Annotated in this window: 102 protein-coding genes, 2 tRNA genes, 1 other RNA gene and 1 pseudogene (2 of these 106 only partly in view); 37 read left to right on the forward strand and 69 right to left on the reverse strand. The window is 69.7% G+C overall.

The features are described from left to right. The 3 genes from ACFY10_RS06985 to ACFY10_RS06995 form a co-directional block, all read right to left on the reverse strand. Positions 1-56: the 5' portion of a DMT family transporter gene (locus ACFY10_RS06985; RefSeq protein ID WP_390663986.1), read on the reverse strand. The gene continues 265 nt to the left of window position 1, outside the view; only the first 56 of its 321 coding nucleotides appear in the window; the start codon lies at positions 54-56; its stop codon lies off the left edge, out of view. A gap of 196 nt (positions 57-252) precedes the next feature. Next, the gene (locus ACFY10_RS06990; RefSeq protein ID WP_390664153.1) at positions 253-555 is read right to left on the reverse strand and encodes a GroES family chaperonin; all 303 of its coding nucleotides are present in this window, start codon (positions 553-555) and stop codon (positions 253-255) included. A gap of 101 nt (positions 556-656) precedes the next feature. After that, positions 657-986: a DUF3618 domain-containing protein gene (locus ACFY10_RS06995; RefSeq protein ID WP_390663987.1), complete on the reverse strand. Its 330-nt coding sequence runs from the start codon at positions 984-986 to the stop codon at positions 657-659. Positions 987-1,079: 93 nt separating this feature from the next. On the opposite strand from ACFY10_RS06995, the gene bcp reads away from it, so the two are divergent. Beyond that, positions 1,080-1,547 (forward strand): thioredoxin-dependent thiol peroxidase, encoded by a 468-nt coding sequence (gene bcp / locus ACFY10_RS07000; protein ID WP_390663988.1) that lies wholly within the window; start codon positions 1,080-1,082, stop codon positions 1,545-1,547. A 161-nt stretch (positions 1,548-1,708) separates the two neighbouring features. Continuing rightward, a tRNA-Leu gene (locus tag ACFY10_RS07005) sits at positions 1,709-1,792 on the forward strand. Between the two features lie 54 nt (positions 1,793-1,846). On the opposite strand, the gene rdgB is transcribed toward ACFY10_RS07005, so the two are convergent. From rdgB to ACFY10_RS07025, 4 genes are all read right to left on the reverse strand, one after another. Continuing rightward, positions 1,847-2,449, reverse strand: a complete 603-nt coding sequence (gene rdgB, locus ACFY10_RS07010; protein ID WP_390663989.1) for an RdgB/HAM1 family non-canonical purine NTP pyrophosphatase — start codon at positions 2,447-2,449, stop codon at positions 1,847-1,849. A 34-nt stretch (positions 2,450-2,483) separates the two neighbouring features. After that, on the reverse strand, positions 2,484-2,900 hold the full coding sequence (locus tag ACFY10_RS07015) for a hypothetical protein (protein WP_390663990.1): 417 nt from the start codon (positions 2,898-2,900) through the stop codon (positions 2,484-2,486). Between the two features lie 147 nt (positions 2,901-3,047). Continuing rightward, a complete protein-coding gene (rph, locus tag ACFY10_RS07020) occupies positions 3,048-3,785 on the reverse strand; it encodes a ribonuclease PH (protein ID WP_390663991.1) in 738 nt (245 codons plus the stop codon). A 100-nt stretch (positions 3,786-3,885) separates the two neighbouring features. Continuing rightward, positions 3,886-4,119 (reverse strand): glucose PTS transporter subunit EIIB, encoded by a 234-nt coding sequence (locus tag ACFY10_RS07025; protein WP_126900498.1) that lies wholly within the window; start codon positions 4,117-4,119, stop codon positions 3,886-3,888. Between the two features lie 341 nt (positions 4,120-4,460). Between ACFY10_RS07025 and ACFY10_RS07030 the strand changes: the two genes are divergently transcribed. Next, complete coding sequence (locus ACFY10_RS07030; RefSeq protein WP_390663992.1) at positions 4,461-5,726, forward strand: PTS transporter subunit EIIC; 1,266 nt, start codon at positions 4,461-4,463, stop codon at positions 5,724-5,726. Positions 5,727-5,815: 89 nt separating this feature from the next. Here the strand turns inward: ACFY10_RS07030 and ACFY10_RS07035 are convergent, their stop codons facing one another. Further along, positions 5,816-6,568, reverse strand: coding sequence for an MBL fold metallo-hydrolase (locus tag ACFY10_RS07035; protein WP_390663993.1), 753 nt, complete (start codon positions 6,566-6,568; stop codon positions 5,816-5,818). A gap of 233 nt (positions 6,569-6,801) precedes the next feature. Here ACFY10_RS07035 and ACFY10_RS07040 point away from each other — a divergent pair, with 233 nt between their 5' ends. After that, entirely contained in the window at positions 6,802-7,257 is a 456-nt protein-coding gene (locus ACFY10_RS07040) for a type II toxin-antitoxin system PemK/MazF family toxin (RefSeq protein WP_390663994.1), read from the forward strand. Positions 7,258-7,344: 87 nt separating this feature from the next. Here the strand turns inward: ACFY10_RS07040 and ACFY10_RS07045 are convergent, their stop codons facing one another. The 7 genes from ACFY10_RS07045 to clpS all read right to left on the reverse strand — a co-directional run bounded on the left by ACFY10_RS07045 (position 7,345) and on the right by clpS (position 12,110). After that, positions 7,345-8,295, reverse strand: coding sequence for a PLP-dependent cysteine synthase family protein (locus tag ACFY10_RS07045; protein ID WP_390663995.1), 951 nt, complete (start codon positions 8,293-8,295; stop codon positions 7,345-7,347). A 5-nt stretch (positions 8,296-8,300) separates the two neighbouring features. Beyond that, positions 8,301-8,579 (reverse strand): MoaD/ThiS family protein, encoded by a 279-nt coding sequence (locus ACFY10_RS07050; protein WP_390663996.1) that lies wholly within the window; start codon positions 8,577-8,579, stop codon positions 8,301-8,303. A 105-nt stretch (positions 8,580-8,684) separates the two neighbouring features. Beyond that, the gene (locus ACFY10_RS07055) at positions 8,685-8,786 is read right to left on the reverse strand and encodes a putative leader peptide (protein WP_311736770.1); all 102 of its coding nucleotides are present in this window, start codon (positions 8,784-8,786) and stop codon (positions 8,685-8,687) included. A gap of 90 nt (positions 8,787-8,876) precedes the next feature. After that, positions 8,877-9,299 (reverse strand): Mov34/MPN/PAD-1 family protein, encoded by a 423-nt coding sequence (locus tag ACFY10_RS07060; RefSeq protein ID WP_390663997.1) that lies wholly within the window; start codon positions 9,297-9,299, stop codon positions 8,877-8,879. A gap of 103 nt (positions 9,300-9,402) precedes the next feature. Further along, positions 9,403-10,836 (reverse strand): amino acid permease, encoded by a 1,434-nt coding sequence (locus ACFY10_RS07065; protein ID WP_390663998.1) that lies wholly within the window; start codon positions 10,834-10,836, stop codon positions 9,403-9,405. 341 nt (positions 10,837-11,177) lie between these two features. Next, complete coding sequence (locus tag ACFY10_RS07070; RefSeq protein WP_390663999.1) at positions 11,178-11,780, reverse strand: DUF2017 domain-containing protein; 603 nt, start codon at positions 11,778-11,780, stop codon at positions 11,178-11,180. A gap of 12 nt (positions 11,781-11,792) precedes the next feature. Next, on the reverse strand, positions 11,793-12,110 hold the full coding sequence (gene clpS / locus ACFY10_RS07075; protein ID WP_390664000.1) for an ATP-dependent Clp protease adapter ClpS: 318 nt from the start codon (positions 12,108-12,110) through the stop codon (positions 11,793-11,795). A gap of 58 nt (positions 12,111-12,168) precedes the next feature. On the opposite strand from clpS, the gene ACFY10_RS07080 reads away from it, so the two are divergent. Both ACFY10_RS07080 and ACFY10_RS07085 read left to right on the forward strand, forming a co-directional pair. Further along, positions 12,169-13,515, forward strand: coding sequence for a nicotinate phosphoribosyltransferase (locus ACFY10_RS07080; protein ID WP_390664001.1), 1,347 nt, complete (start codon positions 12,169-12,171; stop codon positions 13,513-13,515). Between the two features lie 127 nt (positions 13,516-13,642). Further along, positions 13,643-14,233: an isochorismatase family protein gene (locus tag ACFY10_RS07085; protein ID WP_390664002.1), complete on the forward strand. Its 591-nt coding sequence runs from the start codon at positions 13,643-13,645 to the stop codon at positions 14,231-14,233. Here the strand turns inward: ACFY10_RS07085 and ACFY10_RS07090 are convergent. Next, positions 14,230-14,592: a hypothetical protein gene (locus tag ACFY10_RS07090; RefSeq protein ID WP_390664003.1), complete on the reverse strand. Its 363-nt coding sequence runs from the start codon at positions 14,590-14,592 to the stop codon at positions 14,230-14,232. The genes ACFY10_RS07085 and ACFY10_RS07090 overlap by 4 nt on opposite strands. Positions 14,593-14,713: 121 nt before the next feature. Next, positions 14,714-17,065, reverse strand: a complete 2,352-nt coding sequence (locus tag ACFY10_RS07095; RefSeq protein ID WP_390664004.1) for an immune inhibitor A domain-containing protein — start codon at positions 17,063-17,065, stop codon at positions 14,714-14,716. A 333-nt stretch (positions 17,066-17,398) separates the two neighbouring features. On the opposite strand from ACFY10_RS07095, the gene ACFY10_RS07100 reads away from it, so the two are divergent. Next, a complete protein-coding gene (locus tag ACFY10_RS07100; protein WP_390664005.1) occupies positions 17,399-17,653 on the forward strand; it encodes a hypothetical protein in 255 nt (84 codons plus the stop codon). 99 nt (positions 17,654-17,752) lie between these two features. Here the strand turns inward: ACFY10_RS07100 and ACFY10_RS07105 are convergent, their stop codons facing one another. Together ACFY10_RS07105 and ACFY10_RS07110 are read right to left on the reverse strand one after the other, a co-directional pair. Then, positions 17,753-18,385: an RDD family protein gene (locus ACFY10_RS07105; protein ID WP_390664006.1), complete on the reverse strand. Its 633-nt coding sequence runs from the start codon at positions 18,383-18,385 to the stop codon at positions 17,753-17,755. 89 nt (positions 18,386-18,474) lie between these two features. Further along, complete coding sequence (locus ACFY10_RS07110) at positions 18,475-19,941, reverse strand: RDD family protein (RefSeq protein ID WP_390664007.1); 1,467 nt, start codon at positions 19,939-19,941, stop codon at positions 18,475-18,477. A gap of 242 nt (positions 19,942-20,183) precedes the next feature. On the opposite strand from ACFY10_RS07110, the gene ACFY10_RS07115 reads away from it, so the two are divergent. Continuing rightward, on the forward strand, positions 20,184-20,597 hold the full coding sequence (locus ACFY10_RS07115; protein WP_390664008.1) for an SsgA family sporulation/cell division regulator: 414 nt from the start codon (positions 20,184-20,186) through the stop codon (positions 20,595-20,597). Positions 20,598-20,631: 34 nt separating this feature from the next. Here the strand turns inward: ACFY10_RS07115 and ACFY10_RS07120 are convergent, their stop codons facing one another. Further along, the gene (locus ACFY10_RS07120; protein ID WP_390664009.1) at positions 20,632-22,038 is read right to left on the reverse strand and encodes an FAD-binding oxidoreductase; all 1,407 of its coding nucleotides are present in this window, start codon (positions 22,036-22,038) and stop codon (positions 20,632-20,634) included. Positions 22,039-22,130: 92 nt separating this feature from the next. Between ACFY10_RS07120 and ACFY10_RS07125 the strand changes: the two genes are divergently transcribed. Continuing rightward, positions 22,131-23,570: a tetratricopeptide repeat protein gene (locus ACFY10_RS07125; RefSeq protein WP_390664010.1), complete on the forward strand. Its 1,440-nt coding sequence runs from the start codon at positions 22,131-22,133 to the stop codon at positions 23,568-23,570. A gap of 1 nt (position 23,571) precedes the next feature. On the opposite strand, the gene nthA is transcribed toward ACFY10_RS07125, so the two are convergent. The 5 genes from nthA to hppD all read right to left on the reverse strand — a co-directional run bounded on the left by nthA (position 23,572) and on the right by hppD (position 26,883). Beyond that, positions 23,572-24,153, reverse strand: coding sequence for a nitrile hydratase subunit alpha (gene nthA, locus ACFY10_RS07130; RefSeq protein WP_390664011.1), 582 nt, complete (start codon positions 24,151-24,153; stop codon positions 23,572-23,574). Further along, positions 24,143-24,445 carry an SH3-like domain-containing protein gene (locus ACFY10_RS07135; RefSeq protein WP_390664012.1) on the reverse strand — a complete coding sequence of 101 codons (303 nt, stop codon included), beginning with the start codon at positions 24,443-24,445 and terminating at the stop codon, positions 24,143-24,145. Before ACFY10_RS07135 ends, nthA begins: the two co-directional genes overlap by 11 nt. Beyond that, the gene (locus ACFY10_RS07140) at positions 24,438-24,719 is read right to left on the reverse strand and encodes a hypothetical protein (protein ID WP_390664013.1); all 282 of its coding nucleotides are present in this window, start codon (positions 24,717-24,719) and stop codon (positions 24,438-24,440) included. The genes ACFY10_RS07135 and ACFY10_RS07140 overlap by 8 nt, the downstream gene beginning before the upstream one ends. A gap of 39 nt (positions 24,720-24,758) precedes the next feature. Further along, on the reverse strand, positions 24,759-25,628 hold the full coding sequence (locus ACFY10_RS07145) for a Teichoic acid biosynthesis protein C (Precursor) (RefSeq protein ID WP_390664014.1): 870 nt from the start codon (positions 25,626-25,628) through the stop codon (positions 24,759-24,761). Positions 25,629-25,737: 109 nt separating this feature from the next. Next, complete coding sequence (gene hppD, locus ACFY10_RS07150) at positions 25,738-26,883, reverse strand: 4-hydroxyphenylpyruvate dioxygenase (RefSeq protein ID WP_390664015.1); 1,146 nt, start codon at positions 26,881-26,883, stop codon at positions 25,738-25,740. Between the two features lie 126 nt (positions 26,884-27,009). Between hppD and ACFY10_RS07155 the strand changes: the two genes are divergently transcribed. The 7 genes from ACFY10_RS07155 (at position 27,010) to ACFY10_RS07185 (ending at position 31,941) form a co-directional block, all read left to right on the forward strand. Next, positions 27,010-27,489: an Lrp/AsnC family transcriptional regulator gene (locus ACFY10_RS07155; protein WP_390664016.1), complete on the forward strand. Its 480-nt coding sequence runs from the start codon at positions 27,010-27,012 to the stop codon at positions 27,487-27,489. A gap of 24 nt (positions 27,490-27,513) precedes the next feature. Next, positions 27,514-28,161, forward strand: coding sequence for an ABC transporter permease (locus tag ACFY10_RS07160; RefSeq protein ID WP_390664017.1), 648 nt, complete (start codon positions 27,514-27,516; stop codon positions 28,159-28,161). Then, the gene (locus ACFY10_RS07165) at positions 28,154-29,389 is read left to right on the forward strand and encodes a betaine/proline/choline family ABC transporter ATP-binding protein (protein WP_390664018.1); all 1,236 of its coding nucleotides are present in this window, start codon (positions 28,154-28,156) and stop codon (positions 29,387-29,389) included. The genes ACFY10_RS07160 and ACFY10_RS07165 overlap by 8 nt, the downstream gene beginning before the upstream one ends. Next, a complete protein-coding gene (locus ACFY10_RS07170; RefSeq protein WP_390664019.1) occupies positions 29,386-30,216 on the forward strand; it encodes an ABC transporter permease in 831 nt (276 codons plus the stop codon). Before ACFY10_RS07165 ends, ACFY10_RS07170 begins: the two co-directional genes overlap by 4 nt. Continuing rightward, a complete protein-coding gene (locus ACFY10_RS07175; RefSeq protein ID WP_390664020.1) occupies positions 30,213-31,172 on the forward strand; it encodes a glycine betaine ABC transporter substrate-binding protein in 960 nt (319 codons plus the stop codon). The genes ACFY10_RS07170 and ACFY10_RS07175 overlap by 4 nt, the downstream gene beginning before the upstream one ends. Before the next feature lie 92 nt (positions 31,173-31,264). After that, the gene (locus tag ACFY10_RS07180) at positions 31,265-31,507 is read left to right on the forward strand and encodes a ribbon-helix-helix domain-containing protein (protein WP_115907896.1); all 243 of its coding nucleotides are present in this window, start codon (positions 31,265-31,267) and stop codon (positions 31,505-31,507) included. Positions 31,508-31,518: 11 nt separating this feature from the next. Beyond that, a complete protein-coding gene (locus tag ACFY10_RS07185) occupies positions 31,519-31,941 on the forward strand; it encodes a type II toxin-antitoxin system VapC family toxin (protein WP_390664021.1) in 423 nt (140 codons plus the stop codon). 1 nt (position 31,942) lies between these two features. Here the strand turns inward: ACFY10_RS07185 and ACFY10_RS07190 are convergent, their stop codons facing one another. The 3 genes from ACFY10_RS07190 to ACFY10_RS07200 are packed head-to-tail and all read right to left on the reverse strand — an operon-like array spanning position 31,943 to position 34,653. Continuing rightward, positions 31,943-32,734, reverse strand: a complete 792-nt coding sequence (locus ACFY10_RS07190) for a PDZ domain-containing protein (protein ID WP_390664022.1) — start codon at positions 32,732-32,734, stop codon at positions 31,943-31,945. Positions 32,735-32,743: 9 nt separating this feature from the next. Further along, a complete protein-coding gene (gene menC / locus ACFY10_RS07195; RefSeq protein WP_390664023.1) occupies positions 32,744-33,886 on the reverse strand; it encodes an o-succinylbenzoate synthase in 1,143 nt (380 codons plus the stop codon). After that, positions 33,883-34,653 carry a chorismate synthase gene (locus tag ACFY10_RS07200; RefSeq protein ID WP_390664024.1) on the reverse strand — a complete coding sequence of 257 codons (771 nt, stop codon included), beginning with the start codon at positions 34,651-34,653 and terminating at the stop codon, positions 33,883-33,885. The genes menC and ACFY10_RS07200 overlap by 4 nt, the downstream gene beginning before the upstream one ends. Before the next feature lie 130 nt (positions 34,654-34,783). Between ACFY10_RS07200 and ACFY10_RS07205 the strand changes: the two genes are divergently transcribed. After that, positions 34,784-36,328: a PucR family transcriptional regulator gene (locus ACFY10_RS07205; protein WP_390664025.1), complete on the forward strand. Its 1,545-nt coding sequence runs from the start codon at positions 34,784-34,786 to the stop codon at positions 36,326-36,328. Here the strand turns inward: ACFY10_RS07205 and dapE are convergent. The 7 genes from dapE to ACFY10_RS07240 form a co-directional block, all read right to left on the reverse strand. After that, positions 36,306-37,361 carry a succinyl-diaminopimelate desuccinylase gene (dapE, locus tag ACFY10_RS07210; protein WP_390664026.1) on the reverse strand — a complete coding sequence of 352 codons (1,056 nt, stop codon included), beginning with the start codon at positions 37,359-37,361 and terminating at the stop codon, positions 36,306-36,308. The genes ACFY10_RS07205 and dapE overlap by 23 nt on opposite strands. After that, a complete protein-coding gene (locus ACFY10_RS07215; protein WP_390664027.1) occupies positions 37,358-38,812 on the reverse strand; it encodes an amino acid permease in 1,455 nt (484 codons plus the stop codon). Before ACFY10_RS07215 ends, dapE begins: the two co-directional genes overlap by 4 nt. A 227-nt stretch (positions 38,813-39,039) precedes the next feature. Continuing rightward, the gene (locus ACFY10_RS07220) at positions 39,040-39,681 is read right to left on the reverse strand and encodes an IclR family transcriptional regulator (protein ID WP_390664028.1); all 642 of its coding nucleotides are present in this window, start codon (positions 39,679-39,681) and stop codon (positions 39,040-39,042) included. Positions 39,682-40,008: 327 nt separating this feature from the next. Further along, a complete protein-coding gene (locus ACFY10_RS07225; protein ID WP_390664029.1) occupies positions 40,009-41,811 on the reverse strand; it encodes a DEAD/DEAH box helicase in 1,803 nt (600 codons plus the stop codon). 120 nt (positions 41,812-41,931) lie between these two features. Continuing rightward, entirely contained in the window at positions 41,932-42,300 is a 369-nt protein-coding gene (locus tag ACFY10_RS07230; RefSeq protein ID WP_390664030.1) for a type II toxin-antitoxin system death-on-curing family toxin, read from the reverse strand. Next, complete coding sequence (locus ACFY10_RS07235; RefSeq protein ID WP_124441851.1) at positions 42,300-42,497, reverse strand: hypothetical protein; 198 nt, start codon at positions 42,495-42,497, stop codon at positions 42,300-42,302. Before ACFY10_RS07235 ends, ACFY10_RS07230 begins: the two co-directional genes overlap by 1 nt. Before the next feature lie 49 nt (positions 42,498-42,546). Further along, positions 42,547-43,995 carry an MFS transporter gene (locus ACFY10_RS07240; RefSeq protein WP_390664031.1) on the reverse strand — a complete coding sequence of 483 codons (1,449 nt, stop codon included), beginning with the start codon at positions 43,993-43,995 and terminating at the stop codon, positions 42,547-42,549. A gap of 216 nt (positions 43,996-44,211) precedes the next feature. On the opposite strand from ACFY10_RS07240, the gene ACFY10_RS07245 reads away from it, so the two are divergent. Next, positions 44,212-44,283 (forward strand) — tRNA-Cys (locus ACFY10_RS07245). Between the two features lie 107 nt (positions 44,284-44,390). Here ACFY10_RS07245 and ACFY10_RS07250 read toward each other — a convergent pair. The 12 genes from ACFY10_RS07250 to ACFY10_RS07305 all read right to left on the reverse strand — a co-directional run bounded on the left by ACFY10_RS07250 (position 44,391) and on the right by ACFY10_RS07305 (position 57,088). Then, complete coding sequence (locus ACFY10_RS07250) at positions 44,391-45,554, reverse strand: SUKH-4 family immunity protein (protein ID WP_390664032.1); 1,164 nt, start codon at positions 45,552-45,554, stop codon at positions 44,391-44,393. A gap of 157 nt (positions 45,555-45,711) precedes the next feature. Beyond that, a complete protein-coding gene (locus tag ACFY10_RS07255; protein ID WP_390664033.1) occupies positions 45,712-45,945 on the reverse strand; it encodes a hypothetical protein in 234 nt (77 codons plus the stop codon). Between the two features lie 13 nt (positions 45,946-45,958). Beyond that, entirely contained in the window at positions 45,959-46,093 is a 135-nt protein-coding gene (locus ACFY10_RS07260) for a hypothetical protein (RefSeq protein WP_390664034.1), read from the reverse strand. Further along, a complete protein-coding gene (locus ACFY10_RS07265; protein ID WP_390664035.1) occupies positions 46,090-48,399 on the reverse strand; it encodes a xanthine dehydrogenase family protein molybdopterin-binding subunit in 2,310 nt (769 codons plus the stop codon). Before ACFY10_RS07265 ends, ACFY10_RS07260 begins: the two co-directional genes overlap by 4 nt. Further along, positions 48,396-50,162: a 2Fe-2S iron-sulfur cluster-binding protein gene (locus ACFY10_RS07270; protein ID WP_390664036.1), complete on the reverse strand. Its 1,767-nt coding sequence runs from the start codon at positions 50,160-50,162 to the stop codon at positions 48,396-48,398. The genes ACFY10_RS07265 and ACFY10_RS07270 overlap by 4 nt, the downstream gene beginning before the upstream one ends. Then, positions 50,159-51,052 (reverse strand): FAD binding domain-containing protein, encoded by an 894-nt coding sequence (locus tag ACFY10_RS07275; protein WP_390664037.1) that lies wholly within the window; start codon positions 51,050-51,052, stop codon positions 50,159-50,161. The genes ACFY10_RS07270 and ACFY10_RS07275 overlap by 4 nt, the downstream gene beginning before the upstream one ends. 244 nt (positions 51,053-51,296) lie before the next feature. After that, the gene (locus ACFY10_RS07280) at positions 51,297-52,901 is read right to left on the reverse strand and encodes a beta-N-acetylhexosaminidase (protein WP_390664154.1); all 1,605 of its coding nucleotides are present in this window, start codon (positions 52,899-52,901) and stop codon (positions 51,297-51,299) included. A 19-nt stretch (positions 52,902-52,920) separates the two neighbouring features. Continuing rightward, positions 52,921-53,766: a carbohydrate ABC transporter permease gene (locus ACFY10_RS07285; protein ID WP_390664038.1), complete on the reverse strand. Its 846-nt coding sequence runs from the start codon at positions 53,764-53,766 to the stop codon at positions 52,921-52,923. Continuing rightward, complete coding sequence (locus ACFY10_RS07290) at positions 53,763-54,725, reverse strand: carbohydrate ABC transporter permease (protein ID WP_390664039.1); 963 nt, start codon at positions 54,723-54,725, stop codon at positions 53,763-53,765. Before ACFY10_RS07290 ends, ACFY10_RS07285 begins: the two co-directional genes overlap by 4 nt. Beyond that, on the reverse strand, positions 54,725-56,023 hold the full coding sequence (locus tag ACFY10_RS07295; protein ID WP_390664040.1) for an extracellular solute-binding protein: 1,299 nt from the start codon (positions 56,021-56,023) through the stop codon (positions 54,725-54,727). Before ACFY10_RS07295 ends, ACFY10_RS07290 begins: the two co-directional genes overlap by 1 nt. 180 nt (positions 56,024-56,203) lie before the next feature. Continuing rightward, positions 56,204-56,485, reverse strand: coding sequence for a DUF3039 domain-containing protein (locus tag ACFY10_RS07300; RefSeq protein ID WP_078912757.1), 282 nt, complete (start codon positions 56,483-56,485; stop codon positions 56,204-56,206). Positions 56,486-56,515: 30 nt separating this feature from the next. After that, positions 56,516-57,088, reverse strand: coding sequence for a YqgE/AlgH family protein (locus ACFY10_RS07305; RefSeq protein WP_266955832.1), 573 nt, complete (start codon positions 57,086-57,088; stop codon positions 56,516-56,518). 252 nt (positions 57,089-57,340) lie between these two features. Here ACFY10_RS07305 and murA point away from each other — a divergent pair, with 252 nt between their 5' ends. Beyond that, the gene (gene murA, locus ACFY10_RS07310; protein ID WP_390664041.1) at positions 57,341-58,681 is read left to right on the forward strand and encodes a UDP-N-acetylglucosamine 1-carboxyvinyltransferase; all 1,341 of its coding nucleotides are present in this window, start codon (positions 57,341-57,343) and stop codon (positions 58,679-58,681) included. Between the two features lie 101 nt (positions 58,682-58,782). Here murA and ACFY10_RS07315 read toward each other — a convergent pair whose 3' ends face one another. From ACFY10_RS07315 to ACFY10_RS07340, 6 genes are all read right to left on the reverse strand, one after another. Then, the gene (locus tag ACFY10_RS07315) at positions 58,783-59,064 is read right to left on the reverse strand and encodes an HU family DNA-binding protein (protein ID WP_007382399.1); all 282 of its coding nucleotides are present in this window, start codon (positions 59,062-59,064) and stop codon (positions 58,783-58,785) included. Between the two features lie 333 nt (positions 59,065-59,397). Further along, the gene (locus ACFY10_RS07320) at positions 59,398-60,810 is read right to left on the reverse strand and encodes an NAD-dependent malic enzyme (RefSeq protein WP_390664042.1); all 1,413 of its coding nucleotides are present in this window, start codon (positions 60,808-60,810) and stop codon (positions 59,398-59,400) included. 303 nt (positions 60,811-61,113) lie between these two features. Then, positions 61,114-63,510: a HelD family protein gene (locus ACFY10_RS07325; protein WP_390664043.1), complete on the reverse strand. Its 2,397-nt coding sequence runs from the start codon at positions 63,508-63,510 to the stop codon at positions 61,114-61,116. 69 nt (positions 63,511-63,579) lie between these two features. Further along, positions 63,580-64,404: an anti-sigma factor family protein gene (locus ACFY10_RS07330; protein ID WP_390664044.1), complete on the reverse strand. Its 825-nt coding sequence runs from the start codon at positions 64,402-64,404 to the stop codon at positions 63,580-63,582. Further along, entirely contained in the window at positions 64,404-64,925 is a 522-nt protein-coding gene (locus ACFY10_RS07335; protein WP_010039908.1) for a sigma-70 family RNA polymerase sigma factor, read from the reverse strand. Before ACFY10_RS07335 ends, ACFY10_RS07330 begins: the two co-directional genes overlap by 1 nt. 317 nt (positions 64,926-65,242) lie before the next feature. Continuing rightward, positions 65,243-65,842, reverse strand: coding sequence for a CGNR zinc finger domain-containing protein (locus ACFY10_RS07340; RefSeq protein WP_390664045.1), 600 nt, complete (start codon positions 65,840-65,842; stop codon positions 65,243-65,245). 186 nt (positions 65,843-66,028) lie between these two features. Between ACFY10_RS07340 and ACFY10_RS07345 the strand changes: the two genes are divergently transcribed. Then, entirely contained in the window at positions 66,029-66,556 is a 528-nt protein-coding gene (locus ACFY10_RS07345) for a DUF1772 domain-containing protein (protein ID WP_390664046.1), read from the forward strand. Between the two features lie 79 nt (positions 66,557-66,635). On the opposite strand, the gene ACFY10_RS07350 is transcribed toward ACFY10_RS07345, so the two are convergent. The 3 genes from ACFY10_RS07350 to ACFY10_RS07360 all read right to left on the reverse strand — a co-directional run bounded on the left by ACFY10_RS07350 (position 66,636) and on the right by ACFY10_RS07360 (position 70,221). Beyond that, the gene (locus ACFY10_RS07350) at positions 66,636-67,796 is read right to left on the reverse strand and encodes a uroporphyrinogen-III synthase (protein ID WP_390664047.1); all 1,161 of its coding nucleotides are present in this window, start codon (positions 67,794-67,796) and stop codon (positions 66,636-66,638) included. Positions 67,797-67,912: 116 nt separating this feature from the next. Next, positions 67,913-69,292 carry a nitrate/nitrite transporter gene (locus ACFY10_RS07355; RefSeq protein WP_390664048.1) on the reverse strand — a complete coding sequence of 460 codons (1,380 nt, stop codon included), beginning with the start codon at positions 69,290-69,292 and terminating at the stop codon, positions 67,913-67,915. Between the two features lie 314 nt (positions 69,293-69,606). Then, complete coding sequence (locus tag ACFY10_RS07360) at positions 69,607-70,221, reverse strand: Uma2 family endonuclease (protein ID WP_390664049.1); 615 nt, start codon at positions 70,219-70,221, stop codon at positions 69,607-69,609. A gap of 158 nt (positions 70,222-70,379) precedes the next feature. Between ACFY10_RS07360 and ACFY10_RS07365 the strand changes: the two genes are divergently transcribed. Beyond that, positions 70,380-70,550: a hypothetical protein gene (locus ACFY10_RS07365; protein WP_390664050.1), complete on the forward strand. Its 171-nt coding sequence runs from the start codon at positions 70,380-70,382 to the stop codon at positions 70,548-70,550. Between the two features lie 168 nt (positions 70,551-70,718). Here the strand turns inward: ACFY10_RS07365 and ACFY10_RS07370 are convergent, their stop codons facing one another. Then, on the reverse strand, positions 70,719-71,039 hold the full coding sequence (locus ACFY10_RS07370) for a hypothetical protein (RefSeq protein ID WP_390664051.1): 321 nt from the start codon (positions 71,037-71,039) through the stop codon (positions 70,719-70,721). After that, the gene (locus ACFY10_RS07375; RefSeq protein ID WP_390664052.1) at positions 71,024-77,542 is read right to left on the reverse strand and encodes a polymorphic toxin-type HINT domain-containing protein; all 6,519 of its coding nucleotides are present in this window, start codon (positions 77,540-77,542) and stop codon (positions 71,024-71,026) included. Before ACFY10_RS07375 ends, ACFY10_RS07370 begins: the two co-directional genes overlap by 16 nt. A 275-nt stretch (positions 77,543-77,817) precedes the next feature. On the opposite strand from ACFY10_RS07375, the pseudogene ACFY10_RS07380 reads away from it, so the two are divergent. Then, positions 77,818-77,910: pseudogene (locus tag ACFY10_RS07380) on the forward strand (transcriptional regulator); the annotation flags it as partial. A gap of 137 nt (positions 77,911-78,047) precedes the next feature. On the opposite strand, the gene ACFY10_RS07385 reads toward ACFY10_RS07380, so the two are convergent. After that, positions 78,048-79,007 carry a LysR family transcriptional regulator gene (locus ACFY10_RS07385; protein ID WP_390664053.1) on the reverse strand — a complete coding sequence of 320 codons (960 nt, stop codon included), beginning with the start codon at positions 79,005-79,007 and terminating at the stop codon, positions 78,048-78,050. 96 nt (positions 79,008-79,103) lie between these two features. On the opposite strand from ACFY10_RS07385, the gene ACFY10_RS07390 reads away from it, so the two are divergent. The 7 genes from ACFY10_RS07390 (at position 79,104) to ACFY10_RS07420 (ending at position 89,874) form a co-directional block, all read left to right on the forward strand. Further along, a complete protein-coding gene (locus tag ACFY10_RS07390; protein ID WP_390664054.1) occupies positions 79,104-80,441 on the forward strand; it encodes an MFS transporter in 1,338 nt (445 codons plus the stop codon). Positions 80,442-80,570: 129 nt separating this feature from the next. Further along, positions 80,571-81,869 carry an ABC transporter substrate-binding protein gene (locus ACFY10_RS07395; RefSeq protein WP_390664055.1) on the forward strand — a complete coding sequence of 433 codons (1,299 nt, stop codon included), beginning with the start codon at positions 80,571-80,573 and terminating at the stop codon, positions 81,867-81,869. Further along, the gene (locus ACFY10_RS07400) at positions 81,866-82,834 is read left to right on the forward strand and encodes a carbohydrate ABC transporter permease (RefSeq protein WP_390664056.1); all 969 of its coding nucleotides are present in this window, start codon (positions 81,866-81,868) and stop codon (positions 82,832-82,834) included. The genes ACFY10_RS07395 and ACFY10_RS07400 overlap by 4 nt, the downstream gene beginning before the upstream one ends. Beyond that, positions 82,831-83,655 (forward strand): carbohydrate ABC transporter permease, encoded by an 825-nt coding sequence (locus ACFY10_RS07405; RefSeq protein ID WP_390664057.1) that lies wholly within the window; start codon positions 82,831-82,833, stop codon positions 83,653-83,655. The genes ACFY10_RS07400 and ACFY10_RS07405 overlap by 4 nt, the downstream gene beginning before the upstream one ends. A gap of 11 nt (positions 83,656-83,666) precedes the next feature. Next, positions 83,667-85,922, forward strand: a complete 2,256-nt coding sequence (yicI, locus tag ACFY10_RS07410; RefSeq protein ID WP_390664058.1) for an alpha-xylosidase — start codon at positions 83,667-83,669, stop codon at positions 85,920-85,922. Next, complete coding sequence (locus tag ACFY10_RS07415; RefSeq protein WP_390664059.1) at positions 85,916-86,923, forward strand: LacI family DNA-binding transcriptional regulator; 1,008 nt, start codon at positions 85,916-85,918, stop codon at positions 86,921-86,923. Before yicI ends, ACFY10_RS07415 begins: the two co-directional genes overlap by 7 nt. Positions 86,924-86,958: 35 nt before the next feature. After that, on the forward strand, positions 86,959-89,874 hold the full coding sequence (locus ACFY10_RS07420; protein ID WP_390664060.1) for a glycoside hydrolase family 3 C-terminal domain-containing protein: 2,916 nt from the start codon (positions 86,959-86,961) through the stop codon (positions 89,872-89,874). On the opposite strand, the gene ACFY10_RS07425 is transcribed toward ACFY10_RS07420, so the two are convergent. The 6 genes from ACFY10_RS07425 to ftsE form a co-directional block, all read right to left on the reverse strand. Next, positions 89,861-90,847, reverse strand: coding sequence for an alpha/beta hydrolase family esterase (locus ACFY10_RS07425; protein WP_390664061.1), 987 nt, complete (start codon positions 90,845-90,847; stop codon positions 89,861-89,863). The two genes, ACFY10_RS07420 and ACFY10_RS07425, sit on opposite strands and share 14 nt — an antisense overlap. 105 nt (positions 90,848-90,952) lie before the next feature. Next, positions 90,953-91,340, reverse strand: a transfer-messenger RNA (tmRNA) gene (ssrA, locus tag ACFY10_RS07430). A 104-nt stretch (positions 91,341-91,444) separates the two neighbouring features. Then, positions 91,445-91,987: an SsrA-binding protein SmpB gene (gene smpB, locus ACFY10_RS07435; RefSeq protein ID WP_390664155.1), complete on the reverse strand. Its 543-nt coding sequence runs from the start codon at positions 91,985-91,987 to the stop codon at positions 91,445-91,447. 68 nt (positions 91,988-92,055) lie between these two features. Next, positions 92,056-93,234: a S41 family peptidase gene (locus ACFY10_RS07440; RefSeq protein ID WP_390664062.1), complete on the reverse strand. Its 1,179-nt coding sequence runs from the start codon at positions 93,232-93,234 to the stop codon at positions 92,056-92,058. A gap of 67 nt (positions 93,235-93,301) precedes the next feature. Beyond that, positions 93,302-94,222 (reverse strand): permease-like cell division protein FtsX, encoded by a 921-nt coding sequence (ftsX, locus tag ACFY10_RS07445; RefSeq protein ID WP_390664063.1) that lies wholly within the window; start codon positions 94,220-94,222, stop codon positions 93,302-93,304. A 29-nt stretch (positions 94,223-94,251) separates the two neighbouring features. Next, complete coding sequence (gene ftsE / locus ACFY10_RS07450; protein WP_390664064.1) at positions 94,252-94,941, reverse strand: cell division ATP-binding protein FtsE; 690 nt, start codon at positions 94,939-94,941, stop codon at positions 94,252-94,254. A gap of 329 nt (positions 94,942-95,270) precedes the next feature. Between ftsE and ACFY10_RS07455 the strand changes: the two genes are divergently transcribed. After that, complete coding sequence (locus ACFY10_RS07455; RefSeq protein WP_016438128.1) at positions 95,271-95,462, forward strand: hypothetical protein; 192 nt, start codon at positions 95,271-95,273, stop codon at positions 95,460-95,462. A gap of 105 nt (positions 95,463-95,567) precedes the next feature. Here ACFY10_RS07455 and ACFY10_RS07460 read toward each other — a convergent pair whose 3' ends face one another. From ACFY10_RS07460 to ACFY10_RS07475, 4 genes are all read right to left on the reverse strand, one after another. After that, a complete protein-coding gene (locus tag ACFY10_RS07460; protein WP_390664065.1) occupies positions 95,568-96,179 on the reverse strand; it encodes a hypothetical protein in 612 nt (203 codons plus the stop codon). 279 nt (positions 96,180-96,458) lie between these two features. Next, positions 96,459-97,565 carry a peptide chain release factor 2 gene (prfB, locus tag ACFY10_RS07465; RefSeq protein WP_390664066.1) on the reverse strand — a complete coding sequence of 369 codons (1,107 nt, stop codon included), beginning with the start codon at positions 97,563-97,565 and terminating at the stop codon, positions 96,459-96,461. 136 nt (positions 97,566-97,701) lie between these two features. After that, the gene (locus ACFY10_RS07470) at positions 97,702-98,943 is read right to left on the reverse strand and encodes a serine/threonine-protein kinase (RefSeq protein WP_390664067.1); all 1,242 of its coding nucleotides are present in this window, start codon (positions 98,941-98,943) and stop codon (positions 97,702-97,704) included. Between the two features lie 112 nt (positions 98,944-99,055). After that, positions 99,056-100,714: a protein kinase gene (locus ACFY10_RS07475; RefSeq protein WP_390664068.1), complete on the reverse strand. Its 1,659-nt coding sequence runs from the start codon at positions 100,712-100,714 to the stop codon at positions 99,056-99,058. Between the two features lie 364 nt (positions 100,715-101,078). On the opposite strand from ACFY10_RS07475, the gene ACFY10_RS07480 reads away from it, so the two are divergent. From ACFY10_RS07480 to ACFY10_RS07510, 7 genes are all read left to right on the forward strand, one after another. Further along, complete coding sequence (locus ACFY10_RS07480) at positions 101,079-104,543, forward strand: FHA domain-containing protein (RefSeq protein WP_390664069.1); 3,465 nt, start codon at positions 101,079-101,081, stop codon at positions 104,541-104,543. A 240-nt stretch (positions 104,544-104,783) separates the two neighbouring features. Further along, positions 104,784-106,160: an ABC transporter substrate-binding protein gene (locus tag ACFY10_RS07485; RefSeq protein ID WP_390664070.1), complete on the forward strand. Its 1,377-nt coding sequence runs from the start codon at positions 104,784-104,786 to the stop codon at positions 106,158-106,160. A gap of 7 nt (positions 106,161-106,167) precedes the next feature. Beyond that, entirely contained in the window at positions 106,168-107,508 is a 1,341-nt protein-coding gene (locus ACFY10_RS07490; RefSeq protein ID WP_390664071.1) for a carbohydrate ABC transporter permease, read from the forward strand. Then, a complete protein-coding gene (locus ACFY10_RS07495; RefSeq protein ID WP_390664072.1) occupies positions 107,505-108,416 on the forward strand; it encodes a carbohydrate ABC transporter permease in 912 nt (303 codons plus the stop codon). Before ACFY10_RS07490 ends, ACFY10_RS07495 begins: the two co-directional genes overlap by 4 nt. Positions 108,417-108,572: 156 nt before the next feature. Next, positions 108,573-110,777, forward strand: coding sequence for a CDP-glycerol glycerophosphotransferase family protein (locus tag ACFY10_RS07500; RefSeq protein WP_390664073.1), 2,205 nt, complete (start codon positions 108,573-108,575; stop codon positions 110,775-110,777). A gap of 151 nt (positions 110,778-110,928) precedes the next feature. Continuing rightward, positions 110,929-113,127 (forward strand): CDP-glycerol glycerophosphotransferase family protein, encoded by a 2,199-nt coding sequence (locus tag ACFY10_RS07505; RefSeq protein ID WP_390664074.1) that lies wholly within the window; start codon positions 110,929-110,931, stop codon positions 113,125-113,127. Positions 113,128-113,132: 5 nt separating this feature from the next. Then, a protein-coding gene (locus ACFY10_RS07510) for a CDP-glycerol glycerophosphotransferase family protein (protein WP_390664075.1) crosses the window boundary here: on the forward strand, positions 113,133-113,363 show its 5' portion. 2,001 nt of this gene lie beyond the right edge of the window; the window shows 231 of its 2,232 coding nt (coding positions 1-231); it begins with the start codon at positions 113,133-113,135; the stop codon falls past the right edge of the window.

The following is a 113,363-nucleotide window of genomic DNA, read 5'->3' on the forward strand; positions in this document are numbered from 1 at the left end:
CCGATCGACCAGCCGACCTCGAGCAGACCGGCGACGAGCAGCAGAACCCAGGCCATGACGGCACCTCCGAAAACAGGCGTTGCAGGGGTGCGTCGTCTTTTCTGTTCCTGCTGCTCCTGCTGTTCCTGCTGTCCCGGTACGGCGCGTCTCGTCGGGTTCCTTCGAATGTAGCAAACGGGCAGCAAAGAGGGCCGGTGACGATGGTCACCGGCCCTTCTCGCCGTCGATCTACAGGTCGACCTAGTGGTCGATCTACAGATAGAGGCCCATCGTGTCCTCGGACCCCTCGAACCTGTCGGCGGCCACGGCATGCAGGTCGCGCTCACGCATCAGCACATAGGCGACCCCGCGCACCTCGACCTCGGCACGGTCCTCGGGGTCGTACAGCACCCGGTCCCCCGGCTCCACCGTCCGCACGTTCTGCCCGACGGCGACGACCTCGGCCCAGGCCAGCCGCCGCCCGACCGCCGCGGTGGCAGGAATCAGGATGCCCCCGCCCGACCGCCGCTCACCCTCCCCGGTGTCCTGCTTGACCAGAACCCGGTCGTGCAGCATCCGGATGGGCAGCTTGTCGTGCTGCGGGTTGCCGTGCTCGTTTCTGTTGGCGCTCACGCCCCTGAACCTACCTGCCTTTGCCGCGTCCGTACGCCGCCGGGTCAGCCCTTCCGCCGCCGCGAACCCAGGGCCAGCAGCCCCACGAGCCCCACCGCGACGAGAGCGACGGGCACGATCCGCTCCAGGCGCGGCGCGCCCTCCTCGTCCACGAACTGTGCCTTCACATCACTCACGGCCTTGTTGACCCCGACATAGGCCCGCCCCAGAGTGTGATCAATATTCGACACGACCTTGGCCTTGGCATCCCCGACGATCGTCTTCGGATGCACCCGCACCCCGATCTCGTCGAGCGTCTCGGCCAGCACTTCGCGGCGACGCCTGATGTCCGCCTCGATCTGCGCCGGGGTTCTGGTGTCCGACGTGTCCGCCACCGTACGGCCTCCGAAGTCTGCTGATGGTGTTCTGGACAGTCTGTCAGTTCTGCCCGCCGGTGCACTGTCAGGACCCCCGGTTACGCTGGTCCGATGAGCGAGCGACTCCAGCCCGGGGACGTGGCCCCCGACTTCACCCTCCCCGACGCCGACGGCAACGACGTGACCCTGTCGTCCCACAAGGGCCGCAAGGTCATCGTCTACTTCTACCCGGCGGCCCTGACGCCCGGCTGCACCAAGCAGGCCTGCGACTTCACGGACAACCTCGACGTCCTGGCCGGCGCCGGCTACGACGTCATCGGCATCTCCCCCGACAAGCCGGAGAAGCTGGCCAAGTTCCGCGAGAAGGAGTCCCTGAAGGTCACGCTCGCGGCCGACCCCGAGAAGACCGTCACCGAGGCGTACGGCGCGTACGGCGAGAAGAAGAACTACGGCAAGACCTACATGGGCGTCATCCGCTCCACGGTGATCGTGGACGAGGAGGGCAAGGTCGAGCGGGCGCTGTACAACGTCCGCGCGACGGGACACGTAGCGAAGATCATCAAGGACCTGGGCATCTGAGGGTCCGTTTCCGCCGACCGAGCGGCTCGCACTGGGGCGACCTGGTGCGGGCCGCTTTACGTCCTGCGGTTGCTGTGCCCCAACTGCCATGCCACCACCAGCACCTGGTGCAGGGGAGGCAAAAGGCCGCGAGCGACTGCCGGTACGATGGCAGACGGCTAGCGGCGGTGGTGCAATGGCGACACAGCAGACTTAGGATCTGTGGCCCTTGATCGGGCTTGAGGGTTCGAATCCCTTCCGCCGCACATAAACGGCCTGCGAATCGAAGGATCGATGCGCAGGCCGTTTCCGTATGCGTCTCAGCCCAACAACTCCCGCACCACCGGCACCAACGCCCTGAACGCCTTCCCCCGATGGCTGATCGCGTTCTTCTCCTCGGCGCTCAGCTCCGCGCAGGTCCGCGACTCCCCCTCCGGCTGCAGGATCGGGTCGTACCCGAAGCCGTTCGTGCCCACCGGAGCGTGCCGCAGGACACCCCGCAGCTGGCCCTCGACCACCCGCTCCCTGCCGTCCGGCAGCGCCAGCGCCGCCGCGCACGCGAAGTGGGCGCCGCGGTGTTCGTCCGCGATGTCGCCGAGCTGAGCCAGCAGCAGTTCCAGGTTGGCGCGGTCGTCGCCGTGCTTGCCCGCCCAGCGGGCCGAGAAGATGCCCGGTGCGCCGTGCAGGACGTCGACGCACAGGCCCGAGTCGTCCGCGACGGCGGGCAGGCCGGTCGCCTGCGCCAGGGCGTGGGCCTTGAGGAGGGCGTTCTCGGCGAACGTCACGCCCGTTTCCTTGACGTCCGGGACGTCGGGGTAGGCCTCCGCCCCGACCAGCTCATGAGTGAGTCCTGCTTCGGCGAGGATCGCCCTGAGCTCGGTGATCTTTCCGGCGTTGCGGGTGGCGAGGATCAAGCGCGTCATGGGGACCAGTATTGCGGGCCCCGCGTGCCGTCCGTTACGAGGTGCAGACCTTCGTCAGTTCGCCCGCCGCGTCCGTGACCGGGCTGACGTCCGGTGTGTTGTCGCCGTTCTTGATGGCCGTACGGACGTTGGCGACGGCCTTGTTGAGGTCGTCGACCGCCTTGTTGACGTCGGCGTTGTCGGTCTTGTCGCCGATCTTGTCGAGGTTCTTGTCGATGGAGGCGAGGGACTGGTCGAGCTGGGTGGGGTCGTTGGAGGCGTTTTCGACGGCCTGCTGGAGGTTGGTGACGCTGTCGGCGATGGTGTCGGCGGTCTGGACGCAGTCCATGGCCTTGTTGACGGCGTCGCAGCCGGTGGTCAGTCCGGCCGTCAGTCCGACGGCCGCCACCGCGGTGAGAGCAATGGCAATACGGCGACTACGGCTCCTGCGGCGGCCTCGGCTCACGGCCATGACTGTGGTCCCTCCCTTGTCCAGGCCCCGTGGCGAGGCCCCCCGTACTGGTCGGGCGCACGTTGGTGTGCCGTGCGCCCGCACTCGTAGGGACGCGGGTGCGGGCGGCGGGGTTGCCTCCGGCCGTCGTTCCCCTTGGTGCGTCCTTTACTTTTCGAGGACCGTATCAAGTGCCTTGCGCTGATGGACAGCGAGTTCTGCGCAGCCGGAAATGGCAAGGTCGAGAAGGGAGTTGAGCTCCTCGCGGGCGAAGGGTTCGGCCTCGGCGGTGCCCTGGACCTCGACGAAGCGGCCGTCGCCGGTGCAGACGACGTTCATGTCGGTGTCGGCGCGGACGTCCTCCTCGTAGCAGAGGTCGAGGAGGGGGATTCCGCCGACGATGCCGACCGAGACGGCGGAGACGGTGCCGGTGAGGGGCTGGCGGCCGGCCTTGATCAGCTTTCTGCCCTGGGCCCAGGCGACGGCGTCGGCCAGTGCCACGTATGCGCCGGTGATGGCCGCGGTGCGGGTGCCGCCGTCGGCCTGGAGCACGTCGCAGTCGAGGACGATGGTGTTCTCGCCGAGTGCTTTGTAGTCGATGACCGCGCGCAGGGAGCGGCCGATGAGGCGGCTGATCTCGTGGGTGCGGCCGCCGATCTTGCCGCGTACGGATTCGCGGTCGCCACGGGTGTTGGTGGCGCGGGGCAGCATGGAGTATTCGGCGGTGACCCAGCCCTCGCCGCTGCCCTTGCGCCAGCGGGGGACGCCTTCGGTGACGGAGGCGGTGCAGAAGACCTTGGTGTCGCCGAAGGAGATGAGTACGGAGCCTTCGGCGTGCTTGCTCCAGCCGCGTTCGATGGTGATCGGGCGGAGTTGTTCGGGGGTGCGGCCGTCGATTCGAGACATGGCGATGAGCCTAGCCGCATGGGCGGAAAGGGCCCCTCCCGCGGTGGGATGGGGGCCCTTTTCGGTGAACCGGGGGCTCAGATCCGAGTGAGCCGGGGGCTCACATCATGTCTTCGATCTCGGCTGCGATGGGGTCGGCGTCGGTGCCGATGACGACCTGGATGGCGGTGCCCATCTTGACGACGCCGTGTGCGCCGGCGGCTTTCAGTGCGGCTTCGTTGACCAGTGAGGCGTCGCTGACTTCGGTGCGCAGCCGAGTGATACAGCCCTCGATCTCCTCGATGTTGTCGATGCCGCCGAGCCCGGCAACGATCTTCTCAGCCTTGCTGGCCATTTCTGTCTCCTCACGCACGTTGGCTCAACTTCGCGAGCGATTGCGTCGTGCGTACCGAAGGATGACGTCACAGCAGCCATATCGCCCGTAACTGGTCTACACCAGCGGGCAGGCGGTCGCCAACCCTTGCAGGCCCCCACCGCGATCTCCCTTGGGCGGGCCTGAAACCGGGCGTCGCGAAGGGCTGATAACGGACTGGAAAACAGTGGGTTCCTTATCCGGCCTTCATCGTGCTACAACAGGTCTACACCACAGGTCTACACCACTGAGTGGTTCAGACCACCGACGCCGCCATCCTCTTCCCCTGTCCCCGGGCGGCGTCCTGCCCCCTGGAGGAAGTTGTGACCACGGCCAGCGCCGCTCCCGCGGCCGAGAAGAAGAAGGGCCCCGGCGCGATGGCTGTACTCCAGCGTATCGGCCGTAGCCTGATGCTGCCGGTGGCCGTCCTGCCCGCCGCCGCCCTCCTGGTGCGGCTGGGCAATACGGACATGCTCGGACGCCCGTCCTTCCCCACGTTCCTCACGAAGATCGCGGGGTTCATGGCGGCGGGCGGCAACGCGATCCTCGACAACATGGCGCTGCTGTTCGCCGTGGGCATCGCGATCGGCTTCGCCAAGAAGTCGGACGGCTCGACGGCGCTGGCCGCGGTCGTCGGCTACCTGGTCTTCAAGAACGTGCTGGCCACGTTCACGGACAAGAACCTGCCGAAGGTGGCGACGGCCGTCGACGGCAAGGTCGTCATGGTGAACGCGCCGGTCGACGCCAAGGTGCTCGGCGGTGTGGTGATGGGTCTCGTGGTCGCGCTGCTCTACCAGCGCTTCTACCGCACCAAGCTGCCGGACTGGGCGGGCTTCTTCGGCGGCCGCCGCCTCGTGCCCATCCTCTCCGCCTTCGCGGGCCTGGTCATCGGCATCGTCTTCGGCTACATCTGGCCGGTCCTCGGCACGGGTCTGCACAACTTCGGTGAGTGGCTGGTCGGTTCGGGCGCGGTCGGCGCCGGCATCTTCGGTGTGGCCAACCGTGCGCTGATCCCGATCGGCATGCACCACCTGCTGAACTCGTTCCCGTGGTTCCAGGCGGGCGACTACCACGGCAAGAGCGGTGACATCGCGCGCTTCCTGGCGGGCGACCCGACCGCCGGCCAGTTCATGACCGGCTTCTTCCCGATCATGATGTTCGGTCTGCCGGCGGCCTGTCTCGCGATCGTGCACTGCGCCCGTCCGGAGCGCCGCAAGGTGGTCGGCGGCATGATGTTCTCGATCGCGCTGACGTCGTTCGTGACGGGTGTGACCGAGCCGATCGAGTTCACGTTCATGTTCATCGCGCCGGTCCTGTACGCCATCCACGCGGTCCTCACCGGTGTCTCGCTGGCGCTGACCTGGGCGCTGGGCATGAAGGACGGCTTCGGCTTCTCGGCGGGCGTGGTGGACTTCGGCCTGAACTGGGGCATCGCGACCAACCCGCTGGGTCTGATCCTGGTGGGCCTGTGCTTCGGCGTCGTGTACTACGTGATCTTCCGCTTCGCGATCATCCGCTTCAACCTGCCGACGCCGGGCCGCGAGTCCGACGAGGAACTGGCGGAACTGCAGAAGGCGGAGGCCAAGTAGGCCCGCCCCGCACTGCACGAAGGCTCCCGGAACACCTTGGTTCCGGGAGCCTTCCGCATGTTCGGTGCGCTGGATCTCGTACGACTGCCTCAGATCTCGTACGACTGCCTCGGCGCCGCCAGTTCCACCGGGCCGTCGAACACCGCGCGGGCGTCGGCCAGGTTGATCTGCGGGTCGGTCCACGGCGGGATGTGGGTCAGGACCAGGCGCCGGGCGCCCGCCCGGGCCGCCGTCTCGCCCGCCTCGCGGCCGTTGAGGTGCAGGTCGGGGATGTTCTCCTTGCCGTGCGTGAACGCGGCCTCGCACAGGAACAGGTCGGTGTCGCGGGCGAGTTCGTCCAGTGCGGGGCTGATGCCGCTGTCGCCGGAGTACGTCAGCGACGTCCCGCCGTGCTCGACGCGGATGCCGTACGCCTCCACGGGATGGGCCACGCGCTCCGTGTGCACCGTGAACGGGCCGATCTCGAACGTGGACGGCTTGACCGTGTGGAAGTCGAAGACCTCGCTCATGGAGGAGGCGGTGGGGGTGTCGGCGTAGGCGGTGGTGAGCCGGTGCTCGGTGCCCTCGGGGCCGTAGACCGGGATGGGGTCGCAGCGGCCGCCGTCGTGCCGGTAGTAGCGCGCCACGAAGTAGGCGCACATGTCGATGCAGTGGTCGGCGTGCAGATGGCTGAGGAAGATCGCGTCGAGGTCGTAGAGACCGCAGTGGCGCTGCAGCTCGCCAAGGGCGCCGTTGCCCATGTCGAGGAGCAGCCGGAAGCCGTCGGCCTCTACGAGGTAGCTCGAGCAGGCCGATTCCGCGGACGGGAACGACCCCGAGCAACCGACGACGGTGAGCTTCATGAAGCAGAAACCTCCGCTGGCGGGAACTTTTCTGGGAAGGAGACGGGGGTCGTGCGGTCCGTCGAGCGTAAGGCGCAAAACGTCCGGTCGCTCCTCCGGCAAGGGCTGTTGTGGGCGAACTCACCTGTGGTGTCACCGGTTCGGCTGGATGCGGGGCGGGTGAGGCGTGGGGGAGCGAGCACGGGTTCGGCAGAGGGCGCGCGGGGCTGATCGTGCGCCGGTAACGTCTTCGTATGGACACGTCATGGTGGCTCGCGCTCGCGGCGGTGATACTGCTCGCGCTGGTCGCCACGCTCGTCGACGGCTGGGGGCGGGGGCGGCGGCCCGCGGGGCGCCGGACGCGGCCGCCGGGTCGACCGGGCGCGCGGGGTGGGCGCCGGCGGCCCAAGCCTGCGGAGATCTGGTGGGCGAACGTTCCGTACGAGGACAGGCCGGGCAACAAGGACCGGCCCTGTCTGGTGCTGGTGGTGCACGGGGAGCGGGCGGTCGTCGCGAAGATCACCAGCAGGTACCACGACGAGCGGGCCGGGGTGATCCCGTTGCCCCCCGGTGCGGTGGGTGACGCGCAGGGACGCGCCAGTTTTCTTGAGACGGATGAGCTTCGTGAGGTGCCGGTGTGGGAATTCCGCCGGCGGGTGGGTGTGGTGGACCCGGTCCTTTGGGACCAGGTCCGTCACCTGGCGACGTGACGCTCCGCTAGGAGGCCGGTTCTTCGTCTACGGGTCCGTTGTGGCTGGTCGCGCAGTTCCCCGCGCCCCTAAAAAACAGGGGGTTGCTCATGCCCAGAGCTGCCCCTGCAACGTCTCGATGGCCTCTTCCGTCGTCGCCGCCGTGTAGACGCCCGTCGACAGGTACTTCCAGCCGCCGTCCGCCACGACGAACACGATGTCGGCCGACTCCCCCGCCTTGACCGCCTTGTTGCCCACGCCGATCGCCGCGTGCAGGGCCGCGCCCGTCGAGACGCCCGCGAAGATGCCCTCCTGCTGGAGGAGTTCGCGGGTGCGGGTGACGGCGTCCGCCGAGCCGACCGAGAAGCGGGTGGTGAGGACCGACGCGTCGTAGAGCTCGGGGACGAAGCCCTCGTCGAGGTTCCTGAGTCCGTACACCAGGTCGTCGTAGCGCGGTTCCGCGGCGACGATCTTGACGTCCGGCTTGTTCTCGCGCAGGAAGCGGCCGACGCCCATGAGTGTCCCCGTCGTGCCCAGGCCTGCCACGAAGTGGGTGATCGACGGGAGGTCGGCGAGGATCTCGGGGCCCGTCGTCGCGTAGTGGGCGCCCGCGTTGTCCGGGTTGCCGTACTGGTAGAGCATCACCCAGTCCGGGTGCTCGGCCGAGAGTTCCTTGGCCACCCGGACCGCCGTGTTGGAGCCGCCCGCCGCCGGGGAGGAGATGATCTCCGCGCCCCACATGCCGAGCAGGTCGCGGCGCTCCTGGGAGGTGTTCTCGGGCATCACGCACACGATGCGGTAGCCCTTGAGCTTCGCGGCCATGGCGAGCGAGATGCCCGTGTTGCCGGACGTGGGCTCCAGGATCGTGCAGCCCGGGGTCAGACGGCCGTCCTTCTCCGCCTGTTCGATCATGTACAGGGCGGGCCGGTCCTTGACCGAGCCGGTGGGGTTGCGGTCCTCCAGCTTGGCCCAGATGCGGACGTCCTCGGACGGCGACAACCGCGGCAGGCGCACCAGAGGGGTGTTGCCCACCGCGGCCAGCGGAGAGTCGTAGCGCATGCGGATCAGGCCATACCGCCGGCCACGGCCGGCAGGATCGTGACGTTGTCGCCGTCGGCGACCTTGGTGTTGATGCCCTCGAGGAAGCGGACGTCCTCGTCGTTCAGGTAGACGTTGACGAAGCGGCGCAGCTCGCCGTTGTCCACGATGCGGGCCTGGATGCCCGCATGCCGGGTCTCGAGGTCGGTGAAGAGCTCGGCGAGGGTGTCCCCGTTGCCCTCCACCGCCTTCTGGCCGTCGGTGTAGGTGCGAAGGATGGTGGGGATGCGGACCTCGATGGCCATGGCTCAGGGCTCCTGTCGGGAGTGGTCAGTCGGTGGGCGCGCGGCAGCGCAGTAAAGCATGTGGTGCTTGCGGCGCCGCGGCTCACGGCCGTACGGCGGCAGGGGTCAGCGCGTACAGATGGCGCTCTGCAGCCTGCACAGGTCGACGTGCAGCCGCGCCACGAGCAGCATGCCCGGCGTCTTGTCGCTCACGTCGTGGAAAACCATGGGCTCATCGTATCGATTCCCGGTCCCGGTCCCGGAGTGTGATCTCACATTCCGGACGAATTTCATCCAGGGGTCGAGATCAGGTCGATATCAGTACGACTCCACGACCTTGACCTCCTCCTCCGTGACCTCGCCCTCGACGATCCGGTACGAGCGGAACTGGAAGTCGCCGAGGCCGTCGGTGTCCGCGGTGGAGACCAGGACGTAGTGCGCGCCGGGCTCGTTGGCGTAGGAGATGTCGGTGCGGGAGGGGTAGGCCTCGGTCGCGGTGTGGGAGTGGTAGATGACCACCGGCTCCTCGTCGCGGTCGTCCATCTCGCGGTAGAGCTTGAGCAGGTCGCCCGAGTCGAACTCGTAGAACGTGGGCGACATGGCCGCGTTCAGCATCGGGATGAACCGCTCGGGGCGATCCGAACCGGCCGGGCCCGCGACGACGCCGCACGCCTCGTCGGGGTGGTCCTTGCGCGCGTGGGCGACGATCCGGTCGACGAGGGCCTGGGTGATGGTCAGCATGTTCGTCAGGATAAGCAGGGGGGACTTCAGGCCAAGCAGAAGGGCCGTTCCGTACCAATGGGTGGTACGGAACGGCCCGGATGCCGAACAGGATGGAGCGGGGTCAGCCGACCTTCTCCAGCTCCGGCTCGCGCCGCTGGGTGACCTGCGGGTTGCTCGCCTTGAGGATCCCCCAGCCGATGCCGAGCAGGACCGCCCAGCCGGCCATCACATAGAGGCAGATGCGGGAGTCGGCGTCGTAGGCGATCAGGCCGGTGACGAAGACCAGGAACACGATGGCGATGTACGAGCACACCGCGCCGCCCGGTGCCGGGAAGGACGAGGCGGGCAGGCGGCCCGCGACGACCGCGCGGCGGTAGAGGACGTGGCTGATCAGGATCATCAGCCAGGTCCAGATGCCGGCCGCGGTGGCCACCGAGGTGACGTAGCCGAAGGCCTTCTCCGGCACGATGTAGTTGAGGACCACGCCGATGCCCATGAAGGCGACGGAGACGGTGATGCCGAGGGCCGGGGTCTTGGAGGCCGACAGCTTGGAGAAGGCGCGCGGGGCCTCGCCGTTGTCGGCCAGCGTGCGCAGCATGCGGCCCGTGGAGTACATGCCCGAGTTGCAGGAGGACAGGGCCGCGGTCAGGACGACGAAGTTGACGATGCCCGCGCCGGCCGGGATGCCGATCAGCGCGAACGCCTTCACGAAGGGGCTGACTCCGTCGTGGAACTCGGTCCACTTGACGACGCACAGGATGACGGTGAGCGCGCCGACGTAGAACAGCGCGATGCGCCAGGGCAGGGTGTTGATCGCCTTGGGGAGGGTCTTCTCCGGGTTCTCGGACTCGCCGGCCGTGACACCGACCAGCTCGACGGCGAGGTAGGCGAACATGACGCCCTGCAGGGTCATCAGGGACGAGCCGACGCCCTTGGGGAAGAAGCCGTCGAACTGCCAGAGGTTGGCGACGGAGGCGGTGTCACCGGCGGCGCTGAAGCCGAAGGTGAGGACGCCCAGGCCGATCACGATCATGCCGATCAGGGCGGTGACCTTGACCATCGAGAACCAGAACTCCAGCTCGCCGAAGAGCTTCACGGAGATCAGGTTGACCCCGAAGAGGATCACCAGGAAGACCAGGGCGGTCACCCATTGCGGGATGTGCGGGAACCAGTAGTGGACGTAGATCGCGGCGGCCGTCAGCTCGGCCATGCCGGTCACGACCCACATCAGCCAGTACGTCCAGGCGGTGAAGTAGCCGAAGAACGGGCCGAGGAACTCGCGGGAGTACTCCGCGAAGGAGCCCGAGACCGGGCGGTAGAGGAGCAGCTCGCCGAGCGCCCGCATGATGAAGAAGATGATCACGCCTGCGAGGGCGTACATGAAGATGAGGCTGGGGCCGGCCTTGGCGATGTTCGCCCCGGCGCCCAGGAAGAGGCCGACGCCGATGGCGCCGCCGATCGCGATCATCTGGACCTGGCGGCTGCCGAGCCCGCGCTCGTACCCCTCTTCGGCCCCCTCGGGGGCGTTGTCCGTACCGACCTGAGCGGAGGTCATGTGGTGGTGCGCCTTTCTCCATTCCGACCCGGGCCTCTCGTCGGCCCCGGATCGGATCTCGATCCCCCCGGATTGATGGAGCGTTGTGCCTGGCCGGCGATCCGCCGGCTCGGTGGCGCACCCGGCCGAAACATGGGTGGTGTTCGCCGGGCGGTCGTGAAGATTTATCACGGCCGCAATATTGATCGGCTGCGCGACATGTGGCGCATCACACAAGAAAAAGGGGACAGACGAGACAGAAAACGGACACAGTCGGCCGTAGCGGTGACGTGATCGTTATCCGGATTTGAGCGTCCTCTGAGCGAACGCGAAATCCCCGCGAGTCAGGACATAAGGGTGAGTCAGGGCATAAGCGTGGAGACGAGCGTCTCCTGGAGGCCGCCCAGCCACAGATACGCCATCACCATCGGCTTGCGCGGGTCCTCGTCGGGGAGGCGGTAGAGGAGGTCGGTGTCGTCCTCGTCGGTGATCTCCAGGCGGGAGCCGATCGCCAGGCGCAGGTCGTTGAGGGCGCCCAGCCACTGGCGGGACTCCTCGGCCGACAGCTGGAGGACCGCGCCGCCGTCGCCGCCCGGCGTCAGCAGGTCCAGGGAGCGGATCACGGCGAGGGCGCTCTCGCGCTTGGCGGCGCGCAGGTCGTTCTCCGTGTAGCGGCGGAACTCGGCGGAGTGCGCCTTCTGTTCCTCGGCCTCCGCGGGCCCGGGGGTGCCCTCCGGGTCGCTGTAGGCGTCCGGGAAGAGCCGCTTGAGCACCGGGTCCTTCGGGGGCTCGCTGGGGCCCTCGGCGAAGAGCTCGGCCAGCGGGTCGTCGGGGGCGTCCTCGCCGGGGCCGGGTCCGACGAGCTCCAGGAGCTGGACGGCCAGCGACCGGATGATGGAGATCTCGACGTCGTCGAGCGCGACGGCCGCGCCGCCGCCGGGGAGCGGTTCGAAGTGTCCTGGCATCAGGTTGAGTCGCTACTTCCGGTCCTGCTGGAGGGTGGCCCACAGGCCGTAGCCGTGCATCGCCTGCACGTCGCGTTCCATCTCCTCGCGAGTGCCGCTGGAGACGACCGCCCGGCCCTTGTGGTGGACATCGAGCATGAGCTTGGTGGCTTTGTCCTTGGTGTAGCCGAAGTACGTCTGGAAGACATACGTCACGTAGCTCATGAGGTTGACCGGGTCGTTGTGGACGATCGTGACCCAGGGGACGTCCGGCTCGGGTACGGCGAAGACCTCCTCCGCCGGTTCGGTCCGTTCGATCTCAAGGGGAGCGGGTGACGTCACACAGCCCATGCTGCCACGGGCCCCACAAATCGTCACACTGACGCGAAGGGGTGTAGCATCCATTGCCATGAACACAGCGGACCTTGGGCTGCCGGTGGACGTTCCCTCGACGGCGCTCTTCACGGACCAGTACGAGCTCACGATGCTGCAGGCCGCCCTCAAGGCCGGTACGGCCGAACGGCGAAGCGTCTTCGAGGTCTTCACCCGGCGGCTGCCCGAAGGGCGGCGCTACGGCGTGGTGGCGGGCACCGGGCGCGTCCTGGACGCCGTGGAGAACTTCCGTTTCGACACGGACGTCCTGGGCTTTCTGGGCGAGCACGGCATCGTCGACGAGGCGACGCTCGAGTGGCTCGCCTCCTACCGCTTCAGCGGTGACGTCTGGGGCTACCCCGAGGGCGAGGTGTACTTCCCGGGGTCGCCGATCATGCGGGTCGAGGGGTCGTTCGCCGAGTGCGTGCTGCTGGAGACGGTGATCCTCTCCATCCTCAACCACGACTCCGCGATCGCCGCGGCCGCCTCCCGCATGTCCTCGGCCGCCGGGAGGCGCCCGCTGATCGAGATGGGCGCCCGGCGTACGCATGAGCTCGCCGCGGTCGCCGCCTCCCGCGCCGCGTACGTGGGCGGCTTCGCCTCCACCTCCGACCTGGCGGCCGGCTTCCGCTACAACATCCCGACCGTCGGCACCTCCGCCCACGCCTTCACCCTCCTGCACGACCGCGAGCGGGACGCCTTCCAGGCCCAGGTGAACTCGCTGGGCCGGGGCACCACCCTGCTCGTGGACACCTACGACGTCGCCGAGGCCGTGCGGATGGCCGTCGAGATCGCCGGGCCCGAGCTGGGCGCCGTGCGCATCGACTCCGGCGACCTGCTGCTGGTCGCGCACCGGGTGCGGCAGCAGCTGGACGAGCTGGGCGCCGGCAAGACGAAGATCATCGTGACCTCGGACCTCGACGAGTACGCCATCGCCTCGCTGGCCGCGGCGCCCGTGGACGCGTACGGCGTCGGTACGCAGCTGGTGACCGGGTCCGGGCATCCGACCTGCTCGATGGTGTACAAGCTGGTCGCGCGTGCCGAGTCCGCCGATCCGAAGGCGCCGCTGGTGCCCGTCGCGAAGAAGTCCAGCGGCGGCAAGACGTCCATCGGCGGCCGCAAGTGGGCCGCGCGGCGCCTGGACGCGGACGGGATCGCGGAGGCCGAGGTCGTCGGCACGGGGTCGGTGCCGGCCGAGCTGGCGGACCGGCAGCTGCTGGTCGAGCTGGTCAAGGGCGGTGACGTGGTGGCGCGTGAGCCGCTGGACGTCGTACGCGACCGGCATACGGCCGCGCGCGCCAACCTGCCGCTGTCGGCGACCCAGCTGTCGCGCGGGGAACCGGTCATTCCGACCGAGTACGTGCATGTGCGCTCGGGTAGCTAAAGCAGGTGCCGCCGGATACGCCCCCTGACGCCCCTTCCCGTACCGCCCTGGAACTCAATAGGCTCGGAGGTTCAATGGCCGGGCCCGCACCCCTCCCCCGACCCCGTCGTCGAGAAGGACACCCACCATGCGCCGCGCCTTGATCGTCGTTGACGTGCAGAACGACTTCTGCGAGGGGGGCAGCCTCGCCGTGGCCGGGGGTGCCGATGTGGCCGCCGCCATCACCGAGCTGATCGGACAGGCGGGCGGCTCCGGCTACCAGCACGTGGTGGCCACCCGCGACCACCACATCGCACCCGGCGGCCACTTCGCCGACAACCCCGACTTCCAGCACTCCTGGCCCGCGCACTGCGTCGCGGGCACGGAGGGCGTGGGCTTCCACCCGAACTTCGCGCCCGCCGTCGCCTCCGGGGCGATCGACGCCGTCTTCGACAAGGGCGCGTACGCGGCGGCGTACAGCGGGTTCGAGGGGGCCGACGAGAACGGGGTGAAGCTCGCCGACTGGCTGCGCGCCCGGGAGGTCGGCGAGGTCGACGTCGTCGGCATCGCCACCGATCACTGCGTGCGCGCCACCGCCCTGGACGCCGCCCGGGAGGGCTTCCGCACCCAGGTGCTGCTCGACCTGACCGCCGGTGTGGCCGAGGCCACCACCGAGCGGGCGCTCGAGGAGCTGCGGGAGGCGGGCGTGGAGCTCTCCGGGAAGCCTGTCGTCGCCTAGGGCCTGCCCGGGGTCACGGCGGGAGCCGTGGGGCGCCGCAGCAGGGCCCTGACGGGGTGCCACAGCTCCTGGGGGAGCTCCGGGCCCTGCACGACACCGTTGTCAGGTGCCGTGCGCCATATGAGGCCGTCGGGGTGGTGCAGGACCGCGGTGATCTCGTCGGGGGTCGGCGGGGCGGCGTTGCCGCGCAGGTACACCGCCCGCATGCCCAGGTTGCGCAGCCTGGTCAGGGCGCGCGCCCGGTTCTGGGCGTGCACGAGGAAGCGTATGCAGCCCGTGCCGTCGGCGGTGGGGCTGGGCAGATTCAGCGCCACCACCACGCTGCCTGTCGGCAGCTTGCAGAAACCTCCTGCGGCCATGCAGTCACACCCCCGTGCGAGTCGGTGTCAATAAGAGAAGCACAGGACGCACCTAAACACGATCGGCGGCGACCCGCCAGGGGGTCACCGCCGATACGCTTCTGACCTGCGAAAATACCGACTACCTCACTGCGGGGCCCACCTCGACCTTGATCGTCGAGCCGTTCTTGGCCTCCTTGACGATCTTGATCTTGGTGTTGGTGTCAGTGATCTTGACGCCGGCGAACGGGGTCGAGTCGTCGTAGTACGTGCTCGCGTGGTCGTCGAAGACCGGCACGCCCCTCGACGACGGGATCTTCGTCTCGACGTCCGCGTTGTGCAGCGTGAGGCCGTCCGTGCGGTACAGGCTGAACGGCGAGTCGTAGGACTGGATACGGCTGCGCATCAGCGTGCCGTCGGACCACTTCAGCGCCGTCGGGTGCGAGTCGACCGGCAGGACCAGGCCGACACCGGGGTGCTGGCTGGTGTTGTTGTCCTGCTGGGAGGTGTCCCACTTCCAGATCAACAGGCCGTTCTGGTACGGGTAGTGCTCCACCCAGTCCGGACGGGTCGTCGAGAAGCCGAAGTTGTACGGGCCGACCCTCAGGGTCTTGTCGTAAGACACGTACTGGCGGTTCTCGGCGATGTAGTACTGCTTGTAGTCCTTGGTGAAGGACGCACCGATGCGGGAGAAGCCGGTGGCGGTCCAACTCGCGTCCGCGCTCTCGGCATTGTCGGAGAACAGCGCCGTGCCGTCCGCGGTCACCGTGATCTCGTCGGCCGCGAAGCCCTTCTGGGCCACGCCGCTGTCGGTCTGGTAGCGGAAGCGCAGGTCGATCTTCTTGCCCGCGTAGGCGTCCAGCGAGTACGACAGCTTCTTGTAGCCGTCGACCGTGCCCGTCAGCGTCGGCTTGCCGCTGCCGTCGCGCGGGATGGCCTGGCCGTCCACCGTGCCGTCGATCGCCGTCCAGTTGGCGCCGCCGTCGGTCGACACCTCGGTGTAGAGGTAGTCGTAGTTCGCCTCGATGTCGTAGTAGCCGTCGAGGGTGAGGGTGGCCTTGGACTTGCCGGTGAGGTCGACCGAGCGGGTCAGCGTGTTCTTCAGGTCGTTGCCGCTGCCGCTCCACCACTGGGTCGCGCCCTGCGCCGGGGTGACCACGTCGGTGGTGACCGCCTTGTCGGGGAGCGAGACCACCAGCGCCTGCTTGTTCTTGGTGTTGTACTCGGCGACACCCAGCTTGTGCTTCGACTTCGTCGCGGCCTTCGCCGTGTCGTAGTTCAGCCAGCCCAGCTGCAGCTTGTCCCAGGCGTTGAAGTTGCCCGGCAGGTCACCGATGGTGTCCTTGCCGCGGCCGAGCCAGGACCCGTTGGACATCAGCGTCCAGAAGCCGGTCGAGTTCTCACCGGCGTTGGTGGTGTCGTAGTGGTCCGGCAGGCCCAGGTCGTGGCCGTACTCGTGGGCGAAGACGCCGAGTCCGCCGTTCTCCGGCTGGATGGTGTAGTCGCCGACCCAGATGCCGGAGTCGCCGATCTGCGCGCCGCCCAGCTTGTTGCCCGTGGGGCCGGTGGCACCCGTGTCGGTGCCGAACGCGTACCAGCGGTGCGCCCAGATCGCGTCCTTGCCCTGGACGCCGCCGCCCGCGGACTCGTCCTCGCCGGCGTGCACGATCTGGAAGTGGTCGATGTAGCCGTCGGGCTCGTTGAAGTTGCCGTCGCCGTCGTAGTCGTAGCGGTCCCACTGGTCGAACTTCGCCAGGTCCGCCTTGATGTCGGCGTCGGACTTGCCGGCCGCCTTCTGCTGGGCGACCCAGGCGGTGACGCCGTCGCTGACGACGTTCCACACGCTGGGGCAGTTGGTGGAGCCGCAGGCGTTGTTGCCGTAACGGGCCTCGTTGTAGGGGACCTTGACCCAGTCGGCGACCTCGCCGTCCACCGAGTAGCGGCCCGAGGACTGCTTCTCGTAGAAGGACTTCATGGAGGCGGTGCCGGTGCCGAAGTACAGGTCCTGGAAGTGCTGCCGGTTGTAGTCCGCCTGCCAGGCCGTCGAGTTGTCCTTCGTGCGGTCGGGCTGGGCTATCTGGTTGTGCGCGGGGCCCGCCGTGCCGCCGTACGTGCTGTCTATCTTGTCGCCGAACTCGACCAGGATCGTGAAGATCTTGTCGGTCTTCTCCCGGCCCAGCTCCACGTACTTCCTGTCGCCCTTCTTGCTCTTCAGCTGGACGACCTGCGAACCGCCCTGGTTCTTGACCTGGGCCTGGCCGGATATGACCTGGTTGAGGGCCTCCTGGCGCTGGGCATCCTGGGTCTTGGAGAGCGGACCGTCGAGGTCGTCCTGCTCCATGCTCTTGACCGCCGCCGGGTCATGGCGGTCACGGGCGGGCGTCTTGGCCGGGTCGGCGGCCTGGGCCACGGCGAACGTCGAGAACGTGGCGGTGGCCGCGGCGAGCGCGACGCCGACCGCGGCTGCTCTGAACGTCCAGGGTTTTGGGGTCACTTGAGTTCCTCTTGGTCAAGGTGGCAAGTCAAGTGACGCAATTTGACTAGAGGTCGGTAAGAAAAGACAGACCTTGACTTGGACACAACAATTGCACTATGCGGAGTTGGAGTTCGCTTTACGGACACTCCGACCGGCGCGTTCGAACGTCCACTTGATGGACGCCATGACTCCGTGCGCCCCCTGTGCACCGGCACTGTTGGTTAGGTCACGCTTACTGTTCGTTCCACTCGGGCATGCACGCGATTAGAGTCGGTTGGCGGACTGCCCGGAAATCGGCAGAAACCCAGGCCGACACCCCCGTGGACCCCCACTTCCGAGGACACGATTGCCATGCCTCGTCCGACGCCCGCCCAGCTCGTCTACGGTTCGTGCACCGTGATCTTCTCGACGCTCGCCATGCTGCTGCTGTCGCAGACGAGTTCGGGCGTGGGGATCGCGGTCATCGCCTTCGCGGCCCTCGCCCTCGGGCTCCTGGTCGCCATGACGGTCCCACTGCAGCAGCCTCCGGCGGCGGAGGAAATGCCCGTGCCGGCCACCGTCGCCGCGGCGGCACCCGAGCCGGTGCACGAGCGCGCCGCTTCCTGAACAAAACGCTTCGCGGGTTGTGCCACGATCTGCTGTTGATCGTCTGCGGCAGCATCGTGGCTGGTCGCGCAGTTCCCCGCGCCCCTATCGGGCGCGTGCTCAACTGGTGCTCACCACGACCGTCTTGGCGGCCTTGTCGTGCAGGCCCTGTTTGTACGGCCGGTCGAAGTAGCTCCAGCCGCCCGAGATCGCGGTCCAGATGCACGCGCAGCAGAACGCGAACGGGATCCACAGCACCGCCGCGCGGGCCAGCGAGGTCTGTACGGAGGGCGTGGAGCCGTTTTCGAGGTTGGCCACGCGCATGCTCAGCCACTTCTTGCCGAGGGTCTGTCCCGACTTGCTGATCAGATACGTGTCGTAGCCGATGTAGAGCACGGCGGCGATCAGCGACTGCGCGAAGGACTTGCCGTAGGAGACGTGGTCGCCGTTCACGTCGTACTCGTGCACGTTGAAGGCCCAGGTGAGCGCCCAGACGACGATGCCCACGAGGATCAGGTCGATGATCCGGGCGAGCGTGCGCCGGCCGCTGTCGGCGAGCGGGGGCATACCGGCGAGGGGGTCGGTGGGGTACTGGCCGCCGCCATAGGGGTCACCGCCCCCGTGCGGCGGGGGTTGCCCGCCGCCTTCGGGTGCGTCGTACGGTGAGCCCGATCCCTGGCCAGGAGGGGGCTGCTTCCTGAACGGGTCGTCTTCCGGCGGCCCGCCGGATCCGGGGGGCGGTTCGGTGCTCATGGCCCGAGTGGACCGCGAACCCTCCGGCTCCGCATCCGGCGAACGGCCGTCCGGGGTACGGAATCAGCTGGTGCATACGTCGTATGCGGTCAGCCCGTGACGAACGTACCCGCGGCCTTGTCGTGCCAGCACTGGCGCCACGGGCGGTCGAACACGCACCACACGACACCCAACACACCGATGCCGAGCAGCCCGGGCACGCTGTACACGAGCCAGCGGCGCAGCGCCCCGCCGAAGGTCGGCGGCTCGTGCGCCTCGATGTCCCGCACCTCGAGACCCAGCAGCTTCTTGCCAAGCGTGCGGCCCCACTTGGCGGTGGGCAGCACCTCGTAGAGGACGCCGAAGAGGAGCAGTACGGCCAGGATGATGCCCAGGTAGACGGAGGTCGTGCCGTCCAGCAGCCATACGGTCACGGTCTGGCCGGAGAGCTTGGCCTCGTCGATCTTCTCGTTGACGTGGTCGACGGCCTTGGCGCCCAGCGGTACGGCGGCCACCGCCGTGACGCCCGCGAGGACGACGGTGTCCAGCAGCCGGGCGGCCAGCCGCTTGCCGAGGCCTGCGGGGCGGGCCGCCGCCTGGCGCATGGCGGCCGCCTGGAAGATGTCCTCGACCGGCGGCTTCCAGGGGGCGACGGGCTGGTCCTCGTCGGCGCCCGCGAGCCGGTGCACCTGCTGCGCCCAGGAGTGCTGGCCGCCGCCGGGACCGCTGGTCATGGGCGTGGCGACAGGAGCGGGCGACTGCCCGACGGGGGGCTGACCGGCCGCTGCGGGCCGCGCGCCGCCGCCCTGCGGAGGGATCGACGGAGTGGACTGCTGGGGGCCCGCAGGGGCCGCCGGGGCGGGCTGCCCCTGCGCCGCCGCGGCACGGTCGGCTGCCGCCTTGCCCGCGCCGAAGCCGGGCGCCCCCGTGCCTCCGGTCTGCGCCCCGCCCTGCCGACCCGTGCGCTGGGACAGCGCACGGAACGTCATGGTGCCCTCGTCGTCGGCGGGGCCACCGGGGCCGGGGATGCCGTTGACGCCCGCCGCTGCCGGGGGCTCCGTCTCCCCGGTCTGCGCTGTCGGCCTGCGGAACACGAACGTGCCGCCGGAGGCCGGGTCGTCCGCGTCCGCATCCGCCGGCGGGATCGTCGCCGTGCCGTCGGTGCGGGACGCGTGGCCGTCCGGCTGGGACGGGGGGTCGGCGGCCAGGCGCGGGTCCGCGGACTGCGGGTTGCCCCACGACACACGGCGGTCCTGGTCGCCGCCGAAGCCGGACTGCTGGGAGCTGTCGGCGCCCCAGGCGGTCGCGGGTTCGGGGCGGCTGCCGTGCCCGCCCTCGGCCGGGGCCGACCGGGGCGCTGGGTCCTCGTCGAAGAAGTGCGGTCCCGTCTCCTCGACCGGAGCCGGGTCGCTGCCGGGCGGCGGGGCGAGCGACTCGCCGTCCGTCGGGGCCGGACGGCTGGTGCCCGGTACCCAGGACGCACCGTTCCAGTACCGGACATATCCAGGAATGGAGGGGTCCGGGTAATACCCTTCGCGGGGCCTGTTGTCACCGGGGGCCGGGGTTGGGGCGCTCATGTCCGTCGTCCCGTATCTGCTCGGGGGTCAATATAGGGGCCTCCACATCTATCAGACCCGCGCAACCCCCACCGACAGTCCCGCCAGTCCCACCCCTTTCCGGGCAACGCCGCGCACCGTCCTCACACGTTCGGAAAAAAATTCTCCGAACCCGCGTAATGGTCGCGCCCCTCTCCCCTCTCCACGTGTACGGGCCCACCCGCAGGGCCCCGTACACCTGCCCGAGAGAGGAACCGCACGACATGCACTACACCGTGGTGGAGCGCGAACTGGAGCTCAAACTCATCCTGTCGCCGGAGCGGAGCATTCCGGTACCGGCCAGGCTGAGCTACCGAACCGACGACCCGTACGCCGTCCACATCACCTTCCACATCAACTCCGACAACCCCGTGTACTGGACGTTCTCCCGCGAACTCCTGGTGGAGGGCGTGTTCCGGGCCTGCGGGCACGGGGACGTGCGGGTGTGGCCGACCAAGTCGGAGGGCCGCAGCGTCGTCCTGATGGCGCTGAGTTCACCCGACGGAGACGCCCTGCTGGAGGCACCGGCCGCCCAGGTCTCGGCCTGGCTGGAGCGGACGCTGCGGGTGGTGCCCCCGGGGAGTGAGGGCGAGCAGCTCGGGATCGACGACGCGCTCGACCAGCTGCTCGCCCAGTGACCCCGGCGATCCCGGTGCTCCCCAGGGCACGGGATCAGAACAGTTTGCCCGGATTCAGGATGCCCAGCGGGTCGAAGACCTGCTTGACCGCCCGCTGCATCTCCACCCCCACCGGGCCGATCTCGCGCGCCAGCCACTCCTTCTTCAGCACACCCACACCGTGCTCGCCGGTGATCGTGCCGCCGAGTTCCAGGCCGAGGGCCATGATCTCGTCGAAGGACTCGCGGGCGCGCCGGGACTCGTCGGGGTCGGCGGCGTCGAAGCAGACCGTCGGATGGGTGTTGCCGTCGCCGGCGTGCGCGACGACCCCGATGGTCAGCTGGTACTTCTCGGCGATCCGCTCGGTGCCCTCGAGCATCTCGCCCAGCCTGGACCGGGGCACGCACACGTCGTCGATCATCGTCGTACCGCTGACGGCTTCGAGCGCGGTGAGCGACAACCGCCGCGCCTGGAGCAGGAGTTCGGACTCGGCGAAGTCGTCGGCCGGGACGACCTGGGTGGCGCCGGCCGCCTCGCACAGCGCGCCGACGGCGGCCAGGTCGGAGGCGGGGTCCGGGGTGTCGAAGGCCGCCAGGAGCAGGGCCTCCGTGGTCTCCGGCAGGCCCATGTGCGCCAGGTCGTTGACCGCCTTCACCGTCGTACGGTCCATCAGCTCGAGCAGCGACGGCACATGGCCGCCCTCCATGATCCTGCACACGGCGTCGCAGGCGGCGGCGCCGGACGCGAACTCGGCCGCCAGCACGAGCTGCTGCGGCGGCTGCGGCCTGAGGGCCAGGATCGCCCGTACGACGATGCCGAGCGAGCCCTCGGAGCCGACGAAGAGGCGGGTGAGGTCGTAGCCGGCGACGCCCTTGGCGGTACGGCGGCCGGTGGACATGAGCCGCCCGTCGGCCAGCACCACCTCGAGACCGAGTACGTACTCGGCCGTGACCCCGTACTTCACACAGCACAGGCCGCCCGAGGCCGTCCCGATGTTGCCGCCGATCGTGCACATCTCCCAGCTGGACGGGTCCGGCGGGTAGTACAGGCCGTGTTCGCCGACCGCGCGGGAGAGGGTCGCGTTGATGACGCCCGGCTCGACCACGGCGATACGGTCGACGGGACTGATCTCCAGGATGCGGTCCATCTTCGTCAGGGACAGCACGATGCAGCCGTCGGAGGCGTTCGCGCCGCCCGACAGGCCGGTGCGCGCACCCTGCGGGACGACCGGGACACGCAGTTCGGTGGCGATGCGCATGACGTGCTGCACCTGCTCGACCGTGCGCGGCAGCACGACCACCGCGGGGACGCCGGCCGGGCAGAAGCTGGCCATGTCGTTGGCATACGAGGCCGTGACGTCCGGGTCGGTCAGGACGGCCTCGGCGGGCAGACCGGCCAGGAGCCGGTCGACGAGGTTTCCGGTCGCTTCGTCGCGGGGCGCTTCGATACGGCTCATGATCACAGCCTCGCACCCGCGGCCATCGGTGTGAACCCCGTCTACGGCACTGGACGTATGCCGGGATGTGCTCGTCGTATTGACGCACAGTGATCGCCATGGAGAAGCAAGCGGAGGGCCGCCGTCCAGGTGTGGGCCGGCGGGTGCTGATCGCCGCCGTCGCGGGGTGTGCCGTGCTCGGCGGGGCGCTGGCGCTGTGGCCCTGGGAGCGGACGGCCGCGCCCCGGGCGGTCGCGCCGGCGCCGGGAGCGCAGGCGCTGACGGCGGTCACCTCCGGGGTGCCGGCCGCGCTGCCCGACCTGGCAATGCTGATCACCGCGCGCGAGGCCCGGGTGCGGGCGCACCCCGAGGACGCGCAGTCCTGGGCGGTGCTCGGAACGGCCTATGTCGAGCAGGGGCGGCGCACGGCGGACGCCACGAACTATCCGCGGGCCGAGAAGGCGCTGCGGACCTCGCTGGAGGTAAAGGCGAAGGGGAACGCGGCGGCACTGGACGGCATGGCGGCGCTGGCCGACGCCCGCCGGGACTACCGTTCGGCGCGGGCGTGGGGCGAGGCGGCGCTGAAGCTCGCGCCGAAGCGGTGGACGACGTATCCGCTGCTGATCGACGCCTACACCGGGCTCGGCGACTACAAGGCGGCCAAGAAGACGCTGGACCGGCTGCTTGAGCTGCACTCCGGGGCGGCCGCCGTGCGGGCGCGGGCCGCGGCCGTCTACCGCGACCGGGGCTGGCGCGAGGACGCCGCGGCCGCCCTGTCCGACGCGGCAGCGGCAGCGGGCACACCGGCCGAGCAGGCGGCGTGGCTGGAGCGGTCCGGGCAGCTGGCCTTCGAGCGCGGGGACCTGGAGGAGGCGCTCAGGCGCTTCCAGGAGGCGGTGCGTCTCGACCCGGACCAGCGGGCCGCGCAGGCCGGGCAGGGCCGGACGCTGGCGGCACTGGGCCGCACGACGGAGGCGCTGAACGCGTACCGGGTGGCGCTCGACAGGCAGCCGTGCCCCCAATACGCCCTGGAACTGGGCGAGTTGTACGAGTCGCTGGGGATGGCGGAGGCCGCCCGGGCGGAGTACGACGTGCTGGAGACCCGGGTGCAGGACGAGGCGGCGGGCGGCGTGGACGACGACCTGGTGCTCGGTGTGTTCGAGGCGGACCACGGGGATCCGCAGGCGGCCGTGCGCCTGCTGCGCGCCGAGTGGCAGCGGCAGCCGGGGACCGAGGTGGCCGATGCGGTGGGGTGGGCGCTGCACATGGCCGGGGACGACAAGGGGGCGCTGAAGTTCGCCATGGTGGCGACGGACAAGGCGCACGGGGGCGCCGTGCGCAGTGCGCTGTACGCCTACCACCGGGGCATGATCGAGCAGGAGCTGGAGCTGGCCGGGCCCGCTCGGCGGCATCTGCAGGAGGCGTTGCGGATCAATCCGTACTTCTCGCCGCTCAGGGTGCCGCCGGCGAAGCAGGCGCTGGCGGCGCTGGGTGAGCCGCCGGACGAGCCGCTGCCGACGGGCAAGGAGAGCAAAGCGCCGGCGGAGGACGAGGGTTGAGTCAGACCGACGCGGTACCGATCAGCGCATTGCGTGTGACGAGCACTGCCAGTTGCTCCTCTCCCAGCCCCTCCGTCCCCTCCGGCCTGCGCGGCAGCACCATGTAGCGGGTCTCGGCACTGGAGTCCCACACGGTGATCTCCGTCGTCGGCGGCAGCTCGAGGCCGAACTCGGCCAGTACGGCGCGGGGTTCACGGACCACGCGAGAGCGGTAGGCCTCCGACTTGTACCAGCTGGGGGACGGGCCGAGGAGGCGGAGCGGGTAGCAGGAGCAGAGGGTGCAGACGATGACGTTGTGGGTCGCCTCCGTGTTCTCGACGACCCGCAGGCGCTGGTAGGAGCCCTCCATGTGGCCGAATTCCCGCACCGCCGCCGTACCGTCCGCCAGCAACCGCGCCTTGAACGCCTCGTCGGTCCAGGCCCGTGCGACGACCCGCGCGCCGTTCGCGGGCGACGCTCCGGTCAGGGACGCGTCGATGATCTCGTCCAGCCGGGCGCCCGAGAGGACCCCCTTCTCCTCCAGCAGGGTCTCCAGGCGTCGTACCCGCTGCGCGATCGTCGCGTCGGAGTGGTCACCGCTCATCGACTGCATCCTCTTCGTACGCTTCCAAGTAGCTTTCCCACAGGTCCAGTACGACGTGGTGGTCGCCCTCGCCCCACAGGTCACGGGCCGCGAACCGGACCGCGTAGACCTGCTCGAGCGGCGCGTCCCCGCGCCCTTGCGCGCTGACGTCGGCCAGTTCCGCCCGCCCCTCCGGCTCGATCACGACGCCCCGCTTGCCGCGCGCGTACCGCGGCAGGCGGGTGTGGTGCGGCGGGTCGTGGTGGAAGGTGCGGACCGGCGTGCCCGGCGGGAAGCGGTCGCCGTCAGCCATCGAGCTCACCCGGCTTGATCACGCCCTTGCGTTCCAGCAGGACACGGATCGCCTCGAACCAGCGCTCGTAGTACGACGCCGACAGGTACTCCAGCGGCGGCATCGACTCGATCGCGTCCCGGAACTCGTTGGTGTTGAAGATCCCTTGCGCGCGCAGGGCGTTGAGGAGCCCGAGGACACGGGCCTCCCAGTCCGCGTGGAAGGGCTCGGCGTCATCGGTGATGTCGACGGCGCCGAAGCCCTCCGTACCGCCCACGTCGTTGATCCTGGCCATGCGGCAAGCCTACGGCCGGGCCGGCTCCTGCGGCTCCTGCTACGACTGCTCGTCGTCCTTGACGAAGATCGAGAAGCGGCGTGCCCCCAGCTCCCCCGAGGCGAAGCCGAGGTACACCTTCGGATCCGATCCGCCGCGCACGTCGACGCCCTCCGGCTCGCGATAGGCGAGCGTGTACCCGGCCTCGGTGCGCTGCTGCTGGAGCAGCTTCCCGGTGGTGATGTCGAGGCTGGAGGCGTACGCGTTGCCCTTCTTGGCGGCCGGGTTGGTCTTCGCGTCGTAGGCCGTGCCCGCGAGCTGGTAGATGGCGTCGCGGTGCAGGGCGTAGCCCTGGAAGGGGATCTTCGGGTCGGGGTGGGCGCCGGTCTGGGCGATGTCCGCGATCGGGTTGGCGTAGTCGCGGGCGGTGAAGGCGTCCAGGTCCCAGACGCGGTAGCGGGGCTTGTTGGCCTTGTCGCGGTAGCGGACGGCGATGCGCCTGGAGGCCATGCACACCGACGGCTGGTTGTTGGTGGAGTCCGGGACGGGCTTGCGGATCCTGACGTCCGCGCGCGTGCGGACGGCCCCGTCGGCGAAGTGGAAGCGGGTCACGCCCTGCCCGAAGCCGTTGACGGCGTCGGCCTCGGTCCAGATCCAGGTGGAGCCGTCCTCGGCGTCGCGCTGGATGCCCATGCTGACGCCGTGCCCGAAGCCCTTCAGATACATGGCGCCCAGCCGGTTCCCCTTGTAGTCCAGCCGGTTGAGGCACAGGTCGCCGGCCGCGTGGCCGGTGGCGGTGACCTGGAGGACGTACAGGTGCTTGTTCGCCTCGTCGAAGGCGAACGACTGCAGCACCGTCGGCTCCTTCAGCGTGGCCTTCTGCCACAGCCAGCGGTCGGACGGTACGGCGATGTTTATCGGAGTGGTCACGCTCTCCCCCGAGTCCTGTGGATACCCCCTTGGCACCCACAGGACATGAGAGCGTCAACTGCCGTTATTTGGTTGCACGTTCTACGAATTCACAGGCGTCGCACAGGCCTCAGAGGTTGCCGCGCTTCTCCTGCTCCCGCTCGATGGCCTCGAACAGTGCCTTGAAGTTGCCCTTGCCGAAGCCCATCGAGCCGTGCCGCTCGATGATCTCGAAGAAGACCGTCGGACGGTCCTGGACCGGCTTGGTGAAGATCTGCAGCAGATAGCCGTCCTCGTCGCGGTCGGCGAGGATCTTCAGTTCGCGCAGGGTCTCGACGGGGACGCGGGTGTCGCCGACCCACTCGCCGAGGGTGTCGTAGTACGAGTCCGGGGTGTTGAGGAACTGCACGCCGGCCGCGCGCATCGTGCGTACCGTCTGCACGATGTCGTTGGTGTTGAGGGCGATGTGCTGGACGCCCGCGCCGCCGTAGAACTCCAGGTACTCGTCGATCTGGGACTTCTTCTTGGCGATGGCGGGCTCGTTGATCGGGAACTTGACCTTGAGCGTGCCGTCGGCCACGACCTTCGACATCAGCGCGCTGTACTCGGTGGCGATGTCGTCGCCCACGAACTCCTTCATGTTCGTGAAGCCCATGACCCGGTTGTAGAAGCCGACCCACTCGTTCATACGGCCGAGCTCGACGTTGCCCACGCAGTGGTCGATGGCCTGGAAGGTGCGGTGGGCGGGCGGTTCGACCATGGGGGCGGCCGTGACGAAGCCGGGGAGGTAGGGGCCGTCGTAGCCGGAGCGGTCGACGAGGGTGTGGCGGGTCTCGCCGTACGTGGCGATCGCGGCGAGGACGACCGTGCCGTGCTCGTCCTTCAGCTCGTACGGCTCCGCGACCGAGCGGGCGCCGTGCTCGAGGGCGTAGGCGTACGCGGCGCGGGCGTCCGGGACCTCGATGGCGAGGTCGACGACCCCGTCACCGTGCTCGGCCACATGCCGGGCGAGGAAGTGGCCCCAGGTGGTGGCGGGCTTGATGACGGAGGTGAGGACGAAGCGAGCCGAGCCGTTCTCGAGCACATAGCTGGCGGTCTCGCGGCTGCCGTTCTCCGGTCCGGAGTAAGCCACGAGCCGCATGCCGAAAGCGGTGGAGTAGTAGTGCGCCGCCTGCTTGGCGTTGCCCACGGCGAAGACGACCGCGTCCATTCCCTTGACCGGGAAGGGGTCGGCCTGCCGGGCGGTGTCGGGAGTGTGGTGTGTGGTCTGCGTCATAGCGGCAGCCTGTCCCGCATCGGCAAGGTGCGCAATAGTTTGTGTTTTTGCTGGGCAATATGCTCAGACCTAGGCCGAGATCTGCGGGCTTTCTGTACAGGATGACTACCTATTGGGGAGGCTGCGGTGGCGATCGACCAGTTGGACGGCCGGATCATCGTGCTGCTGGCGCGGGAGCCGCGGCTCGGGGTGCTGGAGATGTCCCGGCGGCTGGGGGTGGCGCGCGGGACGGTGCAGGCGCGGCTGGACCGGCTTCAGTCGAATGGCGTCATCCGCGGATTCGGACCGCAGGTGGATCCGGCCGCCCTCGGCTACCCCGTCACCGCCTTCGCCACCCTCCAGATCCGGCAGGGCCAAGGAGCGGACGTCCGGGCGCACTTGGCGACCGTGCCCGAGGTGCTGGAGCTGCACACCACCACCGGCAACGGGGACATGCTGTGCCGGCTGGTGGCCCGCTCCAACGCCGATCTCCAGCGGGTCATCGACCTGGTTGTCGGTTTTGATGGCATTGTCCGGGCCGCCACCGCGATCGTGATGGAGAACCCCGTTCCGCTGCGGATCATCCCGCTGGTGGAACAGGCGGCGGCGGACGCCGAGACGACCTAGCCCTACGGGCGGGGGTGAGCGCGAGTGAGCTTCTGGGAGTATCTGAGCACCCGGCACCAGCAGCTGCTCACCGACGCGTACCAGCACGCCAGCGCCGTGTTCCAGTGCATGGTCGTGGCGACCGTGATCGGCGTACTGATCGGGATCGTCACCTACCGCAGCGAATGGGCCGGGAGCCTCGCCACCACGTCCACCTCGACCATTCTGACCATTCCCTCGCTCGCCATGATCGGTCTGCTCATCCCGGTCGTGGGCCTGGGCGTGCCGCCCACGGTGATCGCGCTGACGCTGTACGGGCTGCTGCCGATCGTGCGGAACTCGATCGTCGGGCTGCGCGGGGTCGATCCGTCGCTGGTGGACGCGGCGCGGGGCATCGGGATGTCCCGGTCGATGCGGCTGGTGCGGATCGAGCTGCCGCTGGCCTGGCCGCCGATCCTGACCGGGATCCGGGTCTCGACGCAGATGCTGATGGGCATCGCCGCGATCGCCGCATACGCCTCCGGGCCCGGCCTCGGCAACGAGATCTTCCGCGGTATCGGCTCGCTGGGCAGCAAGAACGCGCTCAACCAGGTCCTCGCGGGCACGCTCGGGATCATCGTCCTCGCGCTGCTGTTCGACGCCGCGTACGTCCTGATCGGACGGCTGACCATCCCGAGGGGGATCCGTGCCTGAGGCCACCCATGGGGCGACGATCGAGCTGGAGAACCTCACCAAGCGGTATCCGGGCAACCCCAGCCCCGCCGTCGACAACGTCAACATGGAGATCAAGGCGGGCGAGCTCGTCATCTTCGTCGGCCCGTCCGGATGCGGTAAGTCGACGACACTCAAGATGATCAACAGGTTGATCGAGCCGACCGGTGGCCGCATCCGGATCAACGGTGAGGACGTGACCGACATTGATCCGGTCAAGCTGCGCCGCAAGGTGGGCTATGCGATCCAGTCGGCCGGGCTCTTCCCGCACATGACGGTCGCCCAGAACATCGCCCTCGTACCGAGGATGATCGGCTGGTCCAAGGCGCGGATCCGGTCCCGGGTCGAGGAGCTGCTCGACCTCGTGGGCCTGGACCCGACCGAGTTCCGCAGCCGCTACCCGCGCCAGCTGTCCGGCGGTCAGCAGCAACGCGTCGGCGTCGCACGGGCGTTGGCGGCCGATCCGCCCGTGCTGCTGATGGACGAGCCGTTCGGTGCGGTCGACCCGATCACCCGCGACCATCTCCAGGACGAGCTGATCAGACTGCAGCACGAGCTGCACAAGACGATCGTCTTCGTCACCCACGACTTCGACGAGGCGATCAAGCTCGGCGACCGCATCGTCGTCCTGCGCGAACGCTCGCACATCGCGCAGTTCGACACCCCGGAGGCGATCCTCACCAACCCGGCGGACGACTTCGTGTCCGGGTTCGTGGGCGCGGGCGCGGCCCTGAAGCGGCTGAACCTCACCCGCGTACGGGACGTCGAGATCACCGACTACCCGACCGTCACCCTCGAGGACCCGCTCCAGGAGATCTTCAACCGGCTGCGCAACAGCGGGACCAACGAGATCCTGCTGCTCGACAGGCGCAGCCGGCCCTACAAGTGGCTCAGGCGCGGCGACCTCATGCGCGCGAGGGGCTCGCTGGCGAGGGCGGGCACGCTCGTGAGCGACACGGTGACCAGGGACGCAACGCTGCGGGACGCCCTGGAGGCGGTGCTGACCGACAACGCGGGGCGGGTCGCGGTCACCGGGCGGCGCGGCGAGTACGAGGGTGTCGTCGACATGGAGACGCTCATGAACTCCGTGCACGAGCTGCTGGAGGCGGACCGGCTGGAGGCGCTGGAGGCGCAGCACGAGCTGGAGGAGCTGCGGGCCGCCCAGACGCACGCCGAGCAGGAGGGCCCCGGCGGGGTGACGAAGGCATGACCACCTCCAAGCTGGAAGAACCCGGGCTGGAAGAGGAGGAGGCTCCGCAGGAGGCCGAGGCCCCGCCGCCACCGTCGAGTCCCCCCAGGTCACGCATCACCTGGCAGAAGCTGACCATCCTGCCCGCCGTGCTCGTCGCCGTGCTGCTCGCGACCTGGCTGTGGTTCGAGCAGGCCGACCTGGACCCGATCTCCGAGAACGCCCTCGCCCACGGCGTGGTCTCCAGGGCCCTGTGGCAGCACATCCAACTGACCGTGATCTCCACGTTCTTCGTGCTGATCATCGCGATCCCGCTGGGCATCCTGCTGACCCGCAAGGCCTTCCGGAAGGCCACCCCGGTGGCGATGACGATCGCCAACATGGGCCAGGCGACCCCGGCGATCGGCCTGCTGGCGCTGCTGGTCATCTGGCTCGGCACCGGTATGAAGTCGGCCCTGATCGGCATCACCATCTACGCCATCCTGCCGGTGCTGTCGAACACCATCGCAGGCCTGAAGGCCAACGACCCGACGCTGCTGGAGGCGGCACACGGCATCGGCATGTCCCCCCTGGGGGTGCTGTCGCGCGTGGAATTGCCGCTCGCCGTCCCGCTGATCCTCGCGGGTGTCCGTACGGCCCTGGTTCTGAACGTCGGCACGGCGACACTGGCGACCTTCGGCGGAGGCGGCGGCCTGGGCGTGCTGATCCAGACCGGCATCACCACCCAGCGGATGCCGGTGCTGGTGCTGGGCGCGATCCTCACGGTCGTCCTGGCGCTGCTGGTGGACTGGCTCGCCTCACTGGCGGAACTCCTGCTCAGGCCCCGCGGGTTGGAGGTGGGGACGTGAGAGGGCGTACGTGTCTGCTGTCGGCCGCAGCTCTGGTGGCCGCGTCCGGCTGCGGCCTGCAGAGCGGCTCGCCCATGGTCGACGACGTGAAGCCCGCCTCCATCGGACGGAACGAACCCCTCGCGGGCGCCCATCTGACCGTCACCTCCAAGGAGTTCACCGAGCAGCTCATCCTCGGCGCGATCATGGGCATCGCCTTCCAGGCGGCCGGCGCGGATGTGCTCGACCGCACGGGCATCCAGGGCTCCATCGGCGCGCGGGAAGCCGTCAAGTCCGGTGACGCGGACGGCATGTACGAGTACACGGGCACCGCCTGGATCACGTACCAGGGCAACAGCGAGCCGATCGCCGACCCGCAGAAACAGTGGCAGGCGGTGCGCGACGCGGACCTCAAGGACGGCCTGACCTGGCTGCCGCCCTCGTCCCTCAACAACACCTACGCACTGGCCATGAACCAGGCGAACTTCAAGAAGTACGGCACGAAGACGCTGTCCGACGTGGCCGCGCTGGCCAGGAAGGACCCCGGTGCCGTGACCCTGTGCGTGGAGAGCGAGTTCGCCAACCGCGCGGACGGGCTGCCGGGCATGGAGAAGGCGTACGGGATGAGCGTGCCCGCGAAGAACATGACGCAGATGGACACCGGGATCATCTACACCCAGGTGAAGAAGGGGAGTTGCACCTACGGCGAGGTGTTCACCACCGATGGCCGCATCCGGTCCATGAACCTGGTGGTGATGGAGGACGACAGGAAGTTCTTCCCCAACTACAACGTGGCACCGGAGATCAACACCGACACGCTGAAGAAGTGGCCGGCGATCGCGGAGGTCCTGGACCCGGTCACGAAGAGGCTGAACAACACGGTGGCGCGGACGCTGAACGCGAAGGTGGATGTGGACGGGCAGGACCCGCATCAGGTGGCGTTGGACTGGATGAAGGCGGAGGGGTTCGTGAAGTAGGGAGCCGTGGGTCGGCGAAGCGGACGGGTCAATTTCACGCATCATTGATTCACCCTGGCGCATCATGATGCGCGGTGCTTACGCTTGTATGCATGAGGACTACTGTCGACCTCCCCGAGGACCTGATCCAGGAAGCCAAGCTGCGGGCGGCGCGCAGACGCGTGACGGTCAGTGCGGTGATAGAGGATGCGCTGCGGGCGTCGTTCGCGCGGGATGTGGCGGCGGCGCAGAACATCGTGAAGCTCACCACTGATCCTGGCGGCAGAGGGGTACGCCCCGGCGTCAATCTCGACGACAACGCCTCCGTGCGCGACCTCATGGACGGCCTCGAATGATCATCTGCGATGTGAACGTCCTCGTGTACGCGTTCCGCGAGGACGCCAAGGATCACGACCGCTACCACGCGTGGCTCATCGAGCGGCTGCGGGGCGACGAACCCGTCGGGTACAACGGTGTGATCGACAGCGGCTTCCTGCGCATCGTCACCCACCAGCGGATCTACCAGCCGCCGAGCGAGCCGGAGCGAGCGCTCAAGTTCCTCCGGGACGTGCGCAGCGCACCGGTCGCGACCCCGGCCCAGGAAGGGCCTCGGCACTGGGAGATCTTCGAGCGCCTGTGTCTCAAGGCCGGGGCTCGCGGAAACCTCGTTCCGGATGCCTACTTCGCCGCCCTCGCCATAGAGCACGGAGCCACCCTGTACTCCGCCGACCGCGGTTTCGCCCGCTTCCCCGGCCTCCGCTGGCAGCACCCCCTGGAGGACACCGACTGAATCAGCAGCTCGGGACGGACCCCTTGCCCGACTCCAGTGCCGCCAGCGAGGTGACCGCGCCCTTCAGCGTGGTCACCGGGATCAGCCGCAGGCCTTTCGGGAGCTCGGACTTGGCGTCGGAGCACTCGGCCTTCGGCACCAGGAAGACGGTCGCCCCGTCCCGGCGCGCGGCCTGCGTCTTCAGCGCCACGCCGCCCACGGCACCGACCGTCCCGTCGTCGTCGATCGTCCCCGTACCGGCGATTTTGCGGCCGCCCGTGAGGTCCCCGCCGCTGCCGTTCCCGTCCAGCTTGTCGATGATGCCGAGGGTGAACAGGAGACCGGCGCTGGGGCCGCCCACATCGGCGAGCTTCAGCGTGACCTTGACCTTCTTGTCGTTGAGGTGCAGATAGTCCAGGGCGGCCCGGGTCGCCGCGTCCTGGGACTGCTTCATCTGCGCGCTGTTGTGCTGCTCGATCTCCTTGGTGGACTGGCCGCTCGGATACACCGAGTCCCGCGGCATCACGGCCCGGTCCTTGGCGAACCAGGCACTGATCACATCGCCCAGCGAGACATGCGTGTCCGGGTTGGTCGCCACGATCGTCGTCATCCGCAGCTGCCCGCTCGTCTCCCGGGTCTTCGCCCCCGAGACCGTGATCACCGGGGTGCCCTTGTTGTCCCCGAGCACGTTCGCCGTCATCCCGGGCTGCGCCAGCGAGAACGGCAGCGGCGCGAAGACCGCGGTGGCGACCAGCGCCACGACCGGCAGGGCGCAGACAGCGAGGGCCTGGGGGCGTGTGAGGCGAGAGAGCACGGGATCAATCTAGCTTGGCGGTGACTTCCGGCCAGGTGCCGGTCGGCTCACGTACAAGTCTCGCCTCTCCCTCGTGAACCGCCGCAGTGCGTCCGGCAGCGGTTCGATACCGATCCCGGGAGTGGTGGGTACGGACAGGTGGCCGTCCTTCAGGACGAACGGCTCGGTGATGTCCTCGGCGAAGTAGCGGCTGGACGCGGAGGTGTCTCCGGGGAGGGTGAAGCCCGGCAGGGCGGCCAGGGCGAGGTTCGGGGCGCGGCCGATTCCCGTCTCCAGCATGCCGCCGCACCACACGGGCACCCCGTGCGCGTGCGCCACGTCGTGGATGCGGCGGGCCTCCAGGTAGCCGCCCACGCGCGCGGGCTTCACATTGACGACCCGGCACGCCTCCATCGCGATGGCGGACGCGGCGTCACGGGCGTTGTGGACGGATTCGTCGAGGCAGACGGGGGTCCGCAGCCGCTTCTGGAGCTGCGCGTGGGCGTACAGGTTGTTCTCCTCCAGCGGCTCCTCGATCAGCAGCAGCCCGAAGGAGTCCAGGCGCCGCAGGTGCTCGGCGTCGGCGAGCGTGTACGCCGTGTTGGCGTCGACCTGGAGGGGCAGGGCGTCCCCGAAGCGCTCGCGGACCGCCCGCACCGGCTCCACGTCCCAGCCCGGCTCGATCTTCAGCTTGATGCGCACATAGCCCTCGGCGAGGTACCGCTCCACGTCGTCCAGCAGCTCCGGGACGGACTCCTTGATGCCGACCGACACCCCCGCGGGGACGCGGTCGCGCACCGCGCCCAGGTAGGTGGCCAGCGGCATGCCGTAAGCACGCAGCTCAGCGTCCAGGACCGCCGTCTCCAGGGCCGCCTTCGCCAGCTCATGGCCCTTGATCTTCGCCATGGCGGGCGCGAGCGCGGCCGCGGTGAGCTGTGGGAGGGCGGCGACGCGCGGCAGCAGGAAGTCCTCCAGCACGATCTCCGCGCCGGCCACGAACTCCGAGCAGTACAGCGGCTCGGGGTCGGCGGCGAACTCCGACCAGCCCTCGGCCGCGTCCGTCACGACATGGAGCAGGAAGGTGTCCTTCACCGTCATCGTGCCGAAGGACGTACGGAACGGGGTGACCAGCGGGATCGCCACATGGACGATCTCCACGCGTTCGAGCTTCATACCGCCGCCTCTCTCGAAAGGGTGTACCAGCCGTCACGGGACATCCCGGTCGCCGTGTAGCCCTGCGCGAAGGCCTCCGTGAACACCTCGCGGACGGCATACCGCCAGCGCAGGGCTAGTTCCGGGTCGGCCGCGCGGAGCCTGACGATGTCGTCCGGCACGCGGCACCAGATGTGACGGTCGGCGATATCGCGGCGAGCGAGCGCCGCGCCGTCGGGGGCGGAGTGGGTGACGGGGGCGGTGTCCCGGTCCGTGGTCTCGTCCGTGGTATCCGGCGCCGCCAGCTCCCACATCACCGTCAGCCGGTCGCTCTCGTCGCCGTCGTTCACGCCGTCCGCCATGGGGCCGTAGAAGTCGACGAGGTACTCGGTGCCGGTGGCGCCCAGCTTGGCCAGGTTGAAGCGGGCGTTGCGGCCGACCAGCGGGTCGAAGGTCCAGCGCATGATGCGGGCGCCGAGGCCGACGGCCCAGGCGCGCTGGGCCTGCTTCACGGCGTACCCGAGCCCCTGGTCGGCCGCGGCGACCAGGGAGTACGTGTCCCCGTGCGGCCCGAACACCGCGACCGCCGCGCCCGCCAGCCGCGTCCCGTCGTAGGCGGCGTGCACGGCGCCGCCCGCGTGGACGAGGCTGTGCAGGACCTCGGCCGGGTACGGCGGGGCGCTGCGCGGGGTCTGCCAGACATCGCTGAAGTAGTCGCTGACGGCGGCGAGGCCGGCGACGTCGTGGACGGTGCGGATACTCACTCCGTGCGGGCGGTCGAGAGTCATGGGTCAAGTTTCGGAGCCGCCGGGCCGCCCCGGGTTGTGCGCTTGGACAACGGCTGCGTACGTTCGTTTTGAAATCGGCCAACCCTCCGGATCGGCCGCATCACCCGCAGTCCCACACCTGAGGAGCCCCATGGACGCCTGCACCCTCGGCGACCTCCTGGACGTCATCGGCGGCCCCTCACTGCGCCTGCACACCGCCCCCGCGGGGCTCGCCGCCCCGGTCACCGAGGCGCTGCTGTACGACGCCCATGCCCCGATGCCGCATGCGCCGGGTGCGCTGCTGCTGGCGGTGGGGGTGCGGGCGGCGGCCGCCGGCCCCCTCGTCCGGGCGGCTGCGCAGTTCGGGATGACCGGGCTCGTCGTACGCGGCCCGGACGGACCCGCCGACGAGGCCGAGGCGCACGGCGTCGCGCTGCTGTCGGTCGACGAGGACTCGGCCTGGCACCACGTGCACCTGCTGCTGTCCTCGGCGATCGGCGCCCGGCCCGCACCGTCGGCCGGCGGCCTGGGCGACCTGTTCGCGCTGGCGGACGCCGTCGCGGCGGCAACCGGCGGGGCGACGGCCGTGGAGGACCCGCGCCAGCGGATCCTGGCCTACTCCACGGTCCCCGGCCAGCCGGTCGACGAGGACCGTCGGGAGGGCATCCTCGGCCTCCAGGTGCCGGTCAGCCCGGCCAACAGCGAGCAGTACCGGGTGCTGTTCGCGGCGACGGATCCCGTACGGCTGCCTCCGCTGCGCGAGGGCGACCTGCCGCGCCTCGCGGTCGCCGTCCGCGCGGGCGGCGAGACGCTGGGCTCCGTCTGGGTCGTCGACGACGGCAGGCTGGCACCCGACGCCGAGGAGACCCTGGCGCAGGGCGCGTCCACGGCGGCACTGCTCCTGCTGCGGGCCCGGGCGGCGCAGGAACTGGCCCGCCACCAGAACAGCGACCTCCTGCGCCGCCTGCTCGACGGCACGGCCGACCCGTCAACCGCCTGTGACCGCCTGGGGCTTGAGGGCGCGGTGCGGGTGGCCGCCTTCGTACTGGACGCGGCGAGCCTCCCGGACGCCGAGCAGACCGCCCTGCGCCTGCTGGACGTCGTACGGCTGCAGTGCGAGGCGCGTTACGGGCGGCACGCGTGCGTGCTGGTCGACGGGGTGGTGTACGCGGTCCTTCCGGGACCCGGGGCGCGTCACAAGCGGCTGGCCGAGGACATCGTGGCGCGGGCCGGGCAGGCGCTGCGGGTGCCCGTGCGGGCGGCGCTCGGCGAAGTGGTGGCGGAGGCGGCGGAGGTCGTGGGGTCGCGTCAGGACGCCGAGCTGGTGCTGCGCGTGCTCGGACCGGACCTGCCGGTGGCGACGGTCGACGAGGTGCGCCCGCGCGTGACGCTGTTGCGACTGGCCGAAGTGCTGGGCGAGCGGCGGGAGTTGAGCGCGGGCGCCTGGCGGCGCGTGCTGGCGTACGACGAGAGGCACGGCACCGAATACGCACGCACCCTGGTCAGCTGGTTCGACGCGGGCTGCGACATGGCGGGCGCGGCGAAGCTGCTCGCCGTGCACCCCAACACCTGCCGCTACCGCCTGAAGCAGGCACAGCAGCACGTCGGGATCGACCTCGACGACCCCGACGAACGGCTGGTGTTGTGGCTTCAGTTGAGAACGCTGGCCGGGCTCAGGGGCTCAGCCAGCTACTGAGGCGTTCCTCGCAGCTGCGCAGCTGCTCCACCGGGACGTACTCCCCCGCCGTGTGCGCGAGCGTCGGGTCTCCGGGGCCGTAGTTCAGGGCGGGCGTGCCGAGGGCGGCGAAGCGGGCCACGTCCGTCCAGCCGAGCTTGGGGCGGGGCGTGGCACCGAGGGCGGCGACGAGGCCGGCGAGCCGGTCCAGCCCCGGGAGGGCGCCCGGCACGATCTCGGTGACGAGGACCTCGTACTCGGGAAAGAGCTTCCGGACGTACGCCTCCGCCTCCTCGGGTGAACGGCTGGGGGCGAAGCGGGAGTTGACGGTGACGACGCACTCGTCGGGTACGACGTTCCCGGCGACCCCGGCCCGCACGGCGACCGCGCTCAGGCCCTCCCGGTACTCCAGCCCGTTGATGACGACCCGCTCGGGCCTGTGGTCGTGGAGCCGCTGCAGGACCGGGGCGGCGAGGTGCGCGGCGTTGACGCCCTTCCAGGAGCGGGCGGTGTGGGCCCGTTCGCCGCGCACCACGATGGCGGCGGTGAGGATGCCCTGGCAGCCGGCCTCGATGCCCGCGTCGGAGGGCTCCATGAGGACGGCGAGGTCGGCGGCCAGGAGTTCCGGATGGCGGTCGGCGATGCGGTGCAGCCCGTTGCGGTCGCCCTCGACCTCCTCGCACTCGTAGAAGACGTAGGTGAGGTCGCGGGTGGGGGCCGGGACGGTGGCCGCGAGGCGGAGGGCGACGGCGACGCCGCCCTTCATGTCGCAGGCGCCGAGGCCGTGTACGCAGTCGTCACGGAGTACGGAGGGCAGGTTCCCGGCGGCCGGGACCGTGTCCAAGTGCCCGGCGAAGACGGCCCGTTGGGGGCGGCCGAGGTCGGTGCGGGCGACGACGGAGTTGCCGATGCGGTCGACGGTGAGGTGGGGAAGGGCCCGCAGGGCGGCCTCGACGGCGTCCGCGAGGGGAGCCTCGTGGCCGCTTTCGGACGGGATGTCGACGAGGGCCCGGGTGAGGGCGACGACGTCGCAGGCGAGGTCGAGGGAGATCATCCGGCGGTCTCCTGCGGCTGGTTGAGCTTGCTGTGCCGGACGCCGTAGCACCCGTAGACGACGAGGCCGACCACCATCCAGGCGCCGAACGCGATCCAGGTGTCGGCGCCGAGGCTGAACAGCATGTAGCCGCAGAACAGGACACCCAGGATCGGCGTCACGGGCGAGAAGGGGACGCGGAAGGAGCGAGGAGTCCCGGGGTTGCGCCGACGCAGCAGCACGACCGCCAGGTTGACCAGCATGAAGGCGAAGAGAGTGCCGATGCTGGTGGCGTCGGCGAGGCTGCCCAGCGGGACGAGGGCGGCGAGGACGGCGATGAAGGACGAGACGATGACCGTGTTGGCGCGCGGGACACCGGTGCGCGGGTGCACCTTGGCGAACAGCGGCGGCACGAGCCCGTCCCGGGCCATGGCGAACAGGATGCGGATCTGCCCGTACTGCACGGTGAGCACGACGCTGGTGGTCGCGACGACGGCACCGACGGAGAGCAGGATCGGCCACAGACTCCCGCCGCCCACGCTCTGCACGAGCACCTCGCTCAACGTGGCCTCGGTCCCCGCGAACTTCTTCCACGGCATGGCGCCGAGCGCGGCGACCGCGACGAGGACGTAGAGGGCGGTGACCAGGACGAGGGAGAGGATGATCGCGCGGGGCAGGTCCCGCTGCGGGTTGCGGGCCTCTTCCCCGGCGGTCGAGGCGGCGTCGAACCCGATGTAGGAGAAGAAGAGCGAGGCCGCGCCCGCACTCATCCCGGCGGCGCCGAGGGGGAAGAGGGGCTGGAAGTTCCCGGCACGGAAGGCGGTGAAGGCGACCGCGCAGAACATCACCAGCGCGGCGATCTTCACGGCGACCATGACGGTGTTGGCGACGGCGCTCTCACGGGCGCCGCGCAGCAGCACGACCATCGCGAGTACGACGATGAGGGCGGCCGGGATGTTGAGGGTGCCGCCGAGTCCGGGCGGCGCGCTCAGCGACTCGGGCAGGGTCACGCCGAGGGTGAGATCGAGCAGCTCGTTGACGTACTGCCCCCACCCCACGGCCACGGCGGCGACGGACACCCCGTACTCCAGGATCAGACACCAGCCGCACACCCAGGCGACCAGCTCGCCGAGGGTGGCGTAGGCGTAGCTGTACGACGACCCCGAGCCGGGGATCATGCCGGCCAGCTCGGCGTACGAGAGGGCCGAGAACAGCGCGGTGACTCCGGCCAGCACGAAGGACACGACAACGGCGGGCCCAGCCTCCGGCACGGCCTGCCCCAGCACCACGAAGATCCCGGTACCGAGGGTGGCCCCCACACTGAGCAGGGTGAGCTGGGCAACACCCATGGTCCGCCTGAGCGGACTGCCCGCGGCGGCGTCGACGGCCGCCCCGACGGCTTGGCGCCGACTCCATTTACCTACGGGGCCCGTCTGCCGCCCGACCTCGGGCCGAGTACCGACTGCGTCCACTGGCCACTCCCTCCGCGAATCCGCTGCTTGGCCCCTGATGATGCGGAGGGGAGAGCAGGGGACGGTGAGTGGATCGGCCAGAGATGGCGGTGGCGATTTTGCAGATCGGCTAAAGCTGGCGCAGTTGCGGGCAGTCGTGCCGCTAGGGGCGGCACGGGTGGGCGCAGCGGCACCCGGCAAGCGCCGGCAAGCGAACCCGCCCTGCTGGCACCAACCCCGGGCACAGCTCAACGAAGGGCTTCAGCAACCTCCCGCGCAGCGTCAACCACCCGCAGCCCCACACGCTCCGGCACCGCATCGGCCAACATCACAACCCCGACGCTGCCCTCAACCCCCGTAACCCCGAGGAGCGGCGCCGCAGCCCCACTGGCCCCCGCCTCCAACTCCCCATGAGTCAGCGTGTACCCGGGCTCCCCCACCGGCTTGGCCCGCGCAGCAAGAATCGCCCGGCCCGCGGCCCCCCGGTCCAACGGGTGCCTGAACCCGGCCCGATACGCCACGTGATAGTCCGTCCACGTCGGCTCGACGACGGCCACGGCCAACGCGTCCGCCCCGTCGACCAACGTGAGATGCGCGGTCGCCCCTATGTCCTCGGCCAGCGACCGAAGCGCCGGCAACGCAGCCTCCCGCACCAGCGGATGCACCTGCCGTCCCAGCCGGAGCACCCCCAGCCCGACCCGGGCGCGACCGCCCAAGTCACGCCGTACGAGCGCATGTTGTTCCAGCGTGGCGAGCAACCGGTACACCACGGTCCGGTTCACGCCCAGTTTGTTGGATAGCTCGGTGACGGTCAGCCCGTGGTCCGTATCGGCCAGCAGCTTGAGGACTCGCAGTCCTCGGTCGAGCGTCTGAGAGGTCTCCGCGGTCACGACGCCCACTCCTCCAAGTGGTGAGGTCGGCGACCTCCGAGCGGCGGTGCGTCACAGAGTCCCGTCAGTGACGCGCAACAGAGGCCGCCGATCGGCCGGCGGCCCGGCCGCTGCCGGGCCGCGTCGCTTCACGGCTGCGCTCCGCGGCGGCGCTGCCACGGGGCGTGTGCGTAGCCGGACAGTAGCGAAGGGAGTTCGCTGAGCGGAAGTCTCCGTCCAGAATCCGGGCACCCGGAGGGACGGAGTACGTCCGTATGTCGTGATTCGTACAGGGCGCAACAACCGGCACAGCAGCATGCTGCGCCCCTGACCAGGTGCGCTCGGGGGTCAGCGCATTCGCGTGGCCCACTCCTGCACCTTGGCGATCCGCTGCCGCAGCTGCCCCGCCGTGGCCTCGGCGCTCGGCGGGCCGCCGCACAGCCGCCGCAGCTCGGTGTGGATGACCCCGTGCGGCTTGCCGCTCTGATGGACGTACGCGCTGACCATGGTGTTCAGCTGCTTCCGCAGCTCCATCATCTCCTTGTGCGAGACGACGGGCCGCCGCTCGGCCGGCAGCTCCAGCAGATCCGCCTCTGCATCCGGCTTCTTGCGGCTGTGCGCGATCTGCCGCGCCTGCCGCTTCTGGAGCAGGAGCTGCACCTGATCGGGTTCGAGGAGCCCCGGAATCCCGAGGTAGTCCTGCTCCTCCTCGCTCCCCGGGTGGGCCTGCATACCGAACTCGGCGCCGTCGTAGAGCACCCGGTCGAAGACGGCCTCGGACTCCAGCGCCTCGAAGGAGAACTGCTCCTGTTCGCCGGTGTCCTCGTCCTGCTCCTTGTTCGCCTCCTCCATCTCCTTCTCGGATTCGGCGTACGGGTCCTCCTCGCCCTCCTTCTTCGGCTTGTCGAGGGCGTGGTCGCGCTCGACCTCCATCTCGTTGGCGAAAGTGAGGAGGTCGGGGACGGTGGGGAGGAAGACGGAGGCGGTCTCGCCTCGCCGCCGGGAACGCACGAAGCGGCCGACGGCCTGGGCGAAGAAGAGGGGGGTGGAGATCGTGGTGGCGTAGACCCCGACCGCGAGCCTCGGGACGTCGACCCCCTCGGACACCATCCGCACCGCGACCATCCACCGGTCGTTGCCCTCGCTGAAGTCGTCGATCCGCTTCGAGGCGCCGGCGTCGTCGGAGAGGACGAGGGTCGCCTTGCTGCCCGTGATCTCGCGGATCAGCTTGGCGTAGGCCCGCGCGGAGTCCTGATCGGAGGCGATGACGAGGGCGCCCGCGTCCGGGATGCCCTTACGGACCTCGGTCAGCCGCTGGTCAGCGGCGCGCAGCACGCTGGGCATCCACTCGCCGCGCGGGTCGAGGGCGGTGCGCCAGGCCTGGCTGACGGCGTCCTTGGTCATGGGCTCGCCGAGCCGGGCGGCGATCTCGTCACCGGCCTTCGTGCGCCAGCGCATGTTGCCGCTGTAGGAAAGGAAGATGACCGGCCGGACGACGTGGTCGGCCAGCGCGTTCCCGTAGCCGTAGGTGTAGTCGGCGGCGGACCGCCGGATCCCGTCGTTCCCCTCCTCGTACGTCACGAAGGGGATGGGATTGGTGTCGGAGCGGAACGGCGTACCGGTGAGCGCGAGCCGCCGCGTGGCCGGCTCGAAGGCCTCCAGACAGGCCTCGCCCCACGACTTGGAGTCACCGGCGTGGTGGATCTCGTCGAGGATGACGAGGGTTTTGCGCTGTTCCACCCGATTCCGGTGCAGCATGGGCCGCACGCCGACACCGGCGTAGGTGACCGCGACGCCCTGGTAGTCCTTGCCGAGCGGCCCCGCGCTGTACTCGGGGTCCAGCTTGATGCCTATCCGCGCGGCCGCTTCCGCCCACTGCTTCTTCAGGTGCTCGGTCGGCGCGACCACGGTCACCTGCTGCACGACATGGTGGTGCAGCAGCCAGGAGGCGAGGGTGAGGGCGAAGGTCGTCTTGCCCGCGCCGGGGGTCGCGACCGCGAGGAAGTCACGCGGCTGCTCCTGGACGTACTTCTCCATCGCCCCTTGCTGCCAGGCACGCAGCTTGCCGGCGGTGCCCCAGGGGGCGCGGCCGGGGAAGGCGGGAGAGAGGTGGTGGGAGTGCGAGGCAGAGCTGGCGGCGGTGGTAGTCACGGTCTCCGTGGGTGGTTGGGCGGCTCGGCTGGGTATGACAACCGGGCCACCCTACCGGCGGCCCGGCGGTGTCAACGCGCGGACAAGGCAGGGGCGTCCGTGGATGGGACCGAGGTCACATCAACGTGCGAAGCGGGGCAGCTGGGCGGCGATCTTGGGTACGTCCAGGGCGCCTTGGCAGACATCCAGCACGAACCGCTCCGCCTCGTCCACGTCGAAGTCGGCGTCCAACGGGTGCCCGTTCATATGGAGGAAGACCCAGGTCGCGTACCAGGCGATGCGCTTGTTGCCGTCGACGAGGGCATGGTTGCGGGCGAGGGACTCCATCAGCGCGGCAGCCTTTTGCCAGACGTCCGGGTAGGCGTCCTGCCCGAAGACACTCGACTGGGGACGCGCCAGGGCTGAGTCCAGCAGCCCATAGTCACGCACCTCGTCCGCCCCCAGCCGCTGCGCGAGGTTCAGCTGCTCGGGCAGGGTGAGGTAGTGCATCAGGCGAGCCTCCGATTCAGCTCGGCGCTCGCCTTCAGTACGTGCTCGGCAGCCTCGTTGAACAGCCGCGAGTGCTCGTTTATGGCTGCGATCACCGCGTCGTGCGCAAAGGCCTGCATGCTGCGCCCCTCGGCCGCCGCACGCTCACGCAGGGCGTCGAGCTCTTCGTCCGTAAACCGCAGGTTCAATCCAGCCATGCTTCGACGGTACTACGTGGTACCACTCGGTGTCATCGAGCAGCTTCCATCAGCAGACCCCATTGGCGGTCGCCCGCAACCGCGTACTCACCCAAGCCCCCACCAACGCCACCCCCGCCACCGGCAGGAACACCGCCGCGAACGCCGCCGGATGCGAACCGGAGCCCTCGGCCGCCGCATGCGTCACCGCGCCCCCGCCCAACGCGGCGAAGGCGGCGCCCCCGGCCGCCAGCAGAAGCACATTCGACAGGCCGTCGGAGATCTGCAGGGCGGCGGAATTGGCACCGGCCTCCTCCGGGGCGGAGAGACGGAGCAGCAGCACGCTGGTGGAGGAGATCACCAGGCCCATGCCGAAACAGCCGAAACCCCAGGCGACCGCCACCGTCCAGGCGGGCACGGAGTCGATCAGCACGCTCGGCACCACGGCGATGGCGGCCGCGACCAGAAGCATGCCCAGCGTCATCAGGCGTTCCCGGTACGGCTCCAGCCGCGGCCGGGACTGGACCCAGGACGCCAGCGCCCACATCCCGCCGCCGGCCGCGAGGGAGAACCCGGCGAGGGTCGGCGACAGCCCTCGCTCGGTCACCAGCATCAGCGGAATGAACGACTCGGCCGCAATGAACGACCCCGCCGCGATGCCACGCAGCAGCACGACCGACGGCAGCCCCCGCGCCGCCCGGTACGTGCCGCGAGGAAGCAGCCCGAGCACGGCGGGCACAAGCAGTACGACACCCGCGACGCCGGGAATGAGGGAGATCCACCTCAGGTCCTGCGCCGCGTACTGGAGCAGACCGGCGCCCAGCGAGACGCCTAGGGCGAGCCGGATCCGCCGCCGGTCGAAGGCTGCCCCCGAGGCACCGTCCACCGCGCCGGACGCCCGCCGCCGTATCTGCGGCAGCGCAAGCGCGAGCGGAAAGACGACAAGCACCGGAATCCCGAGGAACACCCAGCGCCAGCCGAGGTGTTCGGTCACCGCACCCGCAGCCAATGGGCCGACCACGGACGGCACGACCCAGCCCGCCGCGAAGGCGGCCATGATCGCCGCCCGCAGCCGCTCCGGATACGCCCTGCCGACGACGACATACAGGGCGACGATCACCAGCCCGCCACCAAGCCCCTGCACGGCCCGCCCGAGAAGGAACAGCCACATCGAGACCGCGGTCCCCGCCAGCACCAGCCCTCCGGCGAAGCAGCCGATCCCCGTCGTCAACGCCCCGAGCGGCCCGCGCCGGTCCGCCCACTGCCCGGCCAGCACCATCCCGAACAGACTGGTGGTGAAGTACCCGGAGAAGGCGAACGCGTACAACGCGACCCCGTCCAGCTCCCGCGCCGCAACCGGCATGGCCGTCCCGACGGCGGTCGCCTCGAAGGCGATCAGCAGCACAACAGACACGATCCCGACACTGAGCGCCCGATAGGACCGCCCCAGCACACCCTCACCGGCTCCGCCTGCGGCTTCGTCTGCAACGGCGGCGTCACGCGGCTCAAGGATGGTCATGACCGCCAGAGTAAGGTCCACAGCCCACTTTGACCCCTGTCCGAAGTCGCCCCTGCCCCAGGACCTTGGTCGTACGCCACCCTTCCGGCACCCCTTTCATGAACGGCGTATGGCAGTCCCATTGCAGCCCCCGCGATTCCCTTGAGCCTCTTCCCCGCCCCGCCATACGGTCGTGTCACCGAGTTCGGAACGGAGCGCAGCACTCCACCCCGACCCGGCCGTGTGCCCGAGTGGCTTAGGGACTCGCCTGCAAAGCGAGGTACGTGGGTTCAATTCCCGCCACGGCCTCTGGAAGTACCGTGTGGCCGATCACCTGGCGGGTGGTCGGCCACAGGTGTTTTCGAGGGAGTGCGGGGCGGCTCACGGACATGAGGTCGTTCGGACGGTGATGTCGTTCACAGCACCCCGCCCGCCTCGTCCTGGAATGCCCGTGTCCAGTAGTGCCAGTCGGCGGTGGTCGTGGTGGCCGTCGGGTCCGCGGAGGACAGGACCTGGAGCATCGTCGCCGCCAGTTGGTCGTAGGCCTGGGTCGTCAGTTCGTGGGAGAGGTACTTGTCGATCGAGCGCTCCCGGTAGTGCAGCCAGAGGGTGAAGGCCAGGGTGGAGACGTCCGTGTTCAGGGGGTACAGCCTTGCCTCGGGCTCGCTCCAGTTCAGGACCTCGCCCGTCGCGCCGTCCACCACCAGGCTGTTGTCCTCCACCAGGTGACCCAGGCGTATCAAGTGGTCGGCCCTGGCGGGGAGTTCGAAGGGGGACGTCGTGCCGGGGCGGTCGTCCGCGGCGTACTCCGACAGGGTCTGCAGGGGGACGTCCGTGTCGAGGTGGAAGAGCACCGTGTCCTCCGGCAGGCCCGTCTCGCGCAGGAAGCGGCGCGTCGGCTCGTGCGTGAGCGTGGCCGGGAAGTCGACGTCCTCGAAGCGGGCCACGCGGGCGTGGCCGAACTCCTCGTCCAGGAGGCGGGCGGGCACGTCCAGGGTGAGGCCGGACGTCGTGCCGGGGCCCGTGGCCAGAGCCAGCGGGCGGATCAGGGCCGCCGCCTTCCAGTACGGCGGGACGTTGCCGTCCGTGCCCTCCTCGAACAGCGCCAGCAGCTGCCGGGACGCCTCGGCCGCCGCCTTGCTGCCGTAGCGGCCCGCGTAGGACGCGAACTGTCCCCGCAGGTCCGCAAGTTCCTCGGTGACCGTGGCGAACCGCACGAGCGCGTCCAGGGAGGGTGCCAGGGGGCGGTCTTCCAGCAGATCGAAGAGGTACGCGGTGCTGATCTCGCCGGTGCCGCCGTCCAGGAGGAGCGACTCCGCCTCCATGCCCGCCGGGGCGAGCAGCTCCCCTATCACCAGCCGGTCCCGCAGTTCCTCCGTCAGGGCCGAGTCGTCGCCCTCCGGGTACTGCCCCACCGTGCGCAGCCCGCCCGTGCGCAGCGCGGCGAACGTCAACAGGGCGCCGTCGCCCGGCAGTCCGGGACCCGTCAGCCGGCGCCGCGTCGGCGCGTGCGTGACGTACGGATCGAGTTGGTTCTCGGTGAGTGTGATCGTCGCCGTGGCGATGTCGGTCGTGCCCATTGTTCCCCCGGATGTTCCTGCCCACAGTCCCCGCGCAGGGCGCGGCCGACCGAGCGCTGAGCGCCATGTGCCGTCCGCCGCAACAGACCGGCAGCCGTTCCCCACTGCCCAGAACACTACGCCGCGCCACTGACAACGCCCCTGGATCAGGGGACGTTCAGCACACCCTCGCCCGTTCCCGCCCCGCGAGAATCGCCTCCACCGTCTCCCCCACCGTCAGCTCCGAGCTGTCCAGCCACAGGCCGAGACGGGGCGTCGAAGGCCGCGCCCGCGTCCGCCGGAAGACGTCCCCACGCACGTGTGCCGCACGAGGCAGCTCTTCCGCCAGCGCCTGCGCCGCCGTCGACTCCCCTGCCGCCATCACGCCGGTGATGAGCACCACGCCACGCATCAGGTGCCACGCACTACGTGAAGTACACGCCGCCGAGTACGACCGCCAACGCCGCCACCACGAACAGCAGCACCCACATCAGCAACTTGCCGACAGGGGGCGGCGGTTCGTACCTCGGTTCCTCGGGCCCGGACTCCGGTGCGCTCACCGGTCGGTCACCACCGCGGCCTGCGGCCTTATCGGCAGCCGGTTCACCGGGCGGCCTGTGGCGGCCCGTACGGCAGAGGCGACGGCCGCCGGGGAGGTGACCACAGGCACCGCGCTGACCGCCTTCGCGCCGAAGGGGGCGACCACGTCGCGTTCCTCGACGAGCTTGACGATCCGGATGTCGGGCGCGTCCAGGGCGGTCGGCAGCGCATAACCCGTCAGGTCCGGGTGGCGGATCAACCCGCGCGCGGTGCGCAGGTTCTCCGTCAGTGCGATGCCCACTCCCTGGGTGACGCCCGCCTCGATACGGGCGGCCAGCTGGGCCGGGTTGAGGACGCGGCCGACGTCCTGGGCGAGCGCCAGCTCCACGACCCGTACCGAACCGAGCTCGATGTCGACGTCGACGACCGCGCGGATCGCGCAGAAGGCCATGCCGACGAAGGCGTCGCCCTGGCCTGCCTCGTTCAGCGGCTCGGTGGGGTGCGGGCGGCACTGGGCCGTCGCCCACAGTTCCTTGCCGTCCATCGCCTCGGTGACGGTGGTCGACAGGACTCCGTCGTACGAGGTGATCTTGCCGTCCGTGATCTGCAGCAGCTCCGTGGACATGCCGAACTTGTGCGCCAGGGGCTGCAGGAGCTGGGTGCGGACCATCTTGGCCGCGCGTTCCACCGCGCCGCCGGACACCCAGGTGTGGCGGCTGCGGTTGCCCGCGCCGGCCGGGGGCTGGTCGGTGTCGACGGGGGCGACATGGACCTCGTCGATGCCGAGCGTCTCCTGGACGATCTGGCGGGCCAGCGTGGTGAATCCCTGGCCGGTCTCGACGGCCGCGCAGAGCACGGTCGCCACGCCGTCCTGGACCTTCACCGTCGCCGTGGAGACCTCGTCTGCGCCCTCCGCGCCGAGCATGTGCACCATGCCCAGGCCGTAGCCCACGCCGCGGCGCACCGCGCCCGGTTCGCCCGCGCCCTCGGGGCCGCCGGGCAGCAGCCACTCCTCCTCGGGGGTGTCCTTGGGAAGCGCGGGGAGCGGGAAGTCCCGTACCGCCTGCAGGAGTTCGGCGACCGGCGCCGGGCAGGTCACCGTCTGGCCGGTCGGGAGTACGTCGCCGGTGGCCATGGCGTTGCGCAGGCGCAGTTCCGCCGGGTCCAGGCCCAGTTTCTTCGCCAGCTTGTCCATCTGGGCCTCGTACGCGGCGCAGACCTGCATGGCGCCCTCGCCGCGCACATGCCCGGAGGGCGGGTTGTTGGTGCGTACGGCCCAGCCCTCGATGAAGGCGTTCGGGACGACGTAGGGGCCGCAGGCGAAGCCGACGGCGGCGGCCAGGGCCTCGGAGGACGTGTCGGCGTAGGCGCCCGCGTCGAGCAGGATCTGCGCCTCGACCTTGACGAGCCTGCCTTCGGCGTCGGCGTGGTGGCGGTAGCGCAGCAGGGTCGGGTGCCGGTGGGTGTGGCCCAGGAAGGACTCTTCGCGCGTCGCGGTGAGTTTCACCGGGCAGCCGGTCTTCAGCGCCAGCAGGCCCAGCGGGAGTTGGAAGCCCTGGTCCTCGCGGTCGGCCGTCGCTCCGGGGACGCCGGTGACGACGATCTTGACGCGCTCGGGCTCGAGTCCGTAGCAGGCGGCGGCGATGTCGCGGTCGGTGTGCGGGTCGGTCGAGGCCAGGTACAGCTCGACGCCGCCGTCGGGGCGGGGCACGGCGAGGCCGGCCTCGGCGCCGATGGGTGCCGGGTCCTGGCGGCCGATGCGGTACTGGCCCTCGACGACGATCTCGCCGGCCGCGTCCGGGTCGCCGTGGCGCAGCGGGATGTGCCGGATCAGGTTGCCGTCGGGGTGCAGCGGCTCGGCCTCGAAGGCCTGCTCGGGGTCGGTCACCGGGTCGAGTACTTCGTACTCCACGATGACGGCCGCGGCGGCCATGCGCGCGGTGTCGGGGTGGTCGGCGGCGACGGCGGCGATGGGCTCGCCGTGGTGGCGCACGACCTCGGCGGCGAACACGGGCCGGTCGGCGCTGCCGCGGCCGTAGCGGGCGGCGCCCGGCACGTCCTCGTGGGTGACGACGGCCCGTACGCCGGGCATCTCGCGCGCGTGGGACGTGTCGATGGACACAATGCGCGCGTGCGGATGCGGGGAACGCAGTACGGCGGCCCACAGCAGGCCCTCGGCCCACAGGTCCGCCGCGTACGGGAACGTCCCCTCGGTCTTGGCACGGGTGTCGGCGGCCGGCAGGGAGGCGCCGAGGCCGTGCGGCAGCTGCTCGGGGGCGGGTGCTGCCTCCGCGGCGGTCGTCGCGGTGGCGGCTTCGTTGCTCACACCTGGCCTCCGTCCTGTCCGTACGCCTGGTCATGCGGTCCCGTGGGTCCCGGGTTCATGGCCCCGGGTGACTCGAACGCCGACGGGTTGACACCGCCGGCTCCCGGGCCCGCCTGGTGAGGGATACGTGCCTCGTCGCCGTCCTGTTCGGCGCCGTCGCCCGCGGAGTGCGCCTCGCGCTCGGCGACGACCTCCTGGACGGCGTCCACGACGCCCCGGTAGCCGGAGCAGCGGCACAGGTTGCCGCACAGGGCCTGGCGGGTCTCCAGCTCGGTCGGCGCCGGGTTGCCCTCCAGCAGGTCGTGCACGGTCATCGCCATGCCGGGCACGCAGAAACCGCACTGCACGGCGCCGCACCGGGCGAGCGCGCGCTGCACGTCGGACGGCTGCCCGTCGACGGCGAGGCCCTCGACCGTACGGACCTCGCTGCCGGCGGCGGTCACGGCGGGCACCAGGCAGGAGGCCACGAGGCGTCCGTCGACCTGGACGTTGCAGGCCCCGCACTCACCCTGTGAGCAGCCGTCCTTGGCGCCCGCGAGACCGAGCCGCTCGCGCAGCACGTAGAGCAGCGACTCGCCGATCCAGGCGTCGGAGACGGGACGCTCCACTCCGTTGACGCGCAGGACGTAGGAGGCGAGTGGGTGTTCCTCGCTGGAGGGCGGCGGGGCCTCGTCGGCGGCTTCGGTGTCGGTGCCGTCGGCCGTGTCCGGGCCGACCGAAGTGTCTGAAGTGTCCGGAGAGTCGGGCGCGTCGGAGGCGTTGGGCCCGGTCGACGTCCGCGCGGAGGGCCCCGCGCCGTCCGGCTCGGCGTCCGCTGCGGGCGGCGTGAGCGGCTCCACGGCCCCCTCAGGCGCCCCTGCGCCCTCCTGGGCACTCTCGGCCGCCCCGGCGGCCTCACCGGGCCCGTGTGCGGGCTGTGAGACGGCTACGGCGGATTCGGCGGGCGGCCGAGCCCCGTACTCGTCGGCATGAGGGCCGGGCTGCTCGGCGGTGTGCGCCCGCGCGCCCTCGGGCTCGTGCGTGGCCCGGTCCGGCTCCGCGGGCGCGTGGGCCGCGGCAGCCCCGGGGTGCTCGGCAGGCCGGCCGCCGGTGTGGGCCGGGGGCTGCTCGTACGCGTGCCCCGCACCCGTCGGCGGCTCGGCGGCGTGTTCGCGCGCGTGCCCGGAACCGTCCTCGGGCGCCGTCGGCTCCTCGGTCTGCGGCTGCCCCCAGGGCTGCCCCGCCGCCTCCGTCGCCCAGGGGGCGGGGGCGCCGCCCGGGAGCGTCGCCGGCGGCGTGCCACCCCACTGCTGGACCAGGGACGACGTGGTGAACTCGCCCGATTCGTCCGGAAGGTCGCCCCCGGCCACGGGGATCGACCACTGCCCGGTCACATCGTGACCCGGCGCGGGGGCGGACTCCCGAGTCGCCGTCTCGTCGAAGTTCCACTGCTGGGTGGTCGCGGGGTTGTACGTGAACCGGTCACCCGCGGTGTCCTGCGGCACGGCGTTGGGGTCGGGCCACTGGGCGCCGTCGGCGGGCACGGTCCAGTTGCCGGTCGCCGCCGGGTCGGTGCCCGCGCCGGGATCGACCGTTATCTGCGGCGGCACATAGCCGTGGCCGGGCGCCGCGAGCGGACTGTCGGCGGAGGCCAGGAGGGCGTCGATGCCCCCTTCGGGGAGCTTCACGAAGGCCGTGGCGCCGTCGTCGTAGTCGCCCTGGGGCAGCGGGTCCCAGCGTCCGCCGCCGCGGGGCGTGCCCTCTCCGTGCTGGTCGTCGGTCACGACAGCGCCCTCCCCAGTGCTCGTCGGGCCAGTGCGGCGACGGTGCGCCGCAGGTGCAGTACGGCGGGCGGAAGCTGTGGAACGGTGCCGTCCCCCTCGGGGACGGGGTCGGGGATGCAGGCCGCGGCGACGTACTCCCCGAAGGCGGTCAGCGCCTCCGGGACGATCGTCCGGCCGTTGTCCCAGTCGATGAGCCGGGCAACCCACTGCTCGGCGTCCAGGGGCCTGAGCGGCATCGGCGCTATGGCACCGACGGCGCACCGCACTCCGCGCCGGGCGGGGTCGAGGACGAGCGCGACGGACGCGACCGCGCGTCCGGGGCCGGTCCGGCCGGTCGCCTTCAGGAAGACCTGCGGCGCGTGCAGCAGCGGCACGCGCACGTGCCCGATGAGTTCGCCGGCGCGCAGCATCTCCACCGCGGCCAGCAGGTGCGACACCGGGATCTCCCGGCGGGCTCCGCCCGGGCCCGCGATGATCAGTGTCGCCTCCAGGGCGGCCAGCACCGGCAGCGCGTCCCCGGTGGGGGACGCCGAGGCGATGTTGCCGCCCAGGGTGCCCGCGTTGCGGATCTGCGGCGGGCCCGCCGCGCGCGCGGCGGCGGCGAGCGCCGGGATCAGGGCCGCGAAGTCGGGGCGGCCCATGCGCGCGTGCGTGAGTCCGGCGCCGAGCAGGGCGTGCCCGTCCTGGTACTGCCAGCCGCGGATCTCGCTGATCCTGCCGAGACCGACCAGTGCGGCGGGCCTGAGCTGCCCGGAGTTGACGGCGGCCATGAGGTCGGTGCCACCGGCCACGGGCACGGCGGCGGGCACGGCGGTGAGTGCCGCCACGGCCTCGTCCAGCGTCGTGGGCAGCGTGACGGCCTGCGCCGCCTGCGGTGCGTGCGTGGTCAAACCGGCTGCCCCTTCCCGCTGCCCCACCTGGTCCCACCTGTGTTGCCGTACGGTACGTGCTGACAGGGCGGACGTGGCAACTCTGGCACATCTTCGCAAGACCCGAAGACGGGGGTCCGCTAGGAGGCATTCGCCCGTTTCACCAGGGAGATGGTCCGTTTTCGCACGGCATCACCGGTGCGCACGAATTGCCACTCTTCGGTGATGCTTACGACGTTTTTGCCTTACCTGTTCGGGAGCTCAGTTACCTGTTCGGGGGCGCCCCCTCCTTCGGCCGCCCGAGCACCCCGGGGCGCTTCTGCCAAGGCAATGGCCCGGCCGGCGGCCGGTAGCCCACTCCCAGGGCGTCAAGTCGCCGGTAGTGGACGGCCATCCGCCGCTCGAAGCCGGCGAAGTCCCGTTCCGCCGGGGCGGGGAGCGCACTCCAGGCCACCTCGGCGAAGGCCGAGAGCCGCGGGAACGTCTGGTAGTCCACCCGTGCGGGGTCCTCCATCACCTCGGTCCACACGTTGGCCTGCGTGCCGAGCACGTGTCCGGCCTGCTCGGAGGTCAACTCCGGCGGAACGGGCTCGAACCGGTAGACGTCCTCCAGGGTGCGCACGTAACCGATCGGCACCGGCTCGTCCTCGCCGGCCGCCTGGCGATGGTCCAAGTAGACGTACTGCTCGGGGCACATGACGACATCGTGACCGGCCCGGGCTGCGGCGACCCCGCCCGCGTACCCGCGCCACGAGGACACGGCCGCGCCCTGAGCGAGCCCGCCCTCCAGGATCTCGTCCCAGCCGATGAGCCTGCGCCCCCGCGCGGTCAGCCACTTGTCGAAGTGGCCGATGAACCACGCCTGCAACTCGTCCTCGTCCGCGAGCCCGAGTTCCTTGATGCGGGCCTGCGCGGCCGGCGACTGCCGCCACTGGTCCTTGAGGCATTCGTCACCGCCGACGTGAATGAACTCCGACGGGAACAGGTCGAGGAGTTCCTCGAACACCCCCTCGTAGAAGCGCAGGGTGTTGTCAGTGGGGGCGAGTACGTTGGCAGAGATCCCCCAGTTGTCCCAGACGGAGAGGGCGGTTGTGTCGATGACGTCGGTGTTGCCGAGTTCCGGGTACGCGGCGATGGCGGCCTGCGAGTGGCCGGGTACGTCGATTTCGGGGACGACGGTGATATGCCGCTCGGCGGCGTAGGCGACGATCTCGCGGATGTCGTCCTGGGTGTAGAAGCCACCGTGCGGCTTCTCCTCCCACAGCGGTGAGGCGCGGTGGCCGAATTTCGTGCGCGCCCGCCAGGAGCCGACCTCGGTCAGCCGGGGGTATCTCTTGATCTCGACGCGCCAGCCCTGGTCGTCCGTCAGGTGGAAGTGGAAGACGTTGAGTTTGTGCGCGGCCATCAGGTCGAGGTGGCGCAGGACGCCTTCCTTGGGCATGAAGTGCCGGGCGACGTCGAGCATGAGGCCGCGCCAGCGGAAGCGGGGCGAGTCCTGAATGTGCGTCACGGGCAGCCGCCACTGCCGTCCCGGCAGGGGTGCGCGGCGGTAGGCGTCGGGGCCCAGCAACTGCCGTAGCGTCTGCGCGCCCCAGAAGAGGCCCGCCGGGCCGCCGCCGACGACGTGCACGGTGTGGCGCTGGACCATCAGGCGGTAGCCCTCCTCGCCGAGATCCCTGGTCACGACGGGGTGGATGTACAGCTGGATGCCGTTCTCGGGCGAGTCCCCCGGGGCCAGCGCGAAGCCGGTGGCCGCCCCGAGCGCGCCGCGCAGCCACCGCTCGCACGCCCCGGCGCCCTCGCCCGCCACCAGGCGGGTGTCCGCGCCGAGTTCGAAGTGGCCCCGGTAGGAGTGGACGTACCGGGGCATCGGGATCAGATCGGTCACGTCAGTCCTTTACCGCTCCGCCCAGCCCGGAGACCAGCCGTCGCTGTACGAGTACGAAGAACACCAGCACCGGAATCGTCATCACCGTGGAGGCGGCCATGACCCCGCCCCAGTCAGGATCGTCCGGCTTGTAGAACACCAGCAACGCCATCGGCAGGGTCGACTGCGAAGTGTCGCTGATGATGAAGGACTTGGCGAAGAGGAAGTCGTTCCAGGCGGAGATGAAGGAGAACACGCTCGTGGCCACAAGGCCCGGAAACACAAGGGGGAAAAGGATCTGCCACAGGAATCGCCCACGGCTCGCCCCGTCGAGGTGGGCGGCCTCCTCCAAGGCCTCCGGGACCGCCTTCACAAACCCCCGCAGCATCCAGATCGCGAACGGCAGCGAGAACGCGATGTGCGGCAGGATCAGCGACCCCAGCGTGTTCAGCAGACCGAAGTCCCGCATCTGGAAGAACAAGGGGATGGTGAGCGCCTCCACGGGCACCATCTGGGCCACCAGAAACATGATCAGCAGCGTGGCCCGGAACCGGAAGCGGAATCGCGTCACGGCGGTCGCCGCGAGAAACGCGATCAGCGCCGAGACGATGACGACACTGCCCGCCACCACAAGGCTGTTGACGAAATACCGACCGAAATCCTGCTGCCCGAACACCCGCCGGAAGGAATCCAGGGAAGGCGACGCGGTCCACGGCCTCGGCTCGGTCGACTCGATCTCACCGGCCGGTTTGAAGGCGCTGAGAACCATCCAGTACAGAGGGAAAGCGACCACGGCCGCGATCAGCAGGGCCGAGGCCTCCGCCGCCAGCCGCCAAGGCCGCCGCACGCGCAGACGCAGCAGATTCACAGCTCCTCCCCCTGCCTGCGCAGCAGCCGCAGGTACCCGAGCGTCACGCCGAGCAGGATCAGCAGCGTCACGACGCCGATCGCCGAGCCGAGGCTGTACTGCGAGGACGCGAACGCCTGCTGGTAGGCGTAGACGTTCAGGACCAGGTTCTGGCCCGCGATGCCGCCGCCGTTCGTCATGACGTAGATCTGCGTGAAGACCTTGAAGTCCCAGATGACCGACTGGATGGTGACGACGGTCAGGATCGGCCGCAGCATCGGCGCGAGCACGGACCGCCAGATCCGCCACTGCGAGGCCCCGTCCAGCGCGGCCGCCTCGAGCACCTCGCCCGGCACGGCGCGGATCCCGGCGTACACCGTGACCATCACGAACGGGAAGGAGCACCACACCACTTCGAGCAGTACGAGGAAGAAGGCGCTGAACCGCCCGTACGTCCACGAGTAGTCGCCGAGCCCGAGGATCCGGTCGACCGGCCCGAAGTCGGGGTCGAACAGGAACAGCCAGACCGTGGACCCGGTGACCGCCGGCGTCGCCCACGCCCCGAGCGCGGCCAGCATCAACGCCAGCCGCGGCAGCGCACGCACGCGCGTGAGCAGCACGGCCAGCGCACACCCGACGGCAAGGGTCGACACGACGCACGCGCCCGCGAACAGCACGGTCGCCAGCAGCACCTGCCAGAACTCGGAGTCGGAGAACAGCGCCGAGTAGTTGCCGAACCCCTCGAAGGTGGTCGGTTCACCACCGCTGACCTGGGCCTGGGTGTACTTGAACAACGAGATCAGCCCGAGCTGGTAGATCGGGTAGACGAGCAGCCCGCCAAGGACCACAAGAGCAGGGGCAAGGTAGAACCAAGGGGTGCTCCAGCCCCGGAAGGGGCGCGGGGAACTGCGCGACAAGCCACGAACCACAGGCAGCCGCAAACGCTCCGAAGCCCCCGAGCTATTAGGCGTCACCCGCATCACCCGGCGGAGCCGAAAGCGTCGTTCATCTTCTGCGCCGCTTCCTTCGAAGCCGCCGCCACACCTTTCTTCCCGCTGATGACCTCCTGCAACATCGTCGGCAGCACCAGCTGGGAGTCGATCTGCGACCACCCCGGTGAAGCCGGCACGAACCTGGTCCCCGCAGCAAGGGTCTGCGCGAACGGCTTGACGTACGCCTGCTTCGCGGCGACCTGGTCACGGACGTCCGCGAACGTCGGCAGGAACCCCATCGCGTCGAACATCGAGGCCTGCGTCTTCTTCGAGGTCAGCTGCTCCATCAGAGCAACGGCAAGGGTCCGGTGCGAGGTGCTCTTCAGGACGCCGATGTTGTTGCCGCCCGCGAAGGCAGGCGCGATGGACCCGGCCTTCACGCCCGGCAGCGGTACGACCGCGTACTTGCCCCTGACCTTGCCCGCCTCGACCGCCGTATGGCTGAAGTCGCCCCCGATCGCCATGCCCGCCTTGCCGGCGGCGAACGCGGTGATCGTGTCGTTGCCGCCCATGCCGGCGCACTTGGCGGCCGGACAGTTGTCGTCGCCGAACAGGGAGGTGTACGCCTTGATGCCCTTTTGGGCGGCCGCGCTGTCGATGGCGGAGGCGTACGAGCCGCCCTTGCCGGTGGCCAGTTCGCCCCCGTTGGCCCACACGAACGGCATCGCGCCGTAGGTGTACGCACCGCCGACGACGAGTCCGTACAGGCCGGGCTTCGCGGCGTGGATCCTGCGGGCCGTGGACGCCAACTCGGACATGGTCTTCGGGGGTTGCAGGCCCAGCTCCCTGAACAGGTCCGTGCGGTAGTACAGGGCGCGGACGCCGACGTAGAAGGGGGCGCCGTACATCCTGCCGTCGACGGTGACGGACGTCCTGGCCGTGGGGTCGGCGTCCTTGCCCTCGCTCCAGCCGCCGAACTCCTTGGTGACGTCGAGGAGTCCCCCGTCCTTCACATAGCCGGCGGTGTCGGTGTTGCCGTACTCCATGACGTCGGGGGCGGACTTCGGGTCGTTGAACGCGGCCTTGACGCGCTGGGCGCGCGTGTCGACCGCCATGTACTCCACCTCGACCTCGGTGCCCTTGTGGGCCTTCTCGAAGGCGGCGACGACGGAGTCGACGACCTTCTCCTTCGGCTTGTTGCCGACCTCCTGGAAGAGCCAGACCCGCAGGGTGCCGCTCTTGTCGTCCTTGTCGGAGGAGGAGTTGGTGGAGGTCTGGGGAGCGCAGGCGGTGATGACGAGGGCCGGGGCTGTCAGGAGCACGGCCAGTCGCGGGGAGAGCTTCATGGAGTGTGTCCTCCGAGCGTGCGTTGCAACATATGCAATGGCGGTTTCGCTCTGCACAACGGAGGCTAGGGACTACATGAACATGCCCACAAGAGGTCTCAACCACTTCGTGACATGCAAAAGCCCCCGGGGCGCGCCACAGCACGCCCCGGGGGCCTCGCGAACCTCAGGCGGTACGAGCTACTTGTCGCCGTCCTTGCCCTTGTCGCCGCCGGCACCCATGGACTCGTAGATCTCCTTGCACATGGGACACACGGGGTACTTCTTCGGGTCGCGGCCGGGCACCCACACCTTGCCGCACAGCGCCACGACGGGGGTCCCGTCGAGGGCGCTCGCCATGATCTTGTCCTTCTGGACGTAATGGGCGAAGCGCTCGTGGTCGCCGTCGCCGTGGGACACCTGTGGCGTCGGCTCTACGAGGGTTCCCGTACCAGTCCCGCGCTCGGGCTCAAGAGTGCTCATACCGACCAAGGGTACTGAAGCTCACACGCATCAGTTGAGCGAAGGGTCGTCCGGATACGTGGCCACCATCGCCAGTTCGTTGCGCTGGCGGCGCAGGACCTCGCGCCACAGTCTTTCCGGGGACGGCGAGGAGACGTCGCCGGGCTCGGACTCGACGACGTACCAGGCGCCCTCGACCAGCTCGTCCTCCAGCTGACCGGGCCCCCAACCGGCGTATCCGGCGAAGATTCTCAGAGAGCCGAGGGCCGAGGCGAGCAGCTCGGGCGGTGCCTCCAGGTCGACCAGACCGATCGCGCCGTGCACTCTGCGCCAGCCCAGCGGCGCCCCGTCGACGGTCGCGCCGCCCGGGATGACGGCGACCCCCAGGGCCGAGTCCAGGGACACCGGGCCCCCCTGGAAGACGACGCCCGGTTCACCCGCGAGGTCCGCCCAGCCCTCCAGGATGTCGCCGACGTCCACCGGGGTGGGACGGTTGAGGACGACACCGAGGGAGCCCTCCTCGTCGTGGTCGAGAAGGAGCACCACCGCACGGTCGAAGTTCGGGTCCGCCAGGGCGGGCGTTGCCACGAGCAACCGCCCTGTGAGCGAGGACACCTCGGTCATGGCAGACATGATCCCGCATCTTGCCTCCGTCTGGGGAGGCAATGGCGGTTAGTGGGTGAATGCAGCTCAGGGCGGAATGAAGCACCTCGGGCGCGCGCCGGGGCCGGTGACCCCATGTGCCCGACAGGGAACGGTTCGTGTTGTGACACAGCTATGACGTAGCTGGGCCGTACTTGGACTTACAGAAGGGGGGTGGGCGGCGATTACCCTTTCCCTTCTGGCCCCTGCCCCACTCATCGGAACGCGAGATACATGACCGTCAACGACGATGTCCTGCTTGTCCACGGCGGAACCCCGCTGGAGGGCGAGATCCGTGTCCGCGGTGCGAAGAACCTCGTACCGAAGGCCATGGTCGCCGCCCTGCTGGGCAGTGAACCGAGTCGACTGCGCAACGTTCCGGACATCCGGGACGTTCGTGTCGTACGCGGACTGCTGCAGCTGCACGGGGTGACGGTCCGTCCGGGTGAGGAGCCGGGCGAGCTGGTGATGGACCCCTCCCACGTGGAGAGTGCGAACGTCGCGGACATCGACGCGCACGCGGGTTCCAGCCGTATCCCGATCCTCTTCTGCGGCCCCCTGCTGCACCGCCTCGGGCACGCGTTCATCCCGGGTCTCGGCGGCTGCGACATCGGCGGCCGTCCGATCGACTTCCACTTCGAGGTGCTGCGGCAGTTCGGCGCGCGCATCGAGAAGCGGGAGGACGGGCAGTACCTGGAGGCGCCGCAGCGGCTGCGCGGCACGAAGATCCGGCTGCCGTACCCGTCCGTGGGCGCGACCGAGCAGGTGCTGCTGACGGCCGTCCTCGCGGAGGGTGTCACGGAGCTCTCGAACGCGGCTGTGGAGCCGGAGATCGAGGACCTGATCTGCGTCCTGCAGAAGATGGGCGCCATCATCGCGATGGACACCGACCGCACCATCCGCGTCACCGGTGTGGACAGCCTCGGCGGCTACAACCACGCCGCCCTCCCGGACCGCCTGGAGGCCGCCTCCTGGGCGTCCGCGGCGCTGGCGACCGAGGGCAACATCTACGTCCGCGGCGCCCAGCAGCGCTCGATGATGACGTTCCTGAACACCTACCGGAAGGTGGGTGGCGCCTTCGAGATCGACGACAAGGGCATCCGGTTCTGGCACCCCGGCGGCCAGTTGAAGTCCATCGCGCTCGAAACGGACGTGCACCCGGGCTTCCAGACGGACTGGCAGCAGCCGCTGGTGGTCGCGCTGACGCAGGCGACAGGCCTCTCGATCATCCACGAGACGGTCTACGAGTCCCGCCTCGGCTTCACCTCCGCGCTGAACCAGATGGGTGCTCACATCCAGCTGTACCGCGAGTGCCTGGGCGGCTCCGACTGCCGCTTCGGCCAGCGCAACTTCCTCCACTCGGCCGTCGTCTCGGGCCCGACGAAGCTCCAGGGCGCCGACCTGGTCATCCCCGACCTCCGCGGCGGCTTCTCGTACCTCATCGCCGCGCTGGCGGCCCAGGGCACGTCCCGCGTCCACGGCATCGACCTCATCAACCGCGGCTACGAGAACTTCATGGAGAAGCTCGTGGAACTGGGCGCGAAGGTTGAGCTGCCGGGCAAGGCGCTCGGGTAACAACAGTCGTACGTACGACGATGGGGCGGCCACCCACACCGGGTGGCCGCCCCATTGGCGTTACTGAGCCTCGTACGTCGTCCCGCGACGCACCGCCAGGCTTACTTGCCCTTGGCGGCTTCCTTGAGCTTGCTGCCCGCGGAGACCTTGACGCTGTAGCCGGCCGGGATCTGGATCGGGTCGCCGGTCTGCGGGTTGCGCGCGGTGCGAGCGGCACGGTGGGTGCGCTCGAAGGTCAGGAAGCCGGGGATGGTGACCTTCTCGTCGCCCTTGGCGACGATCTCGCCGACGGTCTCGGCGAACGCGGCCAGCACGGCGTCGGCGTCCTTGCGGGTCACCTCGGCGCGGTCGGCCAGGGCGGCCACCAGCTCACTGCGGTTCATGTTGTTACTCCCGTGTTCTTCTTGCCGTTGAGGCGTGCCACGCGGCGGAGCCGCATATCGGGCACGGTGAAGCCGATGCTGCCAGGGTCCTCGGGAGGCCCCGGGCCCGGGTCCGTGGTCAGACCCCTCGCGCCCAGGGACGCATCCTGCCCCTACCTGCGGCGCGAAAGCCAATCCGGCACCCGCAGGAGTCGTGAGAACACCCTTGGGAGTCACACGAAAAGAGGGCCTGAGCCTGGCCGACACGATAAACGGCGACCAGGAGAGTCAGGTTCCACGACGCGCCGATGCAAGGCCTTGCCGTGGCGATCCTCACAGCCTACGCAAGGGCCCTTACGAGCCTGCCGCCGCCTTCGCCGCTTCCCGCACCGCACCGGCCACCGCGCCCGCGACCTTGTCGTTGAAGACGCTGGGGATGATGTAGTTCGGGTTCAGCTCGTCCTCGGTCACCACGTCGGCGAGGGCGGTCGCGGCCGCCAGCATCATCTCGGTGTTGACCGTGCGGGACTGGGCGTCCAGCAGACCGCGGAAGACGCCCGGGAAGACCAGCACGTTGTTGATCTGGTTCGGGAAGTCGGAGCGGCCGGTGGCCACAACGGCCGCCGTCTGGCGGGCGATTGCCGGGTCCACCTCGGGGTCGGGGTTCGCGAGCGCGAACACGATGGCGCCGTCGGCCATGGCGGCCACGTCGTCGCCGTCGAGGACGTTCGGGGCGGAGACGCCGATGAAGACGTCGGCGCCGCGCACGGCCTCCTTGAGGGTGCCGGTCAGCCCCTCGGGGTTGGTGTTGTCGGCGATCCAGCGCAGCGGCGAGTCCGCGGCGGCCTCGCGCAGGTCCTCGCGGCCGGTGTGCACGACGCCGTGGATGTCGGCGACGACGGCGTTCTTGACGCCCGCGGCGAGCAGCAGCTTGAGGATGGCCGTACCGGCCGCGCCGGCACCGGACATGACGACCCGGATGTTCTCAATTGCCTTGCCGGTGACGCGGAGTGCGTTCTTCAGGGCGGCGAGGACGACGATCGCGGTGCCGTGCTGGTCGTCGTGGAAGACGGGGATGTCGAGGGCCTCGCGCAGCCGGGCCTCGATCTCGAAGCAGCGGGGCGCGGAGATGTCCTCGAGGTTGATGCCGGCGAAGCCCGGGGCGATCGCCTTCACGATCTCGACGATCGCGTCGGTGTCCTGGGTGTCCAGGCACAGCGGCCAGGCGTCGATGCCGGCGAACCGCTTGAAGAGCGCCGCCTTGCCCTCCATGACCGGGAGGGCGGCCTTCGGGCCGATGTTGCCGAGGCCCAGCACGGCCGAGCCGTCCGTCACGACCGCAACGGAGTTGCGCTTGATGGTGAGGCGGCGGGCGTCCTCGGGGTTCTCGGCGATCGCCATGCAGACGCGGGCCACACCCGGCGTGTAGATCATGGAGAGGTCGTCACGGTTGCGGATCGGGTGCTTGGACTGCATCTCGATCTTGCCGCCGAGGTGCATGAGGAACGTACGGTCGGAGACCTTGCCGAGCGTGACGCCCTCGATGCCGCGCAGCTGCTGGACGATCTCGTCGGCGTGGGCCGTGGAGCTGGCCGCGATGGTGACGTCGATCCGGAGCTTCTCGTGGCCCGAGGCGGTCACGTCGAGGCCGGTCACCGAGCCTCCGTGGGACTCTACGGCCGTGGTGATCTGGGAGACCGCGGTTCCACTCGCGGGCACCTCCAACCGGACCGTAATGGAGTAGGAGACGCTGGGCGCCGTTGCCATGGCCGACTTCCTCTGCTTTCACCGTGACGCTGGGTATGCCGTCCGATGGTCGCACCTACTGTCCAGTAGGCGTTAGCCGCGTTGAATTGCGATCGTTTTGTTCACAGCGAAAGAGGCCCGCGTCACATCGTGACGCGGGCCTCTCGCAGGTCAAGTGGCACCGACCCGCCATGCTCGCCTCGCGGCAAGTGGTCGCTCGTAGCGACGAAGGTTGGGCCCGGGGGCTTGGATCGGGCCGGTGCCACACCCAGGCTAACAAACAGATCCCGTAAGGCCATTCCCGTACCGAGACTTCATCCGGTTCTAATCCCGCAGCAGGTCGGGCACCGCATTCGCGTCCGGTTCGTCCCGGTCGGCCGAGACGATCGTCAGCTGCTGGGTCGCCCGGGTGAGGGCGACGTACAGCACGCGCAGGCCGGCCGGGGACTCGTCCGCGATCTCCGCGGGCGAGACGACGACCGTCGCGTCGTACTCCAGGCCCTTCGCCTCCAGGCTGCCGAGGGCCACCACCCGGTCGCCGAGCCCGGCGAGCCACCGGGCGGCCTCCTCGCGGCGCTGCATGGCGACGACGACTCCGACGGTGCCGTCGACACGGTCGAGGAGACGGGCGGCCTCCTCGCGGACGGACTGCGCGAGCGAATCCCTTACGGCCGTGAAACGCGGCTCGACACCCGTCGACCGTACGGCCGACGGGGCCTTGGAGCCCGGCATGGCGAGGGCCAGCACCTTGGACGCGAGCTCGGCGATCTCGGCCGGGTTGCGGTAGTTGACGGTGAGCTCGAAGCGGCGGCGGGGACGGGTGCCGAGGGCCTCGTCCCTCGCCTCGGCCGCCTCGTCGACGTCGGACCAGGAGGACTGGGCCGGGTCGCCGACGACCGTCCAGGTGGCGTGCCGGCCGCGGCGGCCGACCATGCGCCACTGCATCGGGGTGAGGTCCTGGGCCTCGTCCACGATCACATGCGCGTACTCGGTGCGCTCCTGGGCGAGTCGCTCGGCCCGTTCGCGCTGCGACTCCTCGCGGACCGGCATCAGCTCCTCGAGGCCGGTGAGCTGGTCGAGCGGGTCCAGTTCGCGCTTCTTTTTCGGGCGCACCGGGGTACCGAGGATCGACTGGAGCTCGTCCAGCATGGCGATGTCGTGCACGGAGTGGCCGTCACGTCTGAGCGAGCGGGCGACCCTGCGGACCTCGCCGGGGTTGAGGATCCGGCGGGCCCAGCGGCCGAGGCGCCGCTCGTCGGCCATGGCGGCGAGGACGGACCTGGGCGTGAGCTCGGGCCACCAGGCGTCCAGGAAGGTGAGGAAGCTGTCCTCGGTCGACACGTCGTCGTCGAAGGAGGACCGCAGTTCGGCCGCCAGCTCCGGGTCGGTGTGCCGGCCCGCCGAGCCCGACTGCTCCCACAGTGCGTCGAGAAGCAGCTTGCGGGCGCGGGGGCGCAGGAGGTTGACGGGCGCGGTGCCGCCGAGCGCGGCCTGGCGGATACGGCTCAGCGCGGCGGCCTCCAGCTCGAGACGGCGGCCGAAGGCGACGACGCGGAGACGGGTGGGCGGACCGGCCGGCGTGTCGGCGGACACGTCCGTGTCGTCTTCGCCGAAGGCGAGCTGACCGGAGGCGGAGGCGTTCCGGCCGGATGCGGCGAGACCGCCGCCCGGCCCCAGCTCCAGCGCCCCCCGCGCCGCCTTCCGCAGGACCTTCAGCATGCGGTACGAGCCCTTGGCGCGGGCCGTGGACGGGGAGTCGTACAGCGTGGCCTCCGAACCGTCGACGAGCGAGCCGATCGCGCGGATGGCGACCTGGCCCTCCTCGCCGAGGGAGGGGAGGACGCCCTCGGTGTAGGCGACGAGCAGGGGGGTCGGGGAGACGATCAGGATGCCGCCCGCGTACCGGCGCCGGTCCTGGTAGAGGAGGTAGGCGGCGCGGTGCAGGGCGACGGCCGTCTTGCCCGTCCCCGGCCCGCCCTCGACGTACGTCACCGAGGCGGCGGGCGCGCGGATGACCAGGTCCTGCTCGGCCTGGATGGAGGCGACGATGTCCCGCATGGTGTGGCTGCGGGCCTGGCCGAGGGCGGCCATCAGGGCGCCGTCGCCGATGACGGGCAGCTCGTCGCCGTCGAGGAAGGCCGTGAGCTCGGGGCGCATCAGGTCGTCCTCCACGCCGAGCACCTTGCGGCCCTTGGAGCGGATGACCCGGCGGCGCACCACCCGGCCGGGGTCGACGGGGGTGGAGCGGTAGAAGGGGGCGGCCGCGGGCGCCCGCCAGTCGATGACGAGCGGCGCGTACTCGGAGTCCAGTACCCCGATCCGCCCGATGTGCAGGGTCTCGGCGATGTCGGCGGTGTCGTCGTCCCGCACGGCACCCTCAGCAGGCTCCACGGCGGTGTAGGCGCCGTCGGGCCCCTTCTTGCCGTCCTTGCCGAGCAGCAGGTCGATCCGCCCGAACAGGAAGTCCTCGAACTCGTTGTTGAGCCGGTTGAGATGGACCCCCGCCCGGAAGACCTGTGCGTCCCTCTCGGCGAGGGCGCCGGGCGTGCCGACCTGGCCGCGCTTGGCCGCGTCGTTCATCAGGAACTCGGCCTCGTGGATCTTCTCCTCGAGACGCCGGTACACCCGGTCGAGGTGTTCCTGTTCGACGCTGATCTCTCGGTCGCGTACGGAGTCGTGATCCGAGCCTACGGCGGTTTCCTGTTGAGCCTGAGCGGCCACCGGGCCCCCTTCTGACGTGCATGGCAGCCGTCAACCGTACGCGAAGGGGACCCGGCAAAGCTACGTACGCTACGCGTTGATCTCGACGAGCTTCTTGCCCTGGAAGGTCATGACCTCGAAGTGGTCGATCTCATTGGGCTTGAAGGCCGCGCCGCCCTGGGCGTAGAGCGGTTCCTTCGCCTCCTCGGTCTTGGCGTTCGGAATGCCGTAGCCCCACTTCGGGACCGACCAGGAGGACATGGTCTCGCGCTCGCCGTTCTTGCCGACGGCGATGAGCGAGCACTTCAGCGGGCCCTTGACGTTGCTGAGCTGGAGGACACCCCAGGTGCCCCAGTCCTTCTCCTGCATCGCCACGGTCGCCTTGATCTTGCTGGAGGCGTCGGTCGCCGAGACCTTGTCGGTCAGGGTGCCGAAGGCGGCCTTGGCGCCGGCCGACAGCGGGGTCGCGGTGGTGGTGCCCGAGTCACCGCCGCCATTGACGGCCATGACCGTGAGCGGGCCGCCGATGATCAGCGCCGCCGCTGCCGCCACCAGGTAGAAGCCCTTGCGGCGCTTCTGTGCCCGGCGCTCGGAGACCTCGTCGACCAGCTTCTCCGCGAGCCGCGGGCTCGGCCTGGCGGACAGGGACTCCCCGATCGCGGGCGAACCGGTCCCCGGCAGATCCGCGAGGGCGGCGAGCATCGGCTCCATCCCGGCCAGCTCGTCGAGCTGCTGGGCGCACCACTCGCAGGTCGCGAGGTGTGCCTCGAAAGCGGTTGCCTCGGCGTCGTCGAGGATGCCGAGGGCGTAGGCACCGACCGTTTCGTGCTCGCTCGGGCCCGGAGATCCCATCATGGAGCCAGACATACCCGAACCACCTGTACCGAATCCCTGGTTTCCCCCGTAAACACTCATCACGCCGTCACCCCCCGCTCCTCCAGTGCGAGCTTCATCGACCGCAGGGCATAGAACACCCGAGACCGCACCGTGCCACTGGGAATGCCCAGCGTCTCGGCCGCCTCGTTGACGGTACGCCCCTTGAAGTACGTCTCGACGAGCACCTCCCGGTGGGCCGGGGTCAGGTCGTCGAGCGCGTCCGACAGCGTCATCAACCACAGCGCCTTGTCGATCTCGTCCTCCGCGGGGATGACCTCCAGCGGCGACGGATCGACCTCCTGCGGCCGGGCCTGCCGGCTGCGGTGGCCGTCGATGACGATGCGGCGCGCAACCGTCACCAGCCAGGGGCGTACCGATCCGGTCGCTCGATTGAGCTGACCGGCGTTCTTCCAGGCACGGATAAGCGTCTCCTGGACCACGTCCTCGGCGCGCTGCCGGTCTCCGGCGACCAGGCGCAGTACATATGCAAGGAGAGGTCCGGCGTGCTCGCGATAGAGCGCACGCATCAGCTCCTCATCAGGTTCCGAGGGCTGGGACATGCGATGTCGGGCCCTCGATCCACGTTCATTGGCCACGACGGAATCCTTGCGCACGCCCACCTCCGATGTCCGGGGGTTCCCCCAGTCGGTCGCTCGTCCACGGGTACGGATGTGGGCCGCGTCATGTTCAACGCGAGATGACAGTTTTCTTCTGTGTGACGTGACGAGGGGGACATGGGTGCACATTCCCACCTCGCGATCTTTACATTTCCGCCACATTGGCGAGATCGCAACCGCTGCCCGTGTCACGGATGAGGTAAACGGTGTGTAATCGAAATCACTTCGACACTCCGTTCACAGAAGCCGCATACCGGACGTCAAGCGCGCGCAAGAGCCGCCCGCCGACGATGCCGCGCCACCCTTTCCCGGTTCCCACAGACCTCACTGGAACACCAGCGCCTCCTGCGCCCCCGGGACGAATCCACGTAAACGATCGGGCAGTTGTCCCCTTCGCACTGCCGCAGACCGGCCCGCGCGACGGGGTCGGTGAGCAGCTCCACGGCATCCCGGGCGATCGCACCGAGCAGCGCCGCGCACTCGGGCGGGCCGTCCAGCTCCCGCACGAGCGAACCGTCCTCGCCCCGCACGGCGCGTGGGGCCGGAGGCGAGACACGGGCGATCTCGTTCACGCGGGCGAGCGCGATGTCGTACGAGGGCCGGAGCACTGTCGGCGCAAGCCCCCCGCGCACCAACTGCCCGATCTGTCCGCGCAGTTCACGGAAGCCGACCAGCCAGGACGGGTCGGCGTGGGCCAGCGAGGTGGTCGCGGGGACCAGCCCCGCCCCGGTGATCCAGGCGCAGAGCACCTCGATGGAGTCGAACCGCTCCTCGGGGTGGATGGTGGCGAGGAGGTCGAGAGAGATCCGACCGGCGTCGAACCGCAGCTCGTACGCGACCGTGGCCGTACCCAGTGCCATGTGCCTGTCACCGCCTGGCTCGGGAACCTGAGGGCTGAGGAACCGATCCCTCTTACATTGCCTTCCCGCTCGCCCGGCCGGAACCCCTCGTACCGGCGGTGGCGCAGACGACGGGTGGACGCGCGCTTATGCGGATGCGCTTCTCGGCGATGTTCCGGCCGCGCCGCCGTCCGTTGACTGGAAGGCATGACAACCCACAGCAGGAGCACGGGATTCGTACTGGGTGCGGCCGCGGTCGCGATGGGTCTGATCGCCGGGGTCTTCTACATCTTCGCCTGCTGCATCATGCCGGCACTGGCCCGCAGCGACGACCGGGTCTACGTCGAGGTCATGCGGAACATCAACGACGTGATCCAGAACCCGGTGTTCTTCCTCAGCTTCATGGGAGCGCTGCTGCTGACGGCGGTGTCGGCGTGGCAGCTACGCGGGCAGCCGTACCGCTGGTGGGTGTGGGCGGCCCTGGCGGCGTACGCTCTCGGCTTCCTGACCACGGTCGCCTTCAACATCCCGCTCAACAACGACCTGGCGGACATGAAGGATCCGACGGCTGCGCGGGAGCACTTCGAGCACGCGTGGGTGGCGTGGAATGTGGTGCGGGCGGGGTTGTCGACGGTGGCGGTGGGGTGTTTGGTGCGGGCGCTGGTGCAGTACGGCAGGATCACGAGCAGCACTTCTCAGCGCCGGGCAGATGATTTCAGCCCGTCCGGCGTTTGAGGACGAGGCCGTTCAGGCCGATCGGGGGCCTGGGGGCGGAGCCCCCAGCGAGGGCGACACCAACCGCCGGGTGCCTCCCTCACACGTCCGCGTACTTCGCGTCGGCGGCGGGATCCAACGCCAGCCGATACCCCCGCTTGACCACCGTCTGGATCAGTTTCGGCGCGCCGAGAGCCGTCCGCAGCCGAGCCATCGCGGTCTCCACCGCATGCTCATCGCGCCCGGCGCCGGGAAGCGCCCGCAACAATTCCGCCCGTGCCACCACCCACCCCGGCCGCCGCGACAGCGCACGCAGCAGCGACATCCCGGCGGGCGGTACGGGCTTGAGGTCGCCGTCGACGAGGACCGCGTGGCCGCGGATCTCCACCCGGTGCCCGGCGATGGGCAGGGAACGCGCCCGGTTCGGAAGCTCCTGGCAGAGCAGCTGGACAAGGGGGCCGAGCCGGAAGCGTTCGGGCTGGACCGTGTCGACGCCGTGGGCCTGCAGCGGCAGCGCGGTGACCGGGCCGACGCAGGCCGGCAGCACATCGTGGTGGAGGGCGGCCAGAAGCTCGGGCAACAGCCCGCGCTCCTCGGCCCGGTTCAGCAGCGATGCGGCGGCGGGCGCGCTGGTGAAGGTGATCGCGTCCAGTCCGCGGGAGACGGCGGCGTCCAGCAGCCGGTCCACCGGCCCTATGTCCTCCGGCGGCATCCACCGGTACACGGGAACCCCGACGACCTCACCGCCCGCGGCCCGCAGCGACTCCACGAAGCCTGGCAGCGGCTCGCCGTGCAGCTGTACGGCGATACGACGGCCCTCGACACCCTCCTCCAGGAGCCGGTCGAGCACCTCCGCCATGGACTCGCTGGACGGCGACCACTCCTCGGTCAGCCCGGCGGCCCGTATCGCACCCTTGACCTTGGGTCCGCGCGCGAGCAGCTCCACCTGGCGCAGCCGGTCGAGGAGCGGCTCGCCGAGCCCCCACCCGTCGGCGGCCTCGACCCACCCCCGGAAGCCGATGGCCGTCGTCGCCACCACGACATCGGGCGCCTGATCGATCAGATCCTTCGTCGCCGCCAGCAGTTCGCTGTCGTCGGCGAGCGGCACGATGCGCAGCGCGGGTGCATGCAGGACGGCGGCTCCCCGTCGCTGCAGCAGCGCGCCCAGCTCGTCGGCCCGGCGGGCGGCGGTCACGCCCACGGTGAATCCGGCTAGGGGGCCGTGTCGGCCCGGGTCTGGTCGCTGCTGTTCCTCGTACATGGCTCTCGTCCCGAACTCGAGTCGTCGTACATGCAGTAGTGCGGTACCTACATGCCGAACGAGCCTGTCAACGGCGCGTGACAGGCTCGGTTCGACTTGATGTCGCCGGTGTTACGTCACACCTCGGCGTAGCTGAGCTGCGGCTTCGCCTCTGCGGCGGCCGCGGACCGGGCCGCTGCGGCCGGGCGGCGAAGGTATACGGCCCAGGTCACCGCGAAGCAGAGAGCGTAGAAGGCGAGGAAGACGACGAAGGCTCCGGTGCCGGATCCGTTGGTGAGGAAGGACTGGCGGAAGGCCAGGTTGATGCCGACACCGCCGAGCGCGCCCACCGCGCCGATGAGCCCCATGGAGGCACCGGAGAGACGGCGACCGTATGCAGCGGCCTCCTCACCCTCCAGCCCCTTGGCGAGGGCCTTGGCCTGGAAGATTCCCGGGATCATCTTGAACGTGGAGCCGTTGCCGAGCCCGCTGAGCACGAACAGCACCACGAAGACGGACACGAACAGCGGCAGCGACTTCTGCATGCTGGCGAAGACCAGGACACCGGTGGCGGCGGCCATGGCGACGTAGTTGTAGAGGCTGATCTTCGCGCCGCCGTACTTGTCGGCGAGCCAGCCGCCCACGGGCCGGATCAGGGAACCGAGCAGCGGGCCGATGAAGGTGAGGTACGCGGCCTGCAGCGGCGTACGCCCGAACTGGACCTGCAGCACCTGGCCGAAGGCGAAGGCGTATCCGATGAACGACCCGAACGTCCCGATGTAGAGGAAGGACATGATCCAGGTGTGCGCGTCCTTCGCGGCGTCCTTGGCGGCGCCGGTGTCGTTCTTCACGGACGCGATGTTGTCCATGAAGAGGGCGGCGAGGACGGCGGCGACGAGAATGAGCGGGATGTAGATCCCGAGCAGCACGCGCGGCCCGCCGCTCGCCCCGATGATCGCGAGGGCGGCCAGCTGGATGACCGGCACACCGATGTTGCCGCCGCCCGCGTTGAGCCCGAGCGCCCACCCCTTCTTCCGAAGCGGGAAGAAGGCGTTGATGTTGGTCATCGAGGAGGCGAAGTTGCCGCCGCCGATGCCGGCCAGCAGGCCGATCCAGAGGAAGGTGTCGAAGGACGTCCCCGGCTTCATCACCGCGAAGGCCGCGACCGTCGGGATGAGGAGCAGGCCGGCCGAGATGATCGTCCAGTTCCGCCCGCCGAAGATGGCGACGGCGAAGGTGTAGGGGACGCGGACGACGGCGCCGACCAGCGTCACCATGGACGTCAGCAGGAACTTGTCGGCCGGGGTGAGCCCGTACTCCGGGCCCATGAAGAGCACCAGCACCGACCACAGGGTCCAGATCGAGAACCCGATGTGCTCGGACAGGACGGAGAAGAGAAGGTTCCTCTTGGCGATCTTCTCTCCGGTCTCGTTCCAGAAGGTCTCGTCCTCGGGATCCCACTGCTGGATCCAGCGGCCTCCCCTGCTGGATGCGGGGGCTGTGCTAGGGGCTGTCATGACGCCTCCACGGTGCTCCGGGGCTCGGTCGTGCTCGGGGGCAGATGAGCGGTGATGAGTCCCGAAGGTAGGGAGGCAGCGTTTCCGGCCTGTGGCACCGGGTGACCGGAAGGGAACTTTGCTCTCACCCCGCGGGGAGGGGGGATGAGAGGTTCTGCGGCCGTACGTTACGAAGAGCTCCGCATTACGAAGAGGTCTCCGTGAAGCGTCCTGCCCGGCCCGCCGGCGGTGACGGTGGTCAGCAGCCAGGGCTCTTCGTTCCCTCCCCTATATACGGCGGCGGAGTCGCCGACCGGTTCGTGGGCGTGCTCGTTTCATCGACCGCGGTGGTCGACGGCCGTCAGGTCGATCTCGATGTCGAAGGGCACGGAGACCTTGAGTCTGTCGTGGAAGATGCCGGTGAGCCCGTAGGACTTCGTGGCGGGGTCGAGCTCGTAGACGTACACGACGGGGTATCCCTTGTCGTCGTCCTGCTCGACCCTCCAGAAGTGCGGCACACCTGCCGCCGCGTACTTGCCGGGTTTCACCTCGCGGTCACGCTCACGGGAGTCCGCCGAGACGACTTCGACGGCGAGGACGATGTCCTCGGGCTTGTACCAGGTCTGATTCGGGCCGGTCACCGCATCGACGGGAAACACCACGATGTCCGGCTCCGGGCGGTTCTTGGTGTCCAGCTTGACCGTCATCTCACGGTCGACGTCCAAATGCTCCGGGGCCTGGCCCAAGAGGGCGTTGTCCAGCAGACGCATCGTCCGGCTGTGGAAACGTGTCTGCGGACTCATGAAGACGAGACTCCCGTCGATCAACTCCGTGTGCGGCGGGAGGCCCGGAATCCGGTCGAGGTCGTCCGCGGTCCAGCCCCCGGGGGGCGGGATGGGCCAGCGGTACGCGGGCTCGTCGTCCAGCCCGTCGTCGGATGCGGCGCTCATCGGTGCTCCCATGGGACGAAGTCTCGCCTGTCGATTCAGCGTACCCAGGGGAAAACTTGGTCGCCTCACCTCAATGAGTGATCCAACGAGCGCTGCCGCCCGGCCAGGCCCGGCACTGAGAGATCCTCTGCCCAGCGCCACAAGAAGGAGACGCAGAAGTGACCAGCTTCCACTCCTGGGACGAGGTCAAGGACGAGGTCTTCGACACCGCCGACCTCGCCGAACTCGCTGCCGGAACCCGCCGCATGGTGGCCGAGGCTCGCGCGCACCGGCTTGCGGAGATGCGCCGGCAACTTGGGCCGACACAGCGTGACGTGGCCGACCGCTGAAGCCCCCAGGCCCTCGGCACACCACTCGACCGAAACTGACGGCACCAACTCGTCCACGTCCATCCGCTGGGTTGCCGTCAACTACTGCCGTCAACCCACGCGGAAGCTCCGCCAGGCATTGCCTGGCGGAGCTTAAAATTTGCGGACGCACACCTTAGCGCTTGAGCCTCAGAGGCCTTGGAGTACCCAATCACGGGCGGCAGTAAGACAGGATTCGAGATCGCCAACCGATGTCACCCGGCCACTCCGCGTCTGAACCTGACCCGTTTCCACGTTGGCAAGATCTTGCTCAAATTCTCCGGTATCCCACAGCACTACTTGGGCCATGAAGCCACCGCCATCGAGAATCCAACTCACCGACTTCGATTCTCCCTCGCTAGGAGATATCTCGATCTCTGAGACATCCCTCAGGACCTCTGCCTTGCGGATTTCCTGATGGATCCACTCCTGGGCTCGCTCCAGCAACGCACTACCTAGGAACATCCCCATCCTCCCAGCTTGATGTTCTTCGCCTCGGGGAGTTGAGGAACAGGGTTCCCCTTCTTCTGTGCCAGCCGAGCAAAGATGGTGTCGGAGTCCGACATCTTGAAGTCCCCCGGCCTGCCGCCGGGAATGAGCGACGACTTTGGAACATCAAATTCGGCGTACACGGATCCCGGACGCGCAGATATATACGCGTCTCGACTTGCCGGGTACACGACGTAGGTGAATCCACCTCCGCCGCGCTGAACCATTCCAGTCTCCATCATCGCCTGATGCTCTGCCGATGACATCCAACGACCAACAGTGACCATCCCGTCGTCTGGAGTGTGGCCTCCGCTGTTGTGAACGAGGACCGGCGTAGCCCCTGCCAGCACATAGTACGTATGCAGATCGTCGACCGTAAGGTTGTACGTCCGCGCATGCCTCGTGAAGGACCTGTTCCCCGTGACGACGACAGTGCTTCCGTCATCGGTGAGCAGGGTCATTCCGGGCTTGAGGGCGCCCGCCTTGACCCAGTCGTGCTCGGACGGGGACCAGAAGGGGTGTTCGTGCGTGGCCGTTAGCTTCGCGATGCCGTCCTGTGTGGCGATGGACAGCTCGTTGAAGTACTTGTCGCCCTCTGTTCGGATGAGCCGGGTCACCTTGCGGGGCTTCGTCTTACCGGTTTTCGGATCAGTTGCCTTGACCCAGTCGCCGAGTTTGACGTCCTCGATGTTCTTGGTCGTCCCGTCCGCCATCAGGACGTCGGTGCCTGCGAGGAAGCACTTGCACCCGCCCAGCCCCTTGGGGACGCGTCCACCTGTCAGACCGCCTCCCGGCCCTTCTCCGCCGCCTCCGGTAAGAGCAGCCAAGCCGGCCACTGCCGCCGCGAGCGAAGGAACCTGGCCCCCGCACCCGCTCTCATGCCCCATCCGCATACAGGCGAGGAACTTGAGGTGGCTCAGGATGTTCTGAGCGACCTGCTCATTTTCAGCAGGTTCCGACAGGCAACCGGAGCCCTGCTCCTGACACCAGTTCCGGACCTCCCCCCAGAACTGCTGCGCGTACTTTTCCTTGTTCTTCCAGCTCCGGTTGACGAATACGCCCGGGTAGATCTCGTAGTGCGTCTTGATGAACTTGGCCGAATAGACATTTCCGGCGTTCAGGGCAGCAATGTAGTTGCTCGAATACCTCGGCGGTCCGGACGATGGCGGCTGCGTCGGTGTCCTGTTCTCGTGGTTGGGCGTTGCGCGGGTGGGGCAGTCGAGCTCGGCGCACAGGCCTGTGGGGTCGCTGTTGCTGACCGGGCTGTTGCTGCCGTACGTGTACCCGTTCATCTGCAGCGGGTCCGCGAGGTCGATGACCGGGTCCGCCGAGAGGAAGTGGCCCGAGGCCTGGTCGTACTCGCGGGCGCCGATGTGTGTCAGGCCGGTGGCCGTGTCGTCGATGCCGGTGCCGAGATAGCCACGCTTGTTGGGCCAGCTGGCCGACTTGGTGCCGCGGACCTCGCCGTACGGTTTGAAGGCTCGACGGGTGACCGTCTGGCCGGAGGCGACGTCCACCGAGGTGTCCGAGGTGCCGAGGTGGTCGGCGAGCAGGACGCTGAGTTTGTGGCCCGTCGTCGCACCGTTGGTGGTGGTGCGGACGACGGTGGGCGCGCCGGACTGGGCGTAGGACCGTGAGGCTCGGGTGATCGTGCCGGTGGAGCCCGTCGTCAGTTCGGTCTCGCCCAGGTAGAGCGTCGAGCCAGAGGACGAGTTCTCCAGCAGGCGGTTGCCGTCGGCGTCGTAGACGTATGTCGTCTTCTTGCCGTCGTCCGAGATGGAGTCGAGCTTGTTCTCCGCCGTCCAGACCAGGTTCTGCGTGGTGTTGGACAGGTCGCGGACGGTGGTGTTGCCCGTGGCGTCGTACGTGTACGCGCTGCCCTTGCCCGACGTGTTCGAGCTGACCGACGTCATCGTGTGCGGCTGCGTCTTGTACGCCGGGGTGGTGCTGGTCGCGGCGACCGTCTTGCCGTAGCCGTAGGTGAACGTGACGTTCTTCGACGCGTCAGCCGTGTCGTGCTCGGTCATCGTCGCCCGGTTGCCGAGCCAGTCGAACGTGTACGACTGGCGGTAGCCCGTCGCGCCGGTGGATACCGTCGTGGTGTCCGGGGCCGCCGCCGAGAGCGACGAGGTCAGCGCGGAGTCCGGGGCCGAGGTGTCCGTCGCCGCGTCTGGGGCGTCGGACACCGGGCCGGAGGAGGTGGCGTAGTCGGTGCGGGGGCCCCAGGCCGTTCCGTTCGAGGCCTTGCAGCCGGTGCCCTTACGGTCCGGCACGACGTTCGAGGTCCAGGCGTGCGCCAGCTCGCCCAGCACGTCGTAGGTGAAGCACTGGGTGTCCCAGCTCGCGTCCGACAGCTGGCGGGCGTTGGCGGTGATCGTGCCCGACCGGTCGTAGGAGTAGTAGCTGTCCGTGATGCGGTGCGGGCCGTCCGTCTCGCGGTCCGCGACCGTGCGCTCGAGGCGGCCGGTGTGCGGGTCGACGAAGTTGGTCGTCCAGACCCGGTAGGGCTGGGCGGCGGAGACGGTACGCAGAACCTCGCCGTACGGCGAGTACGTGGCGTCGGCCGTGTACCAGGTCAGGCCCGAGGTCGACTCCGCCAGGCCGTCGCCGTCGTAGCGGGTGACGACCTTCTCCTGCGCCAGCCCGCCCACTGCGGGCAGGGTGACCGACTGCGGCTTGCCCGTGGGTGTGTAGGTGTAGGAGTAGGCGTATGTGCCGGCCAGTCCCGTCGTCATCGAGTTGGCCGGGATGACCGTCTCGCTTCCGGTGACGTGGTACTCGGCGTCATAGCCGGTGACGGTGTTGATGTAGTCGCCGTTGTCGGTGTGCCGTTTGGAGCTCGTCGGTTGGCCGATGCCACCGGGCGCCTTGTCGTACGTGTACTCCTTGACAGGAGTAGCGGTGGCAGAGCCCTGTCGGACAGCCGTGACGCGGCCGAGAAGGTCGTACGCGGTGAAGGTTTCCTGTCCGAGCGCGTCCTTCACGTGGTCGGGCCGGTCCGCTGCGTCGTACCACGTGTTGGTGGTGCCGGTGTCGGGGTCGGTCGCGGACGTGACCCGGCCGCGGGCGTCGTACTCGTACGACCAGGCGTTGCCCGCAGGGTCGGTGACCTTCTTGCGGTTGCCGCGGGCGTCGTATTCGTAGATGGCGGTGCGGCCGGTGGTCGAATTCGTGGCTTCCTGGGTGTACTGCAGGACGGATGTGACCCGCCCGAGGGCGTCGTAGTACGTGCGCGTCCTGGGAGCCGTCGAACCCGGCGGATCCACGTATGTGCTGGTCCAGGTGTACGAGGTGTAGGTGGCGTACTCGTATGCGCCGTCGTGGTAGACCGACGAGCGGATCTCCCGTTCCAGGCCGTCGTAGCGGTGTTTGACCGAACTGGGAATCAGCGACTTCGACCTGGGCGTGAAGAGTTGTGTCTCCGGATCGCCCTTCGCCAGGTATGCGCCTGTCTGCTCGTCGACCAGTCCATGGTCGTCATACGTGGTGTCCGCGACGATCCGGCCGGGGCCGTGGGCCTCGACCTGCTTCTGGACCTCGCGCATCAGGCCGTCGTAGAGGGTGACTTCGCGGGTGTATGTGCCGTCGTCCTTGAGCGTGCTGACGGTGGCCGCCGACGGTCGGGTCTCGCTGGAGGTCGCGATGGCCGACTGGTAGGCGATGACGACGTTGGGGGACTTGCCGCCCGAGGCTCGGGTCGGGGACCAGCCTTTCACCAGGCGGCCGAGGGCGTCGTACTCGCTGCGGGTGACCCGGCCGTTGGGGTCGGTGACGGTCAACGGGAGGCCGCGGCCCGGGTCGAACGTGGTCGTGGTGGCCCGGTCCATGGCGTCGAACGTCTTGGTCTCGGTGACCGGGCCACCGTCCGGCGGGGTGTACTGCGTCTCGGTGGTGCCGACGCCGGGGCTGGTGACGGTACGGACACGGCCGAGATCGTCATACGTCGTGTCGGTGACGACGGAGTACGACGTCCCCGCCCCGTCGGTCTCGGCGACCGAGGTTCCCCTGCCCTTCGTCGGAGTCGCCCCGTAGGCCAGCTTGTCGTAGCTGTTACGCATCGCCGACTTGAGCTGGGTGGCGGGGTCGGCGGTGTCGTAGCCGGCGCACGAGGTGGCGGTCGTGCGCACTTCCTTGGGAAGGCCGATCAGCCAGGCCGTGGTGTTGTGCACGTACGCCGTCTTGGTGCAGGTCTGGTCGGAGAGACTCTCGCCGGAGCCGTTGGGCTTGACGACGGCCGTCTCCACCTGGATGGGCAGACCGTAGGTGTCGTCCACCTGCGTGAGCGTGCGGACGGCCCGCCAGCCGTTGTCGTCCAGGGACTGGATCTCGTCGGTCTGTTTGACGCCGGTGCGGAAGGAGAGCAGGGGTTCCCCTGCGGTGCCGTCCTCGTTCTCGCGCGGGCGGGACGCGGTCTGCTTGGACCACGGGTAGTTCAGGACGCGCTTGAGAACCTGGCCGTCGGAGTCGCGGTAGGTGATGGTCTCGGCAGGCATACCCGCGTACTGCGGTGCGTCGTCCGCAACCAGCGTGCGCTCGCCCTTGGAGTCCTTGACCTCACCGCCGATGCCCTGGAAGTAGCGGGTGACGGACATCGACTGGGCATTCGCGTCGCCCTGCTCGGAGATCGACTTGCTGCCCTTGAGGGCCGTGACCTGCCGATACCCTCGCCAGTCGCTGTAGGTCCGCAGGGCGGGCCGGGAGAACTCGTCGTCGCTCTTGGCCCAGGCCGGGCCCGAGTACTTGTACGTGGTGGTGACGGGCTTGCCGTGCGAGGTGACCTTGTCGTTCTCGGTCACGGAAGACACGACGTACTTGTTGAACCAGGACCTGGCCGGCGTCTTCTCGTCGCCGTCGGGGGACCAACGCACCGGATAGCAGGTGCCGTTGCTCCTGCCCCGGTCCTCGGCCGGTTCGCTCGCGCAGCCGCCGGTGTACTCGACCTCGATGTCGCCGCCGTACTCCGTGGAGACCACGCCGATGCGGGGCCGGGTGAAGCCGGGGCGCTGGTCGGTCCTGCCCTTGAGGACCAGGTTGGGCAGTTGCCTGTCCTTCAGGCGTGCGTGCAGCGGGGAGGTCGAGCCGACGGTGTACTGCCCGAAGCTGACGCCGTCCTCGGACTGGAGGGTGCCCGTGGTGTCCCCGGGCGCGTAGCCGGTCCGCGTGATCGAGTTCAGCCAGAGGCCGGGCGCGGTGTCGTACCAGTCCTCGGGAAAGGACTGGTGGAGCGTGTACTTGTCGACCGGGCCGAGGCCGGTCTGCCCGGCGCGCGCCGCCTTCGTCGTCACCGTGTCCAGACGCAGCTGCGTCCAGAAGGACGGGAACGGCGGGCAGAGCTTGGAGCCGGACTTGCAGTTGAGGTTGCCTGGGGTGTCCCACCAAGGGCGGTAGGAGCCGGGGTCGTCGGTCTTGGCGAAGTTGGTCGCGGTGCAGGCCGTTTCGGACTTCAGGCAGCGCTGTTTGGTGCCGAATTCGACGATCGCGGACGGCTTGGTGAGGCTGTCCGTGCGCATACCGTACTCGATGGAGGTCGGGTAGGCGTAACGGTCGTACTGTTCAGGGTTCTTGAACTTCTTGCGTACGGCGTAGTAGTTCGTCTCCTGCTTCCAGTTGACGATCATGGTGTTGCCGTTGACGTCGACGACCTTGTCCAGGCCCCAGCGCCAGGCTTGCTGTTTGCCGGAACCGCAGCGCGAGTCGGCGAAGGCGTCGGCGTGGCAGGGTTCGCCGGGGTGGTTGCCGAAGACGGGGACGCTGGAGACCGAGTCGGTGTTGGCGTGGCCACCGCCGACGTCGTTGAGGCCGTAGTAGTACTGCGTCCCGTCGGTGGTCGTGACGACCCAGTACTCGCCGTTGTTGTCGTCGTTGCTGCCGCCCACCCGGTGCTCGACGCGGGTGCCGTCGTCCTGCTGCGGGCGGTAGATCTCGGCGTCCTTGTCCGGGTTGCTGCCGGAGGCGGCGGCGCGGACCAACTCGGTTGTCTTGCCGTTCAGGGACATCACCGCGTTGTAGGACACCCAGCACAGGTCGGACGTCTTGTCCTTCTTCGCCGTGTTGTTGGGCGTGCCTGCGTCGAGCTTCTTCCGGTCGTCCTGGCACGAGCGGTAACGGCGCTCGATATGGCCGGGTTCGTAGTCCCAGCCTTCACCGATCCAGGACGCCTGCGGCGAGGAGACCGCGGTGCGGCCGTCCACGGTCTGGGAACTGTAGTTGAGCGAGATCTTGGGGGCCGGGCCCGCGGGCGCCGCAGGAATCGCCAGTGGGTAGGACCAGGTGAACCCGCCCGAGGAACCCCCCGCCTCCCACTTCCCGTCCGAGGCGAGCGGCGTCGCCTTGAAGGTCCCCCCGTTCCCGGCCCCGGAGTCGACAGCACCGATGACGGCGGTGTCCCCCGTGGCCACCTGGGTCGCGTCGGTCGAGGTCCGGTACGCCGCCTGAGCCACCCCCGCGCCGGAGGCCGGGGCCGACTTGGCGACGGCGGACGTCACTGTGCCGTCGGCTGCCGGGTCGACGGTGGCCGTGATGGAACTCGCCGCCGTGTCGTTGGCGGTCTCCAGCTCCTCGTACCGCCACCGGCACGGAGGCGGTCGCCCCCAACGACTACTGGCAGAAGCGGATCGCGATCGGCTGACAAACGCCGGTTGCCGTCGGTTGCGTCGGCGGCGGATCATGCACCAGATCCGCCGCCGACCTCGAACCCACAACAGCTTCCCTGCACCCCGGTCGAGCAGACCGCCCCCCAGCGGCCAATCACCCGGCGACGATTCATGAAGCGCCGCTCAGAACGGGGTTCGGCGGCCGCGAGGTGACCGCCGCACACCTCAAGCGCCTCATCGAGCTGAGCGAACTCGCCCACGCCGCCGTCCGGCTCATCCCCTTCGGCAGGGCAAGCTTCCACGGCACCGGCCAGGGCATCGACTACGTCGCGCACCTCACCCTCACGCCTCCACCTGGACCTCCTTCCTCGCCCACACAACCCGCCGCCCCACCTGATCACCCCGTCTCCGCATCCACGGCCGGCACCCATCCCCCCGCCGGCCACCTCAACCACCCCTCCCCCACCGACAGTTCACGCGCAGCCCGTCGAAGTGCGTCGAACGCCGGATGCGTCAGCCCCTTCCGCCACACCAACGACACCGGCGACGCAGGCACGGGGTCGATCAAGGGCCGCAACACCCTCCCGGGCATGGCCGGAAAATCCACCACGGCAAGAATCGGGTTCCGCATCTTGCTCATGATCCGCTCGAACTCCTCCTCTCCAACGGCCAGTGGAGCGGGCGGCGCGATTTCAATGCCCCGCCCCTCGAACAACAACCGCGCCAGATCCGTCCACTCCGGCGTACGTGGATTCCCGGCGCCCGCGTACACCGTCTCCCCCGCCAGCGCAGCCAGCGGCACCGCCTCCAGTGCCGCCAGCCGATGGTCCTGCGGCAGCACCACCGCCATCGGCTCGTACCGCACGAGCTGGTGCTCCAGTCGCCCCCGCAGCACCGGATCCAAGCCCGCGTACCGCCCGAACGACGCATCCAGCCGCCCGGCCAGCAGCTCTTCCGCCGCGCCGGTCAGGCCGCTCTCGTACCGCGCCATCAGCTCATGCTCGGGGGCGAGTTCGCGCGCCCGGTGCAGCACGCGCCGCGCGGTCACCGCGCCCCGGTAGTTGAGGTCGACCAGCAGCGGCCGGGTCTGCCCGAAGGCGCCGAGCAGCTCGTCCTGGGCCTCCAGCACCCGGCGGGCGTACGGCAGCAGCCGCTCGCCGTCGGCCGTGAGCGTCACCTGCCGGGTGGACCGCACGAACAGCTCGGCCCCCAACTCCCGCTCCAGGCGCCGTACATCACGACTGAGCGCCTGCTGGGCGACGTAGAGCCGGATGGCGGCGCGCGTGAAGTGCAGCTCCTCGGCGACGGCGAGGAAGGCGCGCAGGAGGCGGGGGTCCAGGTGGCTGGGCGCGGGCATCCGGCGAACTTACAGCAGGACTTACAACACAGGTGCGTGAATTGGTGCGGAGAAGGTGTTGGACCCTTTGATCACGTACGAGCGACCGTGGTGCCCATGCCGCAACCCACTCCACCGCACAAGCCCTTGTACACCGTCACCGCCGACGCCCTCGTCGCCGTCGACTTCAGCCCCCGCACCCGAACCCGCACCCGCACCCGCCGTACCCGCAACAGCCGGCCCCCCGGGCCCTACCGCCGACTCCTCACCACCCCCGGCGCCCTCGCCTTCACCCTCCCCAACCTCCTGGCCCGCCTCCCCATGGGCATGTTCAGCGTGAGCGCGGTCGTGATGATCGCCGGGGCGCGCGGCTCGTACGCCCTGGCCGGTGCCGTCACCGCGACCGGCCTCGCGGCGACGGCGGCCGTGGCCCCGTGGACCGCGCGGCTCGTCGACCGGTACGGCCAGGCCCGGATCGCCGTACCCGCCACGGTGATCGCGGCCCTCGGCTCCCTCGCCCTGCTGCTCTGCGTGCACTTCGGCGCCCCCGCCTGGACCCTCTTCGCCTCCTACACCGCCACCGCGACGACCCCGAACACCGGCGGCATGTCCCGCGCCCGCTGGGCCCATCTGCTGAAGGGCGACGACAGCGCGCTGCACACCGCGAACTCCTTCGAGCAGGCCGCCGACGAGCTGTGTTTCATGCTGGGCCCGGTGTTCGCGGCCTTCCTGTGCGGGACGTTCTTCCCGGAGGCGGGCACGCTCGTCGGGGCGGTGCTGCTGCTGACCGGTGTGCTGCTGTTCGCGGCGCAACGCTCGACCGAGCCGCCCGTACATGCACGCAAAGCGGCGAAGTCCCCGGTCCGCGCACCCGGCATACCCCCGCTCCTCGCCGTCTGTCTGGCCATGGGCGCGGTGTTCGGTTCGACGGAGGTCGTGACGATCGCGTTCGCGGATGCGCAGGGGCATCGTTCGGCGGCGGGGGTCGTGCTCGCGCTGCAGGCGGCCGGTTCATGCGTGGCGGGTCTGCTGTACGGGGCGCTGGGCGCGAGGGCCCGCAGGCTCACCGGTCCCGCGTCCGACCGCCTGCCCTGGTGCATCGCCGCAATGACGACCCTGATGACCCTCCCCCTCCTCGCCGCCGCCCTCACCGGCTCGCTTCTGCTCCTGGCCGGCGCGCTGCTGGTCGCGGGCATGGCGACCGCCCCGACCATGGTCACGACCATGACGCTGGTGCAGCAGCGCACCCCCGAGGGCCGCCTGAACGAGGGCATGACCCTCGCGGTGACCGGCCTGCTCGGCGGGATCGCCTGCGGCTCCGCGACCGGCGGCCGGCTGGTGGACCAGCTGTCGCCGACGGCCGGATTCGGGGTGCCGGTGACGGCGGCGGCCGTCGCGCTGATGATCTCTCTCGCGGCACGAACTCCGGGTACCGATTCGTGTCCGATGCATTGACGCGCCCACAGCCCGCACATACCTTCGCCCGTCGAAGCGCTTCGACGTCATGCATCGAATCGATTCGATGAATCGATCTCCACCGCATGACACCCCGATATACCCATCCGAGTCCTGCGGAGGCACGGGATGTTGACGGCACGAAGGCGTATGACAGCGGTCGCGGCGGCGATCCTCGGCGGATCGCTGCTGGTGAGCGCATGCGGCGGCTCGGACGGTGGCGGGTCCTCCGACGCCAAGACGCTCAAGCTCTGGCACTACGAGGGCCCCGACAGCGCGATGGGCGTGGCCTGGAACGAGGCGATCAAGGAGTTCGAGGCGAAGCATCCTGGCGTCAAGGTGAAGTTCGAGGAGAAGGGCTTCGAACAGATCCAGAAGACGGCGCCCATGATCCTGAACTCCTCGGACGTGCCCGACATCATGGAGTACAACAAGGGCAACGCGACCGCGGGCGCCCTCGCGAAACAGGGCCTGCTGACCGATCTGACCGCCGAGGCCACCAAGCGCGGCTGGGACAAGAAGCTCAGCGCGGGCGTCCGCACGACCAGCATGTACGACACGAACGGGGTCATGGGCTCCGGCAAGTGGTACGGCGTCCCCAACTACGCCGAGTACACGATGGCCTTCTACAACAAGGACCTCTTCAAGAAGTACGGGATCACCGAGCCGAAGACGTTCGACGAACTGACCGCCGCCATGGACAAGTTCGTCGCCAAGGGCGTCACCCCGCTCGCCAACGCGGGCGCCGAGTACATGGCCCAGCAGTACCTCTACCAGCTGGCCCTCTCCAAGGCCGACCGCTCCTGGGTCGACAAGTACGAGCTGTACAAGGGCAAGACCGACTTCCATGACCAGGCCTGGACGTACGCCGCCGACACCTTCGCGGACTGGGTGAAGAAGGGCTACATCAGCAAGAAGTCCACCAGCACCAAGGCCGAGGACGCGGGCGTCTCCTGGATCCAGGGCAAGACACCGATCCTGTTCTCCGGCAGCTGGTGGTACGGCCGCTTCCAGTCGGAGGCCAAGTTCGACTGGGATTCCGCCCTCTGGCCCGGCTCGAACCTGACCCTGGGCTCCGGCGGGAACATCTGGGTGGTCCCCAAGAACGCCAAGAACAAGGATCTCGCCTACGACTTCATCGACATCACCATGTCGAAGAAGATCCAGAACCTCCTCGGCAACAAGGGCGGCATCCCGGTCGCGGCCGACACGTCCGCCATCACGGACCCGAAGTCCAAGCAGCTCACCGACAACTTCAACACCCTCAGCGGGCGGGACGGCCTGGCCTTCTACCCGGACTGGCCGGTGAACGGCTTCTACGACGTCCTCGTCTCCGAGACGCAGAAGCTGATGACGGGCAGCGAGAAACCGGACGCCTACCTCGGCGCACTGCAGCAGGCGTACGACAAGGGCGCGCCGAAGCAATGACGGTGACCGTCGAACGGGGTGCGCGGGCCGTCGGCGAGCGCCGGCACCCCGGCCCGCGCCGCCCCCGTACCCGCGACTCGTACGCCCTGTTCCTGCTCCCCGGCATCCTGGCCTTCACGGCGATCATCGTCGTCCCGTTCCTCATGAACACGGGCGTCAGCTTCACGGAGTGGCAGGGCATCGGCAGCCCCAAGTGGACCGGGCTCGCCAACTACCGGGAGCTGATGGACGATTCGGAGTTCTGGGCGTCCTTCCGGCACAGCCTGTTCATGGTCCTCGCCATGGCGGCCGTACCGACGATGATCGGTCTCGTCCTGGCGGCCGCCCTGTTCGACTACATCGGCAAGCACTTCGGCAGCAGATGGGCCGCAGTGCTCCGCGCCTGCTTCTACCTCCCGCAGGTGCTGCCGATCGCGGTCGCCGGCATCGTCTGGAGCTGGATCCTCGCCCCCGACAACGGCTCCCTCAACGAGCTGCTGAAGGCGATCGGGCTCAGCAGTTGGCAGCAGGACTGGCTCGGCGACCCGGACATCGCGCTGTACAGCGTCATGGGGGTCATGGTCTGGGTGCAGATCGGCTTTCCGCTGGTCGTCTTCATGGCGGGCCTGCAGCGCGTCGACCCGCAGCTGTACGAGGCGGCCGAACTGGACGGCGCCGGCTGGTGGCGCCGCTTCTGGCACATCACGCTGCCGCAGATCCGCCCGGAGATCTACGTCGTCCTGACCTGGTGCACGATCGCGGCGCTCAAGGTGTTCGGCGCGGTGTACGTGCTGACCAAGGGCGGCCCGGGCGGCGCGACCGACGTCCCGTCCTACTTCTCCTTCTCCACCTTCTTCGAGAAGACCCAGGTCGGCTACGGCGCCGCGATCTCCACGATCCTCACCGTGATCATCCTGGTCCTCTCCCTGATCTTCCTGAAACTCCAGACCCGCGCCGAGGACGCCGAGGAAGGGGTACGGACATGACGACCGCCCTGCGCCGCTACCCGGTGCTGATCGCCCTGTGCATCGCCGCGCTGTTCATGGTTGTCCCGTTTCTGATCGTCGCGGTCAACGCGTTCAAGTCGCCGACCGAGTACTCGCAGAACGGCCCCCTCAGCCTTCCCGAGGGCCTCTATCTGGACGGTCTCAAGAGCTTCTGGCAGCGCGTCGACTTCGGGCAGAAGCTGGTCAACTCGGTGCTGATCAGCGGCTCGGTGGCCGTGCTCGCGGCGATCCTCTCGGTTCTCAACGCGTACGCGATCGGGATAGGGCGGATCAAGGGCCGCACCTGGGTCCTGGCCTTCTTCGTCCTCGCCAACATGCTGCCGCAGGAGGCGCTGGTCTACCCGATCTACTACCTCAGCAAGCAGGCCGGCCTGTACGACACGAGGCTGAGCGTGATCATCGTCTTCACGGTGATCCAGGCGGCCTTCGGCACCTATCTGCTCTCGTCGGTCCTGGGCCAGTTCCCCCGCGAGATCATCGAGGCGGCCCGTATCGACGGTGCCAACAAGTGGCAGGTGCTGTGGCGGATCGTCGTCCCGATCAGCCGCCCCACCATCGGCGTGCTTCTGGTCTTCTTCTTCATCTGGACCTGGAACGAGTTCCTGCTCCCCCTGGTCATGCTGATCTCCAACGACAACCAGACCGTGTCGGTGGCTCTCGGCGTCCTCCAGGGCCAGCGCCTGATGGACGCCACGATGACCAACGCGGCGGCCCTGCTCGGCGTCCTCCCGGCGATCGTGTTCTTCCTCGTCTTCCAGCGGACCCTCACCCGCGGCATCGCCGTGGGTGCCGTCAAGTAAGGACCCCCCACGTGAAGTTCACCGATGGCTACTGGCTGCTGCGCGAGGGCGTCACCGCGGCCCACCCCGTCGAGGTCCTCGATGTCACCGCCACGGACGGCACGCTGGAGATCCACGCGCCGACCCAGCCCATCCGCCACCGCGGCGACCTGCTGAAGGGACCGGTCGTGACGATCAGCGCGCACACCCCCATGCCCGACGTCATCGGCCTCACCTTCACCCACTTCGAGGGCGAGCAGCCGCGCGGCCCCGAATTCGACATCAGCGAGCAGGAGTTCGCGCCCCAGGTCTCCTACGACGACGAGCACGCGACCCTGGCCTCCGGCGCCCTGTCGGTCCGAGTGGCCCGTACCGGCTCCTGGCACGTCGACTTCCTCGCGAACGGCCGCACCCTCACCTCCAGCGGCCCCAAGGGCATGGGCATCATGCGGAATGCGGAGGGAGCGCACTACCTGCGGGAACAGCTGGGCCTCGGGGTCGGCACCTCCGTCTACGGCCTCGGCGAGCGCTTCGGCCCCCTCGTCAAGAACGGCCAGGTCGTCGACATCTGGAACGCCGACGGCGGCACGGCCACCGAACAGGCCTACAAGAACGTCCCGTTCTATCTGACGGACGCGGGTTACGGCGTCTTCGTCGACCACCCGGGCAAGGTGTCCTTCGAGGTGGGGTCCGAGGCGGTCTCCCGGGTCCAATTCAGCGCCGAGACACAGGAGTTGACGTACTACGTCATCTACGGCCCGAGCCCCAAGGAGATCCTCCGCAAGTACACGGCCCTCACCGGGCGGCCCGCACTGCCTCCGGCCTGGTCGTTCGGCCTGTGGCTGTCGACGTCCTTCACCACGTCGTACGACGAGGAGACGGTGACGTCCTTCATCGAGGGCATGCGGGCGCGCGAACTCCCGCTCTCCGTCTTCCACTTCGACTGCTTCTGGATGCGGGAGTTCAACTGGTGCGACTTCCAGTGGGACCCGCGGGTCTTCCCGGACCCGGAGGGCATGCTGACGCGGCTCAAGGAACGCGATCTGCATGTCTGCGTGTGGATCAACCCGTACATCGCCCAGCGCTCGCCCCTGTTCGCGGAGGGCAAGGCGCTGGGCCATCTGCTCCGCAGGCCCGACGGCAGCGTCTGGCAGTGGGACATGTGGCAGCCGGGCATGGCGCTGGTCGACTTCACCAGCCCGGCCGCCCGCGACTGGTACGCCTCGAAGCTGGAGGCGCTGCTCGCGCAGGGCGTCGACTGTTTCAAGACCGACTTCGGCGAGCGGGTGCCGGTCGACGTGGCGTGGTCCGACGGCTCCGACCCGGAGCGGATGCACAACTACTACACGTACCTCTACAACCGCACCGTCTTCGACGTGCTGCGCAAACACCGCGGCGAGGGCGAGGCCGTGCTCTTCGCGCGCTCGGCGACGACCGGCAGCCAGAAGTTCCCGGTGCACTGGGGCGGCGACTGCGAGGCGACGTACGAGTCGATGGCCGAGTCGCTGCGCGGCGGGCTGTCGCTGGGCCTGTCCGGCTTCGGCTACTGGAGCCACGACATCGGCGGCTTCGAGGGGACACCGACACCCGCCCTGTTCAAACGGTGGCTGGCCTTCGGACTGCTGTCGTCCCACAGCCGGCTGCACGGCAGCTCCTCCTACCGCGTCCCGTGGCTGTTCGACGAGGAAGCCGTGGACGTGCTGCGGCAGTTCACCCGGCTGAAGCTCAGCCTCATGCCCTATCTCTACGAGGCCGCACGCACCGCCCACACCGAGGGCGTGCCGATGATGCGGGCGATGGTGCTGGAGTTCCCGGACGACCCCGGGTGCGCCCATCTGGAGCGGCAGTACATGCTGGGTTCGGATCTGCTGGTCGCGCCGGTGTTCGGCGACGAAGGGGATGTGTCCTACTACGTACCCGAGGGCACCTGGACGCACTTCCTGAGCGGGCGGACGGTGACCGGGCCGCGCTGGGTGCGAGAGCGGCACGGCTTCCTGAGCGTGCCCCTGCTGGTACGGCCGGGGACGGTGATCCCGGTGGGTGCGGTGGCCGACCGGCCCGACTACGACCATGCCGACGGGGTCACCCTGCGGGCGTACGGCCTGGAGCACGGCGCGCAGGTGACGGTACCGGTGGGGAACGTGACCTTCACCGTCGTACGCGAAGGGGACACGCTGCGGGCCTCGTGCAGTGAGCCGGCGGCGGCGTGGAATCTGGCGGCCGGGGAGCGGACGGCGCGGGCGCAGGCGGGTACCGGATTCCTCTCCCTGGAGCTGGGCCGATGGTGAAGATCACCGATGTGGCCCGGCACGCCGGGGTCTCCCCCAGCACCGTCTCCTACGCGCTCAGCGGCAAGCGCCCGATCTCCGAGGAGACCCGGCAGCGGGTCGAGGAGGCCATCCGCGAGCTGGGCTACCGGCCGCACGCGGGCGCCCGGGCGCTGGCCAGCAGCCGCTCGAACGTGCTGGCGCTGGTGATCCCGTTACGGACGGGCATCCACGTCCCGGTGGTGATGCAGTTCGCGGTGTCGGTGGTGACGACGGCCCGCAAGCACGACCACGACGTGCTGCTGCTCACGCAGGAGGAGGGCGAGGAGGGCCTGAGGCGGGTCGCGGACACGGCCCTCGTCGACGCGCTGATCGTGATGGACGTCCAGCTGCGGGAACCCAGGCTGCCGTTGCTGCGCTCGCTGGAACGGCCGTCCGTGATGATCGGCTTCCCGGCCGACTCCGAGGGCCTGACCTGCATCGACCTGGACTTCAAGGCCGCCGGTGAGGCGTGCGTGGAGCATCTGGCGCGGCTCGGGCACCGGGTCGTGGCGCTGGTCGGGTCGCCGCCGGAGGTGTACGTACGGCAGACCGCGTTCGCCCAGCGAGTGGTCCAGGGCTTCACGGCCGCCGCCGACCGCAGCGGGCTCTCCTCCTCCGTGCACCCCTGCGAGGCCTCGCCCGCGGCCGCCCGCCTGGTCGCCGAGCAACTCCTGCGCGAACAACCGGCGCTGACGGGAGTCGTCGTCCACAACGAAGCGGTCCTCGAACCGCTCGTCGACGCCTTCGAGCAGCTCGGCCTGCGCGTCCCCGGCGACCTCTCCGTCACCGCCATCTGCCCCGACGAACTCGCCGAGTCCGTCCGTGTCCCCGTCACCTCCGTCGCCCTCCCGTCCGCCGAGGTGGGCGAGCGGGCGGTGGAGCTGCTGATGAAGAAGCTGGGCGGCAGCGCCGTACCCGAGGCCACGCTGCTGCCGCCACGGCTGACGGAACGGGCGAGCACGGCACCGCGCGATGCCTGAATCTCCGTAGCGTCCTCAACCGAAGGAGCCGTGACATGAAAGGCAAGAGAACAAGCACGAGAAGAAGACAGAGAACCACGCTGCTGACGGCCCTGCTCCTGATCGCGGGCCTCGGCGCCACCGTCCCGGCGCACGCCGACCCGACGTACCCCTTCCGCAACCCCGCCCTCCCAGTGAACGCCCGCGTCTCCGACCTGCTCTCCCGGCTCACCCTCGACGAGAAGATCTCCCTCCTCCACCAGTACGAGCCGGCGATCCCCCGCCTCGGCATCCAGTCGTTCCGCACCGGCACCGAGGCCCTGCACGGCGTGGCCTGGCTCGGCAGAGCGACGGTGTTCCCGCAGGCGATCGGACTCGCCTCCACCTGGGACCCGTCCCTGCTCCGCCAGGTCGGCTCGGCGATCGGCGACGAGGCACGCGGCTTCCAGCAGCAGCGCCCGGCCGGCTGGGGCCTGAACCTGTGGGCACCCGTGGTCAACCTGCTGCGCGACCCGCGCTGGGGCCGCAACGAGGAGGGCTACTCCGAGGACCCGTATCTGACCGGCGCGATCTCGACGGCATACGGCACGGGCCTGACGGGAGGCGACCCGGACCACCTCAAGACGGCCCCGACGCTGAAGCACTTCCTCGCCAACAACAACGAGGAGCACCGTGACACCACGACCTCCGAACTGCGCCCGCGCGTACTGAAGGAGTACGACGAGCAGGCCTTCAAGCCCGCGATCGCGGCGGACGCGGCGACGGGCGTGATGTCCTCGTACAACCTGGTCAACGGCCGTCCGAACACGGTGAATCCGGCTCTCGACGACACCGTCCGCACCTGGACCTCGAAGGACCTGCTGAACCTCACGGACGCCTTCGCGCCCGGGAACCTGGTCGGCAGCCAGCAGTACTACGGCACCCAGACCGAGGCGGACGCGGCGGCGCTGAAGGCGGGCATCGACAGCTTCACCGACAACGACACGGACTCCGGCCCGACGACCACGGCGGTCAAGTCGGCGCTTTCCACAGGTCTGTTGAAGGAGTCGGACGTCGACAAGGCCGCGGGAGACGTGCTGAGCATCCGCGTCCGCCTCGGCGAGTTCGACCCCGGCGGCGGCAGGTACGGCTCCATCGACGCGTCCGTCATCGACAGCCCCGCCCATCGCGCCCTGGCCCGCAAGGCGGCCACCGAGGCGGCGGTCCTGCTGAAGAATGACGGTGCGCTGCCGCTGAAGAAGACGGGCAGCGCCGCCGTCGTCGGCCCGCTCGCCGACACCCTCTACACGGACTGGTACTCCGGCACGCTCCCCTACGCCGTCACCCCGAAGGACGGCATCGAGTCGAAGCTCGGCACCTCGGTCGCGAGCAGCGAGGGCGTGGACCGGATCGCCCTGAAGGACACGGCGACCGGCAAGTACGTGACGGCGGGGGCGGGCGAGGCGGGCGCACCCCTGAAGGAGACGGCGGATTCCGGTACGGGAGCCCAGTTCGACGTCTTCGACTGGGGCTCCGGCATCGTGACCCTGCGCTCCGCCGCGAACGGCAAGTACGTCGGCTACAACTGGTCGAACTTCGTCAACGACCAGAAACAGCCGAACGGCTGGTACGTACAGCAGCAGTTCAAGCTGGAGCGCCAGGACGACGGAACGTACCTGCTCCGCTACGCCGGCTACGAGACCGCCGAGTCCTGGTGGTCGAACCCGGTCTACCTGGGCCCGACCGGCACGGACGGCACCCTCGGCCTGGTCGCCAAGGACCAGGCGGCCCACTACACGAAGGACGTGGTCCGCAGCGGTGTCGACGAGGCGGTCGCCGCGGTCAAGGGCAAGGACCAGGCCGTCGTGGTGGTCGGCTCGGACCCGTCCATCAACGGCCGCGAGGCCCACGACCGCACGGACCTGTCCCTCGCACCGTCACAGGAGACCCTGGTCAAGGCGGTGCACGCGGCCAACCCGCACACGGTCGTGATCGTCGAGAACAGCTACCCGACCACCCTCGGCTCCCTCGAGAGGGAGGTCCCCGCCGTCCTCTGGACGACCCACGCCGGCCAGGAGACGGGCAACGCCCTCGCCGACCTCCTCTACGGCGACGCCGACCCGTCCGGCCGCCTCACCCAGACCTGGTACCGCTCCGACGCCGACCTCCCGTCGATCCTCGACTACGACATCATCAAGTCCGACCGCACCTACCAGTACTTCAAGGGCCAGGCGCTCCATCCCTTCGGCTACGGCCTCTCCTACACGACGTTCCGCTACGGCGACCTGAAGCGCGTCGACGGCGGCTACGAGGTCACCGTCACGAACACGGGCACCCGCGCCGGCGACGAGGTCGTACAGCTCTACACCCACCAGCGCACCTCCCGCGACAAACAGCCCCTCAAGCAGCTCAAGGCGTTCCAGCGCGTCTCACTGGCCCCCGGCGAGACCCGCACGGTGAAGCTGAAACTACGGCAGACGGACCTCGCCCACTGGGATGTCACCCGCTCCAAGTGGACGGTGGAGAGCGGCACTTACGACGTACTGGTGGGCTCGTCGTCCTCCGACATCCATGCCCGTGCTGCCTGGCAGGTGAAGGGCGAGACCATCCCGCCACGGAACCTGTCGAAGGCCACCCGCGCCGAGAACTTCGACGACTACTCCGCCGTCCACCTCGTCGACGAGTCCAAGGCGAGCGGTACGGCGGTGTCGGCGGCCTCCGACGGCGCGTGGCTGAAGTTCGCGGACACCCAACTGGGGGCGGGCGCTGGCGAGTTCAGTGCACGCGTCGCCGGGACGTCGTCCGGCACGGTCGAGGTGCGGCTCGGCTCACCGACCGGCCCCCTCGCCGGCACCGCGCACTTCGCGGGCACGTCGTCGCCGTACGACTACACGACGGTGACCGCGAAGCTGTCGGGCGCGGCGAAGGGCCGTACGGACGTCTACCTGGTCCTGGGCAAGGACGTACGCCTGTCGACGTTCACCCTGCGCTGAGCCCCCAGGTGAGCCCGAGCCGGTAGGCGGCACACAGGTTCACATCGAGGAGGTAGGCCCCGGCAGTCCCGCACTGCGTGCTGCCGCTGCCGGGGTCGACGGGCTGCCCGTGCCCCATGCCGGTGATGCTGTAGGTCTCGACGACGGCCTTCCCGGCGGGATCACGGAAGACCTGGTGCGGATACCCGGCGACGGTGTCACTCACGTCCGCCGTCTGGTCGGCCCCCAGCACATCGGTCCACTGCTTCATCAGGTCGGTCATGTTGACGGGCTTGACGGTGTAGTCGGCACTGCCCTGGAAGACGGTGAGCGTGGGCCAGGGCCCGCCGTACCCGGGCCGGGCGGCCCGCACCCGGTCGCCCCACTGCTTCGCCGTCTGCGTGGCCCCGACGTACATGCACACATACGGAGATCCGGCGGCCTGCGCGCATCCGTACGGCAGCCCGGCGACGATCCCGCCCGCGGCGAACTTCTCCGGATAGTCCGCCATCATCACGGCGGTCATGCCACCACCGGCGGACAGCCCGGTGACGTACACGCGCGATGCGTCGCCGCCGACGTCGGCGAGCTGCCGGTCCACCATCTGCGCGACGCTCGCGGCCTCACCCTGCCCCCGCTCGATGTCCCCGCTCTGGAACCAGTCGAAGCAGGACGAGGAGTTGTTGGCGGTGGTCTGCTGCGGCAGCACGACCGAGAACCCCCACTGGTCGGCGAGCTGGATCCACCCGCTCCCGGCCCCGTACCCGGCGGCGTCCTGTGTGCACCCGTGCAGCGCGACGACGACGGGACGCCCGGACGGCAGTCCGTCGGGGACATAGCGGAACATGCGCAGCGCTCCGGGGTTGGATCCGAACCCGGTGACTTCCTGCAGGGAGGCGGCGGCCGCCCTGCCGGGGGTGAGGAAGGCGGCGATCAGGGCGACCAGGAGGGTCGCGAGGAGTGTGCTGTGGCGTGCGGCTCTGGTCTGTGTCATGGGGAGGGACCGTAGAAGCGTGAACCAGTTGCCGATATGGAGCCGGAGCCCATAAAAACGACGAGGGCCCGGTGGTCTGTGACCACCGGGCCCTCAACATGGAGATTGTGGAGATGGCGGGAATCGAACCCGCGTCCAACGGTGCAGAATCAGGGCTTCTCCGTGTGCAGTTCGCTGCGATTTTCTCGGCCCCGGCGATCACGCGAACAAGTCGCCGACGGGCCCAGTCACTGTTTGGTTTCCCATCGAACCCCGTGACCGGGCTCGATCGTTTAGTCCCCTAGATTATGCCAGGGTCCGGGTCGGGAACACTCCCGGGCTGACACCCGTTAAGGGCCTTCACTCACTGCTTATTAGGCAGCGAGGGCGAAGGCGCGGGAATCGCTCTTGGAATTGGCGATTATTTTTTGCGACATATGGTTAACGAGATCATTGCCGCTTCCTCGACACGCTTCCCCTGTTTCAACAGCCGCTGTCGAAACCGATCATCCCCATGTTGTGTTTTCAAACCCCTCCGGAGAGGGTGCGCACCCGCTGTGAGGTGCAGTGCCATCGTACGTGAACAACGCACGGCGATGCCACCGTATTCCCGGGCGGCTACGCCTCGCGTTGCTTCCGCTTCGCCGCCGCGATCGCCCGGTCCGACTCCCGCCGGTCCTGCTTCTCCCGCAGGGTCTGGCGCTTGTCGTACTCCTTCTTGCCTCGCGCGAGAGCGATCTCGGCCTTCGCGCGGCCGTCCTTGAAGTACAGCGCGAGGGGCACGATCGTGTGACCCGTCTCCTGGGCCTTGGACTCCAGCTTGTCGATCTCCTCGCGGTGCAGCAGCAGCTTGCGCTTGCGGCGCGCGGAGTGGTTGGTCCAGCTGCCCTGGTGGTACTCCGGGATGTGGGCGTTGTGCAGCCACGCCTCACCCCGGTCGATCTGGACGAAGCCGTCGGTCAGCGAGGTCCGTCCTTCGCGCAGCGACTTGACCTCGGTGCCGGTCAGCACGAGCCCGGCCTCGTAGGTGTCGACGATCGCGTAGTCGTGCCGGGCCTTCTTGTTCTGGGCGACGATCTTGCGCTTGCCGCCCTTCTCGCCGTCCCTGGCCTTCGCGGCCGCCCCACCCTGCTTGGGCTGGGACTCCTTCGGTACGTACATTCCCTTGCTCATAGTGCTGTCCATTTTCGCACTACGGAGGGGGTCCGGGGCCAGCCCTTTACCGGCGGCTAGTCGGCGTCGCCCAGTCCGCCGAGCACGGTCTCGGCCCGCTCGACGGCCGCCTGACCCGGGGAGGTGACGTCCAGGTCGGGGGTGATGCCCCGGCCGTCGACGCTGCGGCCGGAGGGGGTGCGGTAGTGCCCGACGGTGAGTTCGGCGACGGAGCCGCCGGGAAGCTGCCTCGGCATCTGCACCGAGCCCTTGCCGAAGGTGCGGGAGCCCACGACCACCGCACGGCCGCGGTCCTGCAGGGCGCCGGTGAGGAGCTCGGCCGCGCTCATCGTGCCGCCGTCGACGAGCGCGACCAGGGGTCTGGTGGTGTCGCCGCCGGTATCGGCGTGCAGGGCCTGCTGCTCGCCGTTGACGTCGTACGTGGCGACGAGGCCGCCGTCGAGGAAGGCGGACGCGGTGGTCACGGCCTCGGTGACCAGGCCGCCGGAGTTGCCGCGCAGGTCGAGGATGATCCCGGCGCCGACGGGGGCCTGGTGTACGGCGGTGCGGACGACGTCGCCGGAGCCCTTGGTGAACGCGGCGATCCTGATGACGGTGACCCCGCCGGCGAGTTTTCGAACGGCGATCGAATCGGTGGACAGCAGGGCCCGGCGCAGGGTCTCGGTCCACGCGTGCGTGCCGCGCTGCAGGCCGAGCCGGACCGCCGTGCCGGCGGCCGCGTCCGTGGCGTCGCCGCGCAGTAAGGACACGACCTCGGTGACGGGCTGCCCGTCGACCTTCTCGCCGTCGATGCTGCGCAGCCGGTCGCCCTTGTGGATCCCGGCGGCGGCCGCGGGCGAGCCGGGGGCCACCCTGGTCACCTCGATACGGCCGTCCCGCTCGCGCCTGGCCCACAGGCCGACGCCGGTGTACTGGCCGTCGAGGGCCTCCTCGAACTCCTGGTACTCGCCCTCGGAGTAGACGGCGCCCCAGCGGTCCCCGCTGCGGCTGACCGCGCGCTCGGCGGCCTCCATCGGGGACTTGCCGTCGGCCATGGCCTCCTCGGCCGCCTTGGCCACGTCCTCGTGATGACCGGCGGGCACGGCCGAACGGGCCGCTCCGGACGGGGATTTCCGGTCGGTCTCGGAAAAGGAGCCGGTCGCCGCACCCGCGACGAGCACGCTCGCGAAGACCAATGTCAGGACGGCCCCGCGGCGGATGCGGCGGGGCTGGCAGAACAGGTCACGACCTGACATGCCGGTGAGTCTAGGACAACGCGAAGGGCCGCACGGCCGGTTGACCGTACGGCCCTCTTGGCATGCATCACACCTTCAGGTACTTGCGCAGCGCGAAGAACGCGGCAAGCGCGGGCATCAGCAGACTAGTGGCGAGGATGAGCGGCAGCTTGGTCAGGACGGCGTCCCAGCCGATGAAGTTGATCAGGTTCAGCTTCTGGGACAGGGCGAGACCGTGGTCGATGATGAAGTACCGCGCGACCACCAGGAATCCGCAGGCGACCGTCCCGCCGATGAGCCCGGCGACCGCCGCCTCCATGATGAACGGCGCCTGGATGTAGAACCCGGAGGCACCGACCAGCCGCATGATCCCGGTCTCCCGGCGCCGGCTGAACGCGGACACACGCACGGTGTTGACGATCAGCATCAGCGCGACCACGAGCATCAGCGCCATCACCGCCCGCGCGGCCCAGTTCATGCCGTTGAGCAGCCCGAAGAGGTTGTCCAGGATCCCCTTCTGGTCCTGCACGGACTGCACACCGTCGCGCCCGTCGAAGGCGGTCGCGATGACCTGGTACTTCTCCGGGTCCTTCAGCTTGATCCGGTACGACTCCTGCATCTGGTCCGGCGTGAGGGAACTGGCCAGCGGGGAGTCGCCGAACTGCTCCTTGTAGTGCTTGTACGCCGCGTCCTGCGACTCGTAGGTGACCTTCTGGACGACCGTCGTCATCTTGTCCAGGTCGGCGAGGATCTGCTTCTTCTGGTCGTCGGTGACCGCGCCCTTGGCGCAGTTGGGGTCGGACTCGGCGTCGCTCTTGTTGCAGAGGAAGATCGAGACGTTGACCTTGTCGTACCAGTAGCCCTTCATGGTGCTGACCTGGTCGCTCATGAGGAGCGACCCGCCGAACAGCGCAAGGGACAGGGCGACGGAGACGATGACCGCGAAGGTCATGGTCAGGTTGCGGCGGAGACCGACACCGATCTCGGAGAGTACGAACTGGGCGCGCATGGCGTCTGGTTAAGCCTTTCCGTGGATCGTCAGTGCTGGTAGCCGTAGACGCCGCGTGCCTGGTCGCGGACGAGGCGGCCCTTCTCCAGCTCGATGACGCGCTTGCGCATCTGGTCCACGATGTTCTGGTCGTGCGTCGCCATCACCACAGTGGTGCCGGTCCGGTTGATCCGGTCGAGCAGCTTCATGATGCCGACGGAGGTCTGCGGGTCGAGGTTGCCGGTGGGCTCGTCGGCGATGAGCAGCTTGGGCCGGTTGACGAACGCGCGCGCGATCGCGACTCGCTGCTGCTCACCTCCGGACAGCTCGCCGGGCATCCGGTCCTCCTTGCCGCCGAGCCCGACGAGGTCGAGCACCTGCGGCACGGACTTGCGGATCTCGCCCTTCGACTTGCCGATGACCTCCTGTGCGAAGGCGACGTTCTCCGCCACCGTCTTGTTCGGCAGGAGCCGGAAGTCCTGGAACACCGTCCCCAACTGGCGCCGCATGTGCGGCACCTTCCAGTTGGAGAGGCGCGCGAGGTCCTTGCCCAAGACGTGCACCTGACCATGACTGGTCCGCTCCTCGCGGAGGATCAGCCGCAGGAAGGTGGACTTTCCGGAGCCGGAGGACCCCACGAGAAACACGAACTCGCCCTTCTCCACTTCCAGGGACACATCCCTGAGTGCAGGACGGTTCTGCTTGGGGTAGACCTTGGAGACGTTGTCGAATCGGATCACGGATGCACCACGGGTCGCCGGGGGTAGATGAGCGTGACCATACGCGAGTCGGGTGCACAAGCGCAGGCGCCGGTCAGGTTGCGTGGGGGTTGTGCACTTTTGTGCCGGGGAGGGCAGCGGCTTTGCAGGGGCGCGGGGCTGTATCGATCAGCGGCTCCGCCGCGGGGCGCGACAAGCCCCCACCGGCCCGCAGCCGCGAGACGAGCCTCACTCACCCCTCTGGGAGCGAACCGCGCAGCCTCCGGAGGAACCTGGCACAGTAGAGAGGGGAACGTTCTCCCACCCGGAGCCGTTCTCCCAGTGAACGTACTGGCAAGGAGGGCGAGCGCATGACGTACGACCGGCTGGTGTGCGCGAACTGCGCGGCGCCCGTGAGCGAGGGCCGGTGCCCCGTGTGCCGCGCGAACCGCGAGCGGCTGCAGCAGGAGAACTTCTTCGCGGGGCTCAACCCCATGGCGCTGATCGCACTGCTGGCAGTGCTGATCGCGGCGGTGGCGCTGCTGGCGCACCAGACCGCGTAGAGCGCTGCACAGGGGCACTGAGACGCCCGAGGGGCCCGGAGCGATACACGCTCCGGGCCCCTCGTCGTACGTTGCCGCACACGTTGCGTGTGCGCGCGGCTACCGTCAGGCAGCCGCACCGCCACGGCCGCCCACGAGGCGCGGCAGAATGCGGAAGCCGACGCCACCGGCGATCATGGTGGCGGCACCGACGATCAGGAAGGTCGTCTGACCGGCACCGGTCTCGGCGAGCTGCTGGCCGTTGCCCTGGGTCTGGGTCGCGGTGTCCGAGCCCGTGTCCTGGAGGGCCGAGGAGCCCTCGTCCTGGGCGGAGGTGCCGGAGTTGCCGTCGGGGTTGGTGTTGGAGTTGCCACCACCGTTGTGCCCGTTGCCGTTGCCGTTGCCATTCCCGTTACCGTTGCCGTTCCCGTTGCCCGGGTTGGTCGGCTCGGAGGTCGGGTTGTCCGTGGGCGGAGTGGTGGGCTCCTCCGTGGGCTCGGTCGGCTCGCCGGTGGGCTCCGTCGGGTCCGTCGGAAGGTCCGTCGGGGCCGGGTCCGTCGGCAGACCGGTCGGAGCCGGGTCCGTCGGCGCCGGGTCGGTCGGCGCAGGCGTGATGCAGATGCCCAGCAGCCCGCAGTCGTCGGCGGATGCGACACCCGCAGCGGTCAGCGAGGCGCCGGCGGCGATCACCGCACCGGCCGCGATCCGCGCGACACGGATCCGCGTCTTGTTCGTCATCTGGTTGCTACCCCCAGTAGCTGCTCGTCAGTTGGGCGGCGCTCGGGGGCCGTGATCGACGGAGGTAACTGCGCTGCGCATTCCCCCGGTTCACATGCGCCCCAGAGATACGCATGCCGCGCTTTACCCTTCCCATTTTTCAAAGCAACGTCAAGGCCGTTGCGCGCGCAATGTCCACTTGCGTCTTGTTTACATCGAGTTGGAACCTGTGAGTGTGATGTAAAACCCAGACAAACAGCAACTGCCGCCCGTAGGGCGGCAGTTGTCAAGTCGACAAAGTTACTTCTCTTGCTGCTTGCGCCAGCGAATACCGGCCTCGAGGAACCCGTCGATCTCACCGTTGAACACGGCCTCGGGGTTGCCGACTTCGAACTCGGTGCGCAGGTCCTTGACCATCTGGTACGGGTGCAGGACGTACGAACGCATCTGGTTGCCCCAGGAGTTGCCGCCGTCGCCCTTCAGGGCGTCCATCTTGGCCTGCTCCTCCTGGCGGCGCCGCTCGAGCAGCTTGGCCTGGAGGACGTTCATCGCGGTGGCCTTGTTCTGGATCTGCGACCGCTCGTTCTGGCAGGAGACGACGATGCCGGTGGGGAGGTGGGTGAGGCGCACCGCGGAGTCGGTGGTGTTCACGCCCTGGCCGCCGGGGCCCGAGGACCGGTACACGTCCACGCGCAGCTCGGACTCGTCGATCTCGATGTGGTCGGTCTGCTCGACCACGGGAAGCACCTCGACGCCCGCGAAGGAGGTCTGGCGGCGGCCCTGGTTGTCGAAGGGCGAGATGCGCACGAGCCGGTGGGTGCCCTGCTCGACCGAGAGCGTGCCGTAGGCGTACGGCACCTGCACGGCGAAGGTGGTCGACTTGATGCCGGCCTCTTCCGCGTACGACGTCTCGATGAGCTCGGTCTTGTAGCCCTTCTGCTCCGCCCAGCGCAGGTACATCCGCTGCAGCTTCTCGGCGAAGTCGGCGGCGTCCACGCCACCCGCCTCGGCGCGGATGTTGACGAGCGCCTCACGGGAGTCGTACTCGCCGCTCAGCAGCGTCCGGACCTCCATCTCGTCCAGCGCCTTCTTGACGGCGGCGAGCTCGGACTCGGCCTCGGCGCGGGTGTCCGGGTCGTCCTCCTCCTCGGCCATCTCGAAGAGCACGGCGAGATCGTCGATCCGCCCGCGCAGCGCCTCGGTCTTCCTGACCTCGGCCTGCAGGTGGCTCAGCTTGCTGGTGATCTTCTGCGCCTCGTCCGGGTTGTCCCACAGGGACGGCGCGGCCGCCTGCTCCTCGAGCACGGCGATGTCTGCCCTCAGCTTGTCGAGGTCCAGAACGGCCTCGATCGACTCCATGGTCGAGGAGAGGGACTTGAGCTCTTCGGATACATCGACGACTGCCACGCCTCCAGCGTAACGGCTCCGCCAAGCGGCGCGGCCCTCGCTGGGGGCTGCCGCCCCCAGACCCCCGCTTCGGCCCTTGAGGGGCCTCGTCCTCAAACGCCGGACGGGCTGAGATGCCGTGACCGGCGCTGACCAGTCACGGCGATGCCGGTGCCGAGTGCTTCGAGTCCTGCGGTGTCGCCCCCGCGTCGTCCCCCGACGTCGCCAGCCACGTCCCCACCCCGGCCGCCGCCACCAGTATCGCCGCGGCCGTCCCCAGCACCACCCGGCGCCGACGCGTCACCGCCCGGTGCCGCGCGGACCCCGGCCGTGGCGCCCCCGCCGCCCGCGGCACCCGGGCCGTTCCGCGCGCACCTCCGGCCAGCTCGTCGGGCGCCGGCACTCTCATCGACGTATGTGTGTCGCGGTTGGAGTCGGCCGGCTTCGCGCCCGGTACCAGTGGGACCGCGCCGCGCCGTACCCGCTCACGGGCGGGGGCGGTGGCCTCGCCGGCCGTCGTCTCCGACTCCTCCGTCGGCTCCACGTCCGGTTCGTCCACGTCCAGCGGCGGCATCCCCGCGACCAGCGGCAGCAGCTCCCGCAGCCGTACGCCCAGCTCCGAGGCGCGCAGCCGGGAGGCCGGCGCCTTGGCCAGGCACTGTACGAGCAGCTGCCACAGTTCGTCCGGGATGCCCGGCAGGGGCACCACCGTCTCCGTGACGTGGCGGCGGAGGACTGCGCCCGGGTGTCCGCCGCCGAAGGGTGTGAAGCCCGCCAGCAGCTCGTAGAGGACCGTCGCGAGGGCGTAGATGTCGACCGCCGCGCGCGGGGGCAGGCCCTCCACGATCTCCGGGGCCAGGTAGTCCGGCGTGCCGATGATCTTCGTCGCTCGGGTGCGGCGCGGGGAGTCGATGAGCTTGGCCACACCGAAGTCGGTCAGGAGGGCCGGGTGGGAGCCGCCGGGGCCCAGCGGGCCCTGCATGTCCAGCAGCACGTTCTCCGGCTTGACGTCGCGGTGCACGACGCCCGCCGCGTGCGCGGCCGCGAGGCCGTCCGCGACGTCGGCCACGATCGCCACCGCCGCGGCGGGCGCGAGCCGCCGGTCGCGGTCGAGGCGGGTGCGCAGGTCGGTGCCGCGTACCAGGTCCATGACCAGCGCGAGGTCGTTGCCGTCCACCACCAGGTCACGGACGGAGACGACGTTCGGGTGGTCGAGACCGAGCAGCGCGGTGCGCTCCTGCACGAAGCGGCCGACGAGTTCCTGGTCGGACGCGAGATCCTCGCGCAGCAGCTTGATGGCGACGGGCCCCTCGGGCCCCTCCCCCAGCCACACCGTGCCGGCGCTGCCCCGCCCCAGGATCTGGTTCGCGGTGTACCGGCTGCCGATCTTCCGTGCCAAGACTGCTCCTACCAGACGCGTGTGTCGCCAAAACTACGCGTCCGAAGAGCCAACCTTCACCGCAGAGACGGAAATCACCCGTCAGGTGTCGACAAATCACCAAGCTCGCTGCTCAGTTGCCGCCGCTGCCGCCTTTGTTGCCGACCAGATCGCCCAGTTTCCCGATCCATCCGGTCACGGTGTTGAACATGTCGGAGAGCTGCTGCCAGTAGCTCTTGGTCGTACCGATCCACTCCTGCAGCGGGCTCAGCTCCCAGACCAGCCAGCCCGCGACGAACAGGATGACGATCGTGAACAGGCACCCCTTCAGACAGCCGAGCCCGGGGATCTTCATCGGGTTGGCGCTGCGCTGTCGCGGCTGCCGGGGCTCACGGGCGGGCTGCTGGGGCTGCTGCGGAGGTGCGTACCGCTGAGGCTGCTGGTGCTGCGGCGGGGCGTACTGCTGCGGCTGTTGCTGCTGCGGATAGCCGTAGGCCTGCTGCGGTCGCTGCTGCTGGGGGCGCTGCTGCTGCGGGCGGGCGGCCTGCCGCTGGGGGCGGCGGCGCAGCGGATCGTCGTTCGGGTCGAGGTACTGCTGGACCTGCGTCTGCTCGTTGCGGTCGCGGGCTGCGCGCAGCTGGTTCTGCCAGGGGTGCGGCTGCTCGGGCTGCTGCCCCGGCCCGCCCTGCGGCACCGGCGGCATGACGGCGGTCGGGTCCGCGGCCCCGGTGTTCGGGAGTACGGCGGTGGGGTCGGCGGCGCCCGCCGGGCCCGGTCCGCCGGTGTGCGGCAGGAAGCTGGTCGCCGCGTTCGGATCGTACGAGCCCGCGCCGTGCTGCAGGACCTGCGTGGGGTCGGCCGAGCCGGGGACGGCGGCCGGCATCGGGTCGGGGGCCAGCAGGGTGCCGACGGCCTCCGCGGCGGCGATCTGCGCGGAGTTCGCGTGCACACCGATGCCCTCGGCGACGACCCGCAGGGCGCGCGCGAGGTTCTCGGCGCTGGGCCGTTCGTCCGGGTTCTTGCTCAGGCAGCGCTCTATGACCGTCCAGAGCGGGTCCGGAACCGTGGACGGGCGGCGCGGCTCGGCGCTCAGGTGCTGGTGCAGTACTTCCAGCGCCGATCCGCCGCCGAACGGGGGACGGCCGGTGACCAGCTCGTACATCAGGATGCCGGCGCCGTAGATGTCGACGGCGGAGGTCTGCGGCCGGCCCTCGGCGGACTCCGGTGCGACGTACGCGGGCGTGCCGACGAACTCGTGGGTGCGGGTCAGGCCCGGGGAGTCGGCCAGGCGGGCGATGCCGAAGTCGGTGAGCATCGGGTGCATCTCGCCGCCGTTCTGCCTCAGCAGGACGTTGGCCGGCTTCAGGTCGCGGTGCACTACGCCGTCGGCGTGGCTGGCGGCGAGCGCGTCGGCGATCTGGGCGGTGAGGAGAGAGGCGCCCATGGGGCTGAAGGGGCCGTTCTCGCGCAGGTAGCGGTGCAGGTCGGGGCCTTCGACGAGGTCCATGACCAGCGCCAGCAGATCACCCTCGACCACCAGGTCGCGGACCCGGACGATGTTCGGGTGGGTCAGCCGCAGCAGCACGGAGCGCTCTCTGAGGAAGCGCATCACGATGTCGGCGTCGTTCGCCAGCTCTTCCTTCAGGACCTTGATCGCGACGGTCTCGCCGGGCTGACCGGGCACGGCGGCCTCGGCCCCCGCGGTCTCTCGCTGGCGGGCCCGCCAGACGGTGCCCGTGGCGCCGCGTCCGAGCGGCTCCTCGAGCAGGTACTTGCTGCCTACCGGCCGCACGTCATGTGCTCCCTGCTGCTTGCTTACCGTTCCGACCCACTGTAGTGCCGCTGTGCGCGGCACCGACCTGTCGCCGTCCCAGCGTCTTACGTACGACTCCCCGTGCATGTTCGAAGGAAAGACGCTCGACTCGGTCCGCCGGTTGCCCGAAGTGGGCGTGACCGATCTCAAGCGGTCTGCGCTATGTCATCTGTCAGGCACTTTTGCGGGCAGAGCCGACCAATCAAGATCACTTGCCCCCGAGCGGCGGGCGCGTTGTCAGTGGCAGGTGCGAGGATGCCTGGAGTACTGGCCGATGTGCTCGTGTGGGGTGGGGGTTTGTCTCTGCCCGCGCAGACCCGCGCAGAAGGGACCGCTGACGGCGATGCAGATCCGGCTGACCGTCGTAGACCCGCTGAGCCCGCCCGACCGGGCGCGGGGCCGCACCGCGAGCTGCGACGTGCTGGTCACGGCGCCCGCCGGCACGGCCCTGGCGGCGGTGGCGTCGGCACTGGCCTCGGCGGTCGCGGGCGACGCGGGCGCCTCGGCCTCCGGCGGTGCGGTGGTGCTGTACGCGGGCGCGGAGCGCCTGGACGACCGCCGCAGCACCCTCGGCGAGCCCCCGCTGATCGACGGCGCCGTGCTCTCCCTGGGCACCCCCGCCGAGCCCGAGCCGCACCCGGAGCTGGACGACGCCCCGACCCAGCTGCAGGTGATCGCCGGCCCGGACGCGGGCGGCGTCCACCTCCTGCACGGCGGCGAGATCCGCATCGGCCGCTCCGCCGACGCCGACGTCCCGCTCGACGACCCGGACGTCTCCCGCCTCCACTGCGCGGTCACGGTCGCCGCCGACGGCCAGGTCTCGGTCGCCGACCTCGACTCCACGAACGGCACGACTCTGGACGGCACCCGCCTGGGCACCCGCCCGGTGCGCTTCACGCCGGGCGCGCTGCTCCGCATCGGGGAGTCGGCACTGCGGGTCGCCCCGGCCGGCGGGCCGGGGGCTCGGGTACCGACGGCGCCGGACGGCGAGGGGCATGTGCGGGTTCCCTCCGGGAGCGAGCGGGAGGCAGTGACAGCGCCGGCCCCTGCAAGCGGCACCACTGCGCCGGGGACGACGCCTCACGCGCGCGTGGCCGACGGCGGCGACACCTCCGCCACCCCCTCGCGCGGCACGCCCGCCGCCCAGGGACACGGCTCCGCCGAACCCCCGCTGGTGCCCGAGCAGGGCGGGGCACCGCGGATCGAGAACAGGGGCGCAGGAGCATCCGCAGCAGGCGGTGACACGCACGCGGGCCGGTTCGGCGCGGTCGTATGGGACACGTCCGGGGCCGGACCGGAGGACACGGACGCCCCCGGCACGGGCCGGCGCAAGGGAACCCCGCTCCGCGGGACCGACGTGCCGCCGGGCCTGCGCAGGCGCGGGGGGCTCTCCGCATGGGCGCGGCGGCTGGCCGGCGGCCGCGGCGACCAGGCCATGGCCGAGCATGACGCGTACGCCGAGGACGACGGCCCGGAAACGACGGCGGGGCCCGCCCCTCTCACCGGCCCCCAGCTCCCGGAGGCCTGGCCCGACCCGGCGGCGCTGCTGCTGACGGCGCTCGGCCCGGGCCCACGGCTGTGGGAGCGCGGGCCCGGGCACCCGGAGGCCCTCACCGTGCGGCTCGGCACGGCGGACCGGGCGGCGCCCGACGGCTCCGGGCTGCTGCCCGCGGTGCCGGTGACCGCGGATCTGCGCGAGGCCGGGGCGCTGGGCCTGGCCGGTCCCCGCACCCGGCTGTCCGGGCTGGCCCGCGCGGTGCTGGCCCAGTTCGCCGCGCTGCACTCCCCCGAAGCCCTGGAGATCGTCCTGATCGCCGCGGACCGCTCCCGCCCGCTGGAGGAGCGCACGGCGGAGTGGTCCTGGCTGGGCTGGCTCCCCCACCTCCGCCCCGGCCACGGCCAGGACTGCCGTCTCCTGCTCGCCTACGACCGCGAACAGGCCACGGCCCGTACCGACGAGCTGCTGCGGCGCCTGGAGGACCAGCAGGCGGAGGCAAGGAACGGGACGCGGCCGTCCGGCAGCCATTCCCAGGCCCGCAGTACCGCCCGGCGGCCTTCCTGGGCGCGTGCCGACGACGGCGCGGAGGAGACGGACGGCTTCGCCGGGCCGTACACCGTGGTCGTCGTGGACGGCGACCCCGGAGGCGCCGCGGTGCGGGAGGCGGTGGCACGACTGGCGCTGGAGGGACCGCGGGCCGGGATACATGTCGTGTGCCTCGCCGAGACGGTGTCGGCGTCGCCCGCGTCGCCGGTGACGGAGACGTACGAGGCGGCTTGCGCGGTGGCACCGGCGTTCCGGGACTGCGGCGCGGTCGCGCTGCTGAGCGGGGACGTGGCGACGGCGCTGCGACTGATGCGGGTGGCACGGACCGGTTCCGGAACCCCAGGAAGCGGGACCGCGGACCGGGCACCGACGCCGACGGCCCCGGCCGGCCCCACGGAGCCGGCCGCACCGACCGTCACGCACACCATGCCCATGCCCACTCCCATAACCCTGCCCACCGCCCCACTCACGGGTGCCACCCCCCACCCGCACCCCGGCCCCATAGGCCCCGGCACCGTTGCCGCCGTGGACGCCGTCTCGCTCGCCTGGGCCGAGCGGTTCGCGCGGGCGCTGGCGCCGCTCAGGACGGACGGTTCCGGGACCGAGCGGCACGCACGCGTGTCCGTTCCGTTGCCCCAAGCGGCGCGGCTGCTGGACGAGTTGGGGCTCGCGAGGGCCACCCCGGCGTCGCTGATGGCGCGTTGGGCGGACGCGGCGGACGACGCGGAGTCGCTCGGCGGCCGGGCCTGGGCCGTGCTCGGCGCAGGCCCGCGTGGCCCCGTCAGCGCGGACCTCGCCGCCGACGGTCCGCACCTGCTGATCGAGGGCCCGGCGAGCAGCGGACGTACGGAGCTGCTGCGGGCCGTGGTCGCCTCGCTGGCCGCGGCCGAGCGCCCCGACCGGCTGGGCATCGTCCTGATGGACGGCCGGGACAGCGTGGGCGCGGCCGGCGGACACGGCGACGGCCTACGGGTCTGCACGGACGTCCCGCACGTCACGACCCACCTCACCGCCAACGACCCCGTCCGGATGCGGGAGTTCGCCCAGTCCCTGAGCGCCGAGCTGAAACGCCGGGCCGAGCTGCTGGGCCGCTCCGCGTTCACCGAGTGGCACACGGGCCGGGAGCTGTCCGGCCGGATGGTGTCCCAGCGGGCGACCGGAGCAAGCGCAACCGGCGATCTGGACTCCCCGCCCAGCTCGACGATGCGGCTGCGCCCGGGGGCGGCGCGCCGACAGACAGAAGCAGCACCGCCGCTCCCCCGGCTCGTGGTGGTCGTGGACGACCTGGACGCCCTGGTCTCCCCCGCACTCGGCTCACCGGGCCGCCCGGCCGCGGGTTCCGTCATGCGGGCGCTGGAGGCGGTGGCCCGCGAGGGCGAGCAACTCGGCGTCCACCTGGTGGCCGCGACCGCCCCCGGCGGTCGCACGGCGGACACGGAACCAGCCCGGAAGGCCACCCTCCGCGTGACCCTCGACGCCCCGGGCACCGGCCCCGACGAACCGTCACCGGGCCGCGGCAGCCTCACCCGGCCCGACGGCAGGACGACCCCCTTCCAGGGCGGCCGCGTCACGGGCCGCATCCCCCGCACGGCAACCCTCCGCCCCACGGTCGTCCCCCTGGACTGGCAGCGCATGGGCGACCCCCCGACCCGCAGACCCGTACGAGAACTGGGCAACGGCCCAACGGACCTGGCATTGCTGGCCAGCGCGCTGGAGCGAGCGGCGCGGGAGGTTTCCGCGTCTGAAGTCCCGTCGCTTCTGTAGCGCCGGTCGGTGTACCCAGCCCGTCCGGCGTTTGAGGACGAGGCCGTTCAGGCCGAAGCGGGGGTCTGGGGGCGGCAGCCCCCAGCAACGGTCACGCCACCACCGAACACCCGGTCACGAGGCGGTCACGAATGCCCGGTTGACAGCGGACGCACACTTGCCGACCCATTCCCGCGGGCGTAGACCAGATCACACGGGACAGCGCTCGACGTTCGACGAAGAACGAAGAACGGGGCAGTGATGCGCAGCACGAGCAGCAAGAACCGGACACACAGGGCCGCCAAATCCGCAGCCGCCCTCCTCGCGGCGGCACTCGCGCTGGCACTCACGGGCTGCGGCGGCAACGACAAGAAGGACAACGGCGGTGGAGGCAAGGAAACCGGCGCCACCGTCACGCTCCCCAAACTGAACGGCGTAAGTCTCGAGGTCGCCGCCGTGTGGACCGGCGCCGAGCAGAAGAACTTCAAGGCGGTGCTCTCGGAGTTCGAGAAGCGCACGGGGGCCAAGGTCACCTTCGTGCCCGCTCAGGACCCGATCATCAACTTCCTCGGTTCGAAGATCGCCGGCGGCAAGCCGCCGGACGTCGCGATGCTTCCGCAGCCCGGCGCCATCAAGCAGGCCGTGGACAAGGGCTGGGCCAAGCCGGTGAACGCCGACGTCCAGTCGGAGTTGGCCAAGAACTACTCGCAGGGCTGGCAGGACATCGGGAAGGTGGGCGGCAAGCAGTACGGCGTCTACTACAAGGCCGCCAACAAGTCGCTGATCTGGTACAACGCCAAAGTCTTCGCGAACGCGGGCGCGAAAGAGCCCAAGACGTGGAAGGACCTGCTGAGCACCGCGCAGACGGTCTACGACTCCGGCGTCACTCCGTTCTCCGTCGCCGGCGCCGACGGCTGGCCGGGGACCGACTGGTTCGAGAACGTCTATCTGTCGCAGGCCGGCCCCGAGAAGTACGACCAGCTCGCCCAGCACAAGATCAAGTGGACGGATCCGTCCGTCAAGCAGGCGCTCACCACGCTCGCCCAGATCTGGGGCAAGAAGGACTACGTCGCGGGCGGCGGGAGCGGCGCGCTGCAGACCTCGTTCACCGACTCCGTGTCCAACACCTTCACCGGTGGCGACCAGCCGAAGTCGGCGATGGTGTACGAGGGCGACTTCGTCCAGGTCAACATCGCGCAGACCAAGGCGAAGATCGGCACGGACGCCAAGGTGTTCCCGTTCCCGACCGTCGGTGCCACCGCACCGGTGGTGACCGGCGGTGACGCGGCGGTGATCTTCAAGGACTCCAAGGGCGCGCAGGCGCTGGCGAAGTTCCTGGCCTCCCAGGACGCGGCGACCATCCAGGCGAAGCTGGGCGGTTACCTCTCGCCGAACAAGAACGTGCCGAACTCGGCGTATCCGAACGCGGTCCAGCAGACGATCGCCAAGGCGCTGATCGACTCGGGCGACAACTTCCGCTTCGACATGTCCGACCAGGCCCCGCAGGCCTTCGGCGGCACGCCCGGCAAGGGCGAGTGGAAGGACCTCCAGGACTTCCTGAAGAACCCGACGGATGTCGCGGGCACGCAGGCGAAGTTGGAGAAGGACGCGGCGGCGGCATACGGCGGCGGGAGCTGATCCGGCCATGACGTCGGCCACGGCGGCAGGGGTGCCACCCACCCCTGCCGCCCCGAAGCGCAAGAGCGTGACCGGCACCCGGAAGACCGTGGCAGCGATGTTCCTGCTGCCCGCGCTGGTGCTGCTCGGCGCGCTCGTGGTCTACCCGATCGGGTACTCGATCGTCCGCAGCTTCTACAACTCCTCCGGGGACGGTTTCGCCGGTTTCGACAACTACAAGGCCCTGTTCACCGACGACGGCATCCGCACCGCCCTGAAGAACAACATCATCTGGGTGGTCTTCGCGCCGACGATCTCCACCGCGCTGGGCCTGATCTTCGCGGTGCTGACCGAACGCGTGCGCTGGGGCACGGCGTTCAAGCTGGTCGTCTTCATGCCGATGGCGATCTCGATGCTGGCGGCGGGCATCATCTTCCGCCTGGTGTACGACCAGGATCCGGACAAGGGAGTCGCCAACGCGGTGTGGGTGGGCGTCCACGACACGTTCGCCCAGTCCTCGGCGTTCCCCAAGGCGCACCTGGGCCGCGAGTCGCCGCTGACGGCTCAGGGCGGCGGATTCATCACCAAGGCGACGGTCCACACCGGGGATTCGGTCACCCTGCCGCTCGTCGGCGTCGCCCCCGACCAGATGCCCGACAGCGCCAAGAAGGCCGTACAGGTGCAGCCGGAGCCGGGGAAGATCACCGGCACGACCTGGCAGGACTTCACGCGCGGAAAGGGCGTCGGCAGGCTCGGCGGGGTCGACCCGTCCGAACTGGGCTACTCCGGCATGCGGATCGAGGCCGTCAAGGACGGCAAGGTGGTCGCCTCCACCAAGGCGGCCGACGACGGCACCTTCACGCTGCCCGCCAAGGCCGACGGGGCGCAGCTGCGGCTGCCGGCGAACAACTTCAAGGAGCCGTACAACGGGCTGGACTGGCTGGGCCCGTCGCTGGTCACTCCGGCCATCATCGGGTCGTACATCTGGATGTGGGCGGGCTTCGCGATGGTGCTGATCGCGGCCGGACTCGCGGGGATGCCGCGTGAACTCCTGGAGGCCGCCCGCGTCGACGGGGCGAGCGAGTGGCAGGTGTTCAGAAGGGTCACGGTGCCGCTGCTGGCGCCCGTCCTCGCGGTCGTCACCGTCACCCTGATGATCAATGTGCTGAAGATCTTCGACCTGGTCTTCATCATCGCCCCGAACTCCTCCCAGGACGACGCGAACGTGCTCGCCCTGGAGCTGTACCGCAAGGGCTTCTCCGAGGACCAGCCGGGCATCGCGAGCGCCATCGCCGTGTTCCTGCTGTTGCTGGTGATCCCGGTGATGTGGTTCAACGTTCGCCGGCTGAAGCGGGAGGTACGGCGATGACGACGCACGCCGGAAGTCTCAGGAAGGCGGCGCCGCCCGTCACGGTCGTCAGGGCGAAGAGGTCGCTGGGCTCGCGTCTCACCGAGGGGGTCAGCGGCGGTCTGCTGCGGGTGTTCCTCATCGTCGTCGGCCTGTTCTGGCTGGTGCCGACCTTCGGTCTGCTCGTCTCCTCGCTGCGGGCCCCGGAGGACATCGGCGCGAACGGCTGGTGGAACGTCTTCTCCAAGCCCTCCTCGCTCACCTTCGACAGCTACCAGAAGCTGCTGGAGAACAGCGACATCACCAACTCCCTGGTGAACACGGCGCTGATCACGCTGCCGGCGACGATTCTCGTCGTCGTGATCGGCTCCCTCGCGGGCTACGCGTTCGCCTGGATGGAGTTCCCCGGCCGCGACTGGTGGTTCCTGGGCGTGGTCGGCCTGCTCGTCGTGCCCGTGCAGGTGGCGCTGATCCCGATCGCCGAACTGTTCGGCAAGATCGGTCTGTTCGGGACCATCTTCGGGGTGATCCTGTTCCACGTCGGCTTCGGTCTGCCCTTCGCCGTGTTCCTGCTGCGGAACTTCTTCGCGGAGATCCCGAGAGAGCTGCTGGAGGCGGCCCGGCTGGACGGCGCCGGTGAACTGCGCCTGTTCTTCCGGGTCGTGATGCCGCTCGGCGGTCCGGCGATTGCGAGCCTGGCCATCTTCCAGTTCCTGTGGGTGTGGAACGACATGCTGGTGGCGCTGGTGTTCACCAATGCCGACAGCCAGCCGATCACGGTCGCGCTGCAGACGCAGGTACGCCAGTTCGGCAACAACGTCGACGTCCTGGCACCCGGCGCGTTCATCTCGATGGTGATCCCGCTGGTCGTGTTCTTCGCGTTCCAGCGGCAGTTCGTCTCGGGCGTCATGGCGGGAGCCGTCAAATAGTCCGTAGGACAACGTGATTGAGGGGGTGGGACGTTACGGTCCCGCCCCCTTTCGTTCACCCAGGATCCCCCGTATGCCGCAGACGCCGTAACCAAGTCACTCCATCGGCCGTTCCCGGGCAAGGCCCTGTCGTCCGCGCCGACCCATGGATGTCCTTTGCCCAGGTTCAGTGTCATCGTCCCCGCGTACAAGGTTCAGGCGTATCTGCACGAATGCCTGGAATCGGTGCTGTCGCAGTCGTATCCCGATCTCGAACTGATTGCTGTCGACGACTGCTCGCCGGACTCGAGCGGCGCGATCATCGACGAGTTCGCGGCCCGCGACCCGCGCGTCCTCCCCCTGCACCTGACCGAGAACCAGGGCCTGGGCCTCGCCCGCAACGCCGGCCTGGAGCGGGCCAGCGGCGACTACCTGGTCTTCCTGGACGGCGACGACACCCTCACCCCGCACGCCCTGCGCTCCATCGCCGACCGCCTGAAGGAGACGGGCGAGCCGGACGTCGTCGTCTACGACTATGCGCGCACGTACTGGTCGGGCGAGACCGTCCGCAATGTCGCCGCCGCCCACCTCACCGAACAGGGCCCGGCCCCCTTCCGCCTGGAGGACCGCCCGGGCCTGCTGCAGCTGCTGATGGTGGCCTGGAACAAGGCGTACCGGCGGGAGTTCGTCGAGCGCGAGGGCTTCGCCTTCCCGCCCGGCTACTACGAGGACACCCCGTGGACGTTCCCGGTGCTGATGGCCGCGGAGTCCATCACGACTCTCGACCGGGTGTGCGTGCACTACCGGCAGCGCCGCCAGGGCAGCATCCTCTCCACCACCAGCCGTAAGCACTTCGACCTCTTCGGACAGTACGACCGTGTCTTCGCGTTCCTCGACGCGCGCCCCCAACTCGCCCGCTGGCGGCCGGTGTTGTTCCGCCGCATGGTCGACCACCTGACGAAGGTGTTCGCCCGCCGCGACCGACTGCCGCGCGGCTCCCGCGCCGAGTTCCTGCGCAAGGCCCGTGCCCACTACCGCCGTTACCGCGTCCCCGGCACCCCGGCCGCGGGGTCCCGCCTCCGCCACACGCTGATCCGCTGGGGCCTGCACCGCACGTACCGCACCCTGCAGTTGACGGCCGCCGCGCGCCGCCGCACGGTCAAGCTCTCCGTGAAACTCCTGCGCACCGCAAGGGCGATGGCTCTGCGTCTGCACTACCGCATCCAGCTCCGGCTCCCCCTGCGTGCCGACCGTGCCGTCTTCACCGCGTACGACGGTCGCGACCACGGCTGCAGTCCGGCCGCCTTGGAGGAGGCCTTCCGCGCTCTCGCGCCGCACATCCGCACGGCATGGACCGCCCGCCCCGACACGGCCGCCTACTGGACGGCCCTGGCCCGTTCCAAGTACCTCGTCAGCAGCACCGGCTTCGAGCCCCGCCTGGTCAAGCGCCCCCGGCAGATCCTGGTGCAGACCCTGCACGGCACCCCGCTCGGGCACATGGGCCTCGACCTCCAGGAACGCCCGGCCGCAGCGCGTGACCTGGACTTCGAAGGGCTCCTCGCCGACGTCGACAAGTGGGACTACGTCCTGTCGGCCAACCGCCACTCCACCCTCACCTGGGAGCGCGTCTACCCGGGCAGCTACACCACGCTCGAATACGGCTGTCCCCGCAACGACGTGTTCCAGAAGGCCACTTCGACGGATGTCGCCCGCCTGCGCGCCTCGCTCGGCATCCCCGAGGACACCGTCGCGATCCTCTACGCCCCCGCCCACCGCGACCACCGCCGCACCCAGCGCTCTCCCCTGGACCTGGAACGCGTCCTGCGCCGCCTTGGCCCCCGGTACGTCGTCCTCGCCCGCACCCCGAGCCCCGTCCCGCAGGGTGCCCGGATCATCGACGTGACCGGCCACCCCGGCATCGAGTCCCTCTGCCTGGCCTCGGACGTCCTGCTCACCGACTACTCGTCCCTGATGTTCGACTACGCGGGCCTGGACCGGCCGATCGTGATCCACACCCCCGATGACGACTGGGCGGCGTACGAGGCAGCCCGCGGCACTTACTTCGACGTGCGTGCCTGCCCGCCGGGTGCGGTCGCCCGCAGCGAGGACGAGCTGATCGACATCTTCGCCACCGGCCACTGGCGCGGCTCCCGCTCCGCCCAGCTGCGGACCGCCTTCCGCGAGCGCTTCTGCCCGTACGACGACGGACGCGCCGCCGAACGTGTCGTACGCCGTGTCGTCCTGGGCGAGACCGCCCTCCCGCCGGTGACCCCGCTCGCCGAGCGCCACCCCGTGCCCTCCGCGGCTGCGAACGGCGCACGCTCCCCGCAAGCCACCGTGCCGCAACCCACCGGTCCTGTGACCGTCACCGACAGCCTCTGAACGCCGTTCTCACTCCGGGGAGTTCGCATGCCCTCCAGCCCGTCGCGGCCCACACCGAGCCGGCCGTCCACCTGGCGTCCCACAGGGCGGCCGGGACGCCTCGGCTGAGACGCATCCGGGTACCCGCAAGACCATCGACAGAAAGAGCAGCATGCCCCGCTTCAGCATCATCGTCCCGTCCCATGGGGTGGCAGGCCGGCTGTCCCAGGCGCTGGACTCCGTGCTCGCGCAGTCCTTCGGCGACTTCGAGCTGATCCCGGTCTGCGACGGCCCCGACACGCCGTCGGCGGACGTCGTCGCCGGATACGCCGAGCGGGACTCCCGGGTGGCCCCGGTGCACTCGCCCCCCACGGCCGGTCTGTCCGGGGCGCGCAACACCGGGATGCGGGCGGCGACCGGCACCTATCTGCTGTTCCTCGACTGCGACGACACCTTCGTCCCCGGCGCACTGACGGCGCTGGACGCCCGCCTCACCGAGACGGGCGACGTCGACGTCCTGTACGTGGAGCACGAGCGCGTCCCCTGGTGGGAGGGCGAGCCGACCAACCCGGCCGCGCTGCTCCTGCCGAGGACACCGGCGGGCGCCTTCTCGCCCGCCGAGGTGCCCCAGCTGACGGGCGTGCAGCTCCCGGCCTGGAGCGCGGCCTACCGCCGGGCCTTCCTCGCCGAGCAGTACATCGCCTTCCCCGACGGCCACTTCACCGATGTCGGCTTCGGCGGCCTGGTCACGTTGACGGCCGAGAAGGCCGCGGTGCTGCGCCAGGTCGTCGTACGGCATCTGGTGCGCAGGCAGGGCAACCGGCTCGGCCTTCCCGGGGAGCACCACCTCGAACTCCTCGCCCAGACCGACCTGGTGCTCACCCGCGCCGCCGAACAGGGCCTGTCCGACGACCGGTCGGGCCCGCTGTTCGAGCAGCTCTTCGCTGCCGTACTGAAGACCGCGGCCCACCCCCGGCGGCTGTCCGGCCGGCGCCGCGCCTTCTTCCGGCTGGCGAGCAGGCTGTACCGCCGGCACCGCCCCGACGGCCACCGGACGCCGAGCGGCAGTCTCGGCCTGCAGCACCGGCTGCTGGCAACCGGGGCGTACACGGCGTTCCGTGCCCTGCGGGGCGCCAACCAGTTGGCCGCGAGGGCGGCCGAGCGCCTGCCGCGCCCCCGCATGGTGCGCACGCGCCTGCGGTACGCGCGCAATCTGCGCCGCCCACTGGATCCCAACCTCGTGGTGTACTGCGCCTATTGGGGCCGCGGCTATGCCTGCAACCCGGCCGCGATCCACGCCAAGGCCCGCGAACTCGCCCCGCACCTGCGCTCGGTGTTCCTGGTCGAACCGGACCAGGAACACACCATGCCGGACGGCATCGAGTACGCGGTCATCGGCAGCACGGAGTACTGGGACGTACTGGCCCGCGCCAAGTACCTGGTCAACAACGCCAACTTCGCGGACGCCGTCGTCAAGCGCCCCGGCAGCGTGCACCTGTCGACCCAGCACGGCACCCCGCTGAAGAAGATGGGCGTGGACCAGGCGACGTACCCCGTGGTGGCCTCGGCGACCGGCAGCTTCGCCAAGCTGCTGGCCCGTATCGACCGCTGGGACTACAACCTCACCTCCAACCGCCACTCCACCGAGATGTGGGAGCGGGCCTTCCCGGCCGCCCACGAGACGCTCGAGTACGGATATCCGCGCAATGACGTGTACTACACGGCGACCGCGGACGACGTGGCCCGTATCCGGCGGGAGTTGGGGATCCCCGAGGGCAGGACGGCGGTCCTGTACGCGCCCACGCACCGCGACTACCACACGGGCTTCGAGACGGGCCTGGACCTGGAGGCCTTCTGCCAGCAGGCCGGCGAGGATGTGGTGGTGCTGCTGCGCGCCCACTACTTCTACGACCAGGGCTCGGCGCGGAGCACCGGCCGGATCATCGACGTGACCGCCCACCGCTCCTCCGAGGACGTGTGCCTGGCCGCGGACGCGCTGATCACCGACTACTCCTCGATCATGTTCGACTACGCCAACCTGGACCGGCCCGTCGTGGTGTACGCGGACGACTGGGACGTCTACCGGGAGACCCGGGGCGTCTACTTCGACCTGATGGAGCACCCGCCGGGGCCGGTGGCCCGTACGCCGGAGGAGCTCGCCCGCGTCTTCAGCGACGGCTCCTGGGCGGGAGCCGAGTCCGCGGCGGCACGGGCCGCCTTCCGGGAGCGGTTCTGCCAGTTCGACGACGGGCGCGCCGCCGAACGCGTCGTCCGCCGGGTACTTCTCGGCGAACCGCCCGAGTCGATCCCGCCCGTGATCCCGCTCGCCGAGCGCACCCCGGCCCCGGTCCCCGCCCTTGTGAGGAACTGAAACCCGTGCCCCGCTTCAGCATCATCGTCCCCGTCTTCAAGGTGCAGGGCTTCCTGCGCGAGTGCATCGACTCGGTGCTCGGACAGTCGTACCCGGACTTCGAGGTGATCGCCGTCGACGACCGCTCGCCCGACGGCTGCGGTGCGATCCTCGACGAGTACGCGGAGCGCGACGAGCGGGTGCGGGTGCTGCACCTGCCCGAGAACGTCGGCCTCGGCCGGGCCCGCAACGCCGGT

The sequence above is a fragment of the Streptomyces sp. NPDC001401 genome (assembly GCF_042895385.1).
In the GTDB taxonomy this organism is placed as follows: domain Bacteria; phylum Actinomycetota; class Actinomycetes; order Streptomycetales; family Streptomycetaceae; genus Streptomyces.

What these genes read in the sequence shown, in the direction of transcription:
- ACFY10_RS07050 (WP_390663996.1), bottom strand. Translation starts at nt 8,579, where the DNA reads ATGGCCATCGAGGTCCGCATCCCCACCATCCTTCGCACCTACACCGAC.
- ACFY10_RS07080 (WP_390664001.1), top strand. Translation starts at nt 12,169, where the DNA reads ATGAACACAGCGGACCTTGGGCTGCCGGTGGACGTTCCCTCGACGGCG.
- ACFY10_RS07335 (WP_010039908.1), bottom strand. Translation starts at nt 64,925, where the DNA reads ATGTCCCAGCCCTCGGAACCTGATGAGGAGCTGATGCGTGCGCTCTAT.
- ACFY10_RS07200 (WP_390664024.1), bottom strand. Translation starts at nt 34,653, where the DNA reads ATGACTCTCGACCGCCCGCACGGAGTGAGTATCCGCACCGTCCACGAC.
- ACFY10_RS07065 (WP_390663998.1), bottom strand. Translation starts at nt 10,836, where the DNA reads ATGACCTCCGCTCAGGTCGGTACGGACAACGCCCCCGAGGGGGCCGAA.
- rdgB (WP_390663989.1), bottom strand. Translation starts at nt 2,449, where the DNA reads ATGACGCGCTTGATCCTCGCCACCCGCAACGCCGGAAAGATCACCGAG.
- dapE (WP_390664026.1), bottom strand. Translation starts at nt 37,361, where the DNA reads ATGATCTCCCTCGACCTCGCCTGCGACGTCGTCGCCCTCACCCGGGCC.
- ACFY10_RS07295 (WP_390664040.1), bottom strand. Translation starts at nt 56,023, where the DNA reads ATGAAGCTCTCCCCGCGACTGGCCGTGCTCCTGACAGCCCCGGCCCTC.
- ACFY10_RS07495 (WP_390664072.1), top strand. Translation starts at nt 107,505, where the DNA reads ATGACGACGCACGCCGGAAGTCTCAGGAAGGCGGCGCCGCCCGTCACG.
- smpB (WP_390664155.1), bottom strand. Translation starts at nt 91,987, where the DNA reads ATGTACGTACCGAAGGAGTCCCAGCCCAAGCAGGGTGGGGCGGCCGCG.
- ACFY10_RS07115 (WP_390664008.1), top strand. Translation starts at nt 20,184, where the DNA reads ATGCACTACACCGTGGTGGAGCGCGAACTGGAGCTCAAACTCATCCTG.
- ACFY10_RS07100 (WP_390664005.1), top strand. Translation starts at nt 17,399, where the DNA reads ATGCCTCGTCCGACGCCCGCCCAGCTCGTCTACGGTTCGTGCACCGTG.
- ACFY10_RS07055 (WP_311736770.1), bottom strand. Translation starts at nt 8,786, where the DNA reads ATGGTTTTCCACGACGTGAGCGACAAGACGCCGGGCATGCTGCTCGTG.
- ACFY10_RS07290 (WP_390664039.1), bottom strand. Translation starts at nt 54,725, where the DNA reads ATGCGGGTGACGCCTAATAGCTCGGGGGCTTCGGAGCGTTTGCGGCTG.
- ACFY10_RS07320 (WP_390664042.1), bottom strand. Translation starts at nt 60,810, where the DNA reads ATGGCAACGGCGCCCAGCGTCTCCTACTCCATTACGGTCCGGTTGGAG.
- ACFY10_RS07230 (WP_390664030.1), bottom strand. Translation starts at nt 42,300, where the DNA reads ATGCACTACCTCACCCTGCCCGAGCAGCTGAACCTCGCGCAGCGGCTG.
- ACFY10_RS07355 (WP_390664048.1), bottom strand. Translation starts at nt 69,292, where the DNA reads ATGACAGCCCCTAGCACAGCCCCCGCATCCAGCAGGGGAGGCCGCTGG.
- bcp (WP_390663988.1), top strand. Translation starts at nt 1,080, where the DNA reads ATGAGCGAGCGACTCCAGCCCGGGGACGTGGCCCCCGACTTCACCCTC.
- hppD (WP_390664015.1), bottom strand. Translation starts at nt 26,883, where the DNA reads ATGACGCAGACCACACACCACACTCCCGACACCGCCCGGCAGGCCGAC.
- ACFY10_RS07125 (WP_390664010.1), top strand. Translation starts at nt 22,131, where the DNA reads ATGGAGAAGCAAGCGGAGGGCCGCCGTCCAGGTGTGGGCCGGCGGGTG.
- ACFY10_RS07090 (WP_390664003.1), bottom strand. Translation starts at nt 14,592, where the DNA reads ATGGCCGCAGGAGGTTTCTGCAAGCTGCCGACAGGCAGCGTGGTGGTG.
- ACFY10_RS07395 (WP_390664055.1), top strand. Translation starts at nt 80,571, where the DNA reads ATGTTGACGGCACGAAGGCGTATGACAGCGGTCGCGGCGGCGATCCTC.
- nthA (WP_390664011.1), bottom strand. Translation starts at nt 24,153, where the DNA reads ATGAGCGGTGACCACTCCGACGCGACGATCGCGCAGCGGGTACGACGC.
- ACFY10_RS07280 (WP_390664154.1), bottom strand. Translation starts at nt 52,901, where the DNA reads ATGCCCCGGTACGTCCACTCCTACCGGGGCCACTTCGAACTCGGCGCG.
- ACFY10_RS07135 (WP_390664012.1), bottom strand. Translation starts at nt 24,445, where the DNA reads ATGGCTGACGGCGACCGCTTCCCGCCGGGCACGCCGGTCCGCACCTTC.
- ACFY10_RS07405 (WP_390664057.1), top strand. Translation starts at nt 82,831, where the DNA reads ATGACGACCGCCCTGCGCCGCTACCCGGTGCTGATCGCCCTGTGCATC.
- ACFY10_RS07315 (WP_007382399.1), bottom strand. Translation starts at nt 59,064, where the DNA reads ATGAACCGCAGTGAGCTGGTGGCCGCCCTGGCCGACCGCGCCGAGGTG.
- ACFY10_RS07460 (WP_390664065.1), bottom strand. Translation starts at nt 96,179, where the DNA reads ATGACGAACAAGACGCGGATCCGTGTCGCGCGGATCGCGGCCGGTGCG.
- clpS (WP_390664000.1), bottom strand. Translation starts at nt 12,110, where the DNA reads ATGGGCTGTGTGACGTCACCCGCTCCCCTTGAGATCGAACGGACCGAA.
- ACFY10_RS07045 (WP_390663995.1), bottom strand. Translation starts at nt 8,295, where the DNA reads ATGCGCTACGACTCTCCGCTGGCCGCGGTGGGCAACACCCCTCTGGTG.
- ACFY10_RS07025 (WP_126900498.1), bottom strand. Translation starts at nt 4,119, where the DNA reads ATGGCCAGCAAGGCTGAGAAGATCGTTGCCGGGCTCGGCGGCATCGAC.
- ACFY10_RS07415 (WP_390664059.1), top strand. Translation starts at nt 85,916, where the DNA reads ATGGTGAAGATCACCGATGTGGCCCGGCACGCCGGGGTCTCCCCCAGC.
- ACFY10_RS07440 (WP_390664062.1), bottom strand. Translation starts at nt 93,234, where the DNA reads ATGTCAGGTCGTGACCTGTTCTGCCAGCCCCGCCGCATCCGCCGCGGG.
- murA (WP_390664041.1), top strand. Translation starts at nt 57,341, where the DNA reads ATGACCGTCAACGACGATGTCCTGCTTGTCCACGGCGGAACCCCGCTG.
- ACFY10_RS07360 (WP_390664049.1), bottom strand. Translation starts at nt 70,221, where the DNA reads ATGAGCGCCGCATCCGACGACGGGCTGGACGACGAGCCCGCGTACCGC.
- ACFY10_RS07420 (WP_390664060.1), top strand. Translation starts at nt 86,959, where the DNA reads ATGAAAGGCAAGAGAACAAGCACGAGAAGAAGACAGAGAACCACGCTG.
- ACFY10_RS07485 (WP_390664070.1), top strand. Translation starts at nt 104,784, where the DNA reads ATGCGCAGCACGAGCAGCAAGAACCGGACACACAGGGCCGCCAAATCC.
- menC (WP_390664023.1), bottom strand. Translation starts at nt 33,886, where the DNA reads ATGAAGCTCGAACGCGTGGAGATCGTCCATGTGGCGATCCCGCTGGTC.
- ACFY10_RS07070 (WP_390663999.1), bottom strand. Translation starts at nt 11,780, where the DNA reads ATGCCAGGACACTTCGAACCGCTCCCCGGCGGCGGCGCGGCCGTCGCG.
- ACFY10_RS07140 (WP_390664013.1), bottom strand. Translation starts at nt 24,719, where the DNA reads ATGGCCAGGATCAACGACGTGGGCGGTACGGAGGGCTTCGGCGCCGTC.
- ACFY10_RS07340 (WP_390664045.1), bottom strand. Translation starts at nt 65,842, where the DNA reads ATGGCACTGGGTACGGCCACGGTCGCGTACGAGCTGCGGTTCGACGCC.
- ACFY10_RS07350 (WP_390664047.1), bottom strand. Translation starts at nt 67,796, where the DNA reads ATGTACGAGGAACAGCAGCGACCAGACCCGGGCCGACACGGCCCCCTA.
- ACFY10_RS07040 (WP_390663994.1), top strand. Translation starts at nt 6,802, where the DNA reads ATGGACACGTCATGGTGGCTCGCGCTCGCGGCGGTGATACTGCTCGCG.
- ACFY10_RS07105 (WP_390664006.1), bottom strand. Translation starts at nt 18,385, where the DNA reads ATGAGCACCGAACCGCCCCCCGGATCCGGCGGGCCGCCGGAAGACGAC.
- ACFY10_RS07490 (WP_390664071.1), top strand. Translation starts at nt 106,168, where the DNA reads ATGACGTCGGCCACGGCGGCAGGGGTGCCACCCACCCCTGCCGCCCCG.
- ACFY10_RS07400 (WP_390664056.1), top strand. Translation starts at nt 81,866, where the DNA reads ATGACGGTGACCGTCGAACGGGGTGCGCGGGCCGTCGGCGAGCGCCGG.
- ACFY10_RS07385 (WP_390664053.1), bottom strand. Translation starts at nt 79,007, where the DNA reads ATGCCCGCGCCCAGCCACCTGGACCCCCGCCTCCTGCGCGCCTTCCTC.
- ACFY10_RS07300 (WP_078912757.1), bottom strand. Translation starts at nt 56,485, where the DNA reads ATGAGCACTCTTGAGCCCGAGCGCGGGACTGGTACGGGAACCCTCGTA.
- ACFY10_RS07170 (WP_390664019.1), top strand. Translation starts at nt 29,386, where the DNA reads ATGACCACCTCCAAGCTGGAAGAACCCGGGCTGGAAGAGGAGGAGGCT.
- ACFY10_RS07180 (WP_115907896.1), top strand. Translation starts at nt 31,265, where the DNA reads ATGAGGACTACTGTCGACCTCCCCGAGGACCTGATCCAGGAAGCCAAG.
- ftsX (WP_390664063.1), bottom strand. Translation starts at nt 94,222, where the DNA reads ATGCGCGCCCAGTTCGTACTCTCCGAGATCGGTGTCGGTCTCCGCCGC.
- ACFY10_RS07330 (WP_390664044.1), bottom strand. Translation starts at nt 64,404, where the DNA reads ATGAGTGTTTACGGGGGAAACCAGGGATTCGGTACAGGTGGTTCGGGT.
- ACFY10_RS07370 (WP_390664051.1), bottom strand. Translation starts at nt 71,039, where the DNA reads ATGGGGATGTTCCTAGGTAGTGCGTTGCTGGAGCGAGCCCAGGAGTGG.
- ACFY10_RS07480 (WP_390664069.1), top strand. Translation starts at nt 101,079, where the DNA reads ATGCAGATCCGGCTGACCGTCGTAGACCCGCTGAGCCCGCCCGACCGG.
- ACFY10_RS07345 (WP_390664046.1), top strand. Translation starts at nt 66,029, where the DNA reads ATGACAACCCACAGCAGGAGCACGGGATTCGTACTGGGTGCGGCCGCG.
- ACFY10_RS07110 (WP_390664007.1), bottom strand. Translation starts at nt 19,941, where the DNA reads ATGAGCGCCCCAACCCCGGCCCCCGGTGACAACAGGCCCCGCGAAGGG.
- ACFY10_RS07505 (WP_390664074.1), top strand. Translation starts at nt 110,929, where the DNA reads ATGCCCCGCTTCAGCATCATCGTCCCGTCCCATGGGGTGGCAGGCCGG.
- ACFY10_RS07235 (WP_124441851.1), bottom strand. Translation starts at nt 42,497, where the DNA reads ATGGCTGGATTGAACCTGCGGTTTACGGACGAAGAGCTCGACGCCCTG.
- ACFY10_RS07035 (WP_390663993.1), bottom strand. Translation starts at nt 6,568, where the DNA reads ATGAAGCTCACCGTCGTCGGTTGCTCGGGGTCGTTCCCGTCCGCGGAA.
- ACFY10_RS07390 (WP_390664054.1), top strand. Translation starts at nt 79,104, where the DNA reads ATGCCGCAACCCACTCCACCGCACAAGCCCTTGTACACCGTCACCGCC.
- ACFY10_RS07250 (WP_390664032.1), bottom strand. Translation starts at nt 45,554, where the DNA reads ATGGGCACGACCGACATCGCCACGGCGACGATCACACTCACCGAGAAC.
- ACFY10_RS07015 (WP_390663990.1), bottom strand. Translation starts at nt 2,900, where the DNA reads ATGGCCGTGAGCCGAGGCCGCCGCAGGAGCCGTAGTCGCCGTATTGCC.
- ACFY10_RS06990 (WP_390664153.1), bottom strand. Translation starts at nt 555, where the DNA reads ATGCTGCACGACCGGGTTCTGGTCAAGCAGGACACCGGGGAGGGTGAG.
- ACFY10_RS07305 (WP_266955832.1), bottom strand. Translation starts at nt 57,088, where the DNA reads ATGACCGAGGTGTCCTCGCTCACAGGGCGGTTGCTCGTGGCAACGCCC.
- ACFY10_RS07255 (WP_390664033.1), bottom strand. Translation starts at nt 45,945, where the DNA reads ATGCGTGGCGTGGTGCTCATCACCGGCGTGATGGCGGCAGGGGAGTCG.
- ACFY10_RS07205 (WP_390664025.1), top strand. Translation starts at nt 34,784, where the DNA reads ATGGACGCCTGCACCCTCGGCGACCTCCTGGACGTCATCGGCGGCCCC.
- rph (WP_390663991.1), bottom strand. Translation starts at nt 3,785, where the DNA reads ATGTCTCGAATCGACGGCCGCACCCCCGAACAACTCCGCCCGATCACC.
- ACFY10_RS07060 (WP_390663997.1), bottom strand. Translation starts at nt 9,299, where the DNA reads ATGCTGACCATCACCCAGGCCCTCGTCGACCGGATCGTCGCCCACGCG.
- ACFY10_RS07455 (WP_016438128.1), top strand. Translation starts at nt 95,271, where the DNA reads ATGACGTACGACCGGCTGGTGTGCGCGAACTGCGCGGCGCCCGTGAGC.
- ACFY10_RS07425 (WP_390664061.1), bottom strand. Translation starts at nt 90,847, where the DNA reads ATGACACAGACCAGAGCCGCACGCCACAGCACACTCCTCGCGACCCTC.
- ACFY10_RS07085 (WP_390664002.1), top strand. Translation starts at nt 13,643, where the DNA reads ATGCGCCGCGCCTTGATCGTCGTTGACGTGCAGAACGACTTCTGCGAG.
- ACFY10_RS07240 (WP_390664031.1), bottom strand. Translation starts at nt 43,995, where the DNA reads ATGACCATCCTTGAGCCGCGTGACGCCGCCGTTGCAGACGAAGCCGCA.